We start from the raw sequence: 112,706 nt of genomic DNA on the forward strand, positions 1-112,706 counted from the left end.
GTCAGCGAGCCGAGCGCGCCGGCGAGCGGCGACGTGCCCGTCAGGTCGTGCGTGTAGGTCAGCGGTACATCGAGATCCCAGCCGTTGAACACGTTCTTGTAGCTGAGCGTCCACGCGATCTCCATCGCGAGCGCATTGCGCGAATTCGCGAGCGTGGTCGAGCCGTCGAGCTCGGAGATGCTGCCGGCATGCACGTACGTGAGTTCGCCGATCAGCGACTGCGAATTTGCGAGGAAGCTCGGCCCGATCGAGTAGATGCCCGACAGGTTCGTCTGCAGCACGTTCGCGCGGGTCGACTGCGGGCCGGTCGGCGTGTTGACGAGCACGGCGGCGCCCTGGCGGTACGACACTTCGCCGGCGACGTTCACGGGGCCGACCTGCGTCGAGAAGCTGGCACCGGTCAGCTTGATGTTGCTGAAATACTTCTGCTGGTACTGGAGCGTCGGGAAGTACGTCGTGACGACGCTCGGGTTCATGTCGTTGTAGTGCAGGTGGTACAGGCCGAGCTCGGTGTCGCCGAGGACGCGAAAGCGCGCGCCGATCCCCCACTGGTTGCGCGCGCTCGGCTTGTCGTCGGGGCCGCGCGGAATGATCATCCCGCCCGGGCCGATGATGAACTGCGCGCCGGGGCCCGTGACGTCCGAATAGCTCCAGTACGTGCCGGGCGCGGTCAGCCGGTTCTGCTGGTACGAGAACTGGTAGTAGCCGAGCAGGCTGAAGTTCGGCGTGATCTGCCACTGCGTGGAGATCTGCGGCACCGGCAGCAGGATGTCCTTCACTTCGGCGCCGGCCATGTACGACTTGGTCGCGTCGGACGGCCCCTGTGCGCCGGCGATGTTCGGGAAGAACAGGCTTTCGCCCCACGCGACGACCTGGTCGCCGACCTTCACGTTCAGGCTCGTCGAGCCGATCTTGAACGTGTTGTACGCATACGCGGCGAGCAGCGTCGTGTGGCCGCCCGACCAGTAGCGCGCGTCGCTCGTGAAGTTGTTGTACTGGCCCGACTGGTTCACGGTGCCCGGCGCGTCGTTGTAGTTCGGGCGGCGATACGCCTGGTCGTAGAACGTGTCCGCGCGCACGAACACGCCCCAGTCGTCGTGCTTCAGGTTCACTTCGCCGAGCAGGCTGACCTGGTTCTCGATCAGCTTGTTCTTCGCGAAGTTGCGGTCGCCGTCGTCGCCGTTGATGTTCGCCGGCGTGAGGAGATTGCCGCTCGGTGCGCGGGTGCGCATGCCGAGGCCGTAACTGAGCGTGAACGTGTAGTCCAGCGTCGTGTCGGCGCCCAGCTCGATCGTGCTGCCTGCATGTGCGCCGGGAGCGGCACACGCCAGCAGCGCGGCGGCCAGCGTCGACAGCGTGGCGGTTGCCCGCTTGTCGGTACGGCGCGAAATCCGTTGATGCATGGTGTCTCCTCTTGGGGGTATCGACGACGGTCGACTATGTGTGTTGTCGTGAGAGGCAGAGTAGGGAGATCGCGGTAGCAGGGAATCGTCAAAATGAACTAGATGACTTCCCTAGGACTGGCAACGATTCGTGCGGCACCGATTTGCCGTGCGTGCATCAGTGCGCGGCGGCCTGCGCGGCGGACAGGAACGCGGGCCGCTCGCCGCCGCCGTCGAGCCGCAGGTTGGTGCCCGACGTGTACGACGCTTCGGGCGATGCGAGGAACAGGCACGCGGCGGCGACGTCGTCGGGGGTCGCGAGCCGGCCGGCGGGAATCGTCGCGCGAATGGCGTCGAGCGCATCGTCGTCGCCGTAGTGGCCTTCGGTGGCCGATTCCGTCTGCACGAGGCTCGGGCTGATCGCGCCCACGCGCACACGCGGCGCCCACTCGACCGCGAGCGACGTGACCGCGTTGACGAGGCCCGCTTTCGCGGCGCCATACGCGGCCGTGCCGGGCGACGGACGCGACGCGCTGACGCTCGCGATGAACAGCATCACGCCGCCTTCGGGCTGCGGCTGCATGATCGCGTTCACGCGCTGCGCGAGCTGCAGCGGCGCGATCAGGTTCAGCCGCACGATCGATTCGGTGAAGCGCGGCGACGCGTCGGCCGCGAGCGCGAACGGCGAGCCGCCCGCATTGTTGACGAGCACGTCGAGGCTGCCGGCCGCGGCACGGATCGTCGCGAGCATCGCGTCGACCTGTTCGATGTCGCGCAGGTCGGCCGCGACGAACGTCGCCGTGCGTCCGCCGGCCGACGGCGGCGTGTCGGGCGCGCTGCGTCCGCAGACGAATACGCGCGCCCCCGCCGCGAGAAACCGTTCGGCGATGCGCCGCCCGATGCCCTTGGTGCCGCCCGTCACGAGCACCGTCTTGCCGCTGTAGTCGAATCCGTTCATCGTTGCCTCCGTTTCGGTGGGCCGATGATAGGAAGAAGCGCGCGCGGCTTCGTAGTCTGAAAGGATGATGCCGGCCGGCGCCGGCGGCGCAATCATCGTGGCAGACATCCATCGAACGACGAAGGAGACACCCCGCGATGACGATCCCCACGACGCCGCCGGCCGGCATCTTCACCGACGTGCCGGGCGGCCTGCGCCTGCACCACTACGAGGCGGGCGAAGGCCGGCCCGTGGTGTTCGTCCACGGCAGCGGCCCGGGCGCCAGCGGTTTCAGCAACTTCAAGCACAACGTGCCCGCGTTCGCGGCGGCCGGCTATCGCGCGATCGTCGTCGACCTGCCCGGCTACGGGCAGTCGTCGAAGCCGTCCGACGTCGCCTATACGCTCGATTTCTTCGTCGGCGCGCTGCATGCGCAGCTGAACGCGCTCGGCATCGGCCCGGCCGTGCTGCTCGGCAACTCGCTCGGCGGCGCGATCGCGCTGAAGTACGCGCTCGATTACCCGGACGAAGTCGACGGGCTGATCATGATGGCGCCGGGCGGCGTCGAGGATCGCGACACCTATTTCCGGATGGAAGGCATCCAGCGGATGGTGAAGCTGTTCACCAACCGCCAGATGAATGACGACACGATGCGCGAGCTGCTGACGCTGCTCGTGCACGACCCGGCGATCGTCACCGACGCGCTCGTCGCCGAGCGAATGAAGGTGTGCGTCGAACAGCCGACCGAAGTGCTGTCGACGATGAGCGTGCCGAACCTGACCGACGCGCTCGGCGACCTGCGTACGCCGGTGCTCGGTTTCTGGGGCACGGACGACCGCTTCAATCCGGTTGGTGGCGCGCTGAAGTTCCTCGAACGCTGCCGCGATGCGCGCTTCGTGCTGATGAACCGGTGCGGCCACTGGGTGATGGTGGAACACGCCGACTATTTCAATCGGGAATGCCTCGATTTTCTCGCGACGCAGAATACGCGATAACGCCGGATGCCCTTGAAGGTCGGCCTCGATGCGGGCGGCCTGTCTGAACGAATACCTGGAGACGACATGAAGCTCATCGAAGACCTGTTCGACCTGCGCGGCAAGGTGGCCGCGATCACCGGCGGCGCGCGCGGCATCGGCGCGGAGACCGCGCGCACGCTGGCTGCCGCCGGCGCGAGCGTCGCGATTCTCGACGTGCTGTCGCAACCGGCGGAAGCGCTGGTCGAGGAAATCCGCGCGCAGGGCGGCCGGGCCGCGTTCTGGTCGCTCGACGTCACGCACGAGGCCGATGTGGCGCGCGTGTTCGGCGAGATCGTCGCGCGCTTCGGGCGCCTCGACGTGCTCGTGAACAACGCAGGCATCGAAGGCCACAACGTGCCGACGCACGAGCTCACGCTCGCACAGTGGCAGCGCGTGCAGGACGTGAACGTGAACGGCGTGTTCCTGTGCACGCGTGCGGCGATTCCGCATATCGACGCGGCCGGCGGCGGTTCGATCGTGAACCTGTCGTCGATGTACGGGATCGTCGGCGGGCCCGACGTGCCCGCGTATCACGCGTCGAAGGCGGCGGTGCGGATGATGGCGAAGGTCGATGCGATGCTGTACGCGGCGAAGAACATCCGTGCGAACTCGGTGCATCCCGGCTACATCCGCACACCGATGCTCGAGGAAGCGTTCCGCCAGATGGGGCAGGACCCCGATCGCGCCTTCGAGTACATGCAGACCAACGTGCCGATGGCGAAGATCGGCAGCCCGCGCGACATCGCGGCCGGCATCCTGTATCTCGTGTCGCCGGCAGGCCGCTACGTCACAGGCGCGGAGCTCGTGATCGACGGTGGCTTTACCGCGCGCTGACGCGGCGCGGCGCACGCAACGGAACAGGAGACAGGCAGTTGAAAGCGCTCGTGGCAGTGAAACGCGTGGTCGACGCGAACGTGAAGGTCGGCGTGAAATCCGACCGGACGGGCGTCGACATCGCGAACGTGAAGATGTCGATGAACCCGTTCGACGAGATCGCGGTGGAAGAGGCCGTGCGGTTGAAGGAGGCCGGCGTCGTGACCGAAGTGGTGGCCGTGTCGGTCGGTGTCGCGCAGGCGCAGGAAACGCTGCGCACGGCGCTCGCGATCGGCGCGGATCGCGCGATCCTCGTCGAATCGCATGACCGTGTCGAGCCGCTCGGCGTCGCTAAGGTGTTGAAGGCGCTGGTCGACAGGGAGCAGCCGCAACTGGTGATCCTCGGCAAGCAGGCGATCGACGACGATTCGAACCAGACGGGCCAGATGCTCGCTGCGCTGGCGGGTTTGCCGCAGGCGACGTTTGCATCGAAGGTCGTGGTCGCCGACGGCCGTGCGATGGTCGCACGTGAAGTCGACGGCGGTGCGGAAACGCTGTCGCTTCAACTGCCCGCCGTCATCACCACGGATCTGCGCCTGAACGAGCCGCGCTACGTGACGCTGCCGAACATCATGAAGGCAAAGAAGAAGCCGCTCGAAACCGTGAAGCCCGACGACCTCGGTGTGGATGTGACGCCGCGCCTGAAGGTGCTCGAAGTGAACGAGCCGCCGAAGCGCGCGGCCGGCGTGAAGGTGCCGGACGTGCAGACGCTCGTCGCGAAGCTGAAGACCGAAGCCAAGGTGCTGTGACAGGGAACGCAAGAAAATGACGATTCTGGTGATTGCGGAACACGACAACGCGTCGATCAAGGCCGCGACGCTGAGCGCCGTGGCTGCCGCACGGGCGCTCGATTCGGCGGGCGGCGGCGACGTTCACGTGCTCGTCGCTGGACACGACGCACAGGCGGCGGCCGACGCAGCGGCGAAGATCGCCGGTGTGTCGAAGGTGCTGCTGGCCGATGCGCCGCAACTGGCCAACGGTCTGGCCGAGAACGTCGAAGCGACGGTGATGAACGTTGCGAACGGCTACTCGCACATCCTCGCGCCGGCTACCGCCTACGGCAAGAACATCGCGCCGCGTATCGCCGCGAAGCTGGATGTCGCACAGATCTCCGAGATCACGGCGGTGGTATCGGCCGATACGTTCGAGCGCCCGATCTACGCGGGCAACGCGATTGCGACGGTACAGTCGAGTGATCCGATCAAGGTCATCACGGTGCGTGCGACGGGGTTTGATCCGGTGGCAGCAGCAGGCGGCAGCGCATCGGTCGAGAAGATCGAAGCGGTGGCGGACGCCGGCAAGTCTCAGTTCGTGAGCCGTGAAGTGACGAAGCTGGACCGTCCGGAACTCACGAGCGCAAGCATCATCGTGTCGGGCGGCCGCGGCTTGGGCAGTGGCGAGAACTATACGAAGGTGCTGGAGCCGCTGGCCGACAAGCTTCAGGCCGCACTCGGCGCATCGCGCGCCGCAGTCGACGCCGGCTACGTACCGAACGACTACCAGGTCGGCCAGACCGGCAAGATCGTCGCGCCGCAGCTGTACATCGCGGTCGGCATCTCGGGTGCGATCCAGCACCTGGCCGGCATGAAGGATTCGAAGGTGATCGTCGCGATCAACAAGGACCCGGAAGCGCCGATCTTCAGCGTGGCCGACTACGGTGTGGTCGGCGACCTGTTCACGCTCGTGCCGGAAGCGGCCGCGGCGCTCTGACCGATGCCGTTGTTCGAATTCAACGGGATGCGGCCGCGCATCGATCCGTCCGCGTATGTCGATCCGAGCGCGGTCGTGATCGGCGACGTGACGATCGGCGCGCGCTGCTACATCGGCCCGCATGCGAGCCTGCGCGGCGACTTCGGTGCGATCGTCGTCGAAGACGGCAGCAACGTGCAGGACGGCTGCGTGCTGCACGTCGGGATCGGCGAGACGTGCCGGCTCGGCGTCAACAGCCACATCGGCCACGGCGCGATCGTGCATGGCGCGACGCTCGAACCCGACACGATGATCGGGATGAACGCGGTCGTGATGGACGGCGCGACGATCGGCGCCACGACGATCGTCGCCGCGTGCGCGTTCGTGAAGGCCGGCTACGACGTACCGCGCGGCGTGTTGCTCGCGGGCGTGCCGGGGCGCGTCGTGCGGCGGCTCAGCGACGCGGAGATCGACGCGAAGGCGAACGGTACGCGGATCTATCAGCAGCTGGCGGCGGACTGCCTGGGGACGATCAGGCGGATCGACGGGTGAGCGGGTATCCGGGCGGCCCAGGATGCGACGGATTGCCGGGCAGGTTGCCGTTGCCGTAAGATCGGCACAGGCTTTCCCACCGGCATCCGCGTCACATGAAAAAGCACGTCCGTTTGCGGCTCACAATCATTGCGTCGGCATTTGCCGTCTACAGCGTTTATATGCACATCCAGCAGTTCATCAATGGCTGCGTGTGGGTCAGGGGCCAGCAGCGCTGCAGTTTCGAAAACAGCACGAACTTCGAAGGCTGGATGGATCTCGACCTGATGATCGCGTGCTGCTGGGTCGCCGCGGCGGTGGTGGGCTGGATTTCCGTCATGCAGGCCGCGAAGAAGCCGGGTTGAAGCCTGGCGCTTCCGTCACGCGAAACCGATCGCTGTCAATCCGTGACAACGATTATCGGTGCGGCATCGCCGCAATCGTCAGCGCCGCCCCCGGATCCCCGCGCCGCAGGCGCAACCGGCCGACAGGATCGGGTTCCGCTCCGTCGACGCGCGGGTCGGCCCGGACGCCGGTTCGAGCCTTGCCTTCCATCCGCCGCCATCGGCCGTCGTTGTGCGCTTTCCTGCCGTGCCCGGATAATGATCCGGCGTCGCGCACGCCGCGCGAGGGGAGGCTCCCATGCAATTTCCGACGGGATCGGTGGTCGCGCTCAGTTCGGCCGCCGCGACGATGTTTTCGATGGGCATGCTGTTTCTCGGCTACTGGGGCTGGCACGAGCCGCTGCCGTGGCGGTTCGGCGACTACGTCGTGATCCTGCCGGCGCTGGCCGGGTTCGCGTGCCTCGTCAGCGTGCCGTTTCTCGCCACGTCGCCGATGAAAGCCCCCGACGACGAATCGCGGATGTTCGTCGCGCGGCGCGTGTTTCTGTGCGGCGCGAGTGCGTTGTGGTGCGCGATCGTCGCGTCGCTGGTCGTGTGAGATATGTGCGGCATTCGCATGCGCCGACGTCTGCCGGTGCGGTCTTGCACGAGCGTGTCGAAACGTCTTCCACGAGCGCTTGACGGACGGTTTTCACGCGCCGATTCGCGCCGCCATCGCGGCTTTGATTTCCCCTGTGCCGTGCACTAGATTCGAAACATTCCTGTGTAGCCGAGCGCGAGGTGGAGCCATGACGCCGTGGGAGATTCAGGGCACCGAATTGATCAATTGCAATTGCTCATACGGTTGTCCGTGCCAGTTCAATGCGCTGCCGACCCATGGTCATTGCGCGGCGATGGGCGCGATTTCGATCGACAGCGGCCACTACGGCGACGTGGTGCTCGACGGCGTCAGGATCGCGGTCGTGTTCGAGTGGCCGGGGGCGATCCACGAGGGCAGGGGCCGATGCCAGCCGATCGTCGACGAGCGCGCCAGCCCGGCGCAGCGCGACGCGGTGCTGAAGATCATGACCGGTCAGGATACCGATCCGTTTGCGACGATGTTCTCGGTATTCGCGTCGACGCTCGAGCAGGCGTTCGATCCGATCTTCACGAAGATCGATTTCGACGTCGATGTCGACGCGCGGCGTGGCCGGATTCACGTCGACGGCGTGTTCGATGTCGAGGGCAATCCCATCCGCAATCCGGTGACGGGTGCCGAACATCGCGCGCGGATCGACCTCCCGCACGGCTTCGAATACGAACTGGCCGAGATCGGTTCCGGCACGTCGCGCTCGCAAGGCCACATTCCGCTGACGCTCGACGGCACCTATGCGCAGTTCGCGCGGCTGCACCTGAACAACCACGGGTTGGTCCGGCACCGCGTCGCGGCATGATTCCTGTCGGCCACTGGCTCGGGCGCGAGCGCGTCATCACGCTGCTCGGCATGGCGGCGCTCGTCGGCCTGTGCTGGTTCTATCTGTGGACCGGGGCGGGCACCGGCATGTCGGCGCTGGAGATGACCACCGTCGCGCTCTTTCCGCATCGCCTGGCGAACGTCATGGGCAACATGGATCCATCGCTGCCGACCGTGATCGTGATGTGGTGGGTGATGATGATCGCGATGATGACGCCCAGCGCGGCGCCGCTCGTGATGCTGTACCGGCGTGTGCTGCGGCAGCGCGGTGCGGACGGGGCGGGTTCCGCGTTCACGTCGGTATCGCTGCTGGCCGGTTACCTGGCCGCGTGGCTCGCCTTCTCGATCGGCGCGGCGTTGCTTCAGGCGATGCTGCAGCCGGCCGGGCTGATCTCCGCGATGATGCTGTGGTCGAAGAGCGCCGTCCTTTCCGCGATCGTGCTGGCGCTGGCCGGGCTCTATCAGTTCTCGCCGCTGAAACGCGCGTGCCTGCGGCAATGCCGGGCGCCGGCCGGGTTCCTGGTCGCGCACTGGCGACCGGGCGTCGCCGGCAGTTTCCTGCTGGGTGTGCGGCACGGCTTCTATTGCGTCGGCTGCTGCTGGTTGCTGATGGCGCTGCTGTTCGTCGGCGGCGTGATGAATGTCGTGTGGATCGCGGCGCTGTCGTTGTTCGTGTTTGCGGAAAAGATCCTGCCCGGCGGCGAACGTATCGGGCGTGCGCTGGGCGTTGTACTGATTGCGTGGGCCGGGGTGACGCTGATCGTGTGACGGGCGCCCGCGCCTGTCGCGACAGCGTGTCCGGCCCGACGGGAGCGTGTCGATGACAACCTGCTTTCAGGCCGCCGCCGCATGGTTGGCGATGATTGTCGTTGCGATGCCGGTGGTCGCGGGCGGTGACATGTCCGACATGAACATGGGGGGCGCGAAGATGTCGGCGCCGGAATCGGCGCTGACCGATGCCGAGGTCAAGGAGATCGACGCCGGTCGCGGACGGGTGGCCTTGAAGCACGGCGCACTCGACAATGTCGGGATGCCGCCGATGACGATGGCGTTCAAGGTTGCCGACGCAGCCATGATCCGGCCGCTGCATGTTGGCGACAAAGTCAGGGTTCGGGTGGAAAACGTCAAGGGTGAGCTCACGATCGTGAAGCTCGTGAAGCGGCCGTGACGGGCAAGGTGGCGCGGGGGCTGGGGATCGCCGCCTGCCGGGTGATGTCCGGCTTTGGCCGGGCTTGCATCGAGCGATGCGTGCATCAAGCAGGAGCCGTGCCGAGATCCACGAAGACCTTGTTGGCGCCCGCCTTGTACAGCCGCTTGCCGAGCTTCGGATAGTCGCACACGTCGTGTTCCGGACGGTCGCCCGCCACGAGATAGACCAGCGGCAGATCGCCGGTATTCAGCATCGTGTGCGCAGTGCCGCCGCGCGGAAATCCCATGAAGTCGCCCGGGCCGATCGCATAGGTGTGGCCATCGACGACTGCTTCGCCGGTTCCCGAAAGGATATAGACACACTCTTCCGCGTAGAGATGCCGGTGGTATTCGGTGGATTCGTGTCCGGGCATCAAGGTCATCAGATGGAAGCCGAGTTGTGTCAGCCCGGTTGCGTCGCCAAGCGACCGCTTCAGGCGGACGGCATTGCCGTTCAACGGATGGACGGAGTGTTCCGGTTCCATCGCCGCGATGTCGGCGGCTTTCAGCACTTCGCGCGGGGTGTTCATCGTCTGTCCTGTCCGGGTATCGGGGTGCCGGTGGTGCGGCGAGTGTGAACGATGGGGCGGGTGTCGGCAAGCGCATCGTTGCGCGCGCTGGAGTGCTGGCGACAGGGGCTCGGCCGCGGCTTTCACCTCGGGATGCTACGTAACGCTGGGGCTGCGTTACGCATGCGTTACCCGGAACGCAAGGCTCGATCCCCGATGATGAAGGCGAGCCAGGACGCCAGGCGTTGGGCCCCGGACGGCCGTCGGGACACGGCAGTCCGGCGTGGGCGTGAAGTCGTCGTGGATGCCGATCGCAATGGCACGATAGGTGCTTGTCGGGATGATCGAGCTGAAAAAAAGCGAACGGGGCTTCCATGCAAAATCATTTCATCAAGGCGAACGCTGCGCTCGCCGCCATTGCCGCGGCGTGTGCGCTGGCGGCGTGTGGCGGCAGCGATGTTACGGCGCCGAAGCCGGGTGGTAATACCATCGGAACGAGTACGAGTGGCACGGGTGGGACCAGCGGTACGAGCGGAACCAGTGGCACAAGTGGAACCAGTGGCACGAGTGGAACCAGTGGCACGAGCGGAACCAGCGGCACGAGCGGTACCCCCGGCACGTACGGCATCATCAACTCCGTCGGCGCGGTCGTCATCGACGCGGGCACCACGATCGGCAGCATGAATCCGCCGGGAGTGGGCAAGGGCGCGGCGACCGGCCTCGGCGACACGGTCACGGGCGCGGGCACGATCATCCGCGACGCGACGAACGCCATAAGCAACGGCATCGGCCAGACCGGTTTTACGGCGAATCCCGTCGGCACGACGGTCGCCGGGCTGGGTTCCATCGTTGACTCGACCAGCAATCCGGTCACTGGCCTCGGCGAAACGGTGAAGGCGCTCGGCACCGGCCCGTTGTCGCCGCTGGCACCGCTCACGACGCCGGCCGGCGGCCTGTTCGATACCGTCGCCGGTGGCCTCAAGACGGGCGGCACGATGCTCGGCTCGGCGCTTTCGTCGGGCCCGGTCCAGCATACGACGCAGGCGATCAGCACGGCGATCACACCGCTCGTCACGACCGTCGGCCAGGTCACGCAACAGGTCGGCACGGCGACCGGCCTCGGACAGCCCGTCGCGGGCCTGCTCGGGCAGATCGGCGGCGCGATCACGTCGGCGGGATGGAAGGTGACGTCCACGTCGCCCCAGCCGCTGGTCAGCGGTGTCGGCGAACTCGTTCGTGCGGTCGGCGATACCGTGACCAATGCGGGCGGCCTCGTGAACCCGAGCGGGGCGAACGGTGCGGTGCCGGTCGCGGGCCTGGTGACGAGCGTGGTCGGCGGCATTCCGGCGACCGTCCACAACGGTTCGGCAACCGGCACGGGCGGCGGCTCACCGTTGGGCGGTCTCTCCAACCCGCTTGCGCCTGTTACGGGCCTGGCGGGCGGTCTCCTCGGCGGCCTGGGTGGCTTGGCCGGCAAGTAGTCGATCGACTCGGATCGTCACGGCGGTAACCGGCCGACCGAAAGTCGACCTCCGGCTACCGCCGAACAACGTTGCTTGATGATCCCCTGCGGGAAGCGGATCGGACGGGGCCTCTCGATGCGTCAATCGCGAACGACGTCGCGCTGCGACGGCGGCCGCGCCAGCCCGCGTGCGGGCAGCGGCGTCGACATCACGATCGACGTGCGTGTTTCGCCGTACAGGTTGATGCGTTCGATCAGTTGTTCGAGATGGGTCATGCTGATTGCGGCGAGCCGCATCATGTACGAGTCCGCGCCCGTCACGTGATGGCATTCGACGACTTCGGGAATGGTCTCCAGCAACCGGAGAAATTTGGCTTTTGCCGGTTGCGGCACCGTGATGCCGATCAGCGCGCTGACCGGATAGCCGGCCGCGGCAGGATTGATCCGGGCCGTGTAGCCCTCGATGACGCCGGCCGCTTCAAGCCGCTTCACGCGTTCCGTCACCGCCGGCACCGACAGGTGCACCTGGCGCGCCAGCTCCGTGTAGCTGATGCGGCCGTTGGCCTGCAACAGCGTCACTACCTTCCAGTCCAGATCGTCCATCGCGGCGGTATTTTTTTAGGTGAAGTGGCCATTTTTCCTTAAAAACCGCATTCAGCGATGACGGGACTTTCCCTACGATGCCTGTTCCACCCGTTGCATGTTGCAAGGAGCAGGCGATGCTGTTCATCAAGTCCGTCGTGATGGGGCTGTCGATTGCGGTGCCCGTCGGCCCGATCGGCATGCTGTGCATTCAGCGCAGCCTGAGCCGCGGCTTTCAGGCGGGATTCGCGACGGGAGTCGGCGCCGCGTGCGCCGACGCGATCTATGGCCTGCTCGGTGCGCTTGGCATCGCGGGTGTCGTCACGGCATTCCCGATGCTGACCGTCGGGTTGAAAATCGGCGGCGGCGCGTTCCTCGTGTGGCTGGCATGGACCATCGCGCGTCAGGCGCCGGCCGCGTCGACGGCGCAGCGCGACCTGCCGCGCACGACCGTCCTGCGCGATTTTGTGACGACGTTCGGCCTGACGCTGTCGAACCCGATGACGATCCTGTCGTTCGTCGGGATTTTCGCGGCGCTGGGCCCGCTGTCGGGCGCGCGGGAAGGGGCGATGTGGCCGGCCGTGGCGCTGATGGTTACCGGTGTGTTTATCGGTTCCGCGACGTGGTGGCTGTGCCTGAGCGGTACGACCGCCGCATTGCGCACGAAGATGTCGTTCGCGTTCATGCATGGGCTGTCGCGCGTGTCGGCGGCGGTGATTGCGGTATTCGGCGTGATTCAGGTCGTCGCGGGCGTGCGCGGGGTCATTTAGGTCGAGGCGTCGTGCGCATCGCGTTGCGACCGGATGGCGTCGACCGTCGTCCCGATATGCGCGAGCAACTCGAGCATGGCCGCTTTCCGGAAATACTGGTTCATTCGTGTGCTGACGACGAGATCGGCCGGCAACGCGTCGATCGAACGCTGCACCGTCAGCAGATCGTCGGCGAGTTGCGCCAGCGCTGTGCGATCGCGCGTGCCCACCGCGCTCGCGATCTCGTCCGGCCAGAAAACGAACGCGTGGATGCCGCAGCATTCGGCGACGCAATCGGTCTCCAGTGCATCGATCAACGGCATGATCCCTGCGAGACAGGGATCGATCGGAACCGCCTGCGCCTGCTTGCCCATCAGATCGCCGAATTCGATCCAGCGATCCGGGCCGATGCTGATGTCGTCCTTGTGTGGTTTGCCGTTCATGGGTTGATGCTCGAGAGGTTCAGTTTTTATGACGATCACCCCAGCTCGAACGACGTCACCCCGAACACGCGGTCGATCGCAATCGCCGGTGCTTCTTTCGTGTACATCCGTGCGGTTTCGAACACGCTCGTCATGCCGTGCCGTTCCGCCAGCGCGACGGCCGCGGGGTTCGTTTCCGGCACGTCGAGCACGATGACCTCGCCGGGCATGCGCGCCGCCAGCGCGCGAAATAGCCCGGTGGCGACGCCTGGGTCGTCGGCGAAAAGCGGGCCGATCTTGCAGCCCGTCCTGCAACGGCGCATGACACCGTAGCCGGCGACTCGGCCGGCGTCGATCGTCGCGAGCGCAACGGCATCCGGCTGCGCGATCCAGGCGGACACGAAACGCTCGCGTGCCACGGGAAAGCACTGGCGATCGTAGGCAAGCAACTGCTCGAAGGGCACGTCGGCCGCTGCCACTACGTGCGCGCATCCGATGCCGTCCACGCGCCCCTGATAGCGGATGTTGCGGTATGCGAGCGCGAATCCGGACTTCCTGTAGTTCGCCTGCTGGGCCACCACACCATCGAGCCCGATGTTGCGGTCTCCGAGGTAACGCATGCCATGCTGCCAGGTTCGGATGCCGAAGCCTTGGCCGCGGAACCCGGGTTTCACGATGTAGAGGCCGATGAAGCCGAAGCGTTCGTCATAGGCGACAGCGGAAATGCACGCGACCGGCTCGCCGCGCCAGACGCCGACGAAGAACCCGGCGGGGTCCGCTTTCCTGAAACAATGAGGATCATGCAGACCGGGGTTCCAGCCCTCTGCAGCGGCCCATTCGACCGACATCGCTACTTCGTCGGCCGACATGGTGCGCACGATAAAGTCACCGCTTTGGTCCATGGTTCACCCCCAGTCGCCGCGTTCGCGATTGCGCGTTGCAATACCGGCTGCCGAGCCGAAGCAGCCCTGACAGACGATATGTCCCGTTTGGCACCACTCCCGTAAGCGAAAAATCTATGGATGGATGGTTTCGCCGCGATTCAGCATGTCGATGAATTCCCGGATTTTGCGCGCCCGTGTTTCCGGCTTTTTGGCATTTTGTATCCGAAACAAGATGGCATATCGGTTACGGCTGTTCAGTGTTGCGAAAAACTTGCGGGCTTCCGGATTGGCGTCCAAAGCCGCCTGCAGGTCGTCCGGCACGATCGAGTTGCTGGCCGACGTATAGGCAGCCTGCCAGCGGCCGTCCTTTCTGGCTTTCTCGATTTCGCACAACCCCGGCGGGCGCATTCTGCCTGCGGCGATCAGCGCTTCAGCCCTGTCTGTGTTGAGTTTGGACCAGATGCTTTTTGCGGAGCGCGGGGTGAAGCGTTGCAACCAGTATTGCTCGCTCTCGGTGCGCTTTTGACCATCGATCCAGCCATGGCAGAGGGCGCTTTCCAGCGCCTGTTCGTAGGTGACGGTGCGCTGGCCGGTGCCTTTTTTCGCCAGACGCAGCCATGCTCCGGCCGAAGTGGTGCCGTTTTGCTCTAACCAGTTTTCCCATTCGGCCTGACTGGTAAAGGTTAGCGCGCATTCGGTCATGTCACTGTCCTGAATGGTTGACTACATGTGCGGAGAGGGCGTCCGCAGTCTAACAGTGTTGATACGGACAGCAACGTGCGCGGTGCGACGAAAGACTGGCCGCTCGGTTGCCGTCAGTCGGTCGCCCGGTTTTGGGGCGGCATCACCCGTTTCAAGCATCCGGTGGCGCAGACATCGGAGACGCCATTTCAAATGGGAGGCCTCGCCACCTATCCGGCCAAAGCCTCCCCAGCCCCATCAGAACGTATAACTCACCTTCCCGAACGCCGTCCGCCCAAGCGTGTTGTACCCATACGCAGTCATGTACTGCCGGTCGAACAGATTCGACACCGTCGCCGACACCGTCAGGTGTGAATTGATCCGGTACGACGCGCGCAGGCCCACCGTCAGATACGAAGGCAGATAGGTCGAATTCGCCGGATCGTCGAACGTCGTGCCGCCATAAAGCAGCGACGCCCCCGTGCTCAACGCATGCAGGTGCAGTTCATCCCACGTGTGATCGATGTTGAGGCTGACCGTCTGGCGCGGCCGGCGGTTGAGCCACGAGTCGTTGGTTTCGTCCTGCGGATTCAGGATCCCGACCGCGAGGCTCACCGGCGTCGAGCGGCCGATCGTCCCCTTGTACGACAGGTCGATGCCACGAATATGCGCGCGGCCGATGTTCATCGGCGAGAACGTCGCCGGGTTGTACGCGATCAGGTTGCTGACGCGCGTATCGTAGATCGCGGCCGTGAACGTACCGTACGACGTGTTCGCATCGACCGCAGCCTCGACCGACGTGCTGCGTTCCGGGCTGAGGTTCGGATTGCCGTAGCCGGGGTAGTACAGGTCGTTGAACGACGGTAGCTTGAACGCATTGCCGTACGACACACGCGCCGTGTACACCGGCGTGATCGCCCACGACAGCGCCGCGTTACCCGTATTCACGGATTGCCCGGCGATGATTTCATGACGCCCCGCGAGGAACATCGTCACGCTGCCGAGCGTTGCCGACTGGTGCAGCGAGAACGCGGAATCGTTGCGCGTCGGCACGCCGTTCGGAATGTCGACCGGCAGGAAGGCCTGCTCGCGCGTGAAGTCGTATGCGAGCTTGGTTTCGCCCGACAGCGGCAGCCCGAACAGATGAAATCCGCGCTCCTGATGCGTCAGCGACGTCGACGTACTGATGCGCTGCGAATTGATCTGGTCGGTCGGGATGGTCGGATCGCTCGCGTAGATGAACCCGCGATCGTTCGCATAACCGAACGACTGGTCGAACTGCGTGTCCGGCGTGATATCGAGGTGGAACGCGATACCGGTCGTCAGCTGATGATCGAGCTGGCGGTTCGCAAAGCCGCGGTTGTCGTAGGACAGATCGGACCGGTGATACAGCGCGAACGTCGAGATCGACCAGTTGTCGCGCGCGTAGCCGAGGCGCGCGTCGAGATCCTGCGCGTGGTACGGGTTGCGGCCCGCCTCATGCCCGTACGCGAACGGCCGCGTCGCGTCGATGCCGGCCGTGTTGTACGAGTGCAGGCCGAGCGAGTAGGTGAGCCCGCCGAGCGCGGCGAGCGGCCCGGTCGACGGCACCGTGCCCGACGTGCGCAGCTGCGTGTCGAACGTCTTGTTCGAGCCGCCGCCGAACGACACGGTGGTCTGGTTCGGCTGGTTGGCCGCGCGGCGCGTGAAGAGTTGCACGACGCCGCCCATCGCATTGGCGCCGAACGACGCGGCGGCCGGCCCCGAGATCACTTCGACACGTTCGAACGCTTCGGTCGGCAAGTCCGCCCACGGCGCGATGCCGGTGGTCGGCGAGCCGATCCGGATGCCGTCGATGAACACGGCGACCTGGCTGGCCGACGAGCCGCGGATGCTGACCGATGCGGACGAACCGGGGCCGCCGTTCTGCGAGACGGTCACGCCGGGCAGCGTCGCGAGCGCCTGCGTGATGCTCGGGTCGCTCGGCGACAGCCGGTCGAGATCGGTGCGCGTGAGCACCTGGGTCGTCGCATAGCGCTGGTCGAACGACTCGGGCAGCCGGCGTGTGTCGGTCACGTTGATCGTCGGCAGGTCGGCGCCTTCGGTGGCCGGGGCCGGTTGCCCAACCGCGGTGTCGCCGGCAGCGTGGGCGAGCGGCGAGAGAAGCGCGGTCGCGGCGGACGTGGCAAGGAGGTGTCGAATCTTCATGAGGCTGTCGTTGTGGTCGGGCTGCGCATGCGTCGATCGTGGGCGGGCGGCGGGCAGCGCCGGTTTTGTTATCGGTGAGCGGGTTATCGCGCGACCGGGCCGAGCGGGCCACAGTCGCGAGCATCGGCGCGGCACATGCCGGCGGACGCGGTCGATTGGGAACGGCGCGCGCGAGCAGGCGGGCCGTGCATGCCGGCGGCGTGCCGGCGCGACGCTTCCGGTGAGGAAGCGGATTCGGTAACAGTGGACATCGGGCGGATCCTGAGGTCGGGCCGTCCATGCAACGGGCGACCGCCAATGGCGGTGCCTGGCGCGCCGGGACACCCCGCCCGGTGCGGCTGCTTGGACCTCGGGTCGATGGCAGGTCTCCTGGCTCGCGGGTCCTGATTCGTGCCGGCCTTCCCGGTTTCCCAGTGGCATGCAGTGGCACGGATTCGCCGCTCACAGTTGCGGGGGCAGCCGCAGATTCGAGGCGCGGCCTCTCCTGCGTTCCCTTTTGATCCCATCCCTGGGAACCATCAGCGCGCAAGGGTAATGGCGTGCGCTCCGGCGCGTCAATTGTCGGGCCGTGCGGGGATGCGAAAAAACGTCATCGGCGCGCAAAAACTTTCGAAATCCTTTCTTTCATGCGTCGATGGCGCGTTTCATGTCTGATGAAACGGCGTGGTTTGCTGCCATGCAATCGCGCCGGAACCGGCTTGGGGCGACACCCGTCCACCTGACGAACGCGCGGCGGAATGCTTCCTCGCCGCCGAACCCGAGATGCGCGGCGATCCGTGCGACCGGCCAGTCCGACTCGCGCAGGCAGCGGCGCGCGGCCTCGGAGAGGCATTGCTCCCGCAGCGCGTGATAGCCGGTTTGTTCGGCGACCAGTCGCCGCCGCAACGTCGCCTCGCTGACGCCGAGCCACACGGCCAGCTCGGCGAGTGCCGGCAACGCCTGCTCGTGCGCGAGCGCCGCATCGAGAAAGCCGCGCACCTGCTGCGCCCACGACACGACGGCCGGCGCCGCATCGATCAGGCGAAACGGAAAATCGACGAGAAACGCGTCGAGCTCGGCCGGCTGCCGGATCACGCGGCACGCGAGCCGTGCGGCATCGAACGCGAAGCCGTAGGTCTGACGGCCGACCTCGACCGGCGCGTTGAACAACCCGAGCAGCGGCATCGCGTCGTCGCGACGCGGATGGCCGAGCCAGACGTCGGTCGGCCGCAGCGGCTGCCCGATCAGCCAGCCGAACAGCTGCAGATAGCAGAACAACCCCGTCAGGTCGACGAGGCACGCGGCCGGGCTGCGTGTGCGGCGCAGCGAATCCATCCGGAACGTCGCGCGCCCGTCGCGCACGGAGAGCGACAGCGCGCCGGCGCGCGGGGTCAGCATCTCGCCGAATTCGCGCGCACAGCGGATTGCGTCGGCCAGCGTCGCGCAGCTCAGCAGGCAGCGGCACATCAGGTCGACTTCGCGCTTGCGCATCGGCGGGTGGCCGTCGCCGCGCGCGACCTGGGCCTCGAGGCGTTCGATCGCGTCGCGGTACAGCGTGACGAAATCGCCCGGCGTCGCTGCCGGTTGCGGCGGCTGTGCATCACGGTCGGCTGGCGGCGCGCCGCTGCGCGTGAGTTCGCTCAGCAGGCGCGCACCGAGGCCCGGCAGGATGCGGCTGCGGGCCGGGACGGCGCGCTGTTTCATGAGTTTCCCGATCTGATCGTTGCGACAGGGGGCGGTGAGCGGGCCGGTAGGGGTCTGCGAACCGTCGTCACGCAAGAATGCTATCCACGCCGACCGCCTTCGGCCTCGCCGGAACGGCGTAGGCCGGCTGCGCATCCCTGTCACGAACGACCACGGACGACACGCGAATGATCCAGATCGTAGATGAAATCACGCTCGCGCCCGAGCGCATTCCCGACGTGCTTGCACTGCTGCGCGACCGTTACCTGCCGAGCCACGCGGCGCGCGGGCTGAAAGCGGCCGGCCGCTGGGTATCGCCGCCCGTCGCGGTGCCGGGGCAGCCGAGCACGCTGTGGCTGACGTGGCAGGTGGCCGACGCGCCGGCCTATTACCGGATGCGTGCGTTGACGGATGCCGACGTGGTCGGATTCTGGATCGCCGTCGACGTGCTGTGCGACGTGCGCCGCCGCCATGTGATGACGCATGCCGATGCGCCGCTGCACGCGCTGACGGAGGTCGATCATGCGGCATGACACGGCACAGGTATTCGTGTCCGCGGATTGCAATGTGGGCGCGATCGAGTATGCATTGCACGAAGCCGCGCACACGCTGGCTGGCACGAAGCGGGTGGCATTGGCACGCAATCTGGACGGCAGCTGGGGCGCGGGAGACTACACGCTCGACGTGCTGCGTGACGCTTCGGCGGCCGACGGCGCGGCGGATTTTGCGGCGCTCGCTCAACTGCCGGGAATCGAGCGCATCGACAGCGCCGAATGCTGCGCGATCGGCGGCGGCCTGCGCGAACCGGCGCTGCGCGACGGCGTATGGCGCACGCTGATGCTGCGCGTGCGGCCGCAGGCCAGCCCAGCGCAGATCGCCGCGCTCGAGCGCGAACTGCTGCAGATGCCCGCGTTCATGCCCGGCATCCGCAACTGGCGGCTGAGCCGGATCGAGACGCCCGGCGCGTGGACGCATGTGTGGCAGCAGGAATTCGCGCACGTCGGCGATCTGCTCGGCGAATACCTGATGCATCCCTATCACTGGGGCTGGGTCGATCGCCGGTTCGACGCCGAAAGCCCCGACTGGACGGTCGATGCGATCTCGCATGCGTTCTGTCCGCTCGTGTCGAGCCTGCTGGCGGACACGGCGGCGTAACGCGCAGCCCACATCAAGCTGACATCAAACAAGCCCTGGAGACATGAAGATGCGAGCCCTGTTGATCGACCGCGTCGGTCATTCCGACGCCTTGCGGATGGCCGACGTGCCGGCACCGACGCCGGGCCCCGGCGACGTGCTGATCCGCGTCGCCTACGCGGGCATCAATCCCGCCGACTGGAAATGTCGCGAAGGCTACCTCGGCGCCTTCATGCAATACACGTTTCCGTTCGTGATCGGCTTCGACGCGGCGGGTGTGGTCGAAGCGGTCGGCGACGGCGTCGACGGTTTCGAACCCGGCATGCGCGTGTTCGCGCAGACCGACGTCGGCGCGGGGCGCTGGGGCGCATACGCGGAATACGTCGCGGTGCGTCACGACTCGGTCGTGCGCGTGCCCGATGCGGTGAGCCTGGCGGAAGCCGCCACGGTGCCGACGCCCGCGCTCGCCGCGTGGGCCGGCCTGTTCGACGACGGCGGGCTGCAGGCGGGCCAGACCGTGCTGGTGCACGGCGGTGCCGGCGCGGTCGGCACGTTCGCGATCCAGCTTGCCGTGCAGGCCGGTGCGCGCGTCGCGGCGACGTGTTCGGCACGCAACCGCGGGACGGTCGAATCGCTGGGCGCGGCGGCCAGCATCGACTATCGCGAACAGGACATCGTCGCGGCCCTGCACGCATGGGCGCCCGGCGGCGTCGATCTGGTGCTCGACGCGGTCGGCGGCGACACGCTGCCCGATGCGCTCGACCTGCTGGCGCCGGGCGGCACGCTGGTGAACATCATGACGCTCGCGGCCGGCGATGCGGAGCGGCTCGCCGCGACGGCGGCCGTTGCCGCACGACGCGGCCTGCGCACCGCGATGACCTACAGCCGGATGCCGAGCGGCGGCACGCTCGGCCGGATCGCGGCGCAACTGGAAAAGCGCGTGCTGCGCGTGCCGCGTTTCGACCGTTTCCCGCTCGAACAGGCGGCCCGCGCACTGGATCTCGTTCAAACGGGCGAGGCGAAAACGAAGCTGGTGCTTCATGTTGCGGATATCGCCCGCTGAGCGGCCCGCACGCCCATCACAGGAGACAACGATGACCGATACCCGAACCGGCGTACTGGCCGGCAAGTGCGCGCTCGTGACGGGCGCAAGCCGCGGCATTGGCCGTGCGATCGCCCAGCGTCTCGCGTCCGAAGGCGCGACCGTCGTCGTGACGGCGCGCAGCCTCACGCAATCGGCGACGACCGCCGGCACGCTCGCCGAAACCGTTGCGCTGATCGAGCAGGCCGGTGGCCAAGCCATTGCGCTTGCGGCAGACCTGTCGAACGCGGCCGAGCGCGATGCGCTCGTCGGGCGCGCGGCGCAAGCCGCCGGCGGCCTCGACATCCTCGTCAACAACGCGGGCGTGGCCGACTACGCGTGCGTCGACACGATGCCGATGACGATGTTCGACACGACGATCGAACACTATCTGCGCATCCCGTTCGCGCTGGCACAGGCCGCGATCCCGCCGATGCGCGCCCGCGGCGCCGGCTGGATCGTGAACGTCGGCTCGGTGACGGCGCTGCCGCCGCTGCGGCCGTTCGACGATTTCTCGCGTGCGGGCGGCGCGACCGTCTATGCGGCTGTGAAGGCGGCGCTGTCGCGCTTCACGCAGGGGCTCGCAGCCGAACTCGAAGCCGACGGCATCGCGGTGAATCTCGTCGCGCCGAGCACGGCGATTCGCACGCCGGGCGCCGCGCGCTACATCCCCGAAGGCTATCCGACCGAGGACGTCGCGTATCTCGCCGAGACCGCGCTCGCGCTGTGCAGCCTGCCGGCGCGCGAACGCACGGGCCTCGTCACGCACAGCCTGCATTTCCCGCTCGCGCAGCAACTCGCGGTGCGCTCGCTCGACGGCCGCACGGTGTTGCCGCCGCCGGTGATTCCCGCGTATGCGCATCCCCACATCGACCCGACAGGACTTTGATTGACATGACGAATTCGATTCGCTTCGACGGCGGCACCGCCGTGATCACCGGCGCGGCCAGCGGCATCGGCAGCGGGCTCGCACGCCACGCCGCCGGGCTCGGCATGCGCGTCGTGCTGGCCGATCTCGACCCGGCGAAGCTCGACGCATTCGCCGCGACGCTCGACACCGACGTCCTGTGCGTGCCGACCGACGTCAGCCGGCCCGAAGCCGTCGACGCGCTGGCGGAAGCGGCCTGGCAGCGTTTTGGCGGCGTCGACTTGCTGTTCAACAACGCGGGCGTGATGGCGACCGGCTTCAGCTGGGAAATCACGCCGGAACGCTTCGAGCGCAGCTTCGCGATCAACGTGCACGGCGTGCTGAACGGCATCCGCAGCTTCGTGCCGCGGATGCTCGAACGCAACGTGCCGGCGCGTGTCGTGAATACCGCGTCGGTCGGCGGGTTCCTGCCGAGCCCGCTGATGTCGCCTTACTCGGCGACGAAATTCGCGGTGGTCGCGCTGACCGAATCGCTGTACGGAGAACTGAAGATGCTCGGCGCACCGGTCGGCGTGTCGTTGCTCGCGCCGGGCCCCGTGCAGTCGGGCATCTTCAACGACCCGTTCGGCGCGGCGCACGACCGGCCCGAGGTGCGCGGCTTCGTCGATACGATGCGCTCGATGCTGAACGCGCACGGGCTCACGCCCGACGCGTTCGCCGCGCGGGTGTTCGACGGCATCCGGGCAGGGCGCTACTGGCTGATTCCGCAACCGGAGACGATCGACGGCGCGCTGCAGCGACGCACCGACGACATCCTCGCTGCACGCGATCCGTCGCTGCCGGCGTTCTGACGGCCGGGCGCGGCTGCCACGCCCGGCGCGTGCCGTCACATGTGCGAGCCGGAATGCGTGCGGCCGCTCGGGTCGCCGCCGCGATCGGGCGGCGTATTGTTCTGATCGATCTTCGCGAGCACGAAGCCGGCGTGCGGCAACGTGCCGGGCGAGCGGTGCGTCGCGTGCGCGACGGCGTCGTGCGGCGACGCGGGGGGGAAACCGGATGACGTCACGCCCGGTTGAGCGAACGCCGAAAGGGAAGCAGCCGCCAGGGCGGCGGCGACGATCGCGTGCGATTTCATGGTGGCTCCTTCACGACTGACTGCGGGACAACGTAATCAGTCTAGGGCGCGAAACTTAACGCGACGTGAAGGAGTGATGCGGCGCGGATGACGGAATATTCATGCGCGCCGCGACGTTCATGCCGGCGCCGACACCAGTGCGCAGAAGTTCTCGAGATCGACGTTGCCGCCGCTGATCACGACGCCCACGCGCTTGCCCTGCAGCGCGTCCTTCATCCGTCGCACCGCGGCGAACGACAGGCAGCCGGTCGGCTCGACGACCATCTTCATACGCGTGGCGAAGAAGCGCATGCAGTCGATCAGTTCCGCATCCGTCGCGGTCAGGATGTCGTCGACGTCGCGACGGATGATCGGGAACGTCAGGTTGCCGAGGTGCTGCGTCTGCGCCCCGTCGGCGATCGTGCGCGGCGTGTCGATATGCACGATCGCGCCGGAGCGGAACGATTGCTGGCCGTCGTTGCCGGCTTCCGGCTCGACGCCGTAAAGCGTCGCGTGCGGCGACAGCGCGCGCGTGGCGAGCGCGGTGCCCGACAGCAGGCCGCCGCCGCCGAGCGGCGTGAATACCGCATCGAGCGGACCGACTTCGTCGAACAGTTCCTTGGCCGCCGTGCCCTGGCCGGCGATCACGTCCGGGTGGTCGTAGGGCGGGATCAGCGTGAGCCCGTGCTGCGCCGCGAGTTCGCGCCCGATCTGCTCGCGATCCTCGGTGTAGCGGTCGTAGGTCACGACCTTGCCGCCGTAGCCGCGCGTCGCGGCCATCTTTGCGGCCGGCGCATCCTGCGGCATCACGATCGTCGCGGGAATGCCGAGCATGCGCGCCGACAGCGCGATCGCCTGCGCATGGTTGCCGGACGAGAACGCGACGACGCCGTTGCGGCGCTGCTCAGCGTCGAAGCGCGACAGCGCGTTGAACGCGCCGCGGAACTTGAATGCGCCCATGCGCTGCAGGTTCTCGCACTTGAAGAACACTTGCGCGCCGAGCGCTTCGTCGATCGTCCGCGAGGTCATCACCGGCGTGCGGTGCGCATGGCCTTCGAGCCGGGCGGCGGCGGCGGCAACGTCGTCGTAGGTGGGGAGAGTCGGAGCGTTCATGGGTGGTCCGGTGGTCGTAGGAATCGGTCAGCGGGAAAGCCGCGCGGGTATCGCGCTTGCGTCATTTCGCATCGTTGTAGACGGTCGCGCGCGAGACGCCGAGATGTTGCGACACGATCTCCATCGCGCGGCGTACTTCGAGGAAACCGTCGGCCTTCAGCGTCTGCATCAGCTCGCGGCGCTGGTCGGTTTTCAGTTCGCGCGGCGTCGTCGCGAGACGCATCGCGAACGCGTCGATGCGCTGGCGGATCGCGTCTGCGCCGGCCGGGTCGAGCGTTTCCGCGACGGCTTCGCCGTCCGTGCTGCAGAACTGGTTCAGCATGCCCTGGAAGCCGCGGAACAGCGTGACGTCGGCATTCAGGCACAGCGCGGCCACATAGCGGCCGGTCGAATCCTTGATGCCGATCGACGTGCTTTTCGCGGTGCGGCCGTCGGCGAAGCGGTTCGGGTAGTTCGCGAGCACTGGCGGGAAATCGTCGTCCGCGATGCGGGCGAGGCCGAGTTCGGTCGCGGGATCGCCGACTGCGCGCCCCGACAGGTTGTTGTGGATCGCGAGGATCGCGTGCTTCGGCGTGCGCAGGTCGTGAACCACGACTTCGGTGAACGGCGCGAACATCGCACCGAGCCCTTCGGCGATGCGCTGCACCTGTTCGATCAGCGACGCCTGTTCGGACAGCACGAGTTTCTGGGTGGTGGTCATGATGGTTTCGCGGTCAGGTTTCGGATCGATGCGACGGCAGCGGGGGAAGGGGCAACCGGCGCGTTACTCGCCGTCCGCCCCTTCCGGCCGGGTGATGTCGGCGAGCAGCGGCTGCGCGATCCGCACGTAGTCGGACGCGTCGAGCACGACGGAGCGATCGAGGCGGCCCGCGTTGAAGGCGATCTCCGTGTTGCGCTCGACCAGGGCGGGATCGACGACGAGCGTCACGCTGGCGTCGAACACGAACGGCGGCACGGCGCCCATCACGCAGCGCGTGACGGTGGCCGCGAGGTCGGGCGACGCGAGGGTGGCCTTGCGGCGGCCGACCGCATCGGCGACCTTGCGGAAATCGATCTTCAGGTGGCCGGGAATCACCGCGAGCGCGGTGGTGTCGCCGCCATCCTTGAACGTGCAGAGCATCGCCTTCGCGCCCTGTTCGGGGCGCGTGCCGCGCAGCGCGGCGATGGCGTCGGATTTCCCTTCGGCCGGATGCTCCAGCACACGGAACCGCGCGCCGGACGTGTTCAGCAGATCGCAAAGCGTGTCGAAAACGGGATAGTCGCTCATGTCGCTCCGGGCAGGTGAGGCCAGGGATCGAGGCGCGCGCGGGTTCGCATGCTTCAGCGTGCCGGTCGATGGATCGTCCAAGTATAGACGTTTCGTCATGGGCGTGGCAAAGGGGCGGAGGGCGAGGAGTGAACGGCGTTCGGTCGCCTCGACAAAAATATGTCGCTCGACCCGTTTTGTGACGGGTATCGAGCCAGTCATGTGTGCGCCCGCCAATCGATATCGACGCCTCTCCCCGGATTTCCAATCCTGCGTAGAATGTCGGCCGTCAGGTTCGGCCTTTTGGCCCCTGTAGTGGAACCGACATGGCTCCATGACAGGTCTCAATGGTTTTGCACAATCCGGTCGACCAACCTATTTCTCCGCTCCACGTCTATCGAGCGGACACGGCGGGGCGGCATGCGACCGGGCATGAGCGGCGCCGAAGCGTCATCAGTACCATCGCCCCGGGCATGCGCTCACGGGGCAGCAGGAGGAATTCTTGAAGAGGGCGGCTCTCGATAACGGACGCGTCTTGACCGAACGCGGCAAGAACGCGGTAAACAAAATCATGGCCTGTGCGATCGAGATCTTCGTGGACGAAGGCTACGGCGGGCTGACCATGCGAAAGGTCGCGGCAAAGGCGGGATTGGCGCTGTCGAACCTGCAGCACTACTTTCCCACGCGCGAAGACATCTTCGCGGCCATCCTTACCGTGACGAGGGAGGCATACGCCAATACGTACGACGGCGTGCACGCGGACACGTCGCTGACACCCGAGGGCCGGCTGGAGAAAGTGGTCCGACTGTTGCTCGAAGACGGAAAGCAGCCCAGGACTCAAAGCCTGTTCGTGAACTTCTGGGCACTGGCCCAAACGCAGGAGTTCGCGCGGAAGATGCTCGAGGAGGGGTATGAATTTCAACGCGGCGTGATCGCCGGCCTCATCGAAGCCGTGAACCCGGCGCTGCCACAAGCGGTGCGCATCCGGCGCGCGGCACTCGTTACGGCGCAGATCGAGGGGCTTATCGTGTTGATACCGCAAAGGAATCGGTTCCCGTCGGATATCAAGGGAATCGAGGACGATGCGGTGATGGCCATTCTGGCTTTGGCCAAGGCGCCTTGAGCCGGATTGCAGCAGGCTTGGTGTCGATGCGGATTGGGGCGCTTTAGAAGACGGAAATGCTCAACGGCCAACGCTGGTCGAGGCGTTGTGCCATTCCACGCCGATCCACGAGATGTGGTTCGACGTATTCGGTATGTGCCCGAGTGACCGGCACCCCTCCAGTCGAGTGCAGAGACATCGATCCGACGAGGCTTGCCTGCAACTGGCTGCACAGTGGATCTACGGGGAGTACACAGGCAATGTTGTTCAGCATGCGGGAAATGCGACGATATCAAGGTATCCGAAAAGACAAGAAACGCTATTTCCGTGTACAAACGGTGCTGGCGTTCATATTGGCGTTGGTTGCACATTGCACGTTTGCGGCAAGCGACGTGAACGACGGCGATCAGCAGCAAGCTGCGTTGCGTACCCTGATGGGCAAGGATCCCGCGCCGGCGGATAGCGTCAAGGGTGTCGCGTTGTCGCGTTGTCGCCATGGGCGCATGGGCCATCGGCTTCAGGGCCGCTGTGGGTCGTCTCCGCATTGGTGCAGCGCTCGACCGATAACGACGACGCGGAGTTGTGGACGGGCGTGCTGACCCGAGACGGGCAACGGTTCCGCCTGCTGGCGAGCGATCGAAGCGAGCGCGTCGATACGTCACCGATGTTATGGAGTGTATTCCTGACCATGGACGTCATTCCCTATCGAATCAGTGCGCAGGAAATCGCCTTTGGTGTTCGCTTCAACAATAACTACACATCGACTTCCCATAGCGATTCGACCGAGATGCTGAGCCTGTATCGCTACGCCGATGCTCGTGTGACGCCGATCTTCACCGCCGTTACCGATTGGTCGACCTATGACAAGGACGGGGCCGCGGAGTGTGTAGCGGAGAAGGCCGGAAAGGGCAAGGATTCGGGCGACGCACGGCAAGATGCCTGCGATGCGGAAAACACGACGGAGGTTCACTACGTGCTGTCGTTCAGCCCTCACATGACCAACGGGCATTACGACCTCGTTGTGCGTCCGAAGGGCAAGGCTGCATCAGGCAAGGCTGCGCGGTTTGCCTGGAATGAGAGGACGTATCAGCCGCGGCGCTTCACCGGCGACGGGCACTGAAGACGGGATGGGTGTGGGGCGCGGTGCGGTGGTTGCGGTTTCGTGAAGGCTCGCAGCAGGTGAAAGGGGGCGGCCAGCTCCGGTCGCGACCAGGCGGCGGGAAGGGGCTCGGTCGATCGCACCGAGCAGGAGTCGGCCCCGTGCAGCGTGTCGACGCGGCTGCTTCGATCGTTAAACCATGTCGGCGGTCTCATGCTCTGTTGGAGCGATTGTCTGTGGCTCAATACCAGGGAGGTCTTTTGCAAACCGTGCAGACGGAAATCGAAGCGCCGGGTCCGGCCGGCCCGCTGAAAGGTACGCTCTTGTCACCGGGCACCGGCGACGCCCCGGTGGTGCTGATCGTGCCGGGCTCCGGCTCGACCGACAGAAACGGCAACGCGCCGAGCTGGCTTCAGGCGTCGACGTATCGATTGCTCGCGGAAGGATTGCTTGGTCAAGGTATCGCGTCGGTTCGAATCGACAAGCGCGGCATGTACGGCAGCGCGCAGGCAGTACCGGATGCAAATGACGTCACGATCGACGAGTACGCGACCGACATCCATTCGTGGGTAGCCGCCATCCGGGCGCGGACCGGTGCTTCCAGCGTCTGGGTGTTGGGGCACAGCGAGGGTGGCTTGGTGGCGTTGCTGGCGGCGCGGCAATCGGCCGACATCGCCGGCCTGATCCTGGTATCTGCGGCGGGACGCCCGCTAGGGCCCGTATTGAGGCAACAACTGCAATCGAACCCGGCCGATGCTCCGGTGCTGGAAAATGCATTGTCGATTCTCGAATCCCTGGAAGCCGGGGAGCGGGTCGAAGCGACCCACATCGATCCGGTGCTCATGCCGTTGTTCAGGCCGCAAGTCCAGCGCTTCCTGATGAGCGAATTGACCATCGATCCTGCAGCGCTGCTGGCCGGTTATAGGAAGCCGGTGCTCATCGTGCAGGGAGCGCGCGATATCCAGGTTACCGTACAAGACGCGGAACTGTTACAGCGAGCAAATCCGCAGGCAGAAATGGCGCTGATTGCCGACGCCAATCATGCACTCAAGACGGTTCGCACGGCGGATCTGCAAGAAAACCTCGCCGCCTATTCGAATCCGGATCTGCCGCTCGCGGATGGTGTCGTGGAGGCAATTTCAGCGTTCGTGCACGCACTGACAGCGACGACAATCGCCATGCCATCGAAATCGTGAGGCTGTGGGTTCGCCGGCTTGCATGACAGAAGCACGTCATTCCCGTTCGGTCACCGTTACGGAACAGAGGGCTCCCAAATGAAGAGACGCAAGCTGTCGATGATCCTTTGCCTCGCTGCCGCAAGCGTCACTGCAACGGCAAGCTCACAAGAGCCTGTTTGTCACAACGACGGATCGGGTGCCGATAGTGCTGTTTGTGCGCACCAAGGTTTCGTTAGAGCTGACGCGCAGCTAAACGACGCTTACCGGGCCGCGCTTGATCTCCTGGGTGGCGACACCGAGCGGGCCGATGCGAGAGCTGCGTTAGTGGCGGCACAACGACAATGGATCAAGTTCCGTGATGCTGACTGTCAGGTTCAGGATCGCATCTTTCAACATGGAACATTGCGCGCGGCGATCGTAGAGTCGTGTCTGAAAGATTTGACAGAACAACGAACGAAAGAGCTGAAAGCACTTTGGCTGCCTTAGTTGAAAGGCCGCAAACAGCAAGTCTGAAGGACCGCGTCGAGTTGCAGATTCAACCGGTCGACGCAAAAAACTCACCATGACAAACCTGATTCGATTCCGCGTCCGACCGGTATTTCACGGCACTGATCTTCTGGTCGAGGTACTCGACGACAATAAATCCAGAGGCAGGCGATCGCACCACGCGATCGCCCGACCTCACCCCCGCACAGCCTTCACGACATATTGACTCGTCGGCACCACATCGATCTTGTCGAAATCGATGAAGCGCCCGCAGCTGTCCATCATCTCCGCCACGTTCCGCTGGAATTTCTCGTCATCACCGACCGCATCGAAGAACGCATGCGGATCGGTCATCGCCGCAGCGGGAAAGCACTCCTCGACGATTGCGTCGTACCCCGGCGCCGCATGCGTAAGCGCGCGCACGACGACGTTCTGCACGTACAGAAAGTTGTCCTGCGTATCGATCGCGACGCGCGTGTGATGTCCGTGCCACACGTCTAGCCACGCTTCGTGCGTCAGCCGTGGTGGCCGCTTCAAAAACGCGAGCTGCGAAAAACCCGTCGTCCGCTCACCCGGCCGCGCCGGAAAGCGCGTATTCGGAATCGGCTGCGACTCGGTGACGAGATACGCCGCCATGTGCGGGACCACGGCGCGCACCGCGTCGTCGAACGGCTGACGAAACATAGCGTTCGCGCTATCGACCCACACCGCGACGATCCCGTCGATGCCCGGGTGCGTGTTGGTCTGCTTCAGGCCGGCGGCCGGCGCGACATCCGCATCGGCGACGTTCACCTGCACGCCGTGCGCACCGAGCGACAGCAGCTTGTCGGCAAGCTGCGCCCGCACCGTGCGGCTCCACTGATCGGGCGCGGCCTGCGTATCGCGCCACAACACGTAAATGACTTTCTCCATTGCTCCGGCTCCAGGGGGAATGACGGGATCGGCGGCGGTGCCGCCGGGGTTCAGGAAGCGGTTTCAGGCGATCCGGCCGCCTGGTGTGCGCCCGGTGCGAACCGGTTCGCGGTCAGCGTGAACGACGGCGGAATCGGCGACGTGACGGTTTCGAACAGCCGCTCGTGGCGCGTCGCGTGAATGCGCCACACGCCATCGTGTTTCACGTACTGGTCGTCGTAGAACGCGGTGCCGTGCAGCAGGTAGTTATCCTCGAGATTGATCGCGTGATCCTCGAGAAACCACACGCCGCACGCGTGATCGGCCGAGATCAGCGTGAGCTCGGGGTGATGGCCGTGATGCATCGTCAGGAAGGTCGGCTTGCCGATCAGCGCGCGCAGGCTCGACACGAACGCGTCGCGGCCGTATAGCGGCCGCCATACAGCCGCGCCTCGCAGTCTTCGGTCAGGCAATCGGCGAGCAGCGTCCAGTCGTGCGTGTCGACCGCGCGGAAATACCGGTACTTCAATTGTCGGATCTGCTCGTACTCATGGAGCGTGCGGGTCGTGTCGTCCATCGCCGGGTCTCGTGGTGGTGTCGTTCGATGGTAGGAACGAAGCCCGGTACATCACATCGTCTGTTCGGACGAACGCCGTTGCCGCACGTAAACGGCGCTGCCGAAACGAATCACGGATTTCATCCGAACGGGTGATGGCCGACGCATCGCGCGGCGGTAACGTGGCATCGACGCGGCGTTCGAACCGCGCCGGCACCGAACAAGGAGACAGGATGACCCTTATCGAATCGCTGGAAGCGCGCGTGCGCCGGCTCGAGGACGCCGACGCGATCCGCCGGCTGAAGGCGCGCTACTTCACCTGCTGCGACCGCAAGGATCCGGAAGGGATGCGCGACTGCTTCGCGCCCGGCCCCGTGCAGATCGACTACGGCCGGATCGGCACGTTCGGCACGCGTGACGCGCTCGTCGACGTCTTCGCGCAACTCGGCTGCCATCCGCACATCGTCGAGATGCACCACGGCGTGAATCCCGAGATCGATGTGCTCGACGCTACGCATGCACGCGGCACGTGGGGCCTGCACTACCAGATGATCGACACGAACGCGCGCACGCTCACACAGCTCGGCGCGTACTACGACGACGAATACCGGAAGGTTGACGGCGAATGGAAGATCGCGGGCACGCGCTGCGTCGTCACGTCGACGCTGTCGGCCCGCTACGAAGGCGAAGCACCGGGCGTGCTGTTCGCCGGCGCACAGCCGCCGGCCGCGTGACGCACGCGAACGCCATTGACGTGGCGCCCAGCATATTCCACAGGAGACATCGAACATGACACAGAACCACGATGCGCCGGTCGCCGTCGTGACGGGCGCATCGCGCGGCGCGGGCAAGGGCATCGCGCGCGCGCTCGGCGCGGCCGGCATGACCGTTTATGTGACGGGCCGCTCGCAGAACGAAGGCGATGCGCCGCTGCCCGGCACGATCCACGAGACCGCACGCGAGATCGATGCGCTCGGCGGCCGCGGGATCGCGGTGGCCTGCGACCACGCGGACGACGCACAGGTGAAGGCGCTGTTCGAGCGTGTCGAACGCGAAAGCGGGCGGCTCGACATCCTCGTCAACAACGCGACTTACCTGCACGATCAGCTGATCCTGCCGGGCCCGTTCTGGGAGAAGTCGGTCGATCTCGTCAACATCCTCGATGTCGGGCTGCGCTCGGCCTATGTCGCGAGCTGGCACGCGGCGCGGCTGATGGCGCAGCGCAGCAGCGGGCTGATCGCGTTCACGTCGTCGTTCGGCGCGAGCTGCTATATGCACGGCGCGGCGTACGGCGCGCAGAAGTCCGGCGTCGACAAGTTCGCAAAGGACATGGCCGTCGACCTGAAGCCGTTCGACGTCGCGGCCGTGTCGATCTGGATGGGCCCGCTGCGCACCGAGCGCACGACGCGCGTGTGGGAAGAACACCCGGATCTGTACAAGGAATTCTCGCTCGTCGCGGAAAGCCCCGAATTCACGGGGCGCGTGATTCACGCGATTCACGGCGATCCGCAGCGCATGGCGCTGTCGGGGCAGGTGCTCGTCGGCGCGGAAGCCGCGCTGCGGTACGGCATCGCCGATCTCGACGGCAAGCAGCCGCCGTCCTACCGCGAACTGCTCGGCGGGCCCGTGCAGGCGCATCCGGCGATCGTCGCCTGAGGAGTACGCATGGGCATCCTGACAGGCAAGGTCGCGCTCGTGACGGGCGCGGGGCAGGGCGTCGGCCAGGGCGTCGCACAGGCGCTCGCGGCGGAAGGGGCGCACGTCGCGGTGGTCGGTCGCACCCTCGACAAACTGCTCGCGACCTGCGAAGCGATCCGTGCGCGCGGCGGCGTGGCCGATCCGTTCGTGTGCGACGTGATGGACGCCGCGCAGATCGTGCAGTGCGTCGACAGCGTCGTCGCGCGGTTCGGCGGCGTGCAGATCCTGATCAACAACGCGCAGGTCGTACCGCTCGGCCGTTTGCTCGACGTGACCGATGCGAGTTTCCTGGCGGGGCTCGAATCGGGACCGATCGCGACGCTGCGCATGATGCGCGCGTGCCATCCGCATCTGAAGGGTGACGGCGTGATCGTCAATTTCGCGTCGTCGGCCGCGGTGCGCTGGGATGCGTCGGGCTACGGCGCGTATGCGGCAACCAAGGAGGCGATCCGTGCGCTGACGCGCGCGGCGGCCTGCGAATGGGGCGTGGACGGCATCCGTGTGAACGCGGTCGCGCCGCATGCGTTGTCGCCGGGCCTGAAAGGCTGGGTCGACGCGAATCCGCAGGAAGCCGCGGCGTTTTTCCGCACGATTCCGCTCGGCCGCGTCGGCGACTGCGAGCAGGACATCGGGCGCGCGATCGTGTTTCTGGCGAGCCACGACGCGGCATACCTGACGGGCGCGACGCTGCCACTCGACGGCGGGCAGGCTTACTGGGGCTGACGGCGGGGGCCGACGGCGCGCGGCGCTTGCTGCGTGCCAATCATGAACCGGCGAGCACGCGCACGCATGCGCACGGCAGCCGGCAAACCGGAATCGAAGCGAGGACGACATGGGTCGACTGGAAGGAAAGGTAGCGATCGTCACGGGCGGTGCGCGTGGCATGGGCGCGGCGACGTGCAGGCTGTTCGTCGCGGAGGGCGCGCGCGTCGTGATCGGCGACGTGCTCGACACGGAAGGCGAAGCGCTCGCACGCGAGCTCGGCGACGCGGCGCGCTTCATGCGGCTCGACGTCGCCGACGAAGCGAGCTGGGTGCGCGTGACCGAAGCGACGATGGAGCAGTTCGGCCGTATCGACGTACTGGTCAACAATGCAGCGGTGCTGACCTTTGGCGGCATCACCGAACTGTCGAAACGCGATTTCGAGCGCGCGGTGTCGATCAACCTCGTTGGGACGTTCGTCGGCATCCGGACCATCGCGCCGCGCATGATCGCGCAGAAGAGCGGGTCGATCGTCAACATCTCGTCGGTGGACGGGCTGCGCGGCGTGAACGCGCTGGCCGCGTACGTGTCGAGCAAGTGGGGCGTGCGCGGGCTGACGAAGGTCGCGGCGCTCGAACTCGGCCATCAGGGCGTGCGCGTGAATTCGATCCATCCGGGCGGCGTGAACACCGCGATGTCGAACCCGACCGGCGCGCCACTCGAGGAAATCAACAAGCACTATGCGAACGTGCCGCTGCAACGCGTCGGCCTGCCCGACGAAATCGCGCGCGCGACGCTGTTCCTCGCGAGCGACGAAGCGTCGTACTGCAACGGCGCCGAGCTGGCCGTGGACGGCGGGATGGCGGCGGGCGCGTATTACCCCGGATTGCCGGGCGCACCGTTTTGAACAGGGGCGCTTGCCGTGCGCTCACATCAGATGTTTGTGTACGCAACCTAATTCGGGGTTTCCCGCAGTAGCGAAAACGCGAATTCGCACAGCGTGCGTTCGCGTTTGCCAGGCGTGGGAGCGGCAGGCCGATTTTGCCGCCCCCGCAAAACCCTTGCCGGACGGCCGTTCCGGCCAATTCGTCCCCAAAACGCGCGCAATGCCGCTGTAAAAAGGACTCACAGGCAACCGGCGTGCCGGCTCGCCGACATAGTTGTTTCTTGTTGCAACGCAACGTTTGCCGAATAACGGCGATGGTATGCTGGCCATCATGGAGTTGTACGGCAGGTTGCTTGTATGGCGAAACTCGCGTTCGCACCAACTAAAGAGACATCACCTTCTCTCGCATGCATCGCGGCATCGACGCGCGCTCCGCTCGCGCGTCCCGTCCTGCGTGCCGCCGCACCCTGCGCTCCAATCGCATACCCCATCTCGCGGGCTCGCCCCGCAACCCCCATCCCCGCCCAATAATCTGGAGACATCCTCATGTCGCAAAACACTTTGGCCGAAGCAACACACGGCCCACTGATCGCTCCGCCGGCTTTCGTCAAACATCGCAAGCTGATCGACTGGGTGTCGCGTATCGCGGCGCTGACGGAGCCCGAGCGCGTCGTGTGGTGTGACGGTTCGCAGGAAGAATACGACGCGCTGTGCCAGGCGATGGTCGACCAGGGCACGCTCACGCGTCTGAACCCGGCGAAGCGCCCGAACTCGTATCTCGCGCAATCCGATCCGTCCGACGTCGCGCGCGTCGAGGATCGCACGTTCATCTGCGCGGCCTCGCGCGACGACGTCGGCCCGACCAACAACTGGATCGAACCCGCCGAAATGCGCGAGACGCTCAACGGCCTGTTCCGCGGCGCGATGCGCGGCCGCACGCTGTACGTCGTGCCGTTTTCGATGGGCCCGCTCGGCTCGCCGATCGCACACGTCGGCGTCGAACTGTCCGACAGCCCGTACGTCGCCGTGAACATGCGGATCATGACGCGCATGGGTCGTGAGGTGTACGACGTGCTGGGCGAGGACGGCGAGTTCGTGCCGTGCGTGCACAGCGTCGGCCATCCGCTCGAAGCCGGCCAGCAGGACGTGCCGTGGCCGTGCAACCCGGTCAAGTACATCGTGCATTTCCCCGAAACGCGCGAGATCTGGAGCTTCGGCTCAGGCTACGGCGGCAATGCGCTGCTCGGCAAGAAGTGTTTCGCGCTGCGTATCGCGTCGACGATGGGCCGCGACCAGGGCTGGCTCGCCGAGCACATGCTGATCCTCGGCGTGACGTCGCCCGCCGGCAAGAAGTATCACGTCGCGGCTGCGTTCCCGTCCGCGTGCGGCAAGACCAACTTCGCGATGCTGATTCCGCCGCAGGGCTTCGACGGCTGGAAGGTCACGACGATCGGCGACGACATCGCATGGCTGAAGCCGGGCCGCGACGGCCGACTGTATGCGATCAACCCTGAAGCCGGCTTCTTCGGCGTCGCGCCGGGCACCGGCGTGAAGACCAACCCGAACGCGATCTCGACGCTCACCGAAAACGTGATCTTCACGAACGTCGCGCTGACGGAAGACGGCGACGTGTGGTGGGAAGGGCTGACCGACACGCCGCCCGCGAAGCTGACCGACTGGCAGGGCAACCCGTGGACGCCGGAAATCGGCAAGGAAACGGGCCGCAAGGCCGCGCATCCGAATTCGCGCTTCACGGCGCCGGCCGCGCAGTGCCCGTCGATCGACGACGACTGGGAGAATCCGGCCGGCGTGCCGATCGACGCATTCATCTTCGGTGGCCGCCGTTCGACGACCGTGCCGCTGGTGACCGAGGCGCGCGACTGGGTCGAAGGCGTGTACATGGCCGCGACGATGGGCTCGGAAACCACCGCGGCGGCGGTCGGCCAGCAGGGTGTCGTGCGCCGCGATCCGTTCGCGATGCTGCCGTTCTGTGGCTACAACGTCAGCGATTATTTCGCGCACTGGTTGAAACTCGGCAAGCAGCTCGAAGGCGCGGGCGCGAAACTGCCGAAGATCTACTGCGTGAACTGGTTCCGCAAGGACGCGAACGGCAAGTTCGTGTGGCCGGGCTTCGGCGAGAACATGCGCGTGCTGAAGTGGATGCTCGATCGCCTCGAAGGCACCGGTGGCGGCGGCGAGCATGCGTTCGGCGTGTCGCCCGCGTATGAGGACCTGCACTGGGACGGCCTCGATTTCACGCGCGATCAGTTCGACGCGGTGACGTCGATGAACGTCGATGAATGGCGCGAGGAGTTGAAGCTGCACGCGGAGCTGTTCGATATGCTGAAGCTGCGCCTGCCGGCCGAAATGACCGACACGATGAAGAAGATCGAGCAGCGCATCGGCGCCTGACGGTCCGTATCGACACGTAGTCCCCCGACGTCCCGCCGCCGGCATGCATCGCCGGCGGCGGGACGTTTTTGCATCGGCTCTGCACACGCGCTGTTCGCTTACTGCGCGCGGCAATGCGCGACGACCTCGTCCACCGCACGCTGCACGTCGCCGCGCCGGTAGCGCAGCAGCGCGCTGTCGGCCGGATCGGGCTCGTACGACACGACGTTGCCGCGCCCCGTGTAGATCGCCATGTCGGGCAGCAGCGGATGCTCCTGGTCGAGCGACGGCACGTCCTGCGGATTGCCGGCCGCGCGGAAGAAGGCCGCGAAGTAGTCGGCGAAGCTGAGATTCTCGTCGCCGACGAGGTAGGCCTTGCCCGCTTCGCCGCGCTGCAGCGCCCCCCAGATCGCTTCCGACAGCGATTGCGTCGAGATGAAGTTGCTGCCGCCGGCCGGCCCGAACACGGGCAGCCCCGCGAACTGGCCTTGCGCATAGCCGGTGTACGCCGCGAACATCTCGTTGCGCAGCCCCGGTACCGATCCGACGACGAACGGCGCGTTGACGCTGCACACGCCGAACGACGGCGTCGCGAGCGCGCGTACGCGTTCGTCGGCGAGATGGCGCGAGCGTACGTACGGCACCGTGTCGACGAGCGCCGGCGCGACCTGCGGATAGAAGCTGCCGACCAGCACCGCACGCTTCACGCCCGCGTCGCGCGCAAGCGCGAAGAAGCGCGGCACCGCGTCGACGTTCGCGCGTTCCCAGTGCGCGGCTTCATCGGTGCCGGGCGGCAGGTGGCGGATGTCGTTGCCGGCCGCGAACACCACCGCGTCGAACGGTGCAAGGTCGTCGCGCGTGAAGTTGCCGGCCACGTAGTCGCGCAGCAGCACGTCGAACTGCGCGAGCGCGCTGCCGGGCGCGGGCGGCTTGCGCGCGGCGAGCGTGACGTGGTTGCCTTGCGCGTGCAGGTGCAGCGCGGCATGGCCGCCGATGAGGCCGGTGCCGCCGACGATCAGGATCTTCATGATGTCTCCCATAGCGGCGCAACCGCGCCGCGTGAAATGTACAGGCGAGCGGTGCCGCTCAGAAATTGAAGCCGTTGCCCGTGACGACGGGCAGGTTGGTCCAGAAGCCGTTCGGGTCGCGATACCAGCCGGCCGCCGCGAGCGCGCCGCCATCGACATGCAGCGTCGTGCCGGTGACCCACGCGGCGAGCGGGCTCGCGAGGTACAGCGCGGCGCCCGCGACATCGCCGGCCGCGCCGAAGCGCCCGAGCGGGATCCAGCGCGGGATATGTCCGTGATGCTCGGCCGCGACCATCGCGCTGACCGGCACTTGCGGCGTCTCGGTGGTTTCGGGGGCGATCTGGTTCACGCGAATGCCGGCCGGCCCGAGTTCCAGGGAAAGGCTTTTTGTGAAACCGGTCAGCGCGGCCTTGAACGACGCGTATACGGTGCAGTTCGGAATCGCGCGGAAGCCTTCGATCGACGACACGCCGACGATGCTGCTGCCCGCGCCGCGCTTGCGCAGCAACGGCAGCATCGCGCGCGTGACGATGAAGACCTGGCGCAGGTTCACGTCGAACAGCCGTGCGATGTCGTCGTCGGTGCACTCGTCGAACGGTTTCGCGATCTGCAGGAAATCGCCGACATTGTTGACGAGCACGTCGAGTCCGCCGAAGCGAGCGTCGACGGTTCGCGCGAATGCATCGACCTCGTCGCGACGCGTGACGTCCACGGTGCCGACGAGCGCATCGACGCCCGCCGCTTCGAGCGCCTGGCGCACGTCCTGCGCGCGGGCCGGATCGATCTCGGCCACCGCGACGCGCGCGCCGGCCGCGCCGAACGCTTCCGCGCACGCACGGCCGATGCCCGCGCCGCCGCCGGTGACCAGCACGGTCTTGCCGGTGAATGAAATCATCGATGGACTCCTTTGAACGGGAAAGCCGTGAGCCGCGTCACAGCGACGACACCAGTTGCGCGTTGTCGATCCGCAGCTCCGCACCGTTCACGAAACGCGATTCGTCGGACGCGAGGAACAGCACGAGATTCGCGACGTCCTGCGGGTCGCACATGCGCGCCATCGGATCGCTGCCGATGCCGAGTGCGGCCGGGTCGAGATCGGGCATCAGCGCCTGTGTCATCGGCGTCCAGATCCCGTCCGGATGGATCGAATTGCAGCGGATCCGGTAGCCGCTGCGCTTGCAGTGCACGGCGACGCTGCGCGCGAGCGCCGTCACCGCGCCTTTCGACCCGGTGTACGCGCACATCATCGGCAGCCCGCCGAGCGCGGCGACCGACGACATCATCACGATCGAGCCCGGCGTGTCGTTGCCCTTCATCGCGCCGATCGCATATTTGCAGCCGAGGAAATAGCCATCGGCATTGGTGCGCATCACGCGCCGCCACGTGTCGAGGCTCGTGTCCTCGATCGAGCCGACCGGGCAGATCGCCGCGTTGTTGACGAGCACGTCGAGGCGGCCGAAGCGGTCGAGCGTCGATGCGATCGCGTGCTGCCAGCCTGCTTCGTCGGCGATGTCGTGGCGGACGAACAGCGCCGTGTCGCCGATCTCGCGGGCGAGCGCACGGCCTGCATCCTCGTCGATGTCGGTCAGCACGACACGCGCGCCTTCGGCGGCGAGCAGCAGCGCATCCGCGCGGCCGACGCCGCTTGCCGCGCCGGTGACCAGCGCGACCTTGTTTGCGACTCGATTCATGGTCGGTCGGATTCCTTTGACGTTGAAAATGGGCAGGCACTCATGCGGCGCCCGGCGCGCGGCCGGCCTTGATCGCGTCGAGCGCGGCCGTGCCGTAGATCTGCGCGATCGTGTCGTCGACGCGCGGGTTGGTGCGCAGCTCATGGCCGCCGTCGACCGCGAAGCTCTGGCCGGTCACCCAGCCCGATTCGGGGCCGGCGAGATAGCGCACCGCATGCGCGATCGCTTCGGGTTCGCCGAGCGTGCCGAGCGGGATCTGTTCGAGAAAGCTGTCGACGAGCGCGCGGTTGTCGAACATCGGCGCGGTGGCTTCGGAGCGCGTGAGGCCCGGGCGCACCGCGTTCACGCGGATCTTCGCGCCGGCCAGTTCCTCGGCCGCGCCGCGCACGAGCGCTTCGAGCGCGGCCTTCGCGGTGCAGTACGCGGATAGCCACCGGAAATTGATCTGCGCGGCCGTCGACGAAATGCAGACGATCGCGCCGCCGCCGCTGTCGGCGAGCCGCGGCGCCGCATGACGGATCGCGGCGAACGCGCTGTGCAGGTTCAGGTCGATTTCGGCGCGGAACGTGTCGGCGTCGTGCAGCAGCAGCGGCCGGAAGCCCGCCCCGCCGACCGTCGGCACGACGATGTCGAGGCGATGGTCGATTGCCCAGGCGCAGTCGAGCGCGGCCTGCAGGTCGGCTTCGTCGCAGGCGTCGCCCGCATGGATCGCGACGCGGCTGCCGGGCACGGCGTCGGTCAGTTGCCGCTGCGTGCGTTCGAGCGCGTCGCGGCGGCGGCCCATCAGCACGACGGCCGCGCCGTCGGCGACGAGCGCGTGCGCGCAGGCCGCGCCGATGCCGCCGGCACCACCCGTCACGAGTGCGGTGCGTCCGGCGAGGGGAGCAGAGGTGCGCATCGTTCAGCCCTCCAGCGGCAGGTCTTGCGCCCAGTCGACGTGCAGCGTGCGCGCAGCGAAGCGCCACGTGCCGCCGTCGAGCACACAGCGGTCGCGATAGCGCAGCCCCCAGTCGAGCTTGCGTTTCACGCCGTCGCGCACGTAGACGTGGCAGGCGACGCCGTAGGTCTCGACATCGGCCTCGTCGCCGTCGAGCGTGACGAGCTGGTTGTGCACGTGATGCTGGGTCGCTTCGTAGCGCTCGATCACGCGCATGCCCGCGACGATCGCGTCGCGGTCGTCGAAGCGGAAGCCGGGGCCGGCCAGCGTGGCATCGGGGGTGAAGAGTGCGGTGAGTCGTGGCCAGTCGCGCCGGTCGACGGCTTGCGCGTAGCGGCACGCCAGTTCGTACAGCACGTGGCGGGGATTGGAATCGGTCATGCGTGGGCTCCCGTGGAAGAACGGAACGCGTCGGCCGCGCGAGGCGGGGCGACGCGGCGGCATTGCGACGTCGACGCGCAGGTTCGCATCGGGCAGGCCGGGATTCATCGTCCATACGGAGCAGGGCGAGGGTCGGGGAAAACACCGGGGCCAGCTGCCCTGCTTCACGTGAGGGCGCATGGATGGTGCGGCGCAGCGGCCGGTGCGGAACACGCGTCTGGCGATTCGTGCGGCCGGCCGCGACAGGCACGCGACGTGCCACGTTTCATCCGCGTGGGCGAAGCCGTGGCGCGCGATGTTGCGATGCGTCAGGCCGCGCATCGTCCGCTCAGCGTTTGCCCCTAGTCGAAACGGACGATGGCCGGCGGCCGGGCGCTGGCTACCGTGCAGTCATCCGGTGCCGCATGCGATGCACGCCGGACACGAACCGCACCAGCGGACAACCGGAGGGGACGACGATCATGAGACTGACGACTCGCAAGCTGTGCGTATTGGCGATAGGCACGTTCGCTGCCATGGCGATGGCGCGATACGGCGCCGATCAGGTCCCGTCGCCGCCGTATGCGGCCGGCATCCTGCAATGCCGCTCGGTCGACGCGAACGGTTTGCCGACCGGTTGCGTGCCGATCGATCCGTCGCACTTCGGTTTCGCCGCGATGCGCGGCATGTGACGCCGGCGCGGCCGCGCGCCGCGCCGACCGGCCGGACGTCGTCGCGCGGCGGTTCATTACCCGCATTCGCCGAAATCGCCGCGCAGTCGTCGTGCGTTGGCCAGGCTGGCGCGGCGGGTCCGGCTTCGCGCGATTCGACTGCCGTTGCGTCCGGCAGGGCACGCGACCTGCATTGGCGCCGCCGCGTGCCAGTACCGGCAACGCGGTATCGCGGTAACGCCATCGTGACGTGACGGCGCAGCGGCGTCCGCTTCAGGGCCGCGAACCCTCGCCACACCCACCGCTTTCCGCAGAATTCCAAACGCTGACCCATTCCTCATGTCATCCGACTATTCCCTGACTCACCCCCTGAATACCCGCGACGTGCATCGCTGGGATGCCGAACACGATGTCGTGATCGTCGGCTTCGGCGCGGCCGGCGCCTGCGCGGCGATCGAGGCCGCGAGCGCCGGCGCCGACACGCTGATCGTCGAGCGCGCGTCGAGCTACGGCGGCACGAGCGCGCTGTCGGGCGGCGAGATCTACCTCGGCGGCAGCGGCGGCACGCCCGCGCAGCGGCAGGCCGGCTTTACCGACGACACCGAGGATCTGTACCGCTACCTGATGCTGGCCGGCGGCCGCGACGCCGACGAGGCGAAGGGGCGCCTCTACGCGAACGAAAGCCTGGCGCATCACGACTGGCTCGTCGCGCAGGGCCTCACGTACAAGAACACGTTCATCGCCGAACGGATCGTCGAACCGGAAACCGACGATTGCCTGATCTGGTCGGGCAGCGAGGAAGCCTGGCCGTTCAGCGAGGCCGCGAAGCCGTGCCCGCGCGGGCACACCCCGCAATGGCCGGGCTGGGGCGGCGGGCAGATGCTGATGCGCGTGCTGGCCGAACGCGTGGCGGCGCTCGGCGTCGCGACGCGCTACGACACGCGCGCGCTTGCATTGATCGTCGACGACGGCGGTGCGGTGCGCGGTGTCGTGCTGCGCGCCTATGGCGAGACGGCATTCGTACGGGCGCGTCGCGCGGTGATCCTGTGCGCGGGCGGCTTCGCGATGAACCGCGAGATGGTGCGCCGGCATGCGCCGCAGTTCCTGCGCTCGGACGAACCGATCGGCAGCCCCGGCGACGACGGCTCGGGCATCCTGCTCGGCCAGAGCGCGGGCGGCGCGGCGATTCACATGGATCAAGGCTTCGTCAGCCTGCCGTTCTACGCGCCGGAATCGCTGATCAAGGGGATCTTCGTGAACGCGCGCGGGCAACGCTTCATCAATGAGGACGGCTATCACGGCCGCACGGGCCATCACGCGTTCCACCAGGCCGACGACCGGATCTACCTGCTCGTCGACCAGGCCACCTACCAGGAGCCGCCCGCGATCGCGCGAATCGGCATCGCGGCGGCCGGCGAAACGTGGGAGGAGGTCGAACGCGACCTGCAAATGCCGGCCGGCACGCTGACGGCGACCGTCGATGTCTACAACCGCCATGCGGCCGACGGTGTCGATCCGCTGTTCCACAAGGCGAAGAAGTGGCTGCAGCCGCTGATCGAGCCGCCGTTCGTTGCGCTCGATTGCCGGATCGACTACGCGTTCTATCCGCACTTCACGCTCGGCGGGCTCGACACGCTGCCGACCGGGCAGGTGGTCGATGCGGCGCGCGCGCCGGTGCCGGGGCTCTATGCGGCGGGCCGCACGACCTGCGGGCTGCCGCGCTGGGGCGCCGGGTACAGTTCGGGGCTGTCGCTGGCCGACGCGACGTTCTTCGGCCGGCAGGCCGGGCGTCACGCCGCGCAAGCGGGATGCGACGTAGTGCGCCGCGCCGCCTAGCGTTTTCAGGCCGGAAATGAACGACGCCCCGGGCAATCACATCGCCCGGGGCGTCGTCGTTTCAAGCAGCCGAGCGGCCAAGCAGCCAACCAGTCAGGCCAGTCGACCCTTAACCGAGATCGAGCGCATTCGTCAGATCACCCGGCGGCGTCGCGCCGCGCGCGGCGAACGCCTTGTTGCGCGCGACCACGCCGTCGAGCGGCGCGAGCCCGTGCACGCGGCTGATGAAGCGCAGGATCGAGTTCGTGTCGTACAGCGTGTGATCGACGAATCCCTTCTTCGCGAACGGCGAGATCACGAGCGCGGGAATCCGCGAACCCGGGCCCCAGCGGTCGCCTTCCGGCGGCGCGACGTGATCCCACCAGCCGCCGTTCTCGTCGTGCGTCATCACGATCACGGTGTTGTCCCATTGCGGCCCGCGCCGGATATGGTCGATCACGGTCGCGATGTGACGGTCGCCCGATTCGATGTCCGCGTAGCCCGCGTGCATGTTCAGGTTGCCCTGCGGCTTGTAGAACGTGACGGCCGGCAGGCGGCCCGCGTCGATGTCGGCGATGAAGTGGTTGGTCGACGGTGTGTCGCCGAGCCCCGCGTCGCGCAGGTGCTTGCTGCGCGCGTCGGTGCCGGGCGCGTAGTTCGCGAAATAGTTGAACGGCTGGTGGTGGTACTGGAAATCGGGCACGGTGCCCGTGTCGCGATGCTCGAGCGCGTACTGCCATGCGCCGCTGTACCACGCCCAGTCGACGTTCTTCTCCGACAGGCGGTCGCCGATCGTCGCATAGCCCTGCGGCGGCATCACGCGATGGTCGGCCGGATCCGCATACGCGGCGTTGCCCGGATCGGGCGGTGGCACGTAGCTCGGCTGGTATGGCGGCGCCATCGTGTTCACGCCGTAGCCGTCCGGTGTCAGCGGGCCGTCGGCCACGAACTTCGGCGGGCCGTCGAGCGCGGACGCGGGCGAATCGTCGGCGAGCTTCAGGCGCGTACCGGCCGGATCGTTGCCTTCGACCTTCGACAGCAGTTTCGCCGCATGCGGATGCTTGTGCGCATCCGGATACAGCGGCGGCTGCGCGGAGATCAGGAACATGTGGTTCATCCACGACCCGCCGAAGGCCGCCATGAAGAAGTTGTCGCACAGCGTGTATTGGCGCGCGAGATTCCACAGCCGCAGCGTGTCGGCCGAGTTGCGATAGTGGCCCATCACGAGGCCGCCCGAATCGGCCCACGCGGCGAACTGGTTGTTGCGGCCGGCCGCGATCTGCATCTGGTTCTGGTAGAAGCGATGCCACAGGTCGCGCGTGATCACGCCGTTCGGCAGCGCGTTGCCCTGTGCGTCCTTGATCAGGAACGGCGCGTTCGGCAGCTTGTCGATGTCGCGCTCGGCGATTGCGTAGCGCTTGCCGTCCACTTCCTGTGCCTGCGGCACGAGCCCGCCCCAGATCTTCGGCAGCACGGGCAGCGGCGTCTTGCCGTCGCGATCGAGCTGCTGCGCATGCTCGGACCGCACCTCGCTCAGCGGATGGCGCACGCCCGGGAAATCGCCGTACAGGTTCGCGAAGCTGCGGTTTTCCGCATAGATCACGACGATGTGGCGCACGCGCTGGCGCAACGCTTCGTCGATGCGCAGGTCGGCGGCCGAACGCGGCGCGCTGCCCGCCGTGGTTTCACAGCCGCTGAGCGCGACACCCGCACCGAGCGCGGCGAGGCCGCCGAGCATTCGGCGGCGGTCGGGATCGGCGGGAAGGTCGTCGGGGCGATCGGGGGTGTCGTTCACGTCGTGGGTTCCTCGAATGGGCGGGTGGACGGGGGCGTGATGCGCGGCGGCGTCGCACAGGCTGCCGCGCCGCGGGATGGAAAGCAACGGCCCGCGTGGCATACGGGCAGGCGCGATGCGTCTGTCACAAAAATGTCACGAACGCGACTATAACGCGCCGACGGGGGCGGATGAAAGGTGTTTGTCGGACGATTCGAGTCACGCCTCGGGCGATGCGCGACGCCCGCGCGAGAGCTAGACTGGAATCAGGGGCGGCGCGTCGCAGCGTGCCGCCCGGGCGAGGATTGCCCGGCGGCGCCGGCTCACGGCGTCGTCGCGGTGCCATTGATGCGATGAACGACGCGATGAAGCGAGGCGACGATGGCGCGCATGAATACCGCGTCCGCATGGCCGCCGATGGCGCGCGCCGGCTGCGCGCGTGCCCGCACCCGTCTGCCGTGCCGCGCAACGCAAGCGTAGCGCGCACGCCCGGCCCGACGCCATGGACAAGAAATTCGACTACCCGGGATTGCTGATCGCGGCGGGTTTCTTCGTGCTGTTCGCCGCGCAGTTGCTGATGCTGCGTCCGACGTCGGCGCCGATCGCGTACAGCGATTTCCACCAGCTCGTCGCTGCACGGCTCGTGGACGATCTCGAAGTCGGCCCCGTCTCGATCTCGGGCACGCTGAAGATGCCGCAGGCCGGCACGATGCTGCCGGCGTCCGAAGCCGCGGCCGTTCGGCAGGCCGGCGCGCCGTGGCGCTTCACGACCAACCGCGTGACCGACGAGCACCTGACCGACGCGCTGACCGCCGCCGGCATCCGCTATCACGGTGCGCCCGACACGAGCTGGGTCGCATCGCTTGCGTCGTGGCTGCTGCCGCTCGTGCTGTTCGTGTTCATCTGGAACATGATGCTGCGCAGGCGCGGCGGGCTGCAGGATTTCACCGGGATGGGCAAGAGCCGGGCGCGGGTGTACGTGCAGCAGGAAACCGGCATCACGTTCGACGATATCGCGGGCATCGACGAAGCGAAGGCCGAGCTGCAGCAGCTCGTCGCATTCCTGCGCAACCCCGACCGCTACCAGCGGCTCGGCGGCAAGATTCCGAAGGGTGTACTCGTGGTCGGCGCGCCAGGCACCGGCAAGACGTTGCTCGCGCGCGCGGTGGCCGGCGAGGCGGCCGTGCCGTTCTTCTCGATCAGCGGCTCGGCGTTCGTCGAAATGTTCGTCGGCGTGGGCGCGGCGCGCGTGCGCGACCTGTTCGAGCAGGCGCAGCAGAAGGCGCCGTGCATCGTGTTCGTCGACGAACTCGATGCGCTCGGCAAGGTGCGCGGCGTCGGCCCGATGTCGGGCAACGACGAACGCGAGCAGACGCTCAACCAGTTGCTCGTCGAGATGGACGGCTTCCAGGCCGGCTCCGGCGTGATCATCATGGCCGCGACGAACCGGCCCGAGATCCTCGATCCCGCGCTGCTGCGGCCGGGCCGCTTCGATCGTCACATCGCGATCGACCGTCCCGATGTGAATGGCCGAAGGCAGATCCTGGGCGTGCACGTGAAGCGCGTGAAGCTTGCGGCCGACGTCGATCTTGGCGAACTTGCGTCGCGCACGCCGGGCTTTGTCGGCGCGGATCTCGCGAACGTCGTCAACGAGGCGGCGCTGCATGCGGCCGAACTCGGCAAGCCGGCGATCGGCATGGCCGATTTCGACGAGGCGATCGACCGCGCGTTGACGGGCCTCGAGCGCAAGAGCCGCGTGATGAACGCGCAGGAGAAGCTGACCATCGCGTATCACGAGGCCGGTCATGCGCTCGTCGCGGAAAGCCGCGCGCATTGCGATCCGGTGAAGAAGGTGTCGATCATTCCGCGCGGTGTCGCGGCGCTCGGCTATACGCAGCAGGTGCCGACCGAGGATCGCTACGTATTGCGCCGAAGCGAGCTGCTCGACCGGATCGATGCGCTGCTCGGGGGCCGCGCTGCCGAAGAACTCGTGTTCGGCGACGTGTCGACGGGCGCGCAGAACGATCTCGAGCGCGCGACCGCGATGGCGCGCCACATGGTCATGCAGTACGGGATGAGCGAGAAGATCGGGCTCGCGACGTTCGACGACGGCGATGCGCGCCAGGGCATACCGGGCGCCTGGCATGCGGGCGACGGGCGCTGCAGCGAGCACACCGCGCGGATGATCGACGACGAGGTGCGCACGCTGCTGGCCGACGCCCATGCAAGAGTCGCGGCGACGCTCGGCGAACGCCGCGAGGCGCTCGAACGCATCGCGCGCAGGCTGCTGCAATGCGAGGTGCTCGAACGCGACGCGCTGCAGGCGCTGATCGACGGGCGCGTCGAACCGTCATCCGCCAGGACGGCGGCGCCGGACGATGCAGCCGGCGCACGCGGCGGCGCGGTCGAAACGGAGCAGGCGTCCGCGGTCGAGCGCGATTTCGTCGCGTACGGGCCGCCACGCGAACCCGATCGCTGAATGAAGACGCCATGAACCTGCGAGCGGCGCGCGTCGAAGCGACGGCGTGCCGTCATTCCTTTCCCCGTTGATCTCCACGGAGTCGCCATGAGCGAGGCGCACGTATCGGTCGATGTCGCGCAGCAGGCGCGTTTCTGTTTCGAAGTGGTATTTGCCGGCACGACGCTGGCGCCGGTGCTCACGGACGAACCGCCGCCGCACGGCGGCGGACGCGGGCCGAACCCGATCCGGTTATTGGCCGCGGCCGTTGCAACCTGTCTCGCGGCGAGCCTGCAGTTCGCGCTGGAAAAACAGCATGTCGATCCGCAACCGATTGCCGCGCATATCGACGTCGACATGGTGCAGAACGAAGCGGGCAGGGTGCGCGTGGGCGCGATGTCGGTACGGCTGTCGATCGGCAAGACGTGGGCCGATCTCGCGGTCGCGACGCGCGTGCTCGATCAGTTCGACGCGTATTGCGTACTGACGGAGAGCCTGCGCGAAGGCATTCCGGTTGCGATCGACCTGTGCGACGTGAACGGTGCGGCGCTCGCATACGCGACGACGGACGCGTGAGCGTGCGTCAGGTGGGTCAGGATTCAGCCGCGGCCGCGACTTCGGCCGCCTCGGCGAGCGCGTCGAGAAAGCGCGTGCGCCACCAGTGCACGTCGGTCTTGCGCACGATCGCCATCAGCGCCGCGTGACGCTGGCGACGCTCTTCGAGCGGCATCGTGAGTGCGCGCTGGATCGCCTGCGCGGTGCCTTGCGTGTCGTACGGATTGACGAGCAGCGCAGGCTTCAACTGTTCGGCCGCGCCGGCGAAACGCGACAGCACGAGTACGCCCGGGTCGGCTGCGTCCTGCGCGGCGAGAAATTCTTTCGCGACGAGGTTCATCCCGTCGCGCAGCGGCGTGACGAGTGCGACGCGGCTCGCGCGATAGAGGCCCGGCAAGCGCTTGCGCGCGACGGTGCGGTGGATGTAGCGCATCGGCATCCATTCGAGTTCGCCGTAGTCGCCGTTGATCGCGCCGCACAGGCTGTCCATCTCGCGCCGCAGGTCGTCGTAAGCGCCGAGATCCTCGCGGCTCGGCGCGGCGATCTGGATCAGCGTCGCGCGATTGCGGTTCTCCGGATATTGTTCGAGCAACTGTCGGAACGCATGCACGCGCTGCGGCAGCCCCTTCGTGTAGTCGAGCCGGTCGACGCCGACCAGCAACTGGCGGCGCGAATATTCGTCGCGCATCCGGTCGAACATATCGAGCCCGTCGCGATCGCGCGCGAGCGATTCGAACTCGTCGACGTTGATGCCGATCGGGAATGCGCCGGCCGACAGCGTGCGGCCGAACGCGCGCAGGCGGCCGTCGGGCAGCCGCGCGGCGCCGGCTTCCGCTTCGACGTAATGCTCGAAGTGAAGCAGATCCGACTCGGTCTGGAAGCCGACGAGATCGTAGGCGAACAGCGAACGCATCAGCCATTCGTGTTCCGGGATCGCGGCCATGATCGGCGGCGGCGGCATCGGGATGTGCAGGAAGAAGCCGATCGGGTTCGTGCAGCCCATCGCGCGCAACTCGGCGGCGAGCGGAATCAACTGGTAGTCGTGGACCCAGATGGTGTCGTCGGGGCGCAGCAGCGTGCGCAGCTTGCGCGCGAACAACTGGTTCACGCGCCGGTAGCCGTCGGCGAAGCGGCGGTCGAACTGCGCGAGGTCGAGCCGGTAGTGAAACACCGGCCACAGCACGTTGTTCGAATAACCGAGGTAGTACGCGTCGTAATCCTGCGGGTCGAGATCGATCGTCGCGAGCTGGATGCCGCCGACGTTCTGGATCTGCACCTCGTCGCCGTGCGCAGGCTGGTCGTCGCTGCCGCGCAGCCTCCCGCTCCAGCCGAACCAGACGCCGCCGGATTCCTGAAGGCTGTCCTTCACGGCGACGGCGAGCCCGCCGGCCGCGGCTTTACGGGGATCTGCAATACGATTGGATACGACGACGAGTCGGCTCACCTGCTCTCCTGACGATTGTTGGGGGAAAGGTTCGTGCGGCCGTGGCGCGAGAAGCAGACGCCGCCGTCGTTGCGCGGTGCGCGCAGCGACAGGGCCGCACTGCGATCGGACGGGAGTCAGGGCACGCGATTCGCCGTCCGATCGGGGAGTGCTTTTTTAAGCATACTCGTCATTCGTTCGTTTTAAAAGTGTGCGTCGGCGAGCGACGCGCGTGCGAATGCAGCGTGATCTCCATGTCGCCGGTATGGCAACGTGAGCAACCCGAGCGGGATCGAAACTTGCGCAACGCTGCACGTTCAGCGTGCGCCGTGTCATGCGGAAGCGGGCACGTCGCGCGCGATCGAGCGTGGCGATGTGCATGTCATGACGTGTGCACGAGGCCCGCGCCGGTCGCTGGAAACGACCGGCGGCGCCGTGGCTGCGCCGACGCGCGAGCGACACGTCTGCATGCCGCGCACGCGCGACGCGAATCGGCGCAGCGCGACGTCATGCATGCGAACCGGCCGCGCCGGACGGCGACGCTACGCAGCTGCACCGCGTGCCGCGTGCCGCGTGCCGCGTGCGGCCGCGCTTCGCGCGGTGCGCGCAAGCGTGACGCAGGCGGATCGGCGGAACAGCAGGCGCATCGTCGTCACCTTGCGGTATCGGTTACGCGATCAGCGGTTACGCAGCAGCTGGTTGCCAGTGAGGTGCGGCGGGATCTTGCGCGTACGTGCCCGGCGACGCCACGTACGTGCCGGACGGCATCCGGAACGCGGCAACCGTTTCGGACAGCTCGCGGCCTTGCGCCTCGAGCGACTTCGATGCGGCCGCGGCCTGCTCGACGAGCGCCGCGTTCTGCTGGGTCGTCTCGTCCATCTGCGTGATCGTCAGGTTCACCTGGTCGATGCCGCGGCTCTGCTCGGCCGACGCGGCCGCGATCTCGCCCATGATGTCCGTCACGCGCGCGACGGCCTGCGTGACGTCCGACATCGTCTTGCCGGCTTCGCCCGCGAGTTCGGAACCGTCGCGGATCGTCTGCACCGACGCGGAGATCAGCTCCTTGATCTCCTTCGCCGCCGTCGACGAGCGCTGCGCGAGGCTGCGCACCTCGCTCGCGACCACCGCGAAGCCGCGGCCCTGTTCGCCCGCACGCGCGGCTTCGACGGCCGCGTTCAGCGCAAGGATGTTGGTCTGGAACGCGATGCCTTCGATGATGCCCGTGATGTCCGCGATCTTCGACGAGCTGTGGCCGATCTCCGTCATCGTGTCGACCACGCGGCCGACCACCGAGCTGCCGCGCTGCGCGACGTCCGACGCATTCGCGGCGAGCGAGCTGGCCTGTTGCGCGTTCTCCGCGTTCAAGCGCACCGTCGACGTGAATTCCTCCATCGTCGCGGCGGTTTCCTGCAGCGACGCGGCCTGTTCCTCGGTGCGCTGGCTCAGGTCGAGGTTGCCCGACGCGATCTCGCCGACCGCATGCGCGATGCTGTTCGATGAATCGCGCACGCGGCCGACGATGCCGATCAGCCGCTCGTTCATCGTTCGCAACGCGTCGAGCAGATCGCGCGTCTCGTCGTTGCCGCTCACGTGGATGCGGCTGCCGAGATCGCCGTTCGCGACCGTGCGCGCGACGTCCACGGCCGAGCCGATCGGCACCGTGATCTTGCGCGTCAGCCACAGGCCGCCGCATGCCGCGAGCGCGACGGCGATCAGGCAGATGCCGACCAGCAGGTTGCGTTCCATTGCATAGCGATCCGCGAATTGCTGCGCGATCGCGAGCTCGCGTTCATGCGTATAGGTGGCGTACGCGTCGGTTGCGCGCACCAGTTGCGCGAGCAGTGGCCGGCAGTTGTCGTTGATGTCGGCGGTGGCCTCGTCTTTCTTGCCGGCCTGCATGAGCCCGACGATGCGCAGCGCGACAGGCCCGTAGCGGGTTTCGATGCGCACGATGTCGGCCACCAGTTCACGCGCGCGATCGGAGGTATCGGTCGCGTTCGCCATCAGGTCCTTGAGCTTCGCGAGGTGCTCCTGCACGTCCTTGTGCGCCTGGTTCACCTCGGCCAGTTCGAGCTCGAGGTCGGACGGTTTGGTCACGAGCACGAGATTGCGCGCGGCGATCGCGCGCCGGTCGACCGCGGTGCGGATTTGCGCGGAAACGGCCGCCCGCGCATTGATGCCGTTCATGTAGCGGGAAAACTCGGCGTTCGTAGCGGATAGCGCCTTGAGTCCCATGCCCGACACGATCACGACGACCGCGGCGAGCAGGCCGAAGCCGCCAAGGAGTTTTGTTTTGATGCTCATTCTGGCGATTTTCACAGTGTGCCTCTGTGCGTGTGGTTGACGAATTGGATTTATTGTTCGACCAGATACGGGCTCGTGCCGGAATTAACGGGTATGCGGGATGTTTCTTTACCCTTCGAAAACCCTGATATTAGTTTTTTTAGCGCTGGGATCGTTGCTGGGCGGGAACTCTTGATTTTGATCAAGAATCGGCGGAGTGCCCGTAATTAAAAGGTTTATACGTGGAATTTGAAACCGGTTTTCGTGGGTGAAACAATAGTCTTCGTTTTGCTAATATTTGTATGATGAATTCTTTTCGATTTATGGATGAATATCGGGATTTAGTTTGGATTCAATTGGGGAGGGAACCCGTGCGCGTTGTCGGCGAATGCCGACGCGATTGGCGGTAATGGCTGATCAACGGAAATTCGCGGCGCAGGGGGTGCGCCGGAACGAGGCCCGCGGCGGGCGCCGCGGACCATGAGAGGGTCAGAACGTGGTGCGCAATCCGGCCATCACGCTGCGGCCGCCTTCCGGTGCGAAGCCGCGCACGACCGACGTCGAGTAGCGGATCTCCTGGTTCGTCAGGTTGTCGCCGCGCAGGTACGCGAGCCAGTGCGTCGCGCCCATGCGGAACTTGTACGTCAGCATCACGCCGAGCGACGTGTAGCCGTCCGTCGAGAAATCGTTGTCGGGCACGCGATGCTGCGACCACGCGTGCGTGACCTGCGCGCGCGCACCGAACGGGCCGTAACCGTAGTCGGCCGCGAGCGTTGCGCGCAGCGGCGCAATGCGCGGCAGTGGCTGGCCCGTGTCGACGTTGCGCGCATGCGTGTAGTCGGCCGTCAGTTCGAGATCGACCGTGTGGCCGCGCCGCGAGAAGGCGCGCCACTTGCCGTCCAGCTCGATGCCGTAGAACTCGGCGCGCACGCCGCGATAGATCGCTTCGTTCAGCGCACCGTCGGTGCCGGGCGCGACGGGCTCGTCGTCGCCGTTCACGACGCGGCCCGTGTTGTACTCGGTCAGGTAGTTCGAGAAGCGGTTGTAGAACACGCCGACGCTGCCGCGGTTCGGCCCGCTCGCATAGCGCAGCGACAGGTCGGTCGACACCGCCTTTTCCTTCGACGCGTTCGGGTTGCCGATCAGGAACTGGCCGGTCGCATCGTGCGGGCCGTTCGAATACAGCTCGTAGAAGGTCGGCGCGCGTTCGGTGTATGCGACGTTGGCCGCCACCGACCACACGGGCGTCAGCGAGAACAGTGCGCCGGCCGACAGGCTGCCCGCGTTGAATTCGCGCGGCTGCGCCCCCGCGAATTTCTCGACGCCGGCCGGATCGGGATCGACCTTCACGTGCTCGAAGCGGCCGCCGAGGCTCAGCTTGAGCGCGGGGACGACCTGCCATTCCTCGAGGCCGAACAGCGCGACGCTGTTGGTGCGCGTGGACGGCACGAGCAATTCGTCGCCGAGCGCGGAGAACGTGTTCTGGCCGAACTGCACGCCGATCGCGCCTTCGAACGGGCCGATCTTGCGATGCTGCGCTTCGATGCGCGCCTCGTAGCCGCGATTGCGGAAGGTGGTCGCGGTTTCGCCGTTGTTGACCTCCTTGTGGCGGTAGTCGGTGTACGCGAAGTCGAATTTCAGCTTCGTGAACGGCCCGCTCAGGTTGCGCACCTCGGACGCGAGCGCGAGGCGCTCCTGGCGCATCCGCAGCCGCACGTCGCTTTCCGCGACGGAGCCGTAGTTCGATTCGTAGCCGCTGTACGACAGGCCCGCGAAGCCGTCCGCCCACGTGTACGACGCGCCGACCGCGCCGCCGTGCACGCGGCCGTCGCTGTTCGGTACGTTGCCGTACGGCTGCGGCGTGTCGGGGCCGTCGATCGCGCGTTGTTGGCTGCTGCGCGCGTAGCCGGGAATCCGCAGCTTGCTCGTCTCGCGGTCGAACGCATCGACGTGGAACGCGAAGCGGCCGTTGCCGCCTTCGACCTGTGCGGCGCCCGCGCGCACGGAATTCGCGCCGCCGTAGCGCGCGTCGAGCGCACCCGTCACGCCCTGGATCGCTTCGCGCGGAATCCGGTTGTCGATCGTGTTGACCACACCGCCCACCGCATTGCCGCCATACAGCAGCGCAGCCGGGCCGCGCACGATCTCGACGCGTTCGATCGACAGCGGGTCCTGCGGCACCGCGTGGTCGTACGACAGCGACGACGCGTCGTACGCCGCGACGCCGTTCTGCAGCAGCCGGATCCGGTCGCCATCCATCCCGCGGATGATCGGGCGGCCGACCATCGGTCCGTAGGTGGTGGTCGACACGCCGGGCAGCCCGTTCAGCGTTTCGCCGAGCGAATCGGCCTGGCGGCGCGTCAGCGCATCGCCGGAAAGCTGGGCGGTCGGTGCGATCAGTTCGTTGTCGCCGAGCGGGTTCGCGGTCACGAAGATCGGGGCGAGCGTGGTGGTCGGCGGCGTGCCGGATACGGCGGGCGGTTCGGTCTGCGCGTGCGCGACGGCGGCGAACAGCATCAGCGAAAGGGACGAGAGCGGGCGAAGCGGTAGACGAGGGAGGTCGCGCATGGTCGGTGAATCGGTTGGAATCGGATCGGATAACGAGCGATGCAGGTCACGGCTGGATACGATATATTGTTGCGTCTGCGACGCGCAGTGACCCGTTGGAACATGGCTCGGCGAGGCTCGGCCACCCAAAGTGGAACGGCGTCAGGCAGACGAGCACGCGAAATGATATGTTATATCATTTCAAAATCCAAGCCGGATGGCGGGATCCTGTCGGGTTTCTGTCGAATGGGGGGAACGGTGGCGGGAGCGGAAATCGTCTGCGCGGTGTTCGGAGCGATCGCCTGAACCGGATGACGCGATGCGCACGCCGACGCGTTGCCGATGCGCCGGCCAGATGCGTGTTGCCAGCGTTCGGTGTCCGTCGAAGCTGCCCGCCGGACGCAGCCCTGCGCCGATCGATACGGCGGGCGCGGACCTCCGCTCATGAGTCAGGACGCAGTGCGATTCCGCGTCGCGCGACGGTGCGACGGCTTGTAGCGGTGGCCATTGCTGTGCATTGCCGCGCGTGTTGATACGTATCAACGTCGTTCGATTCCGAAACCGGATACTGGATCGCTCTTCGACCAGGCAGGAGCGACCTATGACCCAAACCATGAAAGCGGCCGTCGTGCACGCATTCGGCGAACCGCTGCGCATCGAGGAAGTACCTGTGCCGACACCGGGGCCCGGCCAGATCCTCGTCAACATCAAGGCGACGGGCGTGTGCCATACCGACCTGCACGCAGCCGATGGCGACTGGCCGGTCAAGCCGGCGTTGCCGTTCATTCCGGGGCATGAAGGCGTGGGCATCGTCGCGGCGGTCGGGGCGGGCGTCACGCACGTGCGCGAGGGCGATCGCGTGGGCGTGCCGTGGCTCTACACGGCCTGCGGCCATTGCGAGTACTGCCACACGGGCTGGGAAACGCTGTGCCACGGCCAGCAGAACACCGGCTATTCGGTGAACGGCAGCTACGCGGAATACGTGCTGGCCGATCCCGACTACGTCGGCCATTTGCCCGCGCAGGTTGCGTTCGACGAGATCGCGCCGATCCTGTGTGCGGGTGTCACCGTCTACAAGGGCATTCGCGTGACCGATACGCGCCCGGGCCAGTGGCTCGCGATCTCCGGCATCGGCGGCCTCGGGCACGTGGCCGTGCAGTATGCGCGCGCAATGGGCCTGCACGTCGCGGCCATCGACATCTCACCCGACAAGCTCGCGCTGGCGCGGCAGCTCGGCGCGGAACTGACGATCGACGCGTCGACCGACGATCCGGCCAAGGTGATCCAGAAGGAGATCGGCGGTGCGCACGGCGTGCTCGTTACGGCCGTGTCGCGCAGCGCGTTCGCGCAGGCACTCGGGATGGTGCGGCGCGGCGGCACGGTGGCGCTCAACGGCTTGCCGCCGGGCGATTTCCCGTTGCCGATTTTCTCGACCGTGCTGAACGGCATCACCGTGCGCGGGTCGATCGTCGGTACGCGGCGCGACCTGCAGGAATCGCTCGACTTCGCGGCCGATGGCCTGGTGCGCGCGCATATCCATCGCGACCGGCTCGGCAACATCAACGACGTGTTCGCGAAGCTGCGCGAAGGCAAGGTCGACGGGCGCATCGTGCTGACCGACATGCATTGATGCCGTGAGCGCGCACACGCCGCCGCGCGACGAATCGCGTCGTGCGGCGGCGTGGCGGTCATGCAAGCGTCATGGTGCGAAGAACACGTCGGTGCGGTTCGTCAGGTTGCCCGCGTTGGTCTGGACGAAGAACGGATGGAACGACGATGACGGAAGCACGTCGAGCCCCTGGTAGTCGCCGATGAAGAAACCTTCGGCATTGGGTGCGAGCTTCATGTCGAACGGGCCGCCGACACGCCGCTCGTCGCCGAACGTCGTGCCGCCGTCATGCGAGATCTTGCGCCAGAAGCCGGTCGGCAGTGTCGTGGTGTTGCCGGCCTGCAGGTCGCGGAAGTCGTAGTACGTGACCATCACGGCCCCCGTGTTGTCGACGCGCACCGACGGATTGAACGCAGGGCGTCCGGTCGGCGTGTTCAACTGTTGTGGCGCGCTCCAGGTCGCGCCGCCGTCCTTCGACGTCGATACCGCGATCTCGTCGTACGTGCCGCCGTTGAAGCGGCTGTCCTGCCACACGACGTACAGCTGCCCCGACGCGGGATCGATCGCGGGTTCCGGAATGATGTCGCCGGTGCGCACCGGTTCGCCGGTGACCGGATCCGTGACGCCGACCGTCTGCAGGCCGGCGATCACCTGCGGTTTCGTCCACGTTGCGCCGTCGTCGGTCGACTTGATGAACGCGACCTTGCCGGCCGCCTTGCTGAACGGTGGCTGGATCAGGTCGAAGAAATCATAGAGCGTGCCGCTCTTCGGATCGACGACGATCTGGTTGCCGATCGTCTGCTGGCGTGAAGGCACGTTGACGATCACTTTCGGGGCGCTCCACGTCTTGCCGCCGTCGGTCGTCTTCGAAAACAGCGTCGGGCCGCGGTACGCCTTCGTGTGCAGGTTCGCATATGGGTTGCCGTTCGGCAGCTCGAGGCGGTCCCATACCGCATACGCCGTGCCGGCCTTTACCGGGTTCGCGGTCACCGATTCCTTGTCGTTGAAGAACTGCGTCGTCGGCTCGTCGTTCGCGATCAGCACCGCGGGGCTGCTCCAGGTCTGCCCGCCGTCGGTCGAAACCGACGCGGCAACCGCATTGCTGTTGTTCGACTGGTTGAACGAGATCGACACCGAGTACGCGGTACCGTCCGGCCCGAACGAGACCCACGGATCGGACGCGCGTTCGTACTTGAGCCCGCCGGGCGCGCAAGCGCTGAACGGCTGCGGCGTGCGCGCCCAGGTCGCGCCGCCGTCGAACGTGTAGCCGGCGACGAGCCCGTGGGCGCCGCCGTTCGACCAGCGGTCCTGCTGCCACACGCCGATCATGTTCATCGGGTTGGCAGGGTTGACCGATAGCCACGGCTCGACTTCGGCGTTCACGTAGTTGGTGCCGGGGCCGCCGATGGTGCAGGCGGCGAACGGGCTCGGGCCGGACACGACGACGGGATCGGCGTGCGCCGCGGCAGCGGCGGCCATCGCCATCGCGGCGGACAGGCGGGTGACAAGCGAGTGGGACACGATCATGCGTCGCATGGACTGCTCCTCGGTGACGTGCGGGTGCGATGGTGCGGCACGACGCGGCAGCGCGATCCGGCGCGCGGCGTCGTCTGCCGCGCATCAGGCCGATACGTGTCGTTCAGGATGCCGCTTCGGTCATCGCAATCCGCGTATGCTGGATGCCGCCAGCACTTCGGTTAAGACTCCTTTTCATTTTCATTGCTTGTCGGGTGTGTCTGCGATGTCGACCGGACGGGAAGACTTGCCCGGGGAGGCGACGAATGCGTCGAGGTGGATTGCAATGTAGGCGATTCAAATGCTGCCCGGCAGGCAGTTTTTTGTAACAGTGCGTAGCCGGAAAGCGTTGCCGACAGAGGGCGGCGGGCACGCAAAAAATGCCGTCGAGGCGGCATGAAAATCGAATCGAAAATGCGAATCGGAATCGCTTTCGATGGGGCTGGTGAGTGCCGGTGGCGATGCCGGAATGGGCCGCTCAGCGCTCCGCCGGAAACCGCTCCTGCAGCGCATGCAGCCAGCGCGCGACGACATCGAGTTCGTCGTCGGAAAACCCGTCGCACAGCTTGCCGTTGAGTTCGCGCAGCAGCACGCGCGCACGTTTGAGTGCCGCGTGGCCTTCGTCGGTCAGGTACAGGCGCGTCGCGCGGCCGTCGTCGGAATCGGCGTGGCGCGTAATGAGGCCGGCCTTCGCCATCCGGTCGGCAAGCCCCGTCATCGCGGACGGCGCAAGCTGCAGCGCGGCGCCGACTTCACCGATCAGCGCGCCATCCTGCTTCGCGAGACAGAACAGCGCGCCGGCCTGCGCGGCGCTCGCGCGCGTCTCGGTCTCCGCCTTGCGGTCGATCCAGCGCTGCACGCGCCGCTGGCCGATGTTCAACATGAAAAACAGTCGTCGGTCTTCGCTCAAGCTGGGTTCCCGGCTGCAATGGAAAGGGAGGGGCGGCCCGCGGCGCGCGGCGTGTCGAGCGCCTGCGCGAGCCAGTCGGCCACGTCGGGCCACAGCACGGTGCCGGGGCGGCTGCGGAAGAAGCCCATGTGCCCGACCGGGCCGCTGCCCGCCGCGCGCGGATCGATCTGGCGGCGTTCGACCGACGCGCGGGTCAGATAGCTTACCAGCAGCCCGATCGCAGGCGGGTTCGCCCACGGGTCGTCGTCGAAGCCGAGCGCGAGGATCGGCAACTGCTGTTTCGCGTAACGCTCGGCCGCGCCGAGTGTCGGGTCGTCGAAGAAATAGTGCGGCAGCGTCGTCCAGCGGCTCCATTCACGGAACACGCCGGCCGGCATGTCCTCGCCGAGCCCGAGCCGCTTGCCGGGCACGTAGCCGAGCAGCGCCGACATCAGCGGCCCGAGCACACGCAGGATCAGCCGCACCTTCAGGCGTTCGGCCGCCTGCGTGATCAGCCGCGTGCTGCCCGCATGCGCGGCGACCAGCACGGCCGCGCGCAGGTGCGGCGTCGCGGCGGACAGCCCGATCGCATGCCCGCCCACGCTATGCCCGACCGCCAGCAGCGGCAACCCTTCGTACGCCTGCCGCGCCCACGCGGTCGCGGCGCCCACGTCGAGTTCCATCCAGTCGCGCATGCGGGCCTTCAACGCGCCCAGGCGCGCGGGGCGAGACGCGCCGATGCCGCGATAGTTGTAGGTGAGCGCCGCGAAGCCGCGTTCGGTCAGGAAGCGTGCGAAGCCCGCATACAGCCGCTCCGGCACGGCCGTTGCCGGATGGATCAGCACCAGCGCGCGCGGCGGCGCGTCCGGCGACCACAGCGTGCCGTGCAGCGCGTAGCCGTCGGCGGCGGAAAACTCGATGGGTTGGGAGGTCATGGCCATCCTCGTTCCAGGCAGTTATTTCGTATGCGAAATATAGTTCGTGATTTATTTCGTGCGCGAAATATCCGTCGAGGATTCATTCGAACCGGGTTCCCGTGAGCGCGACCGGCGGCATCCGGCGACGCCTGCCGCTCCATAAAACATTTGCATCTTTGGATAGAAGAATATTGCGTTTGTTTCATGATGAAGATCGACGTATCTTCAGCGGTTCCATCCGTTCCGCCGGCCGTCGCGCACGGCGGAGCAAAGGGCGCCGCCCTCGCACGGCCGTCCGCCAACCTTCCGGGAGATCACGTTGCTGAGCCGAATCGTTACGGCACTCTTGCTGGCGCTTGCCGCGCAGCCGGGCTTTGCCAAGGACACCGTCACGCTGCGCGTCGGTGAACAGAACTACTTCAACATCCAGGCGTCGATGGAGGCGTCCGGCGTGCTCAAGGACCTGCCTTACACGATCGAGTGGAAACATTTCCAGGCCGCGGCGCCCGTTGCCGAATCGCTGAACGGCAATGCGATCGACGTCGGTTTCCTCGGCGATTCCGCGCTGCTCACGCTGGCTGCGCGCGGTGCGCCGGTGAAGGTCGTCGCCGTGTCGCGGCAGAGCCTCGACGGCGTCGCGATTCTCGTACCGAAGGATTCGCCGGTGCGCACCGTGGCCGACCTGCAAGGCAAGACCATCGCCGTATGGCGCGGCGCGTGGAGCCAGCAGCTCGTGCTGCGCGCGCTCGAACACGCGGGCTTGCGCGCGGATTCGGTCAAGTACGCGTACCTGATGCCGATCGATGCGACCAACGCGCTCGCGAACGGCTCGGTCGACGCCGTGTCGCTGTGGGAGCCGTTCGTCAGCACGCTCGCGTTGCGGCAAGGGGCGCGGCCCGTGACGACCGCGCAGGGGCTGATGCCGGCGCTGAGCTTCGTCGCGGCGAACGAGCAGGCCGCCTCCGGCAAGCGCGCCGAGATCACCGATTTCCTGCGACGCGTCGTTGCCGCGCGCCAGTGGGTCGACAGCCACCCGCGCGAGTACGCGGACCTGTGGGCGAAGCGTGCGAAGCTCGAACCCGACGTCGCGTACCGCTGGCTCAACAATGCGAAGCAGCGCGTCGGCCCGGTCGACGAGACGGCCGCGAAGGATGCGCAGAACACGGCCGATTTCCTGCACAAGGCCGGCGTGATTCCGGCGGCGTACGACACGTCGAAGCTGCTCGACCGCTCGTATGCAGGCGCGTTCGCGGCGCCCGCGCAGAAGACGGCCGCCGCGCAGTAAGCGTGCGGTTGTCATCCCGATTCCCGATCAAGTACCCCAAGGACCCCCCGACATGCCAGTCGACATCATCGGCATGATCACCGCGACACCCGGCGCGGAGGTCGACGTACCGGGCGGCGCGGCCGTCCAGCCCGACTACGTGCGCCGCTTCGCGCAGGCGCACGAGGCCGCCGGCTTCGACCAGATCCTGGTCGGCCATTTCAGCAACGCGGCGGACGGTTTCATCGTCGCGTCGTTCGCGGCCGCCGCGACCGAACGCATCCGCATCCTGCTCGCGCACCGGCCCGGCGTGATCGTGCCGTCGGCCGCCGCGCGGCAGATCGCGACGCTAGACGTATTCAGCGGCGGCCGGCTTGCACTGAACGTCGTATCGGGCGGCGACGATGCGGACCTGCAGCGCGACGGCGATTTCGTGCCGCACGATGCGCGCTACCGCCGCACCGGCGAATATCTCGACGTGCTGAAACGGATCTGGCAGGCCGACGCGCCGGTCGATCACGAGGGCGCGTTCTACCGGCTGCGCGGTGCGTCGCCGCTCGTGAAGGGCGCGCAGCGGCCGCACGTGCCGATCTATTTCGGCGGGTCGTCGCCGGCCGCGCTGGCGGTCGCGGGAGAGCATGCCGATGTCTACATGACGTGGGGCGAGCCGCTCGCGTCGGTGCGCGAGCAGATCGCTCGCGTTCGTGAAGCCGCTGTGCCATTCGGGCGTGTGCCGCGCATCAGCGTGTCGTTCCGGCCGATCGTCGCCGATACCGAGGCTGCCGCATGGGAGAAGGCCGAGGCGATCCGCGAGCGCGTGCGCGCGGCGCGGCTCGCGAACGGCCAGCCGATCGCCGGCCACGCGCCGCAGAACGCGGGTTCGCAACGGCTGATGGCGGCGGCCGCGCAGGGCGACGTGCTCGACGAGCGGCTGTGGATGGGTGTCGCGAACCTGACCGGCGCGCGCTGGAATTCGACCGCGCTGGTCGGCACGCCGGAACAGGTCGCGCGGGCGCTCGGCGCGTATTACCGCCTCGGTGTGTCGACGTTCCTGATTCGCGGGTTCGATCCGCTGGACGATGCGCTCGATTACGGGCGCGACCTGATTCCGGCGATTCATGCGCAGGTCGCGGAGCTTGACCGGTATCACGCAGCGGTGACGGCGTAGGCTGCTACTGCCAACGATGTCGCTTCGACGCGCCCCGGCATTGCCATCATGGAATGCCGGGGCGATGTCATGTCGGGCATCGCCCGATCGACGCCTTCAAAACGACGGCAACCCCGGCGGATTGGTTTCCGCACGCGCGATCGCTTCACTCTGCAAACCCCAGCGCGCGAGCGCCTGCCCGTAGCGGCCGCTGCCGATCAGCGCGTTCGTCGCCAGCGTCAGCGCGGGCGCGAGCCCGCTGCCGCGCCGCGTCGCGATCGCCACGTCGGCATTGGCCGGCCAGCCCGCATTGACGACGCCGACGCGGCGGATCTTGCCCGTGCGCGCGGCCTCGTAGGCGAGCGACGCGTTCGGGTTCAGCTCCGCATCGGCGCGGCCCGACAGCAGCGCGACGCGCGACGCCGCATCGTCGTCGAAATAGAGCAGCTCGGCCGGCTTCAGCCCCTGCGCCACGTTGCGCTTGTTCCACTCGAGCAGGATGCGCTCCTGGCTCGTCCCCGCGCCGGTGATGATGCGCAGGCCGGCGATATCCTTCGGCTCGGCGAGCTTCGCGATCGGGCTGCCGGTGCGCACGTAGAAGCCGTGCAGCCCGAGCCGGTAGGTCGTGAAATCGAACTTCTCCTTGCGTTTCTCGGTCACGCCGACGTTCGAGATCACCGCGTCGTATTTGCCGGACGTCAGCCCGAGCGGCCAGTCGGCCCACGCGATCGGCAGCAGCACGAGCGTGCGGCCGAGTGCGTCGGCGACGAGCTGCGCATAGTCGGGATCGGCACCGACCACGGTGCGTGCGTCGGTCGCGTAGGTCGACACGGGCGGCGCATGCGGTGAAATCGCGACCGTGAACGCGCCGTCGCGTACCCAGCGGTAGCCGGCTGCCGCACGGATCGCCGCGTCGTCGGGTTGCGCGCGCGGGCGGCCGGCCTGGCGCGGATCGAGGTCGGCCGTCGCGGCGGCCGCGTGCGCCGCGTGCCACGGCAGGCCCGCTGCCGCGACCAGCGCGGCGGTCATGAACTGGCGTCGGTCGGTCATCGTGCGGCACCTCGCAGGTCGGGAGCGGCGCGCATCACAGCACCCGCGACAGGAACGCACGCGTACGCGGATGCGACGGCGCGTCGAGCACGACGGCTGGCGGCCCGGCTTCGACGATGCGCCCGCGCTCCATGAACAGCACGTTGTCCGCGACTTCGCGCGCGAAGCCGATTTCGTGCGTGACGATCACGAGCGTCGTGCCCGAACGCGCGAGTTCCTTGATCACGTCGAGCACCTCGTTGACGAGCTCGGGATCGAGCGCCGACGTCGGCTCGTCGAACAGCAGCACCTTCGGGCGCAGCGCGAGCGCCCGCGCGATCGCGACGCGCTGCTGCTGGCCGCCGGACAACTGACGCGGATACGCATCGGCCTTGTCCGCGAGGCCCACACGCGCGAGCAGCGTGCGGGCGATGCGTTCGGCGGCGTCGCGCGTGATGCCGCCGACGACGACCGGCGCTTCGACCAGGTTCTCGAGCACGGTCAGGTGCGGGAACAGGTTGAAGTTCTGGAACACCATCCCGACGGCCGTGCGCCGCGTCAGCACGTCGCGCTCCTTCAACTCGTAGAGCACGTCGCCGTCGCGGCGATAGCCGATCAGTTCGCCGTCGATGTCGATGAAGCCGTCGTCGACGCGTTCGAGATGGTTGATCGTGCGCAGCAGCGTCGACTTGCCCGAGCCCGACGGCCCGACGATCGCGGTCACGCTGCCGCGCGGCGCGACGAACGACACGTTGTCGAGCACGCGCTGCATGCCGAACTGCTTCGACACGCCATGCACGGCCACTTCGCCGCCGGCGCGCGGTGCGACGGCGGTCGCCGCGTCGCTATCGCCGTGAGCCTGCGCGACCGATGCCGCGTGACGGGACGCGACACGCCGCCACAGCACGCCGAGGCGCGCAAGTGCGAACGTGATGACGGACGGCGGCGGGTTGCGCAGCGCCCCGCGCGCATAGTGCCGCTCGACCTGCACCTGGATGGCCGACAGCACGGTCAGGATGATCAGGTACCAGACGGTGGCGACCATCAGCAGCGGAATCACTTCGAGATTGCGGCGATAGATCACCTGCACCGTGTAGAACAGCTCGGGCATCGCGAGCACGTAGACCATCGACGTGCCTTTCGCGAGCATGATCAGGTCGTTGAACGCGGTCGGCAGGATCGCGCGCATCGCCTGCGGCAGCACGATCCGCGTGGTCTGGCGGCCGCGCGGCAGCCCGAGCGCGGCGGCCGCTTCGAGCTGGCCCTGGTCGACCGCGAGAATGCCGCCGCGAATCACCTCCGCGGAAAACGCCGCGTGGTGCAGCGTGAGGCCGAGCACGGCCGCGAGGAACGGGCTGATCAGGTCGGTCGTCGGCGTGTCGAACCAGACGATGTCGGTGAACGGCACGCCGAGCCGGACATGCTCGTACAGGTAGCCGAGATTGTTCAGGATCAGCAGCAGCACGATCAGCGGAATCGAGCGGAACAGCCACACGAAGGTCCACGCGCTCGCCGACAGCAGCCGCGAACGCGACAGCCGGGCCAGCGCGACGAACGCGCCGAGCACGAGGCCGAACACCGCGCCGAGCAGCGTCAGCACCAGCGTGCGCGCGAGCCCCGACAGCACCGGCGGCGACAGGAACCATTCGGCGAACACCGGCCAGCCCCATTGCGGGTTGCCGAGAATCGAATGCAGGACGATCGCGATCAGCGCGACGGCGAGCACGGTGCCGGCCGTGCGCGACCGGTGGCGCGCGGGCACGATCCGGAAACGCGTGCCGGCGTCGCGCGCGCCGGGGGAAGAGAGCGGCGGCAGCGCGCCGCCGAGGTGGGTCGTGTCGCTCATGTCGGTGGAAATCCTCGAATCGGTCGGGCGGGCGCGCCGCGCACGGGCGGCGCGGCGGCGGGTGTCAGGCGTGCGCTTCGGCCGCCGTTTCGTGCGACGCGCCAGGCGCCGCGTGGCGGCTGGCCTTGCGCGGCAGCCCGAGGTGGTCGCGCAGCGTCGCACCGGGCAGGTCGCGGCTGTAGCGGCCGCGCGCCTCGAGCACCGGAATCACGAGTTCGACGAAATCCTCGACGCCCTGTGCCTGCACCGCGAAGCCGAGGATGAAGCCGTCGCCCGCGCCCGCGTCGTGCCAGCGGATCAGCTCGTCGGCGACGTGCTCGGCCGTGCCGATGAAGTTCGGGCGCGGCGTGGCGACCGCGAGCGCCGTCTCGCGCAGCGACAGGCCTTTCTGTTTCGCGTCGGCCTTGATCCGGTCGGTGGTCGAGCGGAAGCTGTTGCGGCCGAGCTCGCCGAGTTCCGGGAACGGCGCATCGAGCGCGTACTGCGTGAAATCGTGGTGATCGAAATAGCGGCCGAGATACGCGAGCGCCTCGTCGATCGTCAGCAGGTTGCGGATCGCCTGGTATTTGTCCTCGGCCTCGGCCGCGGTGCGGCCGACGATCGGCCCGATGCCGGGGAAGATCTTCACGTCGCTGCCTTGCCGGCCGTGCTCGATCGCGCTCTGCTTCACGCGCCGCGTGAACGCGGCCGTTTCGTCGAGCGACGGCGAATGCGTGAACACGGCATCCGCATACTTGCCCGCGAGCCCGATGCCGGTGTCCGACGAACCGGCCTGGAAGATCACCGGCTGCCCCTGCGGCGAGCGCTGGATGTTGAGCGGGCCCGCGACCTGGAAGAAGCGGCCGTGGTGGTCGAGCGTGTGGAGCTTGTCGCGGTCGAAGAAGCGGCCGGTCGCGCGGTCGCGCACGAAGGCGTCGTCGTCCCAGCTGTCCCACAGGCCCTGCACGACGTCGAGGTATTCGTCGGCGATCTCGTAGCGCAGTTCGTGATCGGGATGCGCCTTGCCGAAATTCTTTGCGGTGCCTTCGAGCGGCGTCGTCACGACGTTCCAGCCCGCGCGCCCGCCGCTGATCGCATCGAGTGACGCGAGCTGGCGCGCGACCGTGAACGGCTCGCTGTACGACGTCGAGATCGTGCCCGCGAGCCCGATCTTCTTCGTCGCGACCGCTAGCGCCGACAGCACGGTCAGTGGCTCGAAGCGGTTCAGGAAGTGCGGGATCGACTTCTCGTTGATGTAGAGGCCGTCGGCGACGAACGCGAACGCGATGCCGGCGGCTTCCGCCTTGCGCGCGATGCCGATCGCGAAATCGAGGTTGATGCTCGCGTCCGGCGGGTTGCTCGGGTGCCGCCATGCGTTCATGTGGCTGCCTGCGCCTTGCAGCATCAGGCCGAAGGGGATCGATCGTCGGGTCGTCATGGGAGCGTCACGCGTTCTGGTCAGGGGAAAGGGAGCGGTCGGCCGCGAGGGTCGCCTGCAACGGCGTGGCCGACAGCGCGCCGCCGAGCCATTCAACCGATGCGAGCCGCGCCGCGTAGTCGGTCACGGGCGAATCGATCACGAACGCATCGACGTCGAGCCGCCGGCTCAGTGCATCGAGCGCGCGGTGGATGCGCTCGGGCGTATCGGCCAGCACCGTCGGGCGCAACTCGTCGATCCGGTAGTCGGACGCGCCGCTCTGCCGCGCGAATTCGGCGGCCGCCTGCGCGCTGGCGAGATTGAAGCTCTGGCCGCCCGCGAGCTGCAGCTTGAAGATCTTCAGCGGCCCGATCAGCTGCTCGGCCTCGTCGCGCGTCGGCGCGGCCACCGCGTACAGCGCGACCAGCGGACGGGTGCCGCCCGCGCTGCGGTACGCGTCCAGCGAGCGTTCGAGGTTCGCGTCGTCGCCGTTGAAATGCCCGGCGTAGCAGAAGCGCCAGCCGTTGCGCGCGGCGAGCGCGCCGCTGTCCGGTGAGCCGCCGAGCAGGATGCGTTCGGGCGCCTGCGGCGGCACGGGCAGCGCGACGGCACCGGCGAGCGGGTGATCCTCGGCGACGCCCCAGCCGAGAAACGCGTCGAGCTCCGCCAACTGACCCGCGAAGTCCGGCTTGCGCGCCTTGTCGTGGAACCACTGCAGCGCGCGCGTGGTCAGCGGCAACCCGCCGGGCGCCTTGCCGATGCCGAGATCGACGCGGCCCGGCGCGAGCGCGGCCAGCACCTTGAAGGTTTCGGCGACCTTGAAGGGGCTGTAGTGCTGCAGCATCACGCCGCCCGAGCCGACGCGGATGCGCGACGTGTGCGCGAGCAGGTGCGCGACGACGATCTCCGGCGCCGAGCTTGCAAAGGCCGGCGTGCCGTGATGTTCGGCGACCCAGAAGCGCTCGTAGGCGAGCTGTTCGGCGCGCTGCGCGAGCGTCGTGGTGAAGCGCAGCGCGTCGGCGGCGTTCGCGCCGTCGGCGATCGGACTCTTGTCCAGCAACGAAAGCGAATAAGACATGGTGGGCGGCGTTCCTGCGTGAGCGTGAATGGACGGTGAGCGTGCGCGGCGTTCAGCTCTTCGGCAGCCCCGGCGGATTCGTGCGCGACTGGTCGATCGCTTCCGATGCGAGGTTCCAGCGGTCGAGCACCTGCTGGTAGCGGCCGTTCCTGATCAGCCCGTTCAGCGCGACGGTGAGCGGATCGGCGAGCCCGCTGCCGCGGCGAGTCGCGATCGCGATGTCGGCCGTGCGCGGCCAGCCGCCGCTGATCGCGCCGACGAGGCGCGTCTTGCCTTGCTGCGCGCTCTGGTACGCGAGCACCGAGTTCACGCTGAACACCGCATCGGCGCGGCCCGACTGCACGGCGACGATGCGCATCGCCTGGTCGTCGTAGTACTGGATCTGCACGGGTTTCAGCCCGTGCGCGACGTTCTCGCGATCCCACGCGAGCAGGATCTTTTCCTGGTTGGTGCCGGCGTCGGTCACGACACGCAGCCCCGCGACATCCTTCGGCTCGCGGATCGCCTGGATCTTGCTGTCGTTGCGCACGTAGAAGCCGACCTGATCCTTGCGGTAGGTCGAGAAATCGAACTTCTGCTTGCGCTCCTCGGTGACGGTGACGTTCGAGATCACCGCGTCGACTTTCCCGGATTCGAGTGCGAGCGGCCAGTCGGCCCACGCGAGCGCGACGATCTTCAGCTTGCGGCCGAGGCTGTCGGACACGAGCTGGCCGACGTCGGCGTCGAAGCCGATCACCGTGCGCGCGTCGGTCGCATACGAGCTGATCGGCGGCAGGCTCGGCGCAACGCCGATCGTCAGCGTGCCGGGTTCGGCGAACTTGAACGACGCGGGCACGGCGCGCTCGACGGCCGCGTCGGCCACGCCGCGCGGGCGACCACGTTGCTCGGGGCTCAGGTCGAACGTGGCGGCGGCCGCGGCGGCGGCGAACGCGGTCAGTCCGATCAGCGCGGCGGCCAGCGTGCGCGCGGCACGGGAAGAAAGCGGTACGGCTCGTTGCATGAAAGCGTCCTGTGGTGGCAAGCGGAAATCGGAGGGAGGCTGGGGGGCAGTCGCGGTCAGCGCGACAGCACCGGTTCGGGCACGGGCGCCCACAGGTCGGCCAGCGTCGACGTGCGCGACGGATCGGCGAGATCCTTGCCGAACCGCAGGTGGAAATACGCTTCCGGGTCGACGGACGAATCGAACAGCCGCGTGTAGCCGGTGCGGTCGTACAGCGCCCATGCCTCGGGCTGGCGAAAACCGGTGGTCAGGTAGATGCGGCGATAGCCTTGCTGCGCGGCACGCAGTTCGAGCGCCTCGACGATGAGGCGGGCGAGGCCCTGGCGGCGCAGGTCCGAGCGGGTCCAGATGCGTTTGAGCTCGGCGGTCTGCGCGTCGTAGCGCTTGAACGCGCCGCCGCCGATCGTTTCGCCGTCGCGCAGCAGCAGCACGAACGCGCCTTCGGGCGGCGCGAACAGTTCGGCCGGGTAGCGCGCGAGCTCTTCGCGGGCGGACGCGTGGCTGTCGGGCCGATACGCGTGGTAACGGGTCGAATACTCGGCGATCAGCGCGTCGACCAGCGGTTGCGCGCGGACGTCGAGCGGCGTCGTGTCGATGATGCGGTCGGTCGTGGCCATGGGCATCGCGAAGGGCGCGCGATGCGGACGTTCCTGGCGGGGTGCGGGCACGCGGCCCGTCCGGTCTGTTCCGTTATCGCGACGCGGTTGTCGTGATGGCGGCGGCCGGTGCGTATCCTGCTGGGATGCAGATGGCGGGCCGCTGCCGTTTTGAACACGTTAGCGGCGCGGCCGGCAAAGGCGAACGAAGCAATTTCGATAAGGATTTCGCGGGAAGCGTCAGAAGGCTTGCAGCGGGAGTGGGGTGAGGCGATCGGCGAAAGCCGCTCGCGCGTAGCCGAGGAAGTCGCGCAAATCCGTATACGTGGTGCGGACGCGCATGGACCATCTTGCGCCCGTCGATACATGCGATTGCGCCGGAGTCAGCTCACCCCTGAACGCTGAGCGCCTTCTCTATCGCTGCAATCAGTTTGAGCGCATCGCTGCGCCCGATCAGAAGCCCGCGGCTGGTGTACTCGCACCCGAATGCATAGAAGCTCGGCAGTAGCGTCACCATGTCGTTCTCCCGATCGAAATCGACTTCGCACTTCGTCAGCGGGAAAAACGGAGGCGCGTCGGCCGGCATCTTGTACACGATGCGCTCCTAGTACATTTTTCGGGGAGGCAACAGACGCTTCGCCCGCAGGCGCTGCCTGGCAACGGCGCTGGCTTTTTTTCGCTTGCGTTCCGTCGTGGGCTTTTCATAGCCGGTGCGACTGCGCAACTCGCGAATCAGCCCTGTTTTCTCGATATCACGCCGGAATCGCCGCAGCGCGACATCGATCGGTTCGTTGAGCTTCAACGTAATTGTCGTCATGTAGATCCTGTCTGGAAAGGGTCGAACGGAAAGTTAGCCGAGTCGTGTCATGACGGCGCTTGCTATCTCGTCGGATTCGAATTCCGAATATCCTGCTCCGATCGATAGCGCACGTACCGCCACGAACATCTGCAGCTCCTGTTGATGGCACATCGCAGAATCGGCGATTCTGGCGGGCATGACGGTGTTGATCCAGGTGACCTCGTGTCGCCTGATCAGATTGAGCAGTTCGTCGATGATCATTTCGCCCTCCAGAAGATCGCGAAACTGCGCTGCGCTGACGTATCGCGTCAGCGCGCGCTGGAAAAGAACCCCTGTTTGCCGCGATTGTCGTCGATGATGTCCTCGGCATAGCGCACCGAGGCACGACGGGCGTCGCCGGCGTTGTCAAACGGGGAGGTGTCGCGCAATCTGAAAGTCTGGCTCTGTGTCAGCGTATCGGTGGTGCCGCGAAGGCAAATCTTGACTGCCGCGTCGAACCCGGCGTCGTAGTTATGCGGGCAGCCATTCGGCGCCGGCACGTGAGGGTAAATCAGTGGATAAATCTCGAATCCACGGTAGACGTGCATGCTCATGACGTACTCCTGGCGTTCGGCCACGACGAGTCGCATGGGCGAACACATCCGGCCAGTATCCCCGTTACGGGCGGGCCGGTGGGTGAAGGGGACAACGTTGCAGCGCGAAGGAGAGGCGATGCAGTAAGCGGGCGGATGGAGGGAGGGCGGTCAGTCAGTCAGAGGACCGATGGTCGCTCGGATGAACCCATCATACGCGCATCGCTTGTTGCGCGTCCAATTTATTCCGCGTGGTGCGCTAGCACGTGCCGGCACACGGCGCGACAGGTGTGCGGAATCGGCTTGCGAGGGGCCGCTGGTGACGTCGTCTCGTCGCGAGTCCATGTGATGACGTCCGTGATCCCGCTGGCGTCACACGCATGGCTTTCCCGACGAAGCGGTCGGTGCCCGGTCGTCCTGGTGCCGGAAATGGGGGCGGCACCGGGTCGGATCCTGGACGGACAACCTGCAAACCATTGAGCGAATGGAGCTTGCCTGCCAAGGCGCGAAGCACGCGCAGCCGGGGGCGTCGGCGATCCGTCCGGCACCTGACGGATTTCCAGGCGGAGCGCTTCATCGACGATGGTCACGCGCGATCCTGGCGACGACGTCAGAGGGTCGTCAGCAAGCGCAACTGATGTTCGGTTTCGTTTCCGGCGACCAACGAAAAGAATCCGGTTTCACGACGCTCGACTCCCGTCAGGCCCTCGCTATCGGAGAAGAGGTTCCATGCGATGTCGTCGACATGCGCGATCGTTCCGCGAGTTCGCGCGAACGCCAGTAATAGCGGACTCGCCTGGCGGCGGAGCACTTGACGGTCTGAATTCAGCACATAGGGCGGCCAGCCGGCGCGCAGGACGAGATAGTAAGGAATGGAGCCGGGGTCGATTTTCATGGGGGCCGTTTCATGTGCGGGCCTGCGTTGGCTATCGAGCTGCAGCCTGCACGACCTCCGGGAAAGTGTTCGATGGATCGACGGCAGCCTGCCGTGGTGAGCGTTCAGATGATGGGTTGAACCCGCTCGATTCGCAGATACCGACCGGAAGCTGCCACGCGGCAATTGAACTGGAATTGTAGCGCCAAGAACGTCTGCCGTATCAAAATGAACGCGTGCCGTATTCGACTCCGCGAGCGGGTACCGACCGACGTTGATCGATGCCGCGAACTGCAAATTCGCAGGTGGCGAGCGATGTGTCATGACTTCCGCGAGCGAGCGGGCAATGCGAGAACTCTTTGACCGACGCGTGAGCGCGGCAACGTTCCGGGAAGCGGGTGCCGACCGTATCGCCCGGCGCTCGAAACGGATCGCCCGGTGACACAGTTACAAGATAGCCATTGACCCTGCCGTTCGTGGAAGTTAGTGTGGTTGTCGAAGTCCAAGAAGTCCGATTGCTGTTCATCAATTTCCCGCCCCTCGGCGGTATTCGTTGTCCTCTCCCTCCTTGACACTTCGATCGCTCTTCAACAGAGCAAATCTTCGTAAATTTTCCTCAAGGATTCGTCATGGATACCGGTACCGTCAAATGGTTCAACGAGAGCAAAGGCTTTGGCTTCATCACGCCGGACAACGGCGGTGACGATCTTTTCGCTCACTTCTCCGAAATCCAAACCGATGGCTTCAAGACGCTCGCTGAAAATCAAAAAGTGAGCTTCGAAACGAAGCAAGGCCCGAAGGGGCTGCAGGCGGCCAACATCAAGCCGCTGTAAGTTTGATGGGCCCGGCCTGCCGCGACGGACGCCGGGTCGCAGCGCCCCCCGCACGGAGCGTTGCCACCTGAAGCTGGCGCGGCGGCTCTTTGCTGCACCTGTTTACTCAGCAGCGTGCGAAGCGCCACATGCCTCGTTGCACTTCCCTCTGCGCTTCTGGCCGCAACGCCTTTTTGCGCGTGCCGACTGCTTCGGATTCAGCTCGCAATGGCTTTGAGTCGATGCACATTCGCACGGCACGCGCGCACGCGAACATCAAGAATTAAAATGCAAAACAAACGAATTCAACAGTACAACGGCTATGCCGTCCAACCGTCGGCACATCGCTTGCCCGACGGTCGCTTTTCATCCAACCTGCTGCTTCAACGCACCGATAGCTCATGCGACGAAGGTCGTTACCAGTTCTATTCGCTCGATTACTTCCCGAGTGAAAAACAGGCACTGCGACACTCGGCACGCTGGGCACGCAACTGGGTCGATACGCGCGGGTGATGGCAACGTCCTGCAAATGGCGGGGCCGGCAGGATGTCCCGAACGACTCAGTCGCGTTCATTACTCGATGACACGCGGCGGTGTCGACAACTCCGCCAGTTGAAACAAACAATCCCCGCGCTGCACCTGCGCGGGCACGCGCTTGCATACCACTTCGCCGTCGCCCTTGAAGCGGTGCAGCACCGGTTCGCGCAGCGGCGTATCGGGGAAATGCACCCACGCGGCCGGTTGGCCGGCCTTCACCTGGTCGCCGAGTTCGACGAGCGGCTCGAACAGCCCGCGCTCGTACGCGTAGACGAAATGGCGCTCGCCGTCGACCCGCATGAAGCGCGTGACGGTGGGCGGCGCATCGGGCACGAGCGCGCCGTGCAGCAGCCCGATATGGCCGAGGTAGTGCAGCAGCCCATGGCGGCCCATCCGGATCAGCGACGGGTCGGCCATGCCCGCACCGCCGAGTTCGGTCACGATCGAGATCGCACCCTGCCGGCGCGCGGCCGACGCCGAATGCACGGGGTTCGGTGCGTGCAGCAGCGCATTGTGCAGCCCGAACGCGACCAGCAGCCCGTTGAGCTTCGCGGCTTCGTCGGCGTCGAGCGGATCGATCGCGAGCATGTTGCCGCCCTGGTACAGCAGCGAGCTGCCGCCCGAGTGCAGGTCGACCAGATACTGCGCGCGCGACAGCAGCGCATGCTCGATGTAGTGGGCGATCATCTGCGTCGGCGTGCCGGTCGGGTTGCCGGGGAAGCTGCGGTTCAGGTTGCCTTCGTCGAGCGGCGACACGCGCAGGCCTGCGTCCGCCGCCGGGAAATTCGCCATCGGCAGCAGGATCAGCTGCCCGCTGACCATCTCGGGCTCGATCTCGCGCATCAGTTGCGACACGATGATCTGGCCTTCGTACTCGTCGCCGTGATTGCCGGCCATCACGAGCGCGACCGGGCCGTCGCCGTTGCGGATCGACGCGATCGGGATCGGCAGCCAGCCGTATGCCGAGCGGTGCACGGAATGCGGCAGCCGCAGGTAGCCCGCGTGCTTGCCTGGTGCGTCGAGATCGATTTCGCAGTGGATGGGATTGCGGTGCGAGGAAGAGGCGGTCATGGCGGCATCGTTCGATGAACGGAATTCGCCATCTTATCGGGAAACGGCCGCCGCGCGCCGTGCCCGACGCGCGCAACGCCGAACGCCATCAACCGGCACGCGCATGGATCATGGGTACGGCGAGTTGCAAAGCCGATACGCGAGACCCCGTGCGATGTTGCAGCGATGAACGCATGCCGGTAGGTCGGCCGGCCGCATTCGGGCGCGATGTTTCGCGCCGGCCCCTTGCCACGACAGGGCCGGCGCGCGCAATCGGCTTAACGGCCCGATGTTTCAGCTTCGAGACGTCCTTCTTCCCACAGAGCCCAGAAACGGCTGCCGGCGCGATACGGATTCCCGCGGCGTGCGCCGTGATCGGCGATGCCCTGGCGAAATGCGCCGTACAGCGTCAGCGGCGGATTGTCGACGCATCGGGCCTCGCGTGCGGCCGGCATGCGGCGTTCGGACACGAGCCGACGGATCAGCGATTCGCCGTCGATCACGTCCAGTTCGTCGATGGTTTCGCTGCGGCTGAGGACTTCGACGGTATTCATGTTGAGTCTCCCTGACAACCTGTTTCCCTGACAGGGAGCAATAAGAGTGCCAGGCTTGAAAAGCCTTGCGCTGCATCGATCGTGCCGGCTTCTGCGGCCAACGTGACGGGTGGCGGGCGGCGATGTTACGGAACACGTCACGTGACACGCGAACGCGCAACGACACGTGCGGCCATGCAAAGCGTTTCGGAATTGAATCGTCGGGAGGAGGCGGAGGCGGGGAAAGCGGGCGGTGCAGCCGGGTCAGTTCGCGGTGACCGGCGTGACCCGGCTGCTGCCGCTCGAATAGAAGCGATAGATTCCCTTGCCGGCCGACTTCGCTTCGTACAGCGCGCTGTCGGCCTGCCGGATCAGTTCGTCGGGGGAGGCGTGCCCGTCGTCGAGCGCGATGCCGATGCTGATCCCGAGGTTCACCGTCTCGCCGATCGACAGCGTGTACGGCGCCGAGATCTGCCGGATGATGCGCGCGGCGAGGAGCGAGCATGCGTGCATCGTCGTGTCGTCGATGGCGACGATGAACTCGTCGCCGCCGATGCGGGCCGCCAGCTCGCCGGACGGCAGCGTCTTGCCGAGCCGCACGGCGACCTGCGTGAGCACGTCGTCGCCGGCCTGGTGGCCGAACCGGTCGTTGATCGCCTTGAAGCCGTCGAGGTCGAGATACATGACGGCGAGCGCGGGGCCCGGCGCGCGCGGCCGGCGCGCGAGCATCCGCTTCAACTCGGCATGCAGTTCATGACGGTTCGGCAAGCCCGTCAGCGCATCGTGCCGCGCGAGATGCCGGATGTGCTGCTCGGTCCGGCGGCGCGCTGTGACGTCCTCGACGATGATCACCGCGTTGCCGGCGGGCACGCGGTGGCGCGTCAGTTCGAGCTGGCGGCCGTCGGCGAGCACGACGTCGAGCGGCGCGGGTTCGTCGCAGGTCAGCCAGCGCTCGCACTGCGCGGCGAGACTGGCGCCGCCGGGATCGGTCGCGTCGTCCGCGCCGAGCGCCGCGACGACGGCGGGCAGCGGCGTATCGAGCATGATCTCGCGCGGCGAGCCGAACAGGTGCGCGGTGCGCCGGTTCGCGACGATCACGCGGCGCTCGCCGTCGATCATGCACAGGCCGTGCGGCATGTAGGTGAGCGCGGCGTCGAAGCGCGCGACGAGTTCGGCGTTGCGCTGGCGCGCGGCGATCAGCGCGACGAGCACGCGATAGTGACGCTGGACGACCGTACGCATCGCGGCGAGATAGATCGCGATCGGCGGCAGCAGGAGCCACGCGCCCGACCGGTGGGCCAGCAGCGCACCGACGCCGATCGGCAGCACGCCGAGCGCGACCTGCATCATCGCGAGCCGCGGCAGCGCCGCATTGCGCGACGCGATCCCGCCGAACACGCCGCCCGCGACCATCACCGACAGCGTGCCGAGTTCGACGTCGACGGCCTGCACGCAGCCCATCACGCCGAGGCCGAGCACGAAGCACGCGACGAGCGACACGGGCGCATAGCGCATCGCCCAGTATTCGGCACGGTCGTCGCCGGCGTTGCGTCGAACCGTGTACGCGCGCGCGATCGAGAGCCGCGCGACGAGGAGGCCGACGTCGAAGATCAGCCACGCGAGGCACCAGAACTCCCGCAGCCGGATCAGCGCGACGGCCGCGACGAAGCCGCTCGCGAGCCCGGAGAGCGCCATCGGTCGAACGTCTTCGAACAGCGTAACGAGCATCGACGGGCGCAGCGTAGCCGTCACACGGTGGTTGCCGGAGGGGGGAGTGGCGAGAACGGAGTGCAGGAGAGATGCCCTGACTGCCATGGTTGTTAACCTCGACACGATGTCGCGTGATGTCGCGATGGCTGGCGGCGACCGCGCGGCACATGGCGGAAGCCGGCCAGGCCGGATGCGCACGACATTACCATGAAACACGGGCGGCACCGCTCGCCGCGCCGGCCACTAGTCGTAGTCGTTAACCCCGCCCGCGAATGGCTTGCGCGTTCGTGGGCGCCGGGGCAGCATCGTTGCGAACGGAACGCGGCTCGGGACCGACAGGAGACCGGTCACCATGCACGGCGCGCGTACCTGCCGGGCTCGGTCGACACGACCGAAACCGCTGCAAACGGGCACGCGACGCGGTCGAATCGATACCCGCGACCGGCTGCCGCAGCCCGGCTGAATACCGTTATAAGGAATTCAATAAGTATTTCATGCGAGAAATACTATAGGCGATATATCTAAAACAATGCCAGAATGCGCGCCGCTCCGAACGTCGCGACACCCGATCGCCGTCCGAGCCGCATCAGGAGGTTCCCCCCCATTGACGTCCTCGTCCGCCTAAAGGCGGAAGATTCCCACACCTGGCGATGCACGTCCGCATCGGAGAATGTTCAGCGCAGCGTTGATATCACGATCATGCTCGACACCACTGTCACTGCAGGCCCACTCTCTTATTCGCAGTCCCGCGATACCTTTCGGCCGCGTCGTGCTGTCTTTCGATCCGCACGCCGAACAGGACTGGGTAGAACCGCTTTCGTCGACTTCCTCGAACGTGGCTCCGTGCGCGATCGCTTTGTAACGGAGTTTGTCCCGGAAAGACGACCAGGATGCGTCGTAGACGCTCTTCGCCATCCTGGTTCTGGCGAGCTTCGCGGCCGACACGTTGCCGACCGCGATGTAATCGAAACGCCGCACCAGATCGAGCGCGAGCTTGTGTTGGAAATCGGCACGGGCGTTCGCCACCTTGGCGTGCAGCTTCGCGATATGCCGCTTGTGCTTTCGCGCCCGTTGCGCTTTCGCCAGCTTTTCCGTTGCTCGTCGACCGAACTGGTCATTGGGCAACTTCTCGCCGGTCGAAAGTGTGGCGAAGTCTTTCAGGCCGAGATCGATGCCGACGCCGGAACGGATTGGGCGGGCCTGCACATCGGGCATCTCGATCACGATGTTGAGAAACCAGTTGCCGCGCGCATCCTGCGCAAAGTTGGTCCCGTCCTTGATCTTGCCTTCGGGAAGCGGTCGGCTGTTGAACACGCGAAAGGTGTTGCCGGCGAAACGGAACGCGTCACCCTCGCGCTTCAGGTCACGGCCCTTCAGCGGCACCCAGCCCAGCGATTTCCTGCCGCGATAGCGCAGGTAGGGCCGACGGTGCTGACTACGCGACTTCGCGTATTGCTCGCACGTCGCGTTGATCGTGCCGGAGTGGATGCCGAGCGCCTTGCTGCTCCCCGTCGTCAGCACGTTCAGATCGAATCCCGTCGGCCACTTCTTGCTCCACTTGAGCGCGTGCTTCTGCGTGTCATTGCAGAAGTTCCAGACGTAGTTCACCGCACGGCTCTGCTTGTTGAGCAGTCCGTTGAGCGACTTCACGCGGTAGCGGTAGACAAGGATCATGCAGGTGATCCTAACCCGTCGAAGAAGCTGCCTGTCAACAGCATTCCTTTCCTTCCCGCCATCAATGGCGGGGTTTCTCCGATCAAATTCTGATGAAAAACCACGGCCTGTCACGGCGGGGTTTTCTGAAAGCCAGCGTGCTGGCGGGCGTCGCAGTGTATGTCGCGCCCCTGGGCAGCCGCGCGTTCGCGGCGCTCTTCGAAGAAAAACTCCTCACCCCCGTCAAATGGGATAGCGTCACCGGCATCCCCCAATTCCGCATCGACGGCATCGCGAAGGTCACGGGCTCGAAAGTGTTCGCCCGTGACGTGCGCGCAGCCGACATGCCTCACTGGCCGCAGCAGCAGTCGCATGCGCTGATCCTGCGCGTCACGCAGGCCGACCGCACCTACGAAGGCTTCGACCTTTCGCTGCTCGGCGACGACCTGAAGCCGGACCGCGTGGTCACGGCCGACGATCTCGTGCGCGACGGCGTCGCGTTCCCGACGTTCTACGGCGACGACATGTTGCTGCCGGCCGGCAAGACGCCCGCGTATCTCGGCCATGCGGTCGCGATCCTCATCTACCACGACTTCGCGCGCTTCCGCTTCGCGAAGAACGCGCTCAAGTTCCGCGACGACGTGATCCGCTACGGCGCGGTCACGGGCCCGCTCGAGCGCGATCCGTGGGGCACCTTCCGCTACGTGCGCGTGGGCGGCAAGACGGCCTACGACGACGACGTCTATTCGAGCCTGAAGGACGCGCCGATCTTTCCGAGCATGATGCGCAAGCACCTGCCGGTGTGGCCGGACGGCAAGGAGCACGGCAAGCTCGACGAGCAGGGCATGTTCCTCGCCGGGCAGATCGCCGGTGAGCTCGATCATCCGCCGGCCGACTGGCTCGTGTTCGACCGCGAGTACAACACGCAGTCGGTCGACACGGCCGCGCTCGAACCGGACAACGCGAACTGCTGGTACGACGCCGCGACGCAGTCGCTGCACCTCGTCGTGCCGACCCAGTCGCCGCTCGAAGTGGCGGAGAACGCGGCCGCGATGGTCGCGAAGTGCCGCTTCCCGGTGAAGAAGCTGTTCGTGCATCCGTGCTACACGGTGGGCTACGGCTCCAAGGATCACTTCAACGTGCCGTTCTACGGCCTCGTCTGCGCGCTGTACGCGGACGGCCGCCCGGTGCGTTTCGCGAACGACCGCTACGAGCAGTTCCAGACGTCGCTGAAGCGTCACGCGTTCAAGATGCACTACCGGATCGCGGTGGACCGCAACACGGGCCTGCTGCAGTCGTTCAAGGGCGACTTCGAGGCGAACGGCGGCGGGCGCTCGAACTTCTCGCCGTCGGTGGCGATGGTGGGGGCGACGGCCGCGCAATCGATCTATTACTTCCCGAAGAGCGATCTGGCCGCGGTCGCGATCGCGTCGCGCGCGATCGATGCCGGCTCGGCACGTGGCTACGGCACGCTGCAGAGCATGGCCGCGACCGAGATGGCGGTCGACGAGATCGCCGCGCAGTTGAACATCGACCCGATCGAGTTCCGCCTGCGCAACGCGCTGCGTTCGGGGATGAAGAACACGCAGGGGGCGATTCCCGCCGGCGCGCTGCGCGTCGACGAGGTGCTCGAGCGCTCGAGGCAGCATCCGCTGTGGACGCACCGCGCCGCACGCAAGGCCGAATACGAGGCCGCGCATCCGGGCAAGCGCTACGGCGTCGGCTTCGCGTGCGTGCAGAAGGACTTCGGCACGGGCGCGGAAGCGTCGTTCGCGAAGGTCGAATTCGACGAGAACGGCAAGGTGTCGCTGCAGCACACGGCGGCCGAGATCGGCACCGGGATGTCGACGTCGCAGGCCGTCGCGGTTGCGAAATGGCTAGGCCGTCCGGCAACGGACGTGCGCGTGGCCGTGACCGAATGGCCGGACCTGCCGGTCGAGACCAGCGGCGATCCGTACATCATGTCGCAGGCCGACCAGGATCGCCTGAGCGCGAACCCGCGCTGGTCGCCGAGCTATGCGTCGCCGTCGAGCGCGACGAACTCCGCGTACTACTTCACGCACAGCACGCGCGAAGCCGCGCGCGCGGTGTTCCGCTACGGCCTGTGGCCGGCGGCGATGTCGATCTGGACGCGCGGTCTCGGCGGCGGCCAGGCCGCGCCGTACACGATCCGCATCGAGGACGCGCGCTGGGTCGACGGCAAGCTGACCGCCGACGGCCTCGAGCCGCTGTCGTTCGAACAGCTCGCGAAGCAGGCCCATGCGCTCGGCCTGCCGACCGGCGCCGTCGTGCACGTGTTCAACCGCTGGCAGTGGACCGACGCCGAGTTCGAAGTGGGCGGCTCGGTCGAGCGTCTGCCGATCGACGGGCTGTCGCTGCGCGTCGGCGCGCCGAAGACGGGCGACAACGGCCCGGTGCCCGGCACGGCCGCACCGGCCGGCGCAACCGCGATGCACGGCACGCTCGCGCCGACCGCGAACGGCTACCGCGTGCTGGACCGCAAGCGCGTGTTCATCCCGCCGACGAGCCGCAACAACGCGGCCGTCACGTACTACACGGCAGTCGGCACGCTCGTCGAGCTGGCCGTGCACGAAGCGACCGGCAAGGTCGAGCTGCTCACGCACCACTCGATCATGGAATGCGGCAACCAGATTTCGCCGCAGCTCGTGTCGGGCCAGTTGCAGGGCGGTCTCGCGATGGGTATCGGCCACGCGTTGCACGAATACCTGCCGCTGTACGAAGACGGCCCCGGCAACGGCACGTGGAACTTCAACCGTTACCAGCTGCCGCGCGCGTCCGACGTCGCTGTGTGGACGCAGACGGGCGACGTGCTGCCGCCGCTGTCCGAGACCGATCCGCCGAAGGGCGTCGCCGAAGTGGTGATGATTCCCGTCGTCGGCGCGATCGTGAACGGCATCGCGCACGCGATCGGCCATCGTTTCACCGACCTGCCGGTGACCCCGCAAAAGATTCAGGAGGTGCTCGCATGACGACCGCCCAAACCGCGGCTTCGGCCGCGAGCGCCAGCGCCGCTGCGACCGGCGCTTCCGCGCCGAGCGCGGCTTCGGCCGCCCCGGCATCGGCTCCGGCCGCGGCTGTGCCGGCTTCGGCACCGGCTGCCGTCGAGCGTCCGCTCGTCCGGTTCCAGTCGAAACCGCTGTCGATCAATATCAACGGCAAGTCCGTCGGCCCGATGCAGGTGCCGGAGGGGCTGATGATGATCGAGTTCCTGCACGAGTATGCGGGCCTCACTGGTTCGCGGCTCGGCTGCGGGCAGGGCATCTGCCACGCGTGCGTCGTGATCGTCGACAAGCCGGACGGTACGAGCGAGGAAATGCGCACCTGCATCACCGGCGCGCACTTCTTCCACGGCCGCTCGATCCGCACGATCGAAGGCCACGCGAAGCGCAACGAAGCGGGCGAAGTGGTCGAGCTGTCGCCGATCCAGCAGAAGTTCCTCGAGCACTTCAGCTTCCAGTGCGGCTACTGCACGCCGGGCTTCGTCAACGCGGCGACCGTGCTGATCGAACGCCTGAAGCGCGAGCCGGTTGCGAAGGCCGACGTCGAGCGCACGATCACCGAGGCGCTCGACGCTCACCTCTGCCGCTGCACGGGCTATGTCCGCTACTACGAAGCCGTCAAGGACGTGGTGCTGACGACGCCGGGACTCGTGAAGGACGCCGCATGAAACGCACATTCGCTCATCGTGTCGCGCGGGCTGCGGGCTTCCCCGCGCTCGCGGCCGCCTGCGCGCTGCTGCTCACCGCATGCGGCGGCCATGACGCACCGGCCTCGAACGCGGCTTCCGGCGCGCCGGGTGCCGACCAGATCGCGCGCGGCCGCTACCTCGTCAAGGCCGCCGATTGCGCGGCGTGCCACACCGCGAAGGACGGCGCACCGTTCGCCGGCGGCGCGCCCCTCGAATCGCCGTTCGGCACGTTCTACGGCTCGAACATCACGCCCGACAAGGATCACGGGATCGGCAGCTGGAGCGCGGACGATTTCTACGCCGCGCTGCATGACGGCAAGGCGCCGGGCAAGCGCCTGTATCCGTCGATGCCGTACACGTCGTACCGTCAGCTCACGCGCGCCGATTCCGACGCGATGTACGCGTACCTGAAGACCGTCAGGCCGGTCGCGCTGGAAAACCGCGAGCACGAGCTGAAGTTCCCGTACAACCTGCGTTTCGGGATGGTCTTCTGGGACATGGTGTTCCTGAAGGACAGCCTGCCCGATGCGTCGACCAGCCAGTCCGCCGACTGGCAGCGCGGCCGCTATCTGGCAGGCGCGCTCGGCCATTGCGCGGAATGCCATACGCCACGCGCGTTCACGGGCCAGCTCGACAGCGCGAAGCCGTTCGCCGGCGCCGCGCTCGGCCGCGTGGCCGCGCCCGACATCACGCCGGCCGGCCTGGCCGCGCGCGGCTGGACGGGCGCCGACCTGCAGACGTTCTTCGGCGTCGGCATCGCGCCGCAAGGCTCGGCGTTCGGTGAAATGTATCCGGTCGTGCACCTGAGCACGCAGACCATGTCGAAGGACGACCTACGCGCGCTGTCCGTGTACCTGCTGGGCGATACGCCGCCCGCGCCGCAACCGGTGAAGCCGGTATCGGCCGACGCCGCGCAGCTCGCGGCCGGCCGCTCGGTGTATCTCGCGGTCTGCGCGGGCTGTCACGGCTTCAACGGCGAAGGCAAGCCGCACGTGGCGGTGCCGATGAACGGCAATTCGACGGTGCGGCAGGGCGACCCGCGCAACCTGCTGGTCGCGATGCTCGACGGCATCGACGAGCAGAAGTTTGCCGGGTTCGAGAACCTGCAGCCGATGCCCGGTTTCGCGCACACGCTGAGCGACGACGAACTCGCGCAGCTCGCGAACTACCTGCGTGCGACGTGGGGCGGCCAGCCCGCGAGCGTCACGCCGGCCGACGTGAAGGCCATGCGTTAAGTCGTGCCGCAGGGCGGGGCGTCGCGCGCGATTCAGCCGGTTTCCGGTGCTCGCGCGCGACGCGTCGTCCGATTTTCTCGCGGCGGTTCTTCAGTAGCCGCTGCCGCCACCGCCACCGCCTCCGCTGCCTCCCGAGCCGCCACCGCCATACCGGCTCATGCCCGGTCCCTGCGCAGGGCCACTACCCGACGACATACATCCCGCCGACAGCACGAGCACCAGCGCGGCGATCAGCGCCGCGGCCAACCTTGCCGATTTCATGTCCGCCTCCTTGCCACGCACGAGCCGCTGGAAAGGCCGGTTCGCGTGAACCGCACGTCTGCGCGCTGACGGAACATGAAACGTTTCGGGCGGGCGGTTTATTCCATGCATATTGCGTATCGTGGCCCGTGACGGGGGCAGACCGGATGCATCCAGCCGTGCCTTGGTACACTCCCGCAGCCGCCATTCCGATTCCAATGACAAAAGCATGAGTGCCATTCCAGAGCGCCCACAGCGCAAATCGTTGCGTGCGTCCAGTCGTGCCGTGTACGGCTGCCTGTCGTTTGGCGTGGGTGGCCCGTTGGTCGCGGCGCTCGTCTGGCCGGCCGTGATGCTGGTCGTGTGGTCGATCCTCGACGGTCCATCGTGGGAGGTCGTGAAGGGCTGCGGGCAGATGGCGGTGCTGGTTTTCGTCGCGTCGTTCGTGTTCGGCTACTTTCTGCCCGCGATGGCCACCGGCGGCATCCTGGGCGCGATCGGCCCACGGCTCCGGCCGCGCTGGTTCGTGTTGCTGGGAATGGTCGTGGGCACCGCCACGATGATCGGCTACGTGCTGTTCCAGACCTGGCTGATCGACGCAGACAAGGTTGGCGACATCAACGCAATCGCCACGGTCGATGCGATCGTGACGTCGGCGGTGTTGTCGCGCTGGCTGCATCGGCGGCTCGAACGCCGGCGTTGAGCGCGACGCGGGTTGAGGTCGAGTGCCTGAGCGACGACCCGCACGAACGGGATGAACCGAACGGCACACGTGAGCGCAACGGCGGCCAGCGCGCGGTCATGTTTTCCTGGTTGCGGATGCCGCCGTCGAGGCGGCCCGCGATCAACGATAGACGAGATCGGCGCGGCGGTTCTGCGCCCACGAATCCTCGTCGTGGCCGAGCGCAACCGGCTTTTCCTTGCCGAGGCTGACCGACTCGAGTTGCGTGGCCGGCACACCGAGCGTTTCGAGCCCGCTCATCACGGCCTGCGAGCGGCGTTGGCCGAGCGCGAGGTTGTATTCGGACGTGCCGCGTTCGTCGGTGTTGCCCTGGATCAGCACGTGCCGCGCCGGATGGCTGCGCAGGTAGTCGGCATGCGCCTGCAGCAGCGACTGGAATTCGGGCTTGACGGAGTACTGGTCGAAATCGAAGTAGATGCTGCGCTTCGCGAGCGGGCTGTTCGGATTATTGAGATCATCGGCCGTCACCGTTGCGACGGCTTCGCTCGAGGGTGTCGGCGCCGTGCCGGCATTCTCGGGCGTCTTCGCCGCCTGGTGGCAACCGGCCAGCAGCACGAAGGTTGTCAGGACCGCAAATCGGTTCGTTTTGCTCATCGTTCGTCTCCAGCGGTTGACTGCGTTGAACGCGTGGGGCGTGCGATCGGCACGCCCCTATCCGGCCGGAATGGCGCGAAAGGTCCGGCGCTCACGACGTGAATCATGTTCGTAAGCCGGTGGTGCGCCATATGAAAGAGTGTCGCGACCGGAACGCCAAATCTCGGCGTCGCTGCAAACAGATTAGGAAAAATGTCACAGCGTGACCAGTTTCTCCGCATTTTTTTGCGTCGATACGACAGATCTGGCCGCATTTTTGCCGTCGCGCGGGGCGATGCCATAGCGAAAAGGCCGCGCGCGGGCGCGGCCATTCCGGCTCGGGCATGACGATCGGGCGGGGCTGGAAATGCATGCCCGACACGGTCGGCGCAACCGCGTTGCGCTGCGCCGCGCCGTCTTGCGTCGTCAGAACTTGTGCCGCAGCCCCAGTGCGACGACGACCTGGTTGCTGTTCGCCGACGGCGTCAGCGTCCAGACGGTCGCGTTGAACGCGGGATGGCCGTTGCCGCCGCTCACGCTCTGATAGACGCCTTCGAGATACGCATCGGTGCGCTTCGACAGCGCATAGTCGGCTTGCGCCACGACCTGGTTCCATTTCGGTCGCGTCTGGCCGGTGCGCGTGTCGAAGCGGCCCATCGTGTACGTGTAGGCGGCCGAGAGGCTCAACGCCCGCGTGACGACGTAGCGCCCGTCGACCGAGAAGTTGTCGAACACCAGCGATTCACCCTTCAGCGGCGCGATGCCGCCGCCCTGGAGCACGCCGGTCACGCCGTCGGTGGTCGAGTGCGACCACGCGGCGCCGACCGAATGCGGCCCGAATGCATAGCGGCCGGCCGCGGCCCAGATCTGCTGGTTGCCGCCCGTGATCGTCGCCGACCCGTCGACCGTGCTCAGTGCGCCGTTCGGGTTCGGGGCATTCCGGTCGCGGCTGATCTTCAGGTAGCCGGCGCCGAGCTTCAGCGGTCCGTTCGCATACGACACGCCCGCGCTCCACGCCGCGTTGTTGGCGAACTGGCCGGCCGTGTTCGAGAACCCGACCATCGCGCCGAACGTCAGCCCGCGGTACGTCGGGCTCGTGTACTTCACAGCATGGTTGATGCGAAGGTTGCGGTTCGAATCGTCGTTGTCGTACGGATGTACCGCGAGGTTGCCGCCCCATCCGGGGCCGGACGCGCCGAGCGGCGTCACGAAATCGAGGATCAGGTCGTACTGGCGGCCGAGCGTGAGCGTGCCGGCCGTCTTCGAACTCAGGCCGATCCATGCCTGGCGGCCGAACAGGTCGACGCCTTTCTGCGACAGAGCGCCGGTGGTGCCCGAGAAGCCGTTCTCGAGCGTGAAGACCGCGGCCGTCCCGCCGCCCAGATCCTCGCGGCCGCGCAGCCCCCAGCGCGACGCGTTCAGTGCGCCGCTCGTCATCGCGACGGTGCCGCTGCCCGGCGAGCCGGCGCCGTGCGTGCGCTGGTTGGTCGCGTAGGTGATCGACGTGTCGATCAGGCCGTACAACGTCACGCTGCTCTGTGCGTGTACCCCGCCCGACGCGAGGGCGGTCAGGCAGGTGGCAATGGCGGTCCCCGCGAGTCGAGTGCTGGCGTGCTGGTTCATCTTGTAGGAATGCATAGGAGTTTTTATCGTTTTTCCGGCCTGGGAGGCCGGCGGATCGAGCGGCCATTATTGGAGATCGTGTGGCGGTCGATTAAGGCGTTGCACAGGAAAGGTCCTCTGCGAAATCGCGTGGAATCGCGGCGAGGTGGGGGCGCAGAGAGGGTGAGGCGGCGGCCGCGTATTGACGCGACCGCGGTGTGGAGGGAGTGCGCGCGCGGGGCCGGCGCCCGAAGCCCGGCCCGTGCCGTCAATGCGGCATCACGAGGCGCGGATCGATATACGCGTCGACGTCCTGCGACTGCTTGTACACGCTGTTGCGCACGTTGAACGCATTCGCGTTGCGCGTCGAGCCGTAGATCGAATCGAGCCCGTCGCCCTTGCGGAACGCGCGCTTCGCGGCGGCTTCGTCGAGCAGGTGCGTCCCCTTCAGCAGCGGAAGGTATTGCTCCGGCGCGAGGCCGACGCGTGCGGACATGATCCGGACCGCGTCGGCCTGCGTCTTCGGATCGTTGATGTAGGCGACGCAGCGGTACCAGACCTTGATCACCTTGGCCCAGTCGGCGCGGCGCGCGGCGAGGCTGGCCGGCGCGACGGTAATGGCGTCGTAGATCAGCCCCGGCGCGTCCGCCGACGTGAAGATCGCGCGTGCGCCCGGTGCGCGCTTCAACGCCTCGCCTGCGTTCGGTTGCCAGGCGGCCACTGCGGCGATGTCCGTCGACGAGCCGAGCACCTGCGGCAGTTCGTTGGTTTTCGCGTTCACGAGCGTCACGTCGCCGTCCTTCAGCCCGTGTTTCTGCAGCGCGGTTTCGAGCAGCAGGTGATCGACGAGGCCGAGTTCGACGCCGACCTTCCTGCCCTTCAGCGCCTCGACGGTGCGCAGCGGCGGCTTGGCGACGATCATGTCGTTGCCGGCGGAATAGTCGGTGAGCAGGATCATCACGTTCTTCGCGCCGGCCGAGCCCGTCACGAGCGCGTCGCCGTTCGTCGCCGCGACCGCGTCGAGCTTGCCCGCGGAAAACGCGTCGAGCGATGCCGAGTAATCGAACCATTCGAAATCGACATCGACGCCGGCTTCCTTGAACCAGCCTTTGTCGAGCGCGACCTGGAACGCGACCCAGCCGGGCCAGTCGCTGTAGCCGATCTTGAGCGGCGCTGCCGCGTGCGCGGCGGGCGTCATGAGTAGCGTGGCGGCCGTGGCGGCGGCCCCCAATGCGTGACGGACGGAACGGCGGGACAACAGGCGGCGGAGCGCCAGGGCGGGACGGGTCATCGTTTTCTCCAGGAGACCGGGATCGGGATCGTCGATACGGACCATGCTCGTGCACGGTCCGGCCGCGTGGCCGGTTCCTGCGGAGGCGGAACGAATGAAGCGGCCACGGAGAGGCGCGACGGCCGTTGCCATCGCCAATCTCCCGGGCTTTTGTCCCGCCGTGTAGCGTGTGCGCGTCCGGTCTCGCGATCGGACGAACCCGCGCCGGGCTGCTCTCGGACCAGACGTTCGATGAACCGGAACCCTAGCACCCCTAAGATGCGACGCCGCCGCACCTCTCGGCGTCATGCCGAGCCAGAAGCGTGCCAACGGCACGCGGCGGGGCGGCTCAACTGCGGCGCGATGTGCGCTGCAGTTCGATGAAGCGGGCGGAGAAGAGTGCGCTCAGCGCGCGCCGGAGCAGGTCGAGCTTGTTCATGAGGTGTCGCGTATCGGGTGAAGGTGCATGCATCGAGCAATGCCCATGCCATTGCCGATCGTGTCGTGCAGGCGGGCGCGGCGCGCACTGCACCGGTGCGGGCGCGCGTTCGCATGGTGCGCGGCACGCCCGCCGCGAGGGCGGCCCTCCGCATCCGGTGCGCTGTCCGTCGACGCGCGCCTGCCGGAAAGCCGCGTGGCACGGCGATTCCACACACGCTGGCACGTAACTCGCTTATTCAGTGCCCGAGAGGTGCGAAGCAATTTGCATCATCTTCAGGATCGCTAGGGTTCCGGTCGTGTGGCGTTCGCGCCGCGCGATGGCTGGTCCGAGAGCAATCCGGTCTTGTCTTCTCCTCGATTCGAGGAAACGGCGAGGCTCCACGGAGGGATAAAAGCCCGGGAGGTCGCGATGTCGTTCGGTCGCCCTCTCACGCCTTTTGTCCAACCGACCACGGAGCCGCCATGTCGCCGAGCCCCCAAGCCGTCCTTGCCACGCCGCCACACGTCGTGTGGGAAACGCTCATTCCCGCCGGAACCCACTGGTCCGGCATCCTGCGCCGCGGTCTCGCGCTGCGCGTCGTCGATGTCGACGGCGGCGCGAACCTGTCTGCCGTGTTTCACCGCCAGGAGGACCCGCTCGAACGCTACAACATGGCCGACACGCTGAAGGCGCAGCACACCGCGCATCTCACGCGCGGTCATGCGCTGTATACCGACATGGGGCGCGTGATCGCGTCGATCACGGCCGACACGCTCGGCTGGCACGACCCGCTCGGCGGCGTCGGCGATGCGCGGCTGTTCGCGCACAAGTACGGCACGACGTCGTACCAGGCCGATCGCAACGCGATGATCCGCAACGGCCGGGACAGCCTCGTGCTCGAACTCGCGAAATACGGGCTGTCGGCGCGCGACCTCGTCGCGAACGTCAATTTCTTCAGCAAGCTCGACACGCGCGACGACGGCGCGCTCGATTTCGTCGCCGGACACTCGCCGGCCGGCAGCGCGCTCGACCTGCGCTTCGAAATGAACACGCTGGCGGCGTTCTCGACGGCGCCGCATCCGCTCGACCCGCGCCCGGACTACGCGCCGAAGGCCGTGAAGCTGATCGCGTACCGCGCGTATCCGGCGGACGGTGCCGCGCCGGAAGACGACCCGTGCCGCCGCGCCTGTGCCGAGAACGTGCGCGGCTTCGCCAACACCGATCGCCTGTTTGCGTAAGGAGAGCCGAGCCATGCCGATCATCGAAAGCCGTCTCGACCCACGCGATGCCATTCACGACACCACGCTGAACGCCGGCGAACCGTGGCTGCGCGACCTGAAGCGCGGGCAGGTCTTCCGCATCCTCGACCTCGAAGGCAACCAGGCCGTCGACACGCTGTTCTACCGATCCGACGACCCCGAAGAGCGCTACAGCGCGCAGGACACCATCCGCGCGCAGCGCAACCTGTACCTGAGCGCGGGCAGCGTGCTGCTGTCGAGCCGGGGCAACCCGATGGTGACGATCGTCGCCGATACCTGCGGCCGTCATGACACGCTCGGCGGCGCGTGCGCGGCCGAGAGCAACACCGTGCGCTATGCGCTCGACAAGCGGCACATGCACAACTGCCGCGACAGTTTCCTCAATGCCATCGCGCACTGCACGTGCGGCGCGGGGGCGCGGCTCACCAAGCGCGACCTGGTCGGCAACGTCAACTTCTTCATGAACGTGCCCGTCACGCCGCTCGGCGGGCTGACCTTCGAGGACGGCATTTCCGCACCGGGCAAGTACGTCGAGATGCGCGCGGAGATGGACGTGACGGTGCTGATCTCGAACTGCCCGCAGCTCAACAACCCGTGCAACGGGTACAACCCGACGCCCGTACGCCTCACGATCTGGGAGGCGGAATGAACGACCCCCACGCTCACTATCGTTCGCTGCCCCCCAAGGGGGCGGTTGCCTCCCTTGGGACGGCCCGGCGGGAGGCAACATGAGATTCACGAAAGTCCTCGTCGCGAACCGCGGCGAAATCGCATGCCGCGTGATCCGCACGCTGAAGCGGCTCGGGATCGCGTCGGTCGCGATCTATTCCGACGCCGACCGCGATGCGCGCCATGTGGCGCTCGCCGACGAAGCCGTGCGGGTCGGTCCCGCGCCGGCGGCGGACAGCTACCTGAACGTCGCGGCGATCCTCGCCGCCGCACGCGAGACGGGCGCGCAAGCCGTGCATCCCGGCTACGGCTTCCTGTCCGAGCACGCCGGTTTCGCCGACGCATGCGAAGCCGCGGGCCTGCGCTTCATCGGGCCGCGCGGCGACCAGATGCGCGCGTTCGGGCTCAAGCACACCGCGCGCGAACTCGCCGCCGCACAGGGCGTCGCGCTGCTGCCGGGCACGGGCCTGCTCGACGATGCACGAACGGCGCTCGCCGAAGCCGACGCGATCGGCTATCCGGTGATGCTGAAAAGCACCGCGGGCGGCGGCGGGATCGGCATGTCCCTGTGCCGCGACGCTGCGCAGCTCGAAGCGGCGTTCGATTCCGTCGTGCGGCTCGGCGCCGCGAACTTCGCGCATGCGGGCGTGTATCTCGAGAAGTTCGTCGAACACGCGCGGCACATCGAAGTGCAGATCTTCGGCGACGGCCGCGGCGATGCGATCGCGCTCGGCGAACGCGATTGCTCGGTGCAGCGCCGCAACCAGAAAGTGATCGAGGAAACGCCTGCACCGGGCCTGACCGATGAAGAGCGCGCCGCGTTGCACGCGAGCGCGGTGCGGCTTGCCCGCGCGGTCGGCTATGCGTCGGCCGGCACGGTCGAATTCGTGTTCGACGCGCATACGCGCCAATTCTATTTCCTCGAGGTGAACACGCGGCTGCAGGTCGAGCATTGCGTGACCGAGGAAGTGACCGGCATCGATCTCGTGGAATGGATGATCCTGCAGGCGGAGGGCGACCTGCCGCCGCTCGACACGCTCGCCGTTGCACCGCGTGGCGCGAGCATCCAGGTGCGGCTCTACGCGGAAGATCCGCACAAGCAGTTCCTGCCGAGCGCGGGGCTGCTGACGCACGTCGCGTTTCCGGACGACGTGCGCGTCGACGGATGGATCGAGGCGGGCACCGAGATCAGCGCGTATTACGATCCGCTGCTCGCGAAGCTGATCGTGCATGGCGAGACGCGCCGCGACGCGCTGGCGGCGCTGCAGCGCGCACTGGCGCGCACGGAACTGTACGGCATCGAAACCAACCTCGATTATCTGCGCGCGATTGCCGGTTCGGACACGTTCGCGCGCGGCGCATCGACGACCGCCTTCCTGTCGCGCTTCGCGTTCGCCCCGCATACGATCGACGTGCTCGACGGCGGCGTGCAGACCACCGTGCAGCAGGCGCCCGGGCGCGTCGGCTACTGGAACGTCGGCGTGCCGCCGTCCGGGCCGATGGACGATCGCGCGTTCGGGCTCGCGAACACGCTGCTCGGCAACGCGCGCGACGCGGCGGGGCTGGAATTCACGATGGTCGGCGCGACGCTGCGCTTCAACGCCGAGACGCTCTTCGTGCTCGGCGGCGCACCCCTCGCGGCATCGCTCGATGGCGAGCCCGCTCCGTTCTGGCAGGTGCTGCGTGCGCGGCCAGGCGCGGTGCTGAAGCTGGGCGGCGTGACGGGCGCCGGCGTGCGCGCATGCCTGGCCGTGAAAGGTGGCCTGCAGGTGCCCGACTATCTCGGCAGCAAGGCGACCTTCACGCTCGGCCAGTTCGGCGGCCATGCGGGACGTGCACTGCGCAAGGGCGACGTGCTGCATCTGGACGCGGAAGCCGGGCGCGGCGACGCGGGCGCCACGCTGGCCGCGGCGGACATCCCCGCGCTGACGCATGCCTGGACGCTCGGCGTGCTCGACGGCCCGCACGGTGCGCCGGATTTCTTCACGCCGGACGACATCGCGATGCTGTACGGCACGCAGTGGACGGTCCATTACAACTCGAGCCGGACCGGCATCCGGCTGATCGGCCCGAAGCCGCAATGGGCACGCGCGGACGGCGGCGAGGCCGGCCTGCACCCGTCGAACATCCACGACAACGCGTATGCGATCGGCGCGGTCGATTTCACCGGCGACATGCCGGTGATCCTGGGCCCGGACGGCCCGAGCCTCGGCGGCTTCGTGTGTCCGGTGACGGTCGTGCACGACGAGTTGTGGAAGCTCGGGCAATTGCGGCCGGGCGATACCGTGCAGTTCGTGCGTGCCCGCGTGTCGCCCGTGCCTGCCGCCGACGCGGTTGCGCGTCCGGCACCCACCGGCGCGCCGGACGACTGCGTGCTGCATCGCGATCCGTCGGCCGGCGGCGGCATCGGCGTCGTCTACCGGCGCTCGGGCGACCGCAACGTGCTGGTGGAATACGGGCCGCTCGTGCTCGACCTGAACCTGCGTTTTCGCGTGCATGCGCTGATGTGCTGGCTCGACGCGCACCGTCTGCCCGGCATGCTCGACCTGACGCCGGGCATCCGTTCGCTGCAGGTGCAGTTCGACGCGCGGACCTTGCCGCTCGACACGCTGCTCGCGCATCTGCAGGCGGCCGAACACGAACTGCCCGAAGTCACCGACATGCGCGTGCCTAACCGCATCGTGCATCTGCCGCTGTCGTGGGACGATCCGTCGACGCGGGTCGCGATCGAGCGCTATATGCAGTCGGTGCGGCCCGATGCGCCGTGGTGCCCGAGCAATATCGAGTTCATCCGGCGGATCAACGGCCTGGCCAGCATCGACGACGTGAAGCGCATCGTGTTCGACGCCCGCTATCTCGTGATGGGCCTTGGCGACGTGTACCTCGGCGCGCCGGTCGCGACGCCGATCGATCCGCGCCACCGGCTCGTCACCACGAAGTACAACCCCGCACGCACCTGGACGCCGGAGAACGCGGTCGGCATCGGCGGCGCGTATCTGTGCGTGTACGGGATGGAGGGGCCCGGCGGGTACCAGTTCGTCGGCCGTACCGTCCAGATGTGGAACCGCCACCGCACCACGCGCGAGTTCGAAGCCGGCAAGCCGTGGCTGCTGCGCTTCTTCGACGAGATTCGCTTCTACGAAGTCAGCGAGGCGGAGCTGGCGGAACTGCGCGCGGATTTCGTCGCGGGGCGCGCCGGGCTGAAGATCGAGGAATCGATGTTCGATCTCGGCGCATACAACCGCTTCCTGCGCGACGAGGCGGATTCGATCACCGCGTTCAAGACATCGCAGCAAACGGCGTTCGAAGCAGAGCGCGAACGGTGGCGGCTGGCCGGGCATGCCGAATACGTCGGCGACGCGGCGCAGGGCGATGCGGATGCCGCGCGGGAGGCAGGCGCGCTCGCCGATACGCAGCGGGCGATTGCCGCGGACGTATCGGGCAGCGTGTGGAAGGTGCTGGTCGAAGCCGGCGAGCGCGTGACCGAAGGTCAGGTCGTCGCGATCGTCGAGTCGATGAAGATGGAGGTCGCGGTGACGGCGACGGAAGACGGCACGATCGAGACGATCGATTGCGCGCCGGGCGCGGCGGTGGTGGCCGGCCAGCGGCTGATGGTGATGAAGGCGGGCGCCGCCGAGGAGGTCGCATGAGCACGACGGAACGTTCGATCCTGCCCGGCGTCCGCTCGATCGCCGCGCTGCGTGCACGCTATGCGGCGGGCGACCTGACGCCGCACGCGCTCGTCGACGCGATCGCCGCGCATTTCGCCGCCGGCGATCCGCATCATGCGTGGATCCGGCCGCTGACGCATGGCGAGATGACGGCCTATGCCGACGCGCTGGCCGGGCGCGACCTCGCGTCATTGCCGCTGTACGGCGTGCCGTTCGCGATCAAGGACAACATCGACCTCGCCGGCATCCCGACGACGGCAGCCTGCCCGGCCTATGCGTACACGCCGGCGCGCAGCGCGCCCGTCGTCGAGCGGCTGATCGCGGCCGGCGCGATCCCGATCGGCAAGACCAACCTGGACCAGTTCGCGACCGGGTTGTCGGGCCAGCGCTCGCCTTATGGCGCGTGCCGCAATGCGCTCGATCCGCGTTATGCATCGGGCGGCTCGAGCTCCGGGTCGGCGGTGGCCGTGGCGCTCGGCGTCGCGTCGTTCTCGCTGGGTACCGACACGGCCGGCTCCGGGCGCGTGCCGGCCGCGTTTCACGGGCTCGTCGGGCTCAAGCCGACCAAGGGCGTGTTGAGCACGCTCGGTGTCGTACCGGCCTGCCGGTCGCTCGATTGCGTGTCGGTGTTCGCGCATTCGGCGGCCGACGCGCGAACGGTGTTCGGCGCCGCGCACGGCGTGACCGACGGCGATCCATACGGACGCGCATGGCAGCCGCTGCTGGGCACGGACGGGCTCCGCGCGCAACTGGCGCGACCGCTCGGGCAGTTGCGCTTCGGCATGCCGCGCGCCGATCAGCTGCAATTCTTCGGCGACGAATCGTACGGCGCGGCATGGCGTGCCGCGCTCGAACGCCTGCGCGCGACCGGGGCGACGATCGTCGAGATCGATTTCAGCGCGTTCCTGGCTGCCGCGCGGCTGCTGTACGAAGGCCCGTGGGTCGCAGAACGGCTCGCCGCGATTGGCGCCTTCGCCGCGCGGGAACCGGACGCGCTGCATCCGGTGATCCGCGAAATCGTCGGGGGCGCGGCGCGCTTCAGCGCGGCCGATGCGTTCGCCGCGTTCGACACGCTCGCGACGCTGCGCGTCGAGGCCGGTCGCGCATGGGACGGACTGGACGCGATCGTCATGCCGACTTCGGCGACGACGGCGACCATCGACGCACTCGAAGCCGACCCGATCGGCGTCAATTCGCGTTTTGGCTATTACACGAACTTCGTCAACCTGCTCGACCTGTCGGCGATCGCGGTGCCCGCCGGCCTTTGCGAAACCGGGCGCCATGCCGGGTTGCCGTTCGGCATCACGTTCGTCGGGCGTGCACACGACGACGCGCGGCTGCTCGATCTTGCGCAGGCGTGGATCGAAGCAGACGAACGCGGCGGCCCAGGCGAGGGGGGCGATTTGCAGGCGGACGTTGCCGGCGACGCGTGTGCAACCACGACACCGGTGCCCGGCGCGTCATCCGGCGTCGTGCGTGTGGCGGTCGTCGGTGCGCATCTGAGCGGTGAGCCGCTCAACTGGCAGCTCACCCGGCGAGGCGGACGTTTCGTCGCCGCGACGACGACGGCGCCCGCCTATCGTCTCTACGCGCTGTCCGCGGCGGCATCCGGCGGCGTCGCCAAGCCGGGCCTCGTGCGTGTGCCTGAAGGCGGCGCGTCGATTGCGGTCGAGGTCTGGGAGATACCGGTCGACGCTTACGGCAGCTTCGTCGCCGGCATTGCCGACCCGCTCGGCATCGGCACGCTGACGCTCGCGGACGGCACTCGGGTGCAGGGTTTCCTGTGTGAAAGCGCGGCGCTAGACGGCGCGCGGGACATCACGCACTTCGGCGGCTGGCGTGCCTACCGTGCGAGCGGCGCGACCGGCGCAGGCGCATTGCAATGAACGTCCGGTCGCGCGGCGCCCCGGCATGCGCGCGACCGGCACCTGAAACGATACGGAGATTGACATGCCAATGACCCGCAACACGACCGGATGGCTCGCCGTGCGCCGCGAGCTGACGACCCGCGGAAAATGGACGCTCGGCGTGGCGTCCTTCCTGCTGCCATTCGCCGTCTGGTGCCTGATCAGCTATGTGCCGTTCATCTGGCATCCGCAAATGCGCATCACGAATCCGGGAAGCGTCGACTACTTCCAGACCGGCATGCAGATCGATCGCGACGTGTTCGACGACGAACTCGCACATGCGCGAGCGACCCGTGCGGCCGTGCCCGAAGGCGTGCGCGCGAACCCGGTTTACCTGCCCGCGCCGCACCAGGTGCTGCGCGCGTTCTACACGGCGTTCACGACCCCGCCGGCATCCCGCGACGGCGTCTGGCTGCACGAGAGCCTGTGGCACAGCATCCGGATCATCTTCTGGGGCTTCGTGATTTCATCAGCGATCGGCGTGCCGCTCGGTATCGTCTGCGGCACCTTCAGTGCGCTCGCGCGGTTGCAGGAGCCGTTCCTGGAGTTCTTCCGCTACCTGCCCGCACCGGCGTTCGGCGCGCTGATGGTCGCGATCCTCGGCATCTACGATGCGCCGAAGGTCGCGATCATCGTGATCGGGACGCTGTTCCAGCAGGTGCTGATCATCGCGAACACGACGCGCAAGCTCGAATACGGGCTGTTCGAGGCCGCGATGACACTCGGCACGAAGAAGCTGAAGCTGCTCACGCACGTCGTGATCCCCGGCGTGCTGCCGGACCTGTATCGCGACCAGCGCATCCTGCTCGGCTGGGCCTGGACCTACCTGATCGTCGCCGAACTCGTCGGCACGAGCTCGGGCATCACGTGGTACATCAGCCAGCAGGCGCGCTACCAGCATTTCGACAACGTGTATGCGGCGATCCTGATGATCGGGATCATCGGCCTCGGCACCGACATCGTGCTCGGGCTGCTCGGCCGCAAGCTGTTTCCGTGGGATCGCACGCTGAACGCGTGACGTCCGTTGACGCCCACCCATCGACCGATTTCCGCAGAGGCCATCATGCAGAACCCGCAAGCCGTTCCCGACTACCTGATGCAGTCCGACGCCGTGCGCGAGCGCTTCGCCCGCCTGAAAACCCGCGACGTGATACTCGACGTGCGTCATGTCGGCAAGCGTTTCGCGACGCCGCAGGGCGAGTGCACCGCACTCGACGACATCAGTTTCCGTACCTACCGGCGCGAATTCGTGTGCGTAATCGGACCGTCCGGCTGCGGCAAGTCGACCCTGATCCGCATCCTGGCCGGGCTCGATGCACAGACGAGCGGCGAGGTGCTGCTCGACGGCAAGCCCGTGCAGGGGCCGGGCGCCGATCGCGGGATGGTGTTCCAGGGCTATACGCTGTTTCCGTGGCTCACCGTGAAAAAGAACGTGATGTTCGGACTCCGGATGAACGGCAGCAGCAGCGGCCAGGCCGAGCGCGAAGCGCTGCAGTGGCTCGATCTGGTCGGGCTGACGCGGTTCGCGGAGATGTATCCGCACCAGTTGTCGGGCGGGATGAAGCAGCGCGTGGCGATCGCCCGTGCGCTCGCGAACCGTCCGCGCATCCTGCTGATGGACGAGCCGTTCGGCGCGCTCGACGCGCAGACGCGGGCGAGGATGCAGACACACCTGCTCGACATCTGGCGCAACATCGACGTGACGATCCTGTTCATCACGCACGATCTCGACGAGGCGATCTTTCTGGCGGACCGGATTCTCGTGCTGAAGGCGAACCCGGGGGCGGTGCAGGAACTGATCGAGGTGCCCGTACCACGGCCGCGCGACTATTCGCAGGTCAATACGCCCGAGTTCATCGCGACGAAGGCGCGGCTCGAGGCGCTGATCCATCCGAAGGAGGCGGTGGCCATCGACGACGGCGTGAGGCCGCACATGATCCGCATGACCGATGTGTCGGACAACGTCGAGTAAGCCGTGAAGAAAGCGGTCGGACGGTTGCGACGAATCTAGCTGCGGGCGATTGCCAGCGCCTTCGCGACATCGCCGCGGCGATACGCGGCCCGGACGGCCGCTGCCGTGGCCGCGACGATTTCCGGCGGGGGTGGCTTCCGCAGGCGCACGGCGACGCGCGGCAGTGACGCGAGCTGAGTCCGGAGGTCGACGATCAGCCGGCAGCAGCGAAAACCGTCGGACGCGGCCTCCGGGAGGACGGCGGCGTCGGCAAGCCCGGCCGTCCACTCGACGCCGCGATGGCGCCTGACGGCGTCGAGGTGCGGCAGATGGCGCGCGTCGCCCGATAACGCGATCAACAGCGCGGCCCACTGCGCGCCGCGCCATCCATGTTCCTCGTCGTGCGTGAGGTCGGCCAGCAGCGCGTCGTCCAGCACGGACAGGCTTTGCTGGCACAGGTAGTGGAAGTCGAGCGGCTGATAGCGGACCTGCGGGTAGTCGCGCAGCACGTGCCCGAGTTCGGCTCCGGTCTCGACGGCAGCGGCCAGAAATTGTTCGGCCGGCGCGGGACGGTTCAGCAGCAGCGTCGGTACGCTTCGGTAGAGCCGGTAGATGTCGTCGGGGTGATAGTGCATCGCGAATGTCGGGGTGATCGACCGGCGCGCGGTGCGCCATTCAGGTTTTCGGCTGGTCGCCGGACAGCAGCGCGGTGTAACGCCGCTGCATTTCATCGGGTTCGACCGCTTCGATCGTATGCCCGATCAGCCAATCGTAACCGAACGGGGCGCGAATCTTGCCGGAACGCTCGCCGTAGAACTGGTCCTGGATCGCGCGTGTCAGCTGCGCACCGGCCGCGAGCGCGGCGGCGATCGTCGCGTCGGCGTCGTCGACGTGCAGGTGAAGCGACATCGGCGCCTTGCCGTCCGGGTCGAGCGCGACGATATCGTATTCGGGGAACTCGTCCGAGATCATCAGCGTGCACGGCCCGAGCTGCAATTCCGCGTGGCCGATGCGTCCCGACGGCTCGACGAGACGGAATTTCTCCTGCGCGCCGAACGCCTTCGCATAGAACGCGATGGCGTCGTCCGCGCGCTTGGCGCGCAAATAGGGAAACACTTCGTGAATCGCCATGGTGCCCTCCGGTTTGGGGGTGGGTGTCGCTCGATCCTGTCGGGCCTCGCGGGGCGGGGCTTGAACAAAATTTATCGCCGTGCCTGACTCGGAAACGGCTGATACGACGCCCGGACCGAGGCGATGACGGGCCGCAGGGGCGTCGCCGGGACGGCAGCCGAGAAATCGTGTCTTTCGCCGTGTCGTGAACGGCTAACGCGCTGATTCTACAAACGAATCGAGCGTCTCGGGGAAGGGCGGCGCACGTCGACGAATTCGACCGGCGGTTCCTGCTGCTGATGAACGAGCACATCGACTTCGACCGCGCCTGGTTCGGTCATTCGAGCATCCTGCCCGATGCCGCCGGAGATCTCGCTGCCGGCCGGCTGTCGGGCGATCGGCCCGTCGGGGTACAGCGCGCCGGGGCGATGGGTAGCGAAGCGGTCTCGCTGCAGGTCGCGGCCGCGGGTGCATGCGGCGGGGGGCTGGACTTCAGGAGGTATTCATCGCCGGGCTTTTCACCGGCGCCGGCCGTGAACCTGCAAACCGGAACGCGACATCGGGATATCGCGGCGCGCCCGACGCCGGAGGTCAGGCTTCGATATTCGCCTGCTCGATACGTTGCGTCCCCGCTCGATGTCGCACGCCTGCGATATAGAACAAGCAGCCTGTCGCGGCAAAGCAGGCCATGATGTAAAACAATGCGTGCGCCCCGACTCGGCTGTTGAGCAGAAATCCGCACAGGATGGTATTCAATCCGCCACCCAGCATCGAGATGTTCTGAACGCCGAAATAGGCCCCCTTCATGTCGTTGCGGGCGATCGAATCGACGAACATGAATTCCGAAGGCACGATCAGGATCTCGCCGAGCGTAAAGATGAGCGTGCCGACGATCCAGAAGGCAACCAGCATCGAATGATCGTAAACGAGCAACCCTGCGATCAGCATGACACTGCCGGCCATCACGGCCGCGAGCATGTTTCGATGGGAAATCCGGCTGCCTACCAGGTATTGCAGCAGGATAACGGTAGCGGCATTGACGGCCGTGGCAAATGAAATCAGCGTCTCGGCCCGAGCCGTGTCCGTCGCGTGCCCGACATACTGCGACAGATAGGTCGTGAATCTTGCGTAGACGAGAGAGCTGAACAGCCCTCCGAGGGTGAACAACTGCAGCCGCCTATCGCCTGCCAGCACGGCCACGATTTCCCTCAACGGCGGTTGCGATCCGGCCTGCGGAACAGCCAGGTTCGCAACGGTGCGGTAGCGTCGCGCGCAGGCGATTAAGACGGCCAGCGCGCTCAGGTTCAATGCGGCAGAAACGAGCATCGGTGCCAGGGCCGACCAGTGGCTGAGAGCGAGCCCGGCCACCGGCGCCGTGCAGAACGCCAGATTGATGATCGTGTAATTCGCCGAGAACGCGGCGCTGCGCTGCTGTTCGGGCAGAATCCCGGTGAGCAGGGACTTGATCGACAGATGCATCGTCGTAAATGCCAGTTCGATGGCCACCAGGCACGCGAAAATCAACGAGAATCGCGCTGTCATCGGAATGAGCGCATAGATCGCGGCAGATATCGCGATGACCAGCAGCAACGCGCGCAACGGTGTGAATCGGTCCACCAGGATCCCGCAGTAAATGCCCCCGAGCGTCGCGATCATCACGGAGCACCCGAGCGCATAACCGACCTGCACGGCCGAGAACCCGAGGCTCGTCGACAGGTAGATCGGGAAAAAAGTGAACGTCAATGCCCGGCTGAAGTTCAGCAGGAAGGCCAGCGAGAGTAGCGGCCGCAGTACTGGGGCGTCAGTCATTCGGCATCAGCTCCCGCGAAGCGAGCCGAGCCTCGGTTTCGTCCACGATCCCGTCGATGTCCAGTTCCCGGCCCGCTTGCCGCAAGCAGTGGCCGAGTGCGGCCACGAGGCGCAGTACGGCCTGCGGGCGACACTGTTCCCCCATCTGGCCGATGCGCAGCAGCGGCAGGCCGAAGGAGGTCGAGATCTCGATGCGATGCTGGTCGCGCAAGCGCGCGACGAACGCGTCCGGTTGTATCCCGCTGGGTAGATGAAAGCCGATCACCGAGTGCAGACGGGTTGGCGGGGGCGCGGCCAGCGTCAGGTTCAGTTCGAGCAGTGCCTCCTGCACGGCCGTCGAACACGAACGATGCCGCTCGATACGGGCAGGCAAGGTCTCCTCGTTCAGCAGGCGCAGCGCCTCGTGCAACGCGAACAGACCGTTGACGGGGGCCGTGTAGTGGTAGCGGTGCTCGTGCCAGAACGCATGTGCCAGGGCGGCGTCGAGGCACCAGTGGGCGGGCTTGAAGTCGCGCTTCGCGACGCGTTGCCAGGCATTGGCGGAAAAGGCGATCAGCGACACGCCGGGGATCGCCGACAGTCCCTTCTGACCGCCGCAAAACACCACGTCGAGCTGCCATGCATCCATCGGCAACGCCGTGGTGCCCACCGTGCACACCGCGTCGACCACGCTCAGGGCCTCGTATTGGCGGCACAGCGCCGCAATCTGCGGCAGCGCGTGATTGATCGTGGTCGACGAAGTTTCACCGTGCACCACCGTGACGAGGCCGGGCCGGTAGCGCGCCAGATGCTGCTGGAACTGCTCGATCGGGAAGCGCGCGTGACCGTCGAACTGGAAGACCTCCACGCCTGATTGCAGGCGCGTGGCCATCTCGGCCAGACGCGCGCCGAAATGACCGCCGACGATGGCGAGGACGCGCGATCGGGCGTTCACCAGGTTGGCGAGCGCCATTTCGCCGGCAGCCGAGCCGGGGCCGGCCAGGCCGAAAATCCACGGCGTTGCGGTCTGAAACGCATAACGCGCCATGTCCTTCAGTTGATCGAGCACGTCGTTCATGTCCGGGCCGAGATGGCTTGCGACATGCATATTGGCCTGCCGTACCGAGAGCGGTTGCGGGACGGGGCCCGCACCCATCAGCAATACCTCGCGCTGAAACAGGCCCTGCTGCAGGGCAGGATAGGATCTCGCTTCGATCACGACGCTGTCTCCAGGTCGCTCTGGCGATGGTCCTCGACGAGACGTACCTTGCCGCTGACAGGGTTGCGCGTCAGCGTGCCCTGCGCCAACTGGACGACCTCCACCTCGAATTGCAGCAACTGGTCGGACACCATGTCGTACGATTGCAAGGCTGGCAGCGTATCGATCAGATGCTTTCTCAGCCCGCGCGTGTCGAGGTGTTCCGGCGACTCGACATTGACTTGCAGCGTTTCGTATTGCCGATGGCGGCGGATGCTCAATTGCAACTGGATGATCGGCACATGTGCCAGAGCGTCGACGATTTCCTGGTGATAGAGCGCCTGTCGGCCATTGAGGATGATCAGCCCGTCGCCGCGCCCCAGATATTCCAGCGCGCGCCCTTGCGGGTGCGCGACGATTCGGCCCAGATCGCCGATCCGGTACCGGACGAGCGGGTATTCGAACTTCTGCCAGTTGGTGATCAGGATGTGGCCCTGCTGACCATCGGGCACCGGCTTACCGTCGTCGTCGACGATCTCGACATAGTTGTAGTCGTCGACCAGCAGATGTACGGTGCCGCCGAGATCTTCGGGCTGGTAGCCGATCTGCGCGCCATCGTTGGCCGCAAGGATGCTGCGAACCACGCTGACGCCGAACTCGGTCTTCAACCATCGCTTGCGGCTTTCCTGCCAGGCCGCGCCGCCATAGATGACCTTCTCGATCCGGAATGCGGGATCAATCCGCTTGGCGCCGTCCAGCAGCGTTTCGAGCAGGCTGGGAATGCCGATCACGACGTTGATGCCGAACGCCTGGCGCAAATGGACCAGTTCTTCCGGTGTCACGTTTTGCCCGACCGTATAGGACTCTACGGGCATCAGGGCGAGTTCCTGGGAACTGGTCAACATGCCGCCGTACAAATGTCCGCCGTACAGCGTGTTGACGACCTTGTCGCCCGGTGTCAAACCGGAGTCGTACAACATCTGCACGGCTTCCTGCAGCATGCTTTGCCAGTCATGACGTGAATAGGGAATGTAGCGTTTCTTTCCGCCGCTGGAGCCCGATACCAGGACTTCGCCGGTCGGCAGTGCGCCGGACCCCATGCCGTTTCCGTAAGGCGGCGAATGAGCCTCGAGCGTGGCCTTGTCCAGCACCGGAAAATCGCCGAAGGTCGAGATCGTGTCGGGGAGCGTCAGCCCGCGATAGTAGGGAAGCTGCCGGATCTCGTGAAAAAGAAAGCGCACCCGGCTGTCGAGGCGCAGCGATCGGCTGGCCGTGCTCGCCTGGCGGCGCGCGTCGGTGAGCGACGTGCCGGCCAGGTAGGTTTTTTCGACCAGCACGGCGCTCCACGAATGCGACAAATCCAGTTCCAGCGGATAAGGCACGGCAGTTCCCGGGCCGATTCGATAGCGGATTGCGCCGGGATCTTCGGCATTGCCGTCGTCCGGCAAACGCAGCGGCGGCACTTCTACGCGCAGCGAGCCATCGTCAGGTTCAGGGTTCAGCGAAAACGCGAACGGCAAGAAGGTGCGTTGCTGCGCCGCGACCTCTGAGACGGCCTCCCAAAACGAAACAAACTCGCTTTCCACCGCCACCCGATTCCCGGTCAGCCAGGCCAGCAGAACACCGCGCCACTGAGCCTGCAGGCTGTAGCCGGTGACTGTAATGACGCCGCGCGGGCGCAGTTCCGTGACGTCGTTGCGATCGGCGTGGTAGATCCACGGCAGCGCGTGCAGGTTGCCGAGGCCACGCCAGACAGCTTGCTTGAGTGCGACAGGATCGAACAGGGCGGTAATTTCACCGACTTGTCGCGGAGTCAGTTGACGACGCCAGTCGGTTTGCTTCCGAAGTGCGTCGAAGAGTGACGAGAGGGTGATGATGCGATCGGTAATGTCGTGCATGGTGAGGGTTCGGGCAAGCGATTGAACGAGGCGGTCAGAGGATGCCGGGCTAAGCGATACGCCGCAGACAGTGGCCGAGAAAGTGCTCGAGCTGTTCCGGCGAATCGGCGCGAGCCACCAGCGACAGCGGAATCTGCGCTTCGTCGTAGGTCAGTTGTTCCACCGGCCGGTCATTGCGCTGAAGCTCGATCAGTAGTGGGCTTCGCGCGACATCGTCCGGCACGACGAGTTCGGGCAGGTTGGGGCGATGATGGCCGGGGTAGAGGAGGAAGCCGTAGTACGCCGGGGACGATGCGGCAGCCGCCGGAGCCGGCAGCTTCAGGTAGTCGCTGAGCTCGATCGACGGCAGGTGAACGCCAGTGCGCAACTGATGGGTTTCGACGATGCGGGCACCGCCCAGACGGTTGGCGGCCTCGAGGAAAATGCAGGTCTCGCCGTCGAAGAAGGCCTCGATATGGATACAGCCGTGGCGGATCCCCAGGGCCTCGACGACCTGATGCGCGAACGCATCGAATACCGGGCTCTGCTCGACCTGGAACGAGCCGACCGGCTCGCCGGACAGGTAGGCGAGCGGCGTATTGATATAGCGGCTCGGCAGGAAATGTTCGATCTTGCCGTCCACCACCACGCCGTCGAAGTGGTAGAGCGGCGCATCGACATATTCCTCGATTTCATGGCTGCCCCAGCCATCGTGACGTTCGAGGTGGTCTATCGCGGCGTCGAAACTGTCATGGACCACGATGCCGCGGCTCGATGCGCCATCGCGCGGCTTGCTGATCGTCCTGCCGCTCCATCTTCGCGTCGCCACGTCCTCAGCCCGCTCGATGAAGCGCGGATAGCGTATCGAGCCGACTTCGGCGATGCGCCGTTTCATCTTGACCTTGTCGCGCACCAGTTCGATCTGTTCGTACGCCGGGCCGGCGATACCGAGTGCTGCCCGAATCCGGCACGCTTCGAGGATGCCGTATTCGGATAGCGCGATCACGGAACGGAAGCCGTCGTCGGGGGATACGCGCGCCAGTACCGCCGGAACGAGGTCGTCGTCGGCGTCCGGCGGCAGGACGATCCGACGGCATGCCAGTCCGTCCGGCAGATCGCGCAGGTGTTTGTCGAGCCCGATATAGGTGAGGTCGTGTTCGCGATGGTCGAGCACGAGGTCGTAGCGCATCTTCTTGAACGGTGCCTGATGCAGGATCAGGATTTTCATTGCGACACCTCCAGGAGCGACATGCCCCAGCTGAACCCCATCGCGCTGGTTGCCATCGCGACGATATCTCCGCGCTGCAACCGGCCTGCCTGGAACAACTGACGCAGTGCAATCCAGTTGTCGCCGCCGCCGAGATGGCCGTCGAGGTGGTAGTTGAAGACGCTTCGCTCCGCCGAAAGATCGAGTGTTTTCAGCAAACTCTCGTGGACGTCCCGATCGCCCTGGTTGATGAGCAGGTAGCGCAACTGCTCGATCGCCACGGAGGCACCAGACAGGCAGAGGCCGAGCAGTTCCACGAACGCATCGATGTAGCGCCGTTTCAGGCCCCGGCGTTCGTAGTGCTTTCGCACCAGGGTTCGGCTGTCGTGCAGCCGGCCGCGATACATGTCGCACCACGAAGGGTCGGTGCGCATCTCGTCCCCCCGCAGTGTCAGCAGCGGGCGGTCCGTACCGACCAGCACGGCGGTGGCGCTGTCCCCGAAGTTGAACAATGCGCGCGATTGCGCGTCGGACCGGTCGATGACGCGGCTCAGACGGTCGCAGATGATGACGAGCGCAAGATGACCCGGCCGCGCGGCCACCTTGTCGCGCGCAATGGACAGGCCAGTCGCGCCAGCGTTGCAGAAGTTGACGACCTCGAAGCAATGCGCGTGCGTCAAGCCGAGTTCGGACGCGACTTTCGCGGCAGGCGACCAGAACGGCGCATCCCAGACGCCCGACCCGCAGTAGATCACCCAACCGATCCGTTTCGTATCGACGGCTTGCCGCTCGATCACGGTGGCGGCTACCTGGGCCGCGTACCGCCAGTCAGGGATATCGGCGTCGAACACCGATACCGCCGACGCCGGAAGGATCTCGTCCAGGTCGCCGGGCTCCAGCCCCGACCAGCGCACGAGGTCCTGGCGCGAGACGGTGAGCGCGGGCACCAGCGTCTCGAAATCGGTTACACCGACAGCGCTGCTCATTTCACCGCCACGCGATGCACGGTGCGTGCATGGTTGTCTTCGACGGGCGTGACCGCGTGATAGGCGGTTTCCGTCTTCCACAACAGCAGATCGCCTTTGGTCCACCGGTGGCGGTAGACGTAGCGGCTGTCTGTCACCAGTTCTTCCAGCAGCGTCAGGAAGTCCTGGTTTTCGTTCGCGTCGAAGCCGATCACGTAATCGAGGTAGTCCCTGGCGCCATACAGGTACGGCCGCCTGGTTCGCGCGTCGACCTTGACCAGGTCATGCGTGACCGGCGGATGCAGCTTTTCCGCGTGCTGCATGATCTCGGCGATCGAATAGCCTACGTGTTCCGGGCGGGCCTTGAAGCGCTTGCGCACCGTGTGGACCGCCTGGCGGCCTTCGATCTTTCTCTTCCACGTATCGGGCAGGCGGGCATAGACATCGCGGGCGCTGGAAAACAGCGTATCGCCGCTCGACGCCGGAATGGTGATGCCGTGCAACAGCGTATAGGTGGTGGGGTTATCGGTATATGACGAGTCCTGATGCCAGAAATTGCCCACGCGCGGTACGCCATACGCCTTTCCGTTCACCACCTCGTTCGACGAGATCATGATCTCAGGATGCTCAGGGTGGCGGTACTGACTCATGACGAAGGGCACCGGTTCGCCGATCAGGCGTGCGAGTTCTACCTGTTCGCCCGGGGAGATCTCGAGATCCTTGAATATCAGCAGTTCGTTGTCGTGCAGGGCCTGCAGCACTTGCTCGCGGATCTCCGGGTTGCGGATATCGCGGATCGAGATGTCGTGGATTTCGGCGCCGACATAATCGCTGACTGGCTTGATTTGCATGATGTTCCCTGTCTGGATCAGATGGTGGATTCGAGTGCCGCCACGAACCGGTCGATCTGTGCGGTGGAATGGTCTGGCGTCACGGTCACGCGAAAACGTTCCTGGCCTCGCGGAACGGACGGGAAGTTGATCGGCTGGACGTAGATCTGGTGGTCGGTCAACAGCGTTCGCGAAACCCTTTTGATCTTTTCCAGGCCGGGGATGATGATCGGAACGATATGGCTCTCGGCATCGACGAAGTCGACCTGGTGCCGGCGCAACGCGGCTTTCAGATAGGCGACGTTCCTGAACAGCGTCTCGCGGCGTGCCGTGTCGCCGACGATGTGGTCGATGCTCGTGCGCGTCGCGGCCATCAGGGCCGGTGGCAACGAAGTCGTGAAGATGAAGCCCGGCGACAGGCTGCGGATGCAGTCGACGGCATCGCGAGCACCCACGACGAAACCGCCGGAGGTGCCGATTGCCTTGCCGAAACCACCCTGGATGAAGTCGACACCATGTTCGTCCAGCGCTTCGCACAGGCCCAGCCCCTTGGGGCCGAACACGCCGACCGAATGGGTTTCGTCGATATAGGTCAGTGCGTTGTATCGCTTCGCGAGCCGCACGATCTCCTTCACGGGTGCCAAGTCGCCGTCCATCGAATACACCGATTCGAAGACGATCAGCTTCGGTCGCTCGAACGGTTCGGCGGCCAGGCCGCGTTCGAGATCAACGAGATCGTTGTGCTTGAAGATATATTTCTTGCCCTTGAACTTCCTGATGCCCTCGATCATCGAGCGATGATTGAACGCGTCGGAGTACACGACCGCGTCGCTGAGCACGGAAACGAGCACGCCCAGGCTTTCCGTATTGGCCAGATAACCGTTGTTGAAGATCAACGCGCTATCTCGGCCGTACAGCCGGGCCAGGTGCTGCTCCAGATCGACGTGCGCGCCGGTATTGCCGGAAATGTTGCGTGACCCTCCAGAGCCCGCGCCGAACTGCTCCAGCGCATGCCCGAACGACGCAATCACCTTTTCGTGCTGCCCCATGCCCAAGTAGTCATTGCTGCACCACACTTCGATCGTCTTTCCCTGGTAGTTCGCCAACGGGAAATGACCGGCGCTGCGTGAGAAAGTCAGAAAATGGCGATAGGCATCCGTCGATTTGAGTTGATCCAGTACATCGCCGAACACTTCGGCGTAGTTGAGTTTCGCTTCAACCGTAGACATTATTCCCACCCTTGGTTGTATCCAGTACGAAAGCTATGGCCGGCGCTTGGTCGCCGGAATGGAAAATCATTAATTGACCGAATCAAGATGCCTCGACTGGAGTTGGCAATCGTTTTTATTTGAATTACTGATTACTGGCAGTCGATCCCGGCACAAGAATCAGCGCGCACCGGCATCGTCGGTATCGACACTGACAATGGCCTTGCCGAGATTGCCGCCCGAAAGCATCGAGAGAAACGCCTCGACGATATTGTCGAAGCCCTTCGTGATCGTCTCCGGGGCGACGATGTCGCCGCGCTGGAGGTGAGGAATGGCGAATGCCTCGAGTTCCTGCTGCAGGTGGGTGTAGTCCTTCACGAGGAAACCCTGCAGCGTCAGGCTCTTGCCCACCACGTCGAACAGATTGCGTGGCGCGGCGGGCGGCTGCAGCGCGCTGTATTGCGCGACCGCGCCGATCAGTGCCGCGCGCCCGTGGTCTTTCAGGACGGCAATTGCCGCTTCGAGTTGCTCGCCGCCCACGTTGTCCAGGTAGACGTCGACCCCATCGGGAATTCGTTCGCGCAATTGCGCGCCGACTTGCCCCGGCCGATAAACGAACGCATCGGAATAACCGAGGCCGCTCGTCAATTGCCGCGCCTTGTGCTCATTGCTTGTGCTTCCGACGATCCGGCTCGCACCGAGCAGTTTCGCGAACTGGCCTGCCGCGGTACCGACGCCGCCGGCTGCGGCCGATACATACAGGGATTCACCGGCCTGCAGGCGGACGATGCGGGTCAGCGCGACCCAGGCGGTCAATCCGGTGCCGCCCAGGATGCTCAGCCAGGCCGTGAGCGGCACCCCCTCGGCGGGCCGGATCACCCGCAGCGCTTGCGCCGGCACCTGGGCATAGGTGCGCCACCCCTGACGATGGAACACCCAGTCGCCGGGGCGAATCGATGCGTCGGTGCTGTGCAGGACCCGGCCGATGGTCCGTCCTTCCAGCGGCGCATGCAGCGCCCAGTCGCCGTCCATGCATTCGCGCATATACGGGTCGACCGAGAAATGTACGTTTCTCACCAGGACTTCGCCGGGCGCCAACGGCGCCAGCGGCTGCCGGACGAAACGGAAATGCGCTCGGCGTGGTTCTCCATGCGGCCGTTCGACCTGATGGACCAGCGTATTGTGGGACGGTTGATATCCGAAATCCATTTCGCTCATTAACTATCCAGGATGATTGATAACGTCCGTGGGAGCGCCGTGTTAAAGCGGCGATATTTATACGATGGCGATTGAATCGAAAATGAAAGGAATTAAATCGTCGTCAATTCGGTCATTGTTTGCAAATCCATGAAATTCACCAAAACGATGCATGCCGGCATTGGGTGGGTGAATTTGAATCGATTTGTTTTATTTGCGTGGACATTCTGCATAACGGCAAGCACAATAAAAACGGCAAATTCAGAAATTTTTGTTTCCTCTTTTATGCGACTGATCGACCAGTTTCATCGGCTTGGCGAGTTTCTCGACGAGCACGGCAGCCAGCCCGGGTTGCCGGCACTGGCGCGTGCGTTGAACTGCACCGAGCGCAACGCGCGGGGCCTGCTGCGCAAGATGGAGGCGCAAGGGTGGTTGCGGTGGGAGGCGGCGCGTGGCCGTGGCCACTTCTCGAGGCTGACGATGCTGGTTGCCCCGCAGCACGCGGTGCTCGATCGCCTTTCCTGCTTGCTCGCGGACGGTGAACTGGAGCAGGCGTTTGCAAGCCTGGGGGACGACCAGCGCCAGCAACTGTTGAGGCGACTTCCGGATTTTCTCGGCATTCATCCGGCCGGCTCGCACGGCCATCGCCTGCGCATTCCCCTCTATCGGGCGGTGGACGAGCTTGATCCCTATCGGGTGATCAGCCGGCTCGAGGCCCATCTGGTGCGGCAGATCTTTTCAAGGCTAACCGAATTCGACAGGCGCACGCAGCGCGTCGTGCCGGCGCTGGCGCATCACTGGGAGCCGGAAGAGGCCGGGCGGGTCTGGCACTTCTGGCTCCGGCCTAACGTCAGTTTCCACGATGGCAGGCTTCTGGAGCCGGAAGACGTGCGATGCACGTTGCTGCGCATGCGCGACGAGCCGAGCTATTTCCAGCGCCTGTACCGGCATCTGCTCGACGTGGAAATCGGTGAGGGCCGGCGGATCATCTGTCGTCTCGGCGACGTCGATCATCTCTGGCCGCAGCGCCTCGCGGCCGCCAACGCGTCGATCGTGCCCCGTCGCCGGAACGGCGATTTTGCGCGCATGCCGATCGGCACGGGGCCGTTCAAGCTGACGCGCCACAGCGATTACCGGATCACCTTGTCGGCATTCGGCGATCACTATCGCGAACGTGCGCTGCTTGACGAACTGGATCTCTGGTTCCTTCCATCGACCGAGCAGGCGGACGGATTCGATCTCCGATTCGGATACTCCGCGTCTCATGCACCGGAGAACAAGGGCATCGTGCGCGTGCAGGCGGGCTGTACCTACGTGGTCTGCAACGCCACGCGCGAAGCGTTCCGCGAGCGTGCCGACCGACTGGCGCTGGCCGATTGGCTCGCGCCCGCCACGTTGTTCGGTCACGACGATCCCGCGAGGCGGCCCGCGGCCGGGCTGCTACCGGCCTGGCGGCATCGCGTCGCGACGCCGGCCGCCGAACCCTTCGTGCCGAAATGCACCGCGCTCACGCTGGTCACGGGACAGACCCATGACGAACGCGTCCTGGCCCGCGCGATCGAGGCCAGATTGCACGACGCGGGGATCAGGCTGCGCGTGTTGGCGCTGCCCTATGCGGAGTTGATCCGGCGCGACTGGCTGGACTCGGCCGACCTGGTACTGGGCAGCGAGATCCTGCACGACGACGAGGATTTCGGGTGCTACGAATGGTTTGGGGCCGATAGTGTTTTCCGGCAGTGGATGCCGGAGCATGCCGCGCGCGAACTGGACCACCGGCTGCATGCGGTTCAGGCGCAAGCTGATCCCCGCGCGCGCATGGCGGACTACGAGGCCATCGGCAAGGAACTGGTCGATGCGGCGTGGTTGATCCCGATCTCGCACGAACACCAGCATGTCGAGCTGGAATCGCACGTTGCCGGCGTCGAGGCCGCGCCGCTGGGGTTCGTATCGTTCGCCGAGCTGTGGGTGCGGTGATTCGTGCGCCGGACGGCAGCACGTGCCACCACGTCGCCGGGTGACGCGATTCAGCGCCGATGCAGCTACGTCTCGGCGTTTATGGCGCCGCATCGCGCCAACCGGGTCGTACTTCGACCGGTCATTGTTGCGATTCCGCGGCAGGCCGGAAGCGATTCCGATACGCCCCCGGACTCAGTCCGACCTTCTCCTTGAACAGTCGGCAGAACGAGCTCGTATCGCTATACCCCACCTGCGCCGTGATCCGCTCGAGGCTGAGATCGCCGGCCTCCAGCAAACCGCGCGCGGCTTCGATGCGCAGACTCTGCAAATACCGCAATGGAGACTGATTCAGCGTGGCCTGGAAGCGGCGGATGATCGTGCGCTCGCTCACGCCGAGGTCCTGCGCCATCGCCGACATCTTCACGTCCTTCGTCATGTGCTTCTGCAGCCAATGCTGAGCGCGATGAACCAGCGAATCGCCATGCGTCTTCTCCGTCAGCAACGGGAGATACGGCAATTGCTTCGTCTGGCTGACGTCGATCAGCATCGTCTTGGCGCACTGCGCGGCAATCACCGCCCCGGAGAAACGCTCGATGACATGGATGGTCTGCAGCAGGTAGGACGCTGACGCCCCTGCACAGATCAGCCGGTCCGCTTCGGTGACGACGGGTTCCAGTTGAAGGTCGACGCGGGGAAACCGGCTGCGAAACGGGTCTGCCAGCCACCACGTGGTCGTCGCGGGCCGTCCGTCGAGAAGGCCGGTGTTGGCCAGCACGAACGTGCCGGTGCAGTTTGCCGCCAGGTAGGCGCCGGCGTTCCATTGCGAAACCAGCCAGTCGCATGCGGCGGACTGTCGTGCCAGCAACTGGTCGAACGCCTTGCCGCTCGCATAGTGCGCACTGGGAACGAAAACCAGGTCGAATTGCTCGTGCGGCCGGATCGGCTCCGTGTTCAGCTGCAGCCCGTTGCTTGCCATGATGGGCTCCCCGGTCGGAGAGACGAACCGCCATTCGAACTGCGCATTGCCGTCGCCTCGCTGTCGCCGCACATGCGCGTTCGCAATCTGAAGGATGTCGGCGAACCCGCTCAGGCTGGAGGCGTAGCAATCGTCGTACGCAAGGATGGCGGCGCGGGGCATGATGTGTCGGATATCGCATGCAATGTGTCAGTTTAGCCAATGTACGGCAATTCGAACTGCGAGGAAACTGTCGGTGTCCACCTGGCGCCAGCGTCGGGCGGTGGCCCGATCGTCGACGCGGCCGGCCATGCAAAAGGGGCGGCATCGCATGCTGTGCGGGCCGCGCGAAGGCGAATCAGGCCGGCGCCCGGGATTCTCCGGCGCCACCGTTGCCTGGCCGCGTGGATTTCCGTCGGCGTCGCACCGGCGATTCGGCCGTGCGGTGACGCGCGTCGCGGTCGCCACGCGTTCCCGGCATGCGAAGGCGCTTTCGTCTCAACCTGAACCGAAAACATCATGAAAACCAGGATCACCGAACTCTTCGGCATCGACTATCCGATCATCCAGGGCGGCATGCATCACGTCGGGTACGCGGAGCTGGCGGCGGCCGTCTCCAACGCCGGCGGCCTCGGCATCATTACCGGCCTGACGCAGCGGTCGCCGGCGGATCTGGCTGCCGAAATCCGGCGCTGCCGCGAGATGACCGACAAGCCGTTCGGCGTGAACCTCACCTTCCTGCCGACCGTCACGTCCCCCGACTATCCCGGCTATATCCGGGCGATCGTCGAAGGTGGCGTCAAGATCGTCGAAACGGCCGGCAACAACCCGCAGCCTTACCTGCCCGCGCTCAAGGACGCGCACGTCAAGGTGATCCACAAGTGCACGTCGGTTCGCCATGCGCTCAAGGCCGAGGCCATTGGCTGCGATGCGGTGAGCGTCGATGGATTCGAATGCGGTGGTCATCCGGGCGAGGACGACATTCCGAACTTCATCCTGCTGCCGCGCGCCGCCGACGAGCTCAGGATTCCGTTCGTGGCCTCCGGCGGCATGGCGGATGGGCGGTCGCTGGTGGCGGCACTTTCGCTGGGCGCGGACGGCATCAACATGGGGACGCGCTTCATCGCGACCCGCGAGGCGCCGGTGCACGAGAACGTGAAGCAGGCGCTGGTCGCGGCGACCGAACTGGACACGCGCCTGGTCATGCGTCCGTTGCGCAATACCGAACGCGTGCTGCGCAATGCCGCGGTCGATCGCATCCTCGAAAAGGAACGCAGGCTCGGCGCCGATATCCGGTTCGACGATATCGTCGAAGAGGTCGCCGGCGTGTATCCGCGCATCATGAAGGAGGGCGCGCTCGACGCGGGCGCCTGGTCGTGCGGCCTGGTCGTCGGCTTGATCCGCGACATCCCGACCGTGAAGGAACTCGTCGATCGCATCGTGAGCGAGGCGACGGAGATCATCCGCAGTCGGCTGGCAGGTGTTGTGGTTTGAGCTGCAAGCTCAGCCGGCGTTTGCGTGACTTTGCAGCCGTGGTCGACCTTCTACCCGGCGTTCTGCCTTGCTCCGATCATGAGCACTCGATCGCCACGGCGTTTGTCGACCGACTGAGCCTGATCTCGCCGAGATAGGCGCTGTCGCCCAGTTCGCACTCGCGCCAAGCGTTGCCGAGGGCATGTCGAATGTTGACTTTATAGGCGCCGCTGCCCTTGGCCAGGCCATCGAACCGGAAATCGCCGAAGCCGTCCGAGACCGTTTCGGCGACCTGCAGATTACCGACGTACAAGGCGACGACCGCATCCGCGACACACTCGACGACGCCTCCTGCCTCGACACTGACACTTCCGCCGACGAAGCACGTTTCCCAGCGCTCGAGGCCGCTGTACCACACGCGGGGTTTCGTGCCCAGGTTGGGTCGCAATACCTTGAGTCCCTCGCGTCGGGCCTTCTCGGCCATCGCCGTGTCATCGAGCTTGACCGTCTCGAAGACATCGGTAGGGCACGACTGCTGACAACGCGGGCGGGACCAACCCTGGTCGAGCAAATGCGCATCGAAGATCCAGATCTGGGGCAGTTGCAGCTCTTCGTTCCAGACGATTGCCTTGTAAGGGCAGGCCTTGACGATGTCCTTGCGGCCTCGTGCCTTGTCGGGATCGATGATGACGATGCCGTCGGCACGCTTGCGTATGGCGCCGCTGCCGACACGCATGCATGGCGCGTCGTCACAGTGGTTGCACATGACCGGTAAATAAGTGGTCTCGACCATATGCGAGGCACCCTGTATACGACGCAGGATGCGGATGGGGCTCTCGGCGTCGGCCGAGGCGGGTGCGGCGTAACCGGGGAAGTCATTGCCGACGTGCTCGTCGCGCGCGGCGATCACGCAGTTCTGGCAGTTCTCGCAACGGCCGACCTTGATAATCAGGTTCCACTTGCTCATTTGACATTCCTCACGCTGCGCGACCGAGCATGAACGCTTCGGCACCGCGCCATTTCTCGACCTGCACCAGGCAGGAATTCGGGCTCATGCTGCTGGTGCCGGCCGTCTGAGGCCGGTCAGGGGTGAGCATGTTCATGCAACCGCCGATCTCGACTTGCTCGCCGTCGATTTCGATCAGCTGAAATTCGGCACTCGCCTCGTAGGATTTCACGACGCCGGCGTGTACCAGCGGCGAGACATCGGCAGCACAGATCACGGCGCC

Annotated in this window: 106 protein-coding genes and 3 riboswitches (2 of these 109 running past the window's edge); of the genes, 47 read left to right on the plus strand and 59 right to left on the minus strand. The window is 66.5% G+C overall.

Annotation, left to right across the window (positions count from 1 at the left end):
- On the minus strand, positions 1–1,403 hold the 5' portion of the coding sequence (locus F3J15_RS02485) for a DUF1302 family protein (RefSeq protein ID WP_089496850.1). 163 nt of this gene lie to the left of the window's left edge; the window shows 1,403 of its 1,566 coding nt (coding positions 1–1,403); its start codon is at positions 1,401–1,403; its stop codon lies beyond the left edge, outside the window.
- A gap of 157 nt (positions 1,404–1,560) precedes the next feature.
- Entirely contained in the window at positions 1,561–2,340 is a 780-nt protein-coding gene (locus F3J15_RS02490; protein WP_166887332.1) for an SDR family oxidoreductase, read from the minus strand.
- A 137-nt stretch (positions 2,341–2,477) separates the two neighbouring features.
- Between F3J15_RS02490 and F3J15_RS02495 the strand changes: the two genes are divergently transcribed.
- The 10 genes from F3J15_RS02495 to F3J15_RS02540 all read left to right on the plus strand — a co-directional run bounded on the left by F3J15_RS02495 (position 2,478) and on the right by F3J15_RS02540 (position 9,393).
- Positions 2,478–3,314 carry an alpha/beta hydrolase gene (locus F3J15_RS02495; protein ID WP_166887336.1) on the plus strand — a complete coding sequence of 279 codons (837 nt, stop codon included), beginning with the start codon at positions 2,478–2,480 and terminating at the stop codon, positions 3,312–3,314.
- 66 nt (positions 3,315–3,380) lie between these two features.
- A complete protein-coding gene (locus F3J15_RS02500; protein ID WP_166887339.1) occupies positions 3,381–4,169 on the plus strand; it encodes an SDR family NAD(P)-dependent oxidoreductase in 789 nt (262 codons plus the stop codon).
- 38 nt (positions 4,170–4,207) lie between these two features.
- On the plus strand, positions 4,208–4,957 hold the full coding sequence (locus F3J15_RS02505; RefSeq protein WP_166887342.1) for an electron transfer flavoprotein subunit beta/FixA family protein: 750 nt from the start codon (positions 4,208–4,210) through the stop codon (positions 4,955–4,957).
- Positions 4,958–4,973: 16 nt separating this feature from the next.
- Positions 4,974–5,918 (plus strand): FAD-binding protein, encoded by a 945-nt coding sequence (locus tag F3J15_RS02510; RefSeq protein ID WP_166887345.1) that lies wholly within the window; start codon positions 4,974–4,976, stop codon positions 5,916–5,918.
- 3 nt (positions 5,919–5,921) lie between these two features.
- Positions 5,922–6,449, plus strand: coding sequence for a transferase hexapeptide repeat family protein (locus F3J15_RS02515; RefSeq protein WP_069251673.1), 528 nt, complete (start codon positions 5,922–5,924; stop codon positions 6,447–6,449).
- A 95-nt stretch (positions 6,450–6,544) separates the two neighbouring features.
- Positions 6,545–6,793, plus strand: coding sequence for a hypothetical protein (locus F3J15_RS02520; protein ID WP_069251672.1), 249 nt, complete (start codon positions 6,545–6,547; stop codon positions 6,791–6,793).
- Between the two features lie 277 nt (positions 6,794–7,070).
- A complete protein-coding gene (locus F3J15_RS02525; protein ID WP_069251671.1) occupies positions 7,071–7,370 on the plus strand; it encodes a hypothetical protein in 300 nt (99 codons plus the stop codon).
- Positions 7,371–7,560: 190 nt separating this feature from the next.
- Positions 7,561–8,205, plus strand: a complete 645-nt coding sequence (locus F3J15_RS02530) for a DUF1326 domain-containing protein (RefSeq protein ID WP_166887685.1) — start codon at positions 7,561–7,563, stop codon at positions 8,203–8,205.
- Positions 8,202–8,993, plus strand: coding sequence for a DUF2182 domain-containing protein (locus tag F3J15_RS02535; protein WP_166887348.1), 792 nt, complete (start codon positions 8,202–8,204; stop codon positions 8,991–8,993). Before F3J15_RS02530 ends, F3J15_RS02535 begins: the two co-directional genes overlap by 4 nt.
- Before the next feature lie 52 nt (positions 8,994–9,045).
- Entirely contained in the window at positions 9,046–9,393 is a 348-nt protein-coding gene (locus F3J15_RS02540) for a copper-binding protein (protein WP_166887351.1), read from the plus strand.
- A gap of 85 nt (positions 9,394–9,478) precedes the next feature.
- Here F3J15_RS02540 and F3J15_RS02545 read toward each other — a convergent pair whose 3' ends face one another.
- On the minus strand, positions 9,479–9,943 hold the full coding sequence (locus F3J15_RS02545; RefSeq protein WP_166887354.1) for a cupin domain-containing protein: 465 nt from the start codon (positions 9,941–9,943) through the stop codon (positions 9,479–9,481).
- A gap of 353 nt (positions 9,944–10,296) precedes the next feature.
- Here F3J15_RS02545 and F3J15_RS02550 point away from each other — a divergent pair, with 353 nt between their 5' ends.
- Positions 10,297–11,403 carry a collagen-like triple helix repeat-containing protein gene (locus tag F3J15_RS02550; RefSeq protein WP_166887357.1) on the plus strand — a complete coding sequence of 369 codons (1,107 nt, stop codon included), beginning with the start codon at positions 10,297–10,299 and terminating at the stop codon, positions 11,401–11,403.
- A gap of 122 nt (positions 11,404–11,525) precedes the next feature.
- On the opposite strand, the gene F3J15_RS02555 is transcribed toward F3J15_RS02550, so the two are convergent.
- Positions 11,526–11,987, minus strand: coding sequence for an Lrp/AsnC family transcriptional regulator (locus tag F3J15_RS02555; RefSeq protein ID WP_069251667.1), 462 nt, complete (start codon positions 11,985–11,987; stop codon positions 11,526–11,528).
- A 116-nt stretch (positions 11,988–12,103) separates the two neighbouring features.
- On the opposite strand from F3J15_RS02555, the gene F3J15_RS02560 reads away from it, so the two are divergent.
- The gene (locus F3J15_RS02560; RefSeq protein ID WP_166887360.1) at positions 12,104–12,736 is read left to right on the plus strand and encodes a LysE family transporter; all 633 of its coding nucleotides are present in this window, start codon (positions 12,104–12,106) and stop codon (positions 12,734–12,736) included.
- Here F3J15_RS02560 and F3J15_RS02565 read toward each other — a convergent pair.
- The 5 genes from F3J15_RS02565 to F3J15_RS02585 form a co-directional block, all read right to left on the minus strand.
- Positions 12,733–13,158, minus strand: coding sequence for a DUF6331 family protein (locus tag F3J15_RS02565; RefSeq protein ID WP_166887363.1), 426 nt, complete (start codon positions 13,156–13,158; stop codon positions 12,733–12,735). The genes F3J15_RS02560 and F3J15_RS02565 overlap by 4 nt on opposite strands.
- Positions 13,159–13,193: 35 nt before the next feature.
- On the minus strand, positions 13,194–14,039 hold the full coding sequence (locus F3J15_RS02570) for a GNAT family N-acetyltransferase (protein WP_166887366.1): 846 nt from the start codon (positions 14,037–14,039) through the stop codon (positions 13,194–13,196).
- 114 nt (positions 14,040–14,153) lie between these two features.
- A complete protein-coding gene (locus F3J15_RS02575) occupies positions 14,154–14,723 on the minus strand; it encodes a YdeI/OmpD-associated family protein (RefSeq protein ID WP_166887369.1) in 570 nt (189 codons plus the stop codon).
- A 237-nt stretch (positions 14,724–14,960) separates the two neighbouring features.
- Positions 14,961–16,889: a TonB-dependent receptor gene (locus F3J15_RS02580; protein ID WP_166887372.1), complete on the minus strand. Its 1,929-nt coding sequence runs from the start codon at positions 16,887–16,889 to the stop codon at positions 14,961–14,963.
- A 341-nt stretch (positions 16,890–17,230) separates the two neighbouring features.
- Positions 17,231–17,424, minus strand: a riboswitch (cobalamin riboswitch).
- Positions 17,425–17,513: 89 nt separating this feature from the next.
- Positions 17,514–18,572: an AraC family transcriptional regulator gene (locus F3J15_RS02585; protein WP_166887375.1), complete on the minus strand. Its 1,059-nt coding sequence runs from the start codon at positions 18,570–18,572 to the stop codon at positions 17,514–17,516.
- 167 nt (positions 18,573–18,739) lie between these two features.
- On the opposite strand from F3J15_RS02585, the gene F3J15_RS02590 reads away from it, so the two are divergent.
- From F3J15_RS02590 to F3J15_RS02610, 5 genes are read left to right on the plus strand one after another with little or no spacing between them, the layout of a single operon-like run.
- Positions 18,740–19,084, plus strand: coding sequence for a hypothetical protein (locus tag F3J15_RS02590; protein ID WP_166887379.1), 345 nt, complete (start codon positions 18,740–18,742; stop codon positions 19,082–19,084).
- On the plus strand, positions 19,074–19,706 hold the full coding sequence (locus F3J15_RS02595) for a Dabb family protein (protein ID WP_166887382.1): 633 nt from the start codon (positions 19,074–19,076) through the stop codon (positions 19,704–19,706). The genes F3J15_RS02590 and F3J15_RS02595 overlap by 11 nt, the downstream gene beginning before the upstream one ends.
- Before the next feature lie 49 nt (positions 19,707–19,755).
- Positions 19,756–20,748: an NADP-dependent oxidoreductase gene (locus F3J15_RS02600; protein WP_166887385.1), complete on the plus strand. Its 993-nt coding sequence runs from the start codon at positions 19,756–19,758 to the stop codon at positions 20,746–20,748.
- Between the two features lie 31 nt (positions 20,749–20,779).
- A complete protein-coding gene (locus F3J15_RS02605; protein ID WP_166887389.1) occupies positions 20,780–21,655 on the plus strand; it encodes an SDR family NAD(P)-dependent oxidoreductase in 876 nt (291 codons plus the stop codon).
- 5 nt (positions 21,656–21,660) lie between these two features.
- On the plus strand, positions 21,661–22,485 hold the full coding sequence (locus F3J15_RS02610) for an SDR family NAD(P)-dependent oxidoreductase (RefSeq protein ID WP_069251657.1): 825 nt from the start codon (positions 21,661–21,663) through the stop codon (positions 22,483–22,485).
- Positions 22,486–22,520: 35 nt separating this feature from the next.
- Here the strand turns inward: F3J15_RS02610 and F3J15_RS02615 are convergent, their stop codons facing one another.
- The 4 genes from F3J15_RS02615 to F3J15_RS02630 form a co-directional block, all read right to left on the minus strand.
- Positions 22,521–22,769 carry a hypothetical protein gene (locus F3J15_RS02615; protein WP_166887394.1) on the minus strand — a complete coding sequence of 83 codons (249 nt, stop codon included), beginning with the start codon at positions 22,767–22,769 and terminating at the stop codon, positions 22,521–22,523.
- Positions 22,770–22,886: 117 nt separating this feature from the next.
- Positions 22,887–23,861: a threo-3-hydroxy-L-aspartate ammonia-lyase gene (locus tag F3J15_RS02620; RefSeq protein ID WP_166887399.1), complete on the minus strand. Its 975-nt coding sequence runs from the start codon at positions 23,859–23,861 to the stop codon at positions 22,887–22,889.
- Positions 23,862–23,922: 61 nt separating this feature from the next.
- The gene (locus F3J15_RS02625; protein ID WP_069251654.1) at positions 23,923–24,561 is read right to left on the minus strand and encodes a helix-turn-helix transcriptional regulator; all 639 of its coding nucleotides are present in this window, start codon (positions 24,559–24,561) and stop codon (positions 23,923–23,925) included.
- A 63-nt stretch (positions 24,562–24,624) separates the two neighbouring features.
- Positions 24,625–25,128, minus strand: a complete 504-nt coding sequence (locus F3J15_RS02630) for a YbaK/prolyl-tRNA synthetase associated domain-containing protein (protein WP_166887402.1) — start codon at positions 25,126–25,128, stop codon at positions 24,625–24,627.
- A gap of 514 nt (positions 25,129–25,642) precedes the next feature.
- Between F3J15_RS02630 and F3J15_RS02635 the strand changes: the two genes are divergently transcribed.
- The 4 genes from F3J15_RS02635 to F3J15_RS02650 all read left to right on the plus strand — a co-directional run bounded on the left by F3J15_RS02635 (position 25,643) and on the right by F3J15_RS02650 (position 28,972).
- Positions 25,643–26,230, plus strand: coding sequence for a TetR/AcrR family transcriptional regulator (locus F3J15_RS02635; protein ID WP_143750964.1), 588 nt, complete (start codon positions 25,643–25,645; stop codon positions 26,228–26,230).
- A 571-nt stretch (positions 26,231–26,801) separates the two neighbouring features.
- Positions 26,802–27,329: a hypothetical protein gene (locus F3J15_RS02640; protein ID WP_166887405.1), complete on the plus strand. Its 528-nt coding sequence runs from the start codon at positions 26,802–26,804 to the stop codon at positions 27,327–27,329.
- Positions 27,330–27,544: 215 nt separating this feature from the next.
- Positions 27,545–28,504: an alpha/beta fold hydrolase gene (locus tag F3J15_RS02645; protein ID WP_345891480.1), complete on the plus strand. Its 960-nt coding sequence runs from the start codon at positions 27,545–27,547 to the stop codon at positions 28,502–28,504.
- Between the two features lie 78 nt (positions 28,505–28,582).
- Positions 28,583–28,972, plus strand: a complete 390-nt coding sequence (locus tag F3J15_RS02650) for a lysozyme inhibitor LprI family protein (RefSeq protein ID WP_166887408.1) — start codon at positions 28,583–28,585, stop codon at positions 28,970–28,972.
- Positions 28,973–29,167: 195 nt separating this feature from the next.
- Here the strand turns inward: F3J15_RS02650 and F3J15_RS02655 are convergent, their stop codons facing one another.
- From F3J15_RS02655 to F3J15_RS37665, 3 genes are read right to left on the minus strand one after another with little or no spacing between them, the layout of a single operon-like run.
- Positions 29,168–29,884 carry an EthD domain-containing protein gene (locus F3J15_RS02655; RefSeq protein ID WP_046547904.1) on the minus strand — a complete coding sequence of 239 codons (717 nt, stop codon included), beginning with the start codon at positions 29,882–29,884 and terminating at the stop codon, positions 29,168–29,170.
- A 50-nt stretch (positions 29,885–29,934) separates the two neighbouring features.
- A complete protein-coding gene (locus F3J15_RS02660; protein ID WP_345891959.1) occupies positions 29,935–30,273 on the minus strand; it encodes a nuclear transport factor 2 family protein in 339 nt (112 codons plus the stop codon).
- Complete coding sequence (locus F3J15_RS37665; RefSeq protein ID WP_240161499.1) at positions 30,252–30,440, minus strand: nuclear transport factor 2 family protein; 189 nt, start codon at positions 30,438–30,440, stop codon at positions 30,252–30,254. The genes F3J15_RS02660 and F3J15_RS37665 overlap by 22 nt, the downstream gene beginning before the upstream one ends.
- Positions 30,441–30,652: 212 nt before the next feature.
- Here F3J15_RS37665 and F3J15_RS02665 point away from each other — a divergent pair, with 212 nt between their 5' ends.
- The 5 genes from F3J15_RS02665 (at position 30,653) to F3J15_RS02685 (ending at position 36,117) form a co-directional block, all read left to right on the plus strand.
- On the plus strand, positions 30,653–31,153 hold the full coding sequence (locus F3J15_RS02665) for a nuclear transport factor 2 family protein (protein ID WP_166887411.1): 501 nt from the start codon (positions 30,653–30,655) through the stop codon (positions 31,151–31,153).
- Between the two features lie 55 nt (positions 31,154–31,208).
- Entirely contained in the window at positions 31,209–32,075 is an 867-nt protein-coding gene (locus F3J15_RS02670) for an SDR family NAD(P)-dependent oxidoreductase (RefSeq protein WP_166887414.1), read from the plus strand.
- Between the two features lie 9 nt (positions 32,076–32,084).
- Positions 32,085–32,840 carry an SDR family oxidoreductase gene (locus F3J15_RS02675; protein WP_166887417.1) on the plus strand — a complete coding sequence of 252 codons (756 nt, stop codon included), beginning with the start codon at positions 32,085–32,087 and terminating at the stop codon, positions 32,838–32,840.
- A gap of 109 nt (positions 32,841–32,949) precedes the next feature.
- On the plus strand, positions 32,950–33,726 hold the full coding sequence (locus F3J15_RS02680) for a glucose 1-dehydrogenase (RefSeq protein ID WP_166887420.1): 777 nt from the start codon (positions 32,950–32,952) through the stop codon (positions 33,724–33,726).
- A 525-nt stretch (positions 33,727–34,251) separates the two neighbouring features.
- Positions 34,252–36,117 (plus strand): phosphoenolpyruvate carboxykinase (GTP), encoded by a 1,866-nt coding sequence (locus F3J15_RS02685; protein ID WP_166887422.1) that lies wholly within the window; start codon positions 34,252–34,254, stop codon positions 36,115–36,117.
- 98 nt (positions 36,118–36,215) lie between these two features.
- Here F3J15_RS02685 and F3J15_RS02690 read toward each other — a convergent pair whose 3' ends face one another.
- From F3J15_RS02690 to F3J15_RS02710, 5 genes are read right to left on the minus strand one after another with little or no spacing between them, the layout of a single operon-like run.
- A complete protein-coding gene (locus tag F3J15_RS02690; RefSeq protein ID WP_166887425.1) occupies positions 36,216–37,124 on the minus strand; it encodes an NAD-dependent epimerase/dehydratase family protein in 909 nt (302 codons plus the stop codon).
- A 58-nt stretch (positions 37,125–37,182) separates the two neighbouring features.
- Positions 37,183–38,019 (minus strand): SDR family NAD(P)-dependent oxidoreductase, encoded by an 837-nt coding sequence (locus tag F3J15_RS02695; RefSeq protein ID WP_166887428.1) that lies wholly within the window; start codon positions 38,017–38,019, stop codon positions 37,183–37,185.
- A gap of 37 nt (positions 38,020–38,056) precedes the next feature.
- Positions 38,057–38,815: an SDR family oxidoreductase gene (locus F3J15_RS02700; RefSeq protein ID WP_166887432.1), complete on the minus strand. Its 759-nt coding sequence runs from the start codon at positions 38,813–38,815 to the stop codon at positions 38,057–38,059.
- A 40-nt stretch (positions 38,816–38,855) separates the two neighbouring features.
- Complete coding sequence (locus F3J15_RS02705) at positions 38,856–39,713, minus strand: SDR family oxidoreductase (RefSeq protein ID WP_166887435.1); 858 nt, start codon at positions 39,711–39,713, stop codon at positions 38,856–38,858.
- Between the two features lie 3 nt (positions 39,714–39,716).
- Positions 39,717–40,133: a nuclear transport factor 2 family protein gene (locus F3J15_RS02710; RefSeq protein WP_166887439.1), complete on the minus strand. Its 417-nt coding sequence runs from the start codon at positions 40,131–40,133 to the stop codon at positions 39,717–39,719.
- A 461-nt stretch (positions 40,134–40,594) separates the two neighbouring features.
- Between F3J15_RS02710 and F3J15_RS02715 the strand changes: the two genes are divergently transcribed.
- Both F3J15_RS02715 and F3J15_RS02720 read left to right on the plus strand, forming a co-directional pair.
- The gene (locus tag F3J15_RS02715) at positions 40,595–40,804 is read left to right on the plus strand and encodes a hypothetical protein (protein ID WP_089427420.1); all 210 of its coding nucleotides are present in this window, start codon (positions 40,595–40,597) and stop codon (positions 40,802–40,804) included.
- 318 nt (positions 40,805–41,122) lie between these two features.
- Positions 41,123–42,619, plus strand: coding sequence for an FAD-dependent oxidoreductase (locus tag F3J15_RS02720; RefSeq protein WP_166887442.1), 1,497 nt, complete (start codon positions 41,123–41,125; stop codon positions 42,617–42,619).
- 109 nt (positions 42,620–42,728) lie between these two features.
- Here F3J15_RS02720 and F3J15_RS02725 read toward each other — a convergent pair whose 3' ends face one another.
- Positions 42,729–44,393 carry an acid phosphatase gene (locus tag F3J15_RS02725; RefSeq protein WP_166887445.1) on the minus strand — a complete coding sequence of 555 codons (1,665 nt, stop codon included), beginning with the start codon at positions 44,391–44,393 and terminating at the stop codon, positions 42,729–42,731.
- A gap of 481 nt (positions 44,394–44,874) precedes the next feature.
- On the opposite strand from F3J15_RS02725, the gene ftsH reads away from it, so the two are divergent.
- Together ftsH and F3J15_RS02735 are read left to right on the plus strand one after the other, a co-directional pair.
- Positions 44,875–46,851 carry an ATP-dependent zinc metalloprotease FtsH gene (gene ftsH / locus F3J15_RS02730; RefSeq protein WP_166887448.1) on the plus strand — a complete coding sequence of 659 codons (1,977 nt, stop codon included), beginning with the start codon at positions 44,875–44,877 and terminating at the stop codon, positions 46,849–46,851.
- 87 nt (positions 46,852–46,938) lie between these two features.
- Positions 46,939–47,406, plus strand: coding sequence for an OsmC family protein (locus tag F3J15_RS02735; RefSeq protein WP_166887450.1), 468 nt, complete (start codon positions 46,939–46,941; stop codon positions 47,404–47,406).
- A 16-nt stretch (positions 47,407–47,422) separates the two neighbouring features.
- On the opposite strand, the gene otsA is transcribed toward F3J15_RS02735, so the two are convergent.
- The 3 genes from otsA to F3J15_RS02750 form a co-directional block, all read right to left on the minus strand.
- Positions 47,423–48,829: an alpha,alpha-trehalose-phosphate synthase (UDP-forming) gene (gene otsA / locus F3J15_RS02740; protein ID WP_069251635.1), complete on the minus strand. Its 1,407-nt coding sequence runs from the start codon at positions 48,827–48,829 to the stop codon at positions 47,423–47,425.
- A gap of 663 nt (positions 48,830–49,492) precedes the next feature.
- Complete coding sequence (locus F3J15_RS02745; protein ID WP_205190658.1) at positions 49,493–51,112, minus strand: methyl-accepting chemotaxis protein; 1,620 nt, start codon at positions 51,110–51,112, stop codon at positions 49,493–49,495.
- A gap of 468 nt (positions 51,113–51,580) precedes the next feature.
- Positions 51,581–53,659, minus strand: coding sequence for a TonB-dependent receptor (locus tag F3J15_RS02750; protein ID WP_240158741.1), 2,079 nt, complete (start codon positions 53,657–53,659; stop codon positions 51,581–51,583).
- Between the two features lie 580 nt (positions 53,660–54,239).
- Between F3J15_RS02750 and adhP the strand changes: the two genes are divergently transcribed.
- Entirely contained in the window at positions 54,240–55,268 is a 1,029-nt protein-coding gene (gene adhP / locus F3J15_RS02755) for an alcohol dehydrogenase AdhP (RefSeq protein WP_166887456.1), read from the plus strand.
- 69 nt (positions 55,269–55,337) lie between these two features.
- Here adhP and F3J15_RS02760 read toward each other — a convergent pair whose 3' ends face one another.
- From F3J15_RS02760 to F3J15_RS02770, 3 genes are all read right to left on the minus strand, one after another.
- On the minus strand, positions 55,338–56,783 hold the full coding sequence (locus F3J15_RS02760) for a sialidase family protein (protein ID WP_166887459.1): 1,446 nt from the start codon (positions 56,781–56,783) through the stop codon (positions 55,338–55,340).
- 457 nt (positions 56,784–57,240) lie between these two features.
- Positions 57,241–57,672, minus strand: a complete 432-nt coding sequence (locus tag F3J15_RS02765) for a MarR family transcriptional regulator (RefSeq protein ID WP_059240503.1) — start codon at positions 57,670–57,672, stop codon at positions 57,241–57,243.
- Positions 57,669–58,586: an alpha/beta hydrolase gene (locus F3J15_RS02770; protein ID WP_166887462.1), complete on the minus strand. Its 918-nt coding sequence runs from the start codon at positions 58,584–58,586 to the stop codon at positions 57,669–57,671. Before F3J15_RS02770 ends, F3J15_RS02765 begins: the two co-directional genes overlap by 4 nt.
- A gap of 301 nt (positions 58,587–58,887) precedes the next feature.
- Here F3J15_RS02770 and F3J15_RS02775 point away from each other — a divergent pair, with 301 nt between their 5' ends.
- Both F3J15_RS02775 and F3J15_RS02780 read left to right on the plus strand, forming a co-directional pair.
- Positions 58,888–59,853, plus strand: coding sequence for an ABC transporter substrate-binding protein (locus F3J15_RS02775; RefSeq protein ID WP_166887465.1), 966 nt, complete (start codon positions 58,888–58,890; stop codon positions 59,851–59,853).
- Positions 59,854–59,905: 52 nt separating this feature from the next.
- Positions 59,906–61,000 carry an LLM class flavin-dependent oxidoreductase gene (locus F3J15_RS02780; protein WP_166887467.1) on the plus strand — a complete coding sequence of 365 codons (1,095 nt, stop codon included), beginning with the start codon at positions 59,906–59,908 and terminating at the stop codon, positions 60,998–61,000.
- 96 nt (positions 61,001–61,096) lie between these two features.
- Here F3J15_RS02780 and F3J15_RS02785 read toward each other — a convergent pair whose 3' ends face one another.
- From F3J15_RS02785 to F3J15_RS02835, 11 genes are all read right to left on the minus strand, one after another.
- Positions 61,097–62,029: an ABC transporter substrate-binding protein gene (locus tag F3J15_RS02785; RefSeq protein WP_166887470.1), complete on the minus strand. Its 933-nt coding sequence runs from the start codon at positions 62,027–62,029 to the stop codon at positions 61,097–61,099.
- A gap of 34 nt (positions 62,030–62,063) precedes the next feature.
- On the minus strand, positions 62,064–63,854 hold the full coding sequence (locus F3J15_RS38070) for an amino acid ABC transporter permease/ATP-binding protein (RefSeq protein ID WP_166887473.1): 1,791 nt from the start codon (positions 63,852–63,854) through the stop codon (positions 62,064–62,066).
- A gap of 64 nt (positions 63,855–63,918) precedes the next feature.
- A complete protein-coding gene (locus F3J15_RS02795; RefSeq protein ID WP_069251626.1) occupies positions 63,919–65,271 on the minus strand; it encodes an LLM class flavin-dependent oxidoreductase in 1,353 nt (450 codons plus the stop codon).
- A gap of 7 nt (positions 65,272–65,278) precedes the next feature.
- A complete protein-coding gene (locus tag F3J15_RS02800) occupies positions 65,279–66,328 on the minus strand; it encodes an LLM class flavin-dependent oxidoreductase (RefSeq protein WP_166887476.1) in 1,050 nt (349 codons plus the stop codon).
- Positions 66,329–66,380: 52 nt separating this feature from the next.
- A complete protein-coding gene (locus tag F3J15_RS02805; RefSeq protein WP_069251624.1) occupies positions 66,381–67,328 on the minus strand; it encodes an ABC transporter substrate-binding protein in 948 nt (315 codons plus the stop codon).
- A 56-nt stretch (positions 67,329–67,384) separates the two neighbouring features.
- Positions 67,385–67,945: a GNAT family N-acetyltransferase gene (locus F3J15_RS02810; protein WP_166887479.1), complete on the minus strand. Its 561-nt coding sequence runs from the start codon at positions 67,943–67,945 to the stop codon at positions 67,385–67,387.
- Positions 67,946–68,312: 367 nt separating this feature from the next.
- Positions 68,313–68,519 (minus strand): hypothetical protein, encoded by a 207-nt coding sequence (locus F3J15_RS02815; RefSeq protein WP_089447686.1) that lies wholly within the window; start codon positions 68,517–68,519, stop codon positions 68,313–68,315.
- A 9-nt stretch (positions 68,520–68,528) separates the two neighbouring features.
- Positions 68,529–68,741, minus strand: a complete 213-nt coding sequence (gene rpsU / locus F3J15_RS02820; protein WP_083266093.1) for a 30S ribosomal protein S21 — start codon at positions 68,739–68,741, stop codon at positions 68,529–68,531.
- A 33-nt stretch (positions 68,742–68,774) separates the two neighbouring features.
- Positions 68,775–68,984 (minus strand): hypothetical protein, encoded by a 210-nt coding sequence (locus F3J15_RS02825; RefSeq protein ID WP_069252940.1) that lies wholly within the window; start codon positions 68,982–68,984, stop codon positions 68,775–68,777.
- Positions 68,985–69,031: 47 nt separating this feature from the next.
- On the minus strand, positions 69,032–69,316 hold the full coding sequence (locus F3J15_RS02830; protein WP_069252939.1) for a hypothetical protein: 285 nt from the start codon (positions 69,314–69,316) through the stop codon (positions 69,032–69,034).
- 589 nt (positions 69,317–69,905) lie between these two features.
- Positions 69,906–70,190: a hypothetical protein gene (locus F3J15_RS02835; protein WP_069251621.1), complete on the minus strand. Its 285-nt coding sequence runs from the start codon at positions 70,188–70,190 to the stop codon at positions 69,906–69,908.
- Positions 70,191–70,798: 608 nt separating this feature from the next.
- On the opposite strand from F3J15_RS02835, the gene F3J15_RS02840 reads away from it, so the two are divergent.
- The gene (locus F3J15_RS02840) at positions 70,799–71,002 is read left to right on the plus strand and encodes a cold-shock protein (protein ID WP_069251620.1); all 204 of its coding nucleotides are present in this window, start codon (positions 70,799–70,801) and stop codon (positions 71,000–71,002) included.
- 267 nt (positions 71,003–71,269) lie between these two features.
- A complete protein-coding gene (locus tag F3J15_RS02845; RefSeq protein WP_083266092.1) occupies positions 71,270–71,494 on the plus strand; it encodes a hypothetical protein in 225 nt (74 codons plus the stop codon).
- Between the two features lie 60 nt (positions 71,495–71,554).
- Here F3J15_RS02845 and F3J15_RS02850 read toward each other — a convergent pair whose 3' ends face one another.
- The 4 genes from F3J15_RS02850 to F3J15_RS02865 form a co-directional block, all read right to left on the minus strand.
- Positions 71,555–72,589 carry a succinylglutamate desuccinylase/aspartoacylase family protein gene (locus F3J15_RS02850; RefSeq protein WP_166887482.1) on the minus strand — a complete coding sequence of 345 codons (1,035 nt, stop codon included), beginning with the start codon at positions 72,587–72,589 and terminating at the stop codon, positions 71,555–71,557.
- A gap of 257 nt (positions 72,590–72,846) precedes the next feature.
- Positions 72,847–73,122: a hypothetical protein gene (locus F3J15_RS02855; RefSeq protein WP_069251618.1), complete on the minus strand. Its 276-nt coding sequence runs from the start codon at positions 73,120–73,122 to the stop codon at positions 72,847–72,849.
- Between the two features lie 243 nt (positions 73,123–73,365).
- A complete protein-coding gene (locus F3J15_RS02860) occupies positions 73,366–74,916 on the minus strand; it encodes a sensor domain-containing diguanylate cyclase (RefSeq protein WP_166887500.1) in 1,551 nt (516 codons plus the stop codon).
- A 516-nt stretch (positions 74,917–75,432) separates the two neighbouring features.
- Positions 75,433–76,485, minus strand: coding sequence for an RNA-guided endonuclease TnpB family protein (locus tag F3J15_RS02865; protein WP_166887503.1), 1,053 nt, complete (start codon positions 76,483–76,485; stop codon positions 75,433–75,435).
- A gap of 92 nt (positions 76,486–76,577) precedes the next feature.
- Here F3J15_RS02865 and F3J15_RS02870 point away from each other — a divergent pair, with 92 nt between their 5' ends.
- From F3J15_RS02870 to F3J15_RS02885, 4 genes are all read left to right on the plus strand, one after another.
- The gene (locus tag F3J15_RS02870; RefSeq protein ID WP_166887720.1) at positions 76,578–79,454 is read left to right on the plus strand and encodes a molybdopterin cofactor-binding domain-containing protein; all 2,877 of its coding nucleotides are present in this window, start codon (positions 76,578–76,580) and stop codon (positions 79,452–79,454) included.
- Entirely contained in the window at positions 79,451–80,152 is a 702-nt protein-coding gene (locus tag F3J15_RS02875) for a (2Fe-2S)-binding protein (RefSeq protein ID WP_166887506.1), read from the plus strand. Before F3J15_RS02870 ends, F3J15_RS02875 begins: the two co-directional genes overlap by 4 nt.
- Entirely contained in the window at positions 80,149–81,408 is a 1,260-nt protein-coding gene (locus tag F3J15_RS02880) for a cytochrome c (RefSeq protein ID WP_166887510.1), read from the plus strand. The genes F3J15_RS02875 and F3J15_RS02880 overlap by 4 nt, the downstream gene beginning before the upstream one ends.
- A gap of 469 nt (positions 81,409–81,877) precedes the next feature.
- Positions 81,878–82,351, plus strand: a complete 474-nt coding sequence (locus F3J15_RS02885; RefSeq protein WP_166887514.1) for a hypothetical protein — start codon at positions 81,878–81,880, stop codon at positions 82,349–82,351.
- Between the two features lie 141 nt (positions 82,352–82,492).
- On the opposite strand, the gene pal is transcribed toward F3J15_RS02885, so the two are convergent.
- The 3 genes from pal to F3J15_RS02900 form a co-directional block, all read right to left on the minus strand.
- Entirely contained in the window at positions 82,493–82,984 is a 492-nt protein-coding gene (gene pal / locus F3J15_RS02890; RefSeq protein WP_166887517.1) for a peptidoglycan-associated lipoprotein Pal, read from the minus strand.
- A gap of 405 nt (positions 82,985–83,389) precedes the next feature.
- Positions 83,390–84,586: a porin gene (locus tag F3J15_RS02895; RefSeq protein ID WP_166887723.1), complete on the minus strand. Its 1,197-nt coding sequence runs from the start codon at positions 84,584–84,586 to the stop codon at positions 83,390–83,392.
- A 247-nt stretch (positions 84,587–84,833) separates the two neighbouring features.
- A complete protein-coding gene (locus F3J15_RS02900; protein WP_166887520.1) occupies positions 84,834–85,856 on the minus strand; it encodes an ABC transporter substrate-binding protein in 1,023 nt (340 codons plus the stop codon).
- A gap of 137 nt (positions 85,857–85,993) precedes the next feature.
- Positions 85,994–86,115, minus strand: a riboswitch (guanidine-I (ykkC/yxkD leader).
- 432 nt (positions 86,116–86,547) lie between these two features.
- Positions 86,548–86,681: riboswitch (guanidine-I (ykkC/yxkD leader) on the plus strand.
- A gap of 57 nt (positions 86,682–86,738) precedes the next feature.
- On the opposite strand from F3J15_RS02900, the gene F3J15_RS02905 reads away from it, so the two are divergent.
- From F3J15_RS02905 to F3J15_RS02930, 6 genes are all read left to right on the plus strand, one after another.
- On the plus strand, positions 86,739–87,494 hold the full coding sequence (locus tag F3J15_RS02905) for an urea amidolyase associated protein UAAP1 (RefSeq protein ID WP_069251609.1): 756 nt from the start codon (positions 86,739–86,741) through the stop codon (positions 87,492–87,494).
- A gap of 13 nt (positions 87,495–87,507) precedes the next feature.
- The gene (locus F3J15_RS02910) at positions 87,508–88,164 is read left to right on the plus strand and encodes an urea amidolyase associated protein UAAP2 (protein ID WP_166887523.1); all 657 of its coding nucleotides are present in this window, start codon (positions 87,508–87,510) and stop codon (positions 88,162–88,164) included.
- A 79-nt stretch (positions 88,165–88,243) separates the two neighbouring features.
- A complete protein-coding gene (gene uca, locus F3J15_RS02915; protein ID WP_166887526.1) occupies positions 88,244–91,834 on the plus strand; it encodes an urea carboxylase in 3,591 nt (1,196 codons plus the stop codon).
- On the plus strand, positions 91,831–93,741 hold the full coding sequence (gene atzF / locus F3J15_RS02920) for an allophanate hydrolase (RefSeq protein ID WP_166887529.1): 1,911 nt from the start codon (positions 91,831–91,833) through the stop codon (positions 93,739–93,741). Before uca ends, atzF begins: the two co-directional genes overlap by 4 nt.
- A gap of 64 nt (positions 93,742–93,805) precedes the next feature.
- Positions 93,806–94,780: an ABC transporter permease gene (locus F3J15_RS02925; RefSeq protein ID WP_166887532.1), complete on the plus strand. Its 975-nt coding sequence runs from the start codon at positions 93,806–93,808 to the stop codon at positions 94,778–94,780.
- A 45-nt stretch (positions 94,781–94,825) separates the two neighbouring features.
- On the plus strand, positions 94,826–95,734 hold the full coding sequence (locus F3J15_RS02930) for an ABC transporter ATP-binding protein (protein ID WP_069251604.1): 909 nt from the start codon (positions 94,826–94,828) through the stop codon (positions 95,732–95,734).
- Between the two features lie 35 nt (positions 95,735–95,769).
- On the opposite strand, the gene F3J15_RS02935 is transcribed toward F3J15_RS02930, so the two are convergent.
- The 10 genes from F3J15_RS02935 to F3J15_RS02980 all read right to left on the minus strand — a co-directional run bounded on the left by F3J15_RS02935 (position 95,770) and on the right by F3J15_RS02980 (position 107,114).
- On the minus strand, positions 95,770–96,348 hold the full coding sequence (locus F3J15_RS02935) for a hypothetical protein (protein WP_166887535.1): 579 nt from the start codon (positions 96,346–96,348) through the stop codon (positions 95,770–95,772).
- A gap of 40 nt (positions 96,349–96,388) precedes the next feature.
- On the minus strand, positions 96,389–96,844 hold the full coding sequence (locus F3J15_RS02940; protein WP_166887539.1) for a VOC family protein: 456 nt from the start codon (positions 96,842–96,844) through the stop codon (positions 96,389–96,391).
- Between the two features lie 570 nt (positions 96,845–97,414).
- A complete protein-coding gene (locus F3J15_RS02945; protein ID WP_166887542.1) occupies positions 97,415–98,632 on the minus strand; it encodes an MFS transporter in 1,218 nt (405 codons plus the stop codon).
- The gene (locus F3J15_RS02950) at positions 98,625–99,830 is read right to left on the minus strand and encodes an aminotransferase class V-fold PLP-dependent enzyme (RefSeq protein ID WP_345891475.1); all 1,206 of its coding nucleotides are present in this window, start codon (positions 99,828–99,830) and stop codon (positions 98,625–98,627) included. The genes F3J15_RS02945 and F3J15_RS02950 overlap by 8 nt, the downstream gene beginning before the upstream one ends.
- Positions 99,827–101,707 (minus strand): phenylacetate--CoA ligase family protein, encoded by a 1,881-nt coding sequence (locus tag F3J15_RS02955; RefSeq protein ID WP_166887545.1) that lies wholly within the window; start codon positions 101,705–101,707, stop codon positions 99,827–99,829. The genes F3J15_RS02950 and F3J15_RS02955 overlap by 4 nt, the downstream gene beginning before the upstream one ends.
- A 49-nt stretch (positions 101,708–101,756) precedes the next feature.
- A complete protein-coding gene (locus tag F3J15_RS02960; RefSeq protein ID WP_166887548.1) occupies positions 101,757–102,914 on the minus strand; it encodes a hypothetical protein in 1,158 nt (385 codons plus the stop codon).
- A complete protein-coding gene (locus tag F3J15_RS02965) occupies positions 102,911–103,879 on the minus strand; it encodes a ketoacyl-ACP synthase III family protein (protein ID WP_166887550.1) in 969 nt (322 codons plus the stop codon). Before F3J15_RS02965 ends, F3J15_RS02960 begins: the two co-directional genes overlap by 4 nt.
- Positions 103,876–104,709 (minus strand): TauD/TfdA family dioxygenase, encoded by an 834-nt coding sequence (locus F3J15_RS02970; RefSeq protein ID WP_166887553.1) that lies wholly within the window; start codon positions 104,707–104,709, stop codon positions 103,876–103,878. The genes F3J15_RS02965 and F3J15_RS02970 overlap by 4 nt, the downstream gene beginning before the upstream one ends.
- A gap of 17 nt (positions 104,710–104,726) precedes the next feature.
- Positions 104,727–105,917 carry a 5-aminolevulinate synthase gene (hemA, locus tag F3J15_RS02975; protein WP_166887556.1) on the minus strand — a complete coding sequence of 397 codons (1,191 nt, stop codon included), beginning with the start codon at positions 105,915–105,917 and terminating at the stop codon, positions 104,727–104,729.
- Positions 105,918–106,076: 159 nt separating this feature from the next.
- Positions 106,077–107,114, minus strand: a complete 1,038-nt coding sequence (locus F3J15_RS02980; RefSeq protein ID WP_166887558.1) for an NADP-dependent oxidoreductase — start codon at positions 107,112–107,114, stop codon at positions 106,077–106,079.
- Between the two features lie 129 nt (positions 107,115–107,243).
- On the opposite strand from F3J15_RS02980, the gene F3J15_RS02985 reads away from it, so the two are divergent.
- A complete protein-coding gene (locus tag F3J15_RS02985) occupies positions 107,244–109,067 on the plus strand; it encodes an SgrR family transcriptional regulator (protein ID WP_166887561.1) in 1,824 nt (607 codons plus the stop codon).
- A gap of 121 nt (positions 109,068–109,188) precedes the next feature.
- Here F3J15_RS02985 and F3J15_RS02990 read toward each other — a convergent pair whose 3' ends face one another.
- Positions 109,189–110,187 carry a helix-turn-helix domain-containing protein gene (locus F3J15_RS02990; RefSeq protein WP_166887564.1) on the minus strand — a complete coding sequence of 333 codons (999 nt, stop codon included), beginning with the start codon at positions 110,185–110,187 and terminating at the stop codon, positions 109,189–109,191.
- Between the two features lie 336 nt (positions 110,188–110,523).
- Here F3J15_RS02990 and F3J15_RS02995 point away from each other — a divergent pair, with 336 nt between their 5' ends.
- Positions 110,524–111,498: a nitronate monooxygenase family protein gene (locus F3J15_RS02995; protein WP_166887567.1), complete on the plus strand. Its 975-nt coding sequence runs from the start codon at positions 110,524–110,526 to the stop codon at positions 111,496–111,498.
- 76 nt (positions 111,499–111,574) lie between these two features.
- Here the strand turns inward: F3J15_RS02995 and F3J15_RS03000 are convergent, their stop codons facing one another.
- Together F3J15_RS03000 and F3J15_RS03005 are read right to left on the minus strand one after the other, a co-directional pair.
- Complete coding sequence (locus F3J15_RS03000; protein WP_166887570.1) at positions 111,575–112,444, minus strand: 4Fe-4S dicluster domain-containing protein; 870 nt, start codon at positions 112,442–112,444, stop codon at positions 111,575–111,577.
- A gap of 10 nt (positions 112,445–112,454) precedes the next feature.
- Positions 112,455–112,706 carry the 3' portion of a molybdopterin-dependent oxidoreductase gene (locus tag F3J15_RS03005; RefSeq protein WP_166887573.1) on the minus strand. Its footprint extends 2,727 nt past the window's final position, so the window shows 252 of its 2,979 coding nt (coding positions 2,728–2,979); its start codon lies off the right edge, out of view; its stop codon occupies positions 112,455–112,457.

This window comes from Burkholderia sp. Ap-955 (assembly GCF_011753045.1).
Lineage (GTDB): Bacteria > Pseudomonadota > Gammaproteobacteria > Burkholderiales > Burkholderiaceae > Burkholderia > Burkholderia lata_D.

Excerpts from the sequence above, each read along its gene's own strand:
- F3J15_RS02490 (WP_166887332.1), bottom strand. The coding sequence starts at position 2,340 with ATGAACGGATTCGACTACAGCGGCAAGACGGTGCTCGTGACGGGCGGC.
- F3J15_RS02495 (WP_166887336.1), top strand. The coding sequence starts at position 2,478 with ATGACGATCCCCACGACGCCGCCGGCCGGCATCTTCACCGACGTGCCG.
- F3J15_RS02500 (WP_166887339.1), top strand. The coding sequence starts at position 3,381 with ATGAAGCTCATCGAAGACCTGTTCGACCTGCGCGGCAAGGTGGCCGCG.
- F3J15_RS02510 (WP_166887345.1), top strand. The coding sequence starts at position 4,974 with ATGACGATTCTGGTGATTGCGGAACACGACAACGCGTCGATCAAGGCC.
- F3J15_RS02515 (WP_069251673.1), top strand. The coding sequence starts at position 5,922 with ATGCCGTTGTTCGAATTCAACGGGATGCGGCCGCGCATCGATCCGTCC.
- F3J15_RS02520 (WP_069251672.1), top strand. The coding sequence starts at position 6,545 with ATGAAAAAGCACGTCCGTTTGCGGCTCACAATCATTGCGTCGGCATTT.
- F3J15_RS02525 (WP_069251671.1), top strand. The coding sequence starts at position 7,071 with ATGCAATTTCCGACGGGATCGGTGGTCGCGCTCAGTTCGGCCGCCGCG.
- F3J15_RS02530 (WP_166887685.1), top strand. The coding sequence starts at position 7,561 with ATGACGCCGTGGGAGATTCAGGGCACCGAATTGATCAATTGCAATTGC.
- F3J15_RS02535 (WP_166887348.1), top strand. The coding sequence starts at position 8,202 with ATGATTCCTGTCGGCCACTGGCTCGGGCGCGAGCGCGTCATCACGCTG.
- F3J15_RS02540 (WP_166887351.1), top strand. The coding sequence starts at position 9,046 with ATGACAACCTGCTTTCAGGCCGCCGCCGCATGGTTGGCGATGATTGTC.
- F3J15_RS02545 (WP_166887354.1), bottom strand. The coding sequence starts at position 9,943 with ATGAACACCCCGCGCGAAGTGCTGAAAGCCGCCGACATCGCGGCGATG.
- F3J15_RS02550 (WP_166887357.1), top strand. The coding sequence starts at position 10,297 with ATGCAAAATCATTTCATCAAGGCGAACGCTGCGCTCGCCGCCATTGCC.
- F3J15_RS02555 (WP_069251667.1), bottom strand. The coding sequence starts at position 11,987 with ATGGACGATCTGGACTGGAAGGTAGTGACGCTGTTGCAGGCCAACGGC.
- F3J15_RS02560 (WP_166887360.1), top strand. The coding sequence starts at position 12,104 with ATGCTGTTCATCAAGTCCGTCGTGATGGGGCTGTCGATTGCGGTGCCC.
- F3J15_RS02565 (WP_166887363.1), bottom strand. The coding sequence starts at position 13,158 with ATGAACGGCAAACCACACAAGGACGACATCAGCATCGGCCCGGATCGC.
- F3J15_RS02570 (WP_166887366.1), bottom strand. The coding sequence starts at position 14,039 with ATGGACCAAAGCGGTGACTTTATCGTGCGCACCATGTCGGCCGACGAA.
- F3J15_RS02575 (WP_166887369.1), bottom strand. The coding sequence starts at position 14,723 with ATGACCGAATGCGCGCTAACCTTTACCAGTCAGGCCGAATGGGAAAAC.
- F3J15_RS02580 (WP_166887372.1), bottom strand. The coding sequence starts at position 16,889 with ATGAAGATTCGACACCTCCTTGCCACGTCCGCCGCGACCGCGCTTCTC.
- F3J15_RS02585 (WP_166887375.1), bottom strand. The coding sequence starts at position 18,572 with ATGAAACAGCGCGCCGTCCCGGCCCGCAGCCGCATCCTGCCGGGCCTC.
- F3J15_RS02590 (WP_166887379.1), top strand. The coding sequence starts at position 18,740 with ATGATCCAGATCGTAGATGAAATCACGCTCGCGCCCGAGCGCATTCCC.
- F3J15_RS02595 (WP_166887382.1), top strand. The coding sequence starts at position 19,074 with ATGCGGCATGACACGGCACAGGTATTCGTGTCCGCGGATTGCAATGTG.
- F3J15_RS02600 (WP_166887385.1), top strand. The coding sequence starts at position 19,756 with ATGCGAGCCCTGTTGATCGACCGCGTCGGTCATTCCGACGCCTTGCGG.
- F3J15_RS02605 (WP_166887389.1), top strand. The coding sequence starts at position 20,780 with ATGACCGATACCCGAACCGGCGTACTGGCCGGCAAGTGCGCGCTCGTG.
- F3J15_RS02610 (WP_069251657.1), top strand. The coding sequence starts at position 21,661 with ATGACGAATTCGATTCGCTTCGACGGCGGCACCGCCGTGATCACCGGC.
- F3J15_RS02615 (WP_166887394.1), bottom strand. The coding sequence starts at position 22,769 with ATGAAATCGCACGCGATCGTCGCCGCCGCCCTGGCGGCTGCTTCCCTT.
- F3J15_RS02620 (WP_166887399.1), bottom strand. The coding sequence starts at position 23,861 with ATGAACGCTCCGACTCTCCCCACCTACGACGACGTTGCCGCCGCCGCC.
- F3J15_RS02625 (WP_069251654.1), bottom strand. The coding sequence starts at position 24,561 with ATGACCACCACCCAGAAACTCGTGCTGTCCGAACAGGCGTCGCTGATC.
- F3J15_RS02630 (WP_166887402.1), bottom strand. The coding sequence starts at position 25,128 with ATGAGCGACTATCCCGTTTTCGACACGCTTTGCGATCTGCTGAACACG.
- F3J15_RS02650 (WP_166887408.1), top strand. The coding sequence starts at position 28,583 with ATGAAGAGACGCAAGCTGTCGATGATCCTTTGCCTCGCTGCCGCAAGC.
- F3J15_RS02655 (WP_046547904.1), bottom strand. The coding sequence starts at position 29,884 with ATGGAGAAAGTCATTTACGTGTTGTGGCGCGATACGCAGGCCGCGCCC.
- F3J15_RS37665 (WP_240161499.1), bottom strand. The coding sequence starts at position 30,440 with ATGGACGACACGACCCGCACGCTCCATGAGTACGAGCAGATCCGACAA.
- F3J15_RS02665 (WP_166887411.1), top strand. The coding sequence starts at position 30,653 with ATGACCCTTATCGAATCGCTGGAAGCGCGCGTGCGCCGGCTCGAGGAC.
- F3J15_RS02670 (WP_166887414.1), top strand. The coding sequence starts at position 31,209 with ATGACACAGAACCACGATGCGCCGGTCGCCGTCGTGACGGGCGCATCG.
- F3J15_RS02675 (WP_166887417.1), top strand. The coding sequence starts at position 32,085 with ATGGGCATCCTGACAGGCAAGGTCGCGCTCGTGACGGGCGCGGGGCAG.
- F3J15_RS02680 (WP_166887420.1), top strand. The coding sequence starts at position 32,950 with ATGGGTCGACTGGAAGGAAAGGTAGCGATCGTCACGGGCGGTGCGCGT.
- F3J15_RS02685 (WP_166887422.1), top strand. The coding sequence starts at position 34,252 with ATGTCGCAAAACACTTTGGCCGAAGCAACACACGGCCCACTGATCGCT.
- F3J15_RS02690 (WP_166887425.1), bottom strand. The coding sequence starts at position 37,124 with ATGAAGATCCTGATCGTCGGCGGCACCGGCCTCATCGGCGGCCATGCC.
- F3J15_RS02695 (WP_166887428.1), bottom strand. The coding sequence starts at position 38,019 with ATGATTTCATTCACCGGCAAGACCGTGCTGGTCACCGGCGGCGGCGCG.
- F3J15_RS02700 (WP_166887432.1), bottom strand. The coding sequence starts at position 38,815 with ATGAATCGAGTCGCAAACAAGGTCGCGCTGGTCACCGGCGCGGCAAGC.
- F3J15_RS02705 (WP_166887435.1), bottom strand. The coding sequence starts at position 39,713 with ATGCGCACCTCTGCTCCCCTCGCCGGACGCACCGCACTCGTGACGGGT.
- F3J15_RS02710 (WP_166887439.1), bottom strand. The coding sequence starts at position 40,133 with ATGACCGATTCCAATCCCCGCCACGTGCTGTACGAACTGGCGTGCCGC.
- F3J15_RS02715 (WP_089427420.1), top strand. The coding sequence starts at position 40,595 with ATGAGACTGACGACTCGCAAGCTGTGCGTATTGGCGATAGGCACGTTC.
- F3J15_RS02720 (WP_166887442.1), top strand. The coding sequence starts at position 41,123 with ATGTCATCCGACTATTCCCTGACTCACCCCCTGAATACCCGCGACGTG.
- ftsH (WP_166887448.1), top strand. The coding sequence starts at position 44,875 with ATGGACAAGAAATTCGACTACCCGGGATTGCTGATCGCGGCGGGTTTC.
- F3J15_RS02735 (WP_166887450.1), top strand. The coding sequence starts at position 46,939 with ATGAGCGAGGCGCACGTATCGGTCGATGTCGCGCAGCAGGCGCGTTTC.
- F3J15_RS02745 (WP_205190658.1), bottom strand. The coding sequence starts at position 51,112 with ATGAGCATCAAAACAAAACTCCTTGGCGGCTTCGGCCTGCTCGCCGCG.
- F3J15_RS02750 (WP_240158741.1), bottom strand. The coding sequence starts at position 53,659 with ATGCGCGACCTCCCTCGTCTACCGCTTCGCCCGCTCTCGTCCCTTTCG.
- adhP (WP_166887456.1), top strand. The coding sequence starts at position 54,240 with ATGACCCAAACCATGAAAGCGGCCGTCGTGCACGCATTCGGCGAACCG.
- F3J15_RS02760 (WP_166887459.1), bottom strand. The coding sequence starts at position 56,783 with ATGCGACGCATGATCGTGTCCCACTCGCTTGTCACCCGCCTGTCCGCC.
- F3J15_RS02770 (WP_166887462.1), bottom strand. The coding sequence starts at position 58,586 with ATGACCTCCCAACCCATCGAGTTTTCCGCCGCCGACGGCTACGCGCTG.
- F3J15_RS02780 (WP_166887467.1), top strand. The coding sequence starts at position 59,906 with ATGCCAGTCGACATCATCGGCATGATCACCGCGACACCCGGCGCGGAG.
- F3J15_RS02785 (WP_166887470.1), bottom strand. The coding sequence starts at position 62,029 with ATGACCGACCGACGCCAGTTCATGACCGCCGCGCTGGTCGCGGCAGCG.
- F3J15_RS38070 (WP_166887473.1), bottom strand. The coding sequence starts at position 63,854 with ATGAGCGACACGACCCACCTCGGCGGCGCGCTGCCGCCGCTCTCTTCC.
- F3J15_RS02795 (WP_069251626.1), bottom strand. The coding sequence starts at position 65,271 with ATGACGACCCGACGATCGATCCCCTTCGGCCTGATGCTGCAAGGCGCA.
- F3J15_RS02800 (WP_166887476.1), bottom strand. The coding sequence starts at position 66,328 with ATGTCTTATTCGCTTTCGTTGCTGGACAAGAGTCCGATCGCCGACGGC.
- F3J15_RS02805 (WP_069251624.1), bottom strand. The coding sequence starts at position 67,328 with ATGCAACGAGCCGTACCGCTTTCTTCCCGTGCCGCGCGCACGCTGGCC.
- F3J15_RS02810 (WP_166887479.1), bottom strand. The coding sequence starts at position 67,945 with ATGGCCACGACCGACCGCATCATCGACACGACGCCGCTCGACGTCCGC.
- rpsU (WP_083266093.1), bottom strand. The coding sequence starts at position 68,741 with ATGACGACAATTACGTTGAAGCTCAACGAACCGATCGATGTCGCGCTG.
- F3J15_RS02825 (WP_069252940.1), bottom strand. The coding sequence starts at position 68,984 with ATGATCATCGACGAACTGCTCAATCTGATCAGGCGACACGAGGTCACC.
- F3J15_RS02830 (WP_069252939.1), bottom strand. The coding sequence starts at position 69,316 with ATGAGCATGCACGTCTACCGTGGATTCGAGATTTATCCACTGATTTAC.
- F3J15_RS02835 (WP_069251621.1), bottom strand. The coding sequence starts at position 70,190 with ATGAAAATCGACCCCGGCTCCATTCCTTACTATCTCGTCCTGCGCGCC.
- F3J15_RS02840 (WP_069251620.1), top strand. The coding sequence starts at position 70,799 with ATGGATACCGGTACCGTCAAATGGTTCAACGAGAGCAAAGGCTTTGGC.
- F3J15_RS02845 (WP_083266092.1), top strand. The coding sequence starts at position 71,270 with ATGCAAAACAAACGAATTCAACAGTACAACGGCTATGCCGTCCAACCG.
- F3J15_RS02850 (WP_166887482.1), bottom strand. The coding sequence starts at position 72,589 with ATGACCGCCTCTTCCTCGCACCGCAATCCCATCCACTGCGAAATCGAT.
- F3J15_RS02855 (WP_069251618.1), bottom strand. The coding sequence starts at position 73,122 with ATGAATACCGTCGAAGTCCTCAGCCGCAGCGAAACCATCGACGAACTG.
- F3J15_RS02860 (WP_166887500.1), bottom strand. The coding sequence starts at position 74,916 with ATGGCAGTCAGGGCATCTCTCCTGCACTCCGTTCTCGCCACTCCCCCC.
- F3J15_RS02865 (WP_166887503.1), bottom strand. The coding sequence starts at position 76,485 with ATGATCCTTGTCTACCGCTACCGCGTGAAGTCGCTCAACGGACTGCTC.
- F3J15_RS02870 (WP_166887720.1), top strand. The coding sequence starts at position 76,578 with ATGAAAAACCACGGCCTGTCACGGCGGGGTTTTCTGAAAGCCAGCGTG.
- F3J15_RS02875 (WP_166887506.1), top strand. The coding sequence starts at position 79,451 with ATGACGACCGCCCAAACCGCGGCTTCGGCCGCGAGCGCCAGCGCCGCT.
- F3J15_RS02880 (WP_166887510.1), top strand. The coding sequence starts at position 80,149 with ATGAAACGCACATTCGCTCATCGTGTCGCGCGGGCTGCGGGCTTCCCC.
- F3J15_RS02885 (WP_166887514.1), top strand. The coding sequence starts at position 81,878 with ATGAGTGCCATTCCAGAGCGCCCACAGCGCAAATCGTTGCGTGCGTCC.
- pal (WP_166887517.1), bottom strand. The coding sequence starts at position 82,984 with ATGAGCAAAACGAACCGATTTGCGGTCCTGACAACCTTCGTGCTGCTG.
- F3J15_RS02895 (WP_166887723.1), bottom strand. The coding sequence starts at position 84,586 with ATGAACCAGCACGCCAGCACTCGACTCGCGGGGACCGCCATTGCCACC.
- F3J15_RS02900 (WP_166887520.1), bottom strand. The coding sequence starts at position 85,856 with ATGACCCGTCCCGCCCTGGCGCTCCGCCGCCTGTTGTCCCGCCGTTCC.
- F3J15_RS02905 (WP_069251609.1), top strand. The coding sequence starts at position 86,739 with ATGTCGCCGAGCCCCCAAGCCGTCCTTGCCACGCCGCCACACGTCGTG.
- F3J15_RS02910 (WP_166887523.1), top strand. The coding sequence starts at position 87,508 with ATGCCGATCATCGAAAGCCGTCTCGACCCACGCGATGCCATTCACGAC.
- uca (WP_166887526.1), top strand. The coding sequence starts at position 88,244 with ATGAGATTCACGAAAGTCCTCGTCGCGAACCGCGGCGAAATCGCATGC.
- atzF (WP_166887529.1), top strand. The coding sequence starts at position 91,831 with ATGAGCACGACGGAACGTTCGATCCTGCCCGGCGTCCGCTCGATCGCC.
- F3J15_RS02925 (WP_166887532.1), top strand. The coding sequence starts at position 93,806 with ATGCCAATGACCCGCAACACGACCGGATGGCTCGCCGTGCGCCGCGAG.
- F3J15_RS02930 (WP_069251604.1), top strand. The coding sequence starts at position 94,826 with ATGCAGAACCCGCAAGCCGTTCCCGACTACCTGATGCAGTCCGACGCC.
- F3J15_RS02935 (WP_166887535.1), bottom strand. The coding sequence starts at position 96,348 with ATGCACTATCACCCCGACGACATCTACCGGCTCTACCGAAGCGTACCG.
- F3J15_RS02940 (WP_166887539.1), bottom strand. The coding sequence starts at position 96,844 with ATGGCGATTCACGAAGTGTTTCCCTATTTGCGCGCCAAGCGCGCGGAC.
- F3J15_RS02945 (WP_166887542.1), bottom strand. The coding sequence starts at position 98,632 with ATGACTGACGCCCCAGTACTGCGGCCGCTACTCTCGCTGGCCTTCCTG.
- F3J15_RS02955 (WP_166887545.1), bottom strand. The coding sequence starts at position 101,707 with ATGCACGACATTACCGATCGCATCATCACCCTCTCGTCACTCTTCGAC.
- F3J15_RS02960 (WP_166887548.1), bottom strand. The coding sequence starts at position 102,914 with ATGAAAATCCTGATCCTGCATCAGGCACCGTTCAAGAAGATGCGCTAC.
- F3J15_RS02965 (WP_166887550.1), bottom strand. The coding sequence starts at position 103,879 with ATGAGCAGCGCTGTCGGTGTAACCGATTTCGAGACGCTGGTGCCCGCG.
- F3J15_RS02970 (WP_166887553.1), bottom strand. The coding sequence starts at position 104,709 with ATGCAAATCAAGCCAGTCAGCGATTATGTCGGCGCCGAAATCCACGAC.
- hemA (WP_166887556.1), bottom strand. The coding sequence starts at position 105,917 with ATGTCTACGGTTGAAGCGAAACTCAACTACGCCGAAGTGTTCGGCGAT.
- F3J15_RS02980 (WP_166887558.1), bottom strand. The coding sequence starts at position 107,114 with ATGAGCGAAATGGATTTCGGATATCAACCGTCCCACAATACGCTGGTC.
- F3J15_RS02985 (WP_166887561.1), top strand. The coding sequence starts at position 107,244 with ATGAAATTCACCAAAACGATGCATGCCGGCATTGGGTGGGTGAATTTG.
- F3J15_RS02990 (WP_166887564.1), bottom strand. The coding sequence starts at position 110,187 with ATGCCCCGCGCCGCCATCCTTGCGTACGACGATTGCTACGCCTCCAGC.
- F3J15_RS02995 (WP_166887567.1), top strand. The coding sequence starts at position 110,524 with ATGAAAACCAGGATCACCGAACTCTTCGGCATCGACTATCCGATCATC.
- F3J15_RS03000 (WP_166887570.1), bottom strand. The coding sequence starts at position 112,444 with ATGAGCAAGTGGAACCTGATTATCAAGGTCGGCCGTTGCGAGAACTGC.